General features: G+C 58.1%; 102 protein-coding genes and 7 tRNA genes (1 of these 109 running past the window's edge). 62 read left to right on the forward strand and 47 right to left on the reverse strand.

Translation table 11 applies throughout. From position 1 onward, the window contains the following. From moaC to QS713_RS04740, 7 genes are all read right to left on the reverse strand, one after another. On the reverse strand, positions 1-475 hold the 5' portion of the coding sequence (moaC, locus tag QS713_RS04710) for a cyclic pyranopterin monophosphate synthase MoaC (RefSeq protein ID WP_313272859.1). It extends 14 nt beyond the left edge of the window; 475 of the gene's 489 nt are visible here — the first part of the coding sequence; its start codon is at positions 473-475; its stop codon lies off the left edge, out of view. Next, positions 472-1,443, reverse strand: coding sequence for a hypothetical protein (locus tag QS713_RS04715; protein WP_313272861.1), 972 nt, complete (start codon positions 1,441-1,443; stop codon positions 472-474). Before QS713_RS04715 ends, moaC begins: the two co-directional genes overlap by 4 nt. Next, positions 1,440-2,099: a TorD/DmsD family molecular chaperone gene (locus tag QS713_RS04720; RefSeq protein ID WP_313272863.1), complete on the reverse strand. Its 660-nt coding sequence runs from the start codon at positions 2,097-2,099 to the stop codon at positions 1,440-1,442. The genes QS713_RS04715 and QS713_RS04720 overlap by 4 nt, the downstream gene beginning before the upstream one ends. Positions 2,100-2,142: 43 nt before the next feature. Further along, positions 2,143-3,066, reverse strand: a complete 924-nt coding sequence (locus QS713_RS04725) for a DmsC/YnfH family molybdoenzyme membrane anchor subunit (protein ID WP_313272865.1) — start codon at positions 3,064-3,066, stop codon at positions 2,143-2,145. A gap of 354 nt (positions 3,067-3,420) precedes the next feature. After that, positions 3,421-5,856, reverse strand: a complete 2,436-nt coding sequence (locus tag QS713_RS04730) for a DMSO/selenate family reductase complex A subunit (protein WP_313272867.1) — start codon at positions 5,854-5,856, stop codon at positions 3,421-3,423. A gap of 60 nt (positions 5,857-5,916) precedes the next feature. Continuing rightward, the gene (locus tag QS713_RS04735; RefSeq protein ID WP_313272870.1) at positions 5,917-6,876 is read right to left on the reverse strand and encodes a dimethyl sulfoxide reductase anchor subunit family protein; all 960 of its coding nucleotides are present in this window, start codon (positions 6,874-6,876) and stop codon (positions 5,917-5,919) included. Between the two features lie 2 nt (positions 6,877-6,878). After that, on the reverse strand, positions 6,879-7,499 hold the full coding sequence (locus QS713_RS04740; RefSeq protein WP_199171054.1) for a DMSO/selenate family reductase complex B subunit: 621 nt from the start codon (positions 7,497-7,499) through the stop codon (positions 6,879-6,881). A gap of 348 nt (positions 7,500-7,847) precedes the next feature. On the opposite strand from QS713_RS04740, the gene QS713_RS04745 reads away from it, so the two are divergent. Further along, positions 7,848-8,204 carry a DUF6457 domain-containing protein gene (locus QS713_RS04745; RefSeq protein WP_313272874.1) on the forward strand — a complete coding sequence of 119 codons (357 nt, stop codon included), beginning with the start codon at positions 7,848-7,850 and terminating at the stop codon, positions 8,202-8,204. Further along, complete coding sequence (locus QS713_RS04750; RefSeq protein ID WP_313272876.1) at positions 8,201-8,626, forward strand: molybdenum cofactor biosynthesis protein MoaE; 426 nt, start codon at positions 8,201-8,203, stop codon at positions 8,624-8,626. The genes QS713_RS04745 and QS713_RS04750 overlap by 4 nt, the downstream gene beginning before the upstream one ends. A gap of 163 nt (positions 8,627-8,789) precedes the next feature. On the opposite strand, the gene QS713_RS04755 is transcribed toward QS713_RS04750, so the two are convergent. From QS713_RS04755 to QS713_RS04770, 4 genes are all read right to left on the reverse strand, one after another. Then, positions 8,790-9,038 carry a MoaD/ThiS family protein gene (locus QS713_RS04755; protein ID WP_313272878.1) on the reverse strand — a complete coding sequence of 83 codons (249 nt, stop codon included), beginning with the start codon at positions 9,036-9,038 and terminating at the stop codon, positions 8,790-8,792. Between the two features lie 126 nt (positions 9,039-9,164). Beyond that, the gene (gene moaA / locus QS713_RS04760; RefSeq protein WP_313272880.1) at positions 9,165-10,202 is read right to left on the reverse strand and encodes a GTP 3',8-cyclase MoaA; all 1,038 of its coding nucleotides are present in this window, start codon (positions 10,200-10,202) and stop codon (positions 9,165-9,167) included. 178 nt (positions 10,203-10,380) lie between these two features. Then, on the reverse strand, positions 10,381-10,971 hold the full coding sequence (locus tag QS713_RS04765) for a GDSL-type esterase/lipase family protein (protein WP_313272882.1): 591 nt from the start codon (positions 10,969-10,971) through the stop codon (positions 10,381-10,383). A gap of 179 nt (positions 10,972-11,150) precedes the next feature. Then, positions 11,151-14,786, reverse strand: a complete 3,636-nt coding sequence (locus tag QS713_RS04770; protein WP_313272884.1) for a multifunctional oxoglutarate decarboxylase/oxoglutarate dehydrogenase thiamine pyrophosphate-binding subunit/dihydrolipoyllysine-residue succinyltransferase subunit — start codon at positions 14,784-14,786, stop codon at positions 11,151-11,153. 316 nt (positions 14,787-15,102) lie between these two features. Here QS713_RS04770 and QS713_RS04775 point away from each other — a divergent pair, with 316 nt between their 5' ends. The 32 genes from QS713_RS04775 (at position 15,103) to QS713_RS04930 (ending at position 44,383) form a co-directional block, all read left to right on the forward strand. Then, the gene (locus QS713_RS04775; RefSeq protein ID WP_313273766.1) at positions 15,103-16,413 is read left to right on the forward strand and encodes a hemolysin family protein; all 1,311 of its coding nucleotides are present in this window, start codon (positions 15,103-15,105) and stop codon (positions 16,411-16,413) included. After that, positions 16,410-17,477, forward strand: a complete 1,068-nt coding sequence (locus QS713_RS04780; RefSeq protein WP_313272886.1) for a hemolysin family protein — start codon at positions 16,410-16,412, stop codon at positions 17,475-17,477. The genes QS713_RS04775 and QS713_RS04780 overlap by 4 nt, the downstream gene beginning before the upstream one ends. 256 nt (positions 17,478-17,733) lie before the next feature. Next, the gene (locus tag QS713_RS04785; RefSeq protein ID WP_313272888.1) at positions 17,734-18,606 is read left to right on the forward strand and encodes a M23 family metallopeptidase; all 873 of its coding nucleotides are present in this window, start codon (positions 17,734-17,736) and stop codon (positions 18,604-18,606) included. Further along, on the forward strand, positions 18,606-19,463 hold the full coding sequence (locus QS713_RS04790; protein WP_313272891.1) for a glycerophosphodiester phosphodiesterase family protein: 858 nt from the start codon (positions 18,606-18,608) through the stop codon (positions 19,461-19,463). Before QS713_RS04785 ends, QS713_RS04790 begins: the two co-directional genes overlap by 1 nt. Positions 19,464-19,498: 35 nt before the next feature. Further along, positions 19,499-19,571 (forward strand) — tRNA-Arg (locus QS713_RS04795). A gap of 147 nt (positions 19,572-19,718) precedes the next feature. Beyond that, positions 19,719-20,528 (forward strand): amino acid ABC transporter substrate-binding protein, encoded by an 810-nt coding sequence (locus QS713_RS04800; protein WP_313272892.1) that lies wholly within the window; start codon positions 19,719-19,721, stop codon positions 20,526-20,528. A gap of 115 nt (positions 20,529-20,643) precedes the next feature. Then, positions 20,644-21,294 carry an amino acid ABC transporter permease gene (locus tag QS713_RS04805; protein WP_199171051.1) on the forward strand — a complete coding sequence of 217 codons (651 nt, stop codon included), beginning with the start codon at positions 20,644-20,646 and terminating at the stop codon, positions 21,292-21,294. An 11-nt stretch (positions 21,295-21,305) separates the two neighbouring features. Continuing rightward, positions 21,306-22,067: an amino acid ABC transporter ATP-binding protein gene (locus QS713_RS04810; protein WP_313272898.1), complete on the forward strand. Its 762-nt coding sequence runs from the start codon at positions 21,306-21,308 to the stop codon at positions 22,065-22,067. A 23-nt stretch (positions 22,068-22,090) separates the two neighbouring features. Further along, positions 22,091-23,080 carry an aldo/keto reductase gene (locus tag QS713_RS04815; RefSeq protein ID WP_313272901.1) on the forward strand — a complete coding sequence of 330 codons (990 nt, stop codon included), beginning with the start codon at positions 22,091-22,093 and terminating at the stop codon, positions 23,078-23,080. Positions 23,081-23,119: 39 nt separating this feature from the next. Further along, complete coding sequence (locus tag QS713_RS04820) at positions 23,120-23,569, forward strand: ribose-5-phosphate isomerase (RefSeq protein ID WP_313272903.1); 450 nt, start codon at positions 23,120-23,122, stop codon at positions 23,567-23,569. 95 nt (positions 23,570-23,664) lie between these two features. Next, the gene (argS, locus tag QS713_RS04825; RefSeq protein ID WP_313272904.1) at positions 23,665-25,335 is read left to right on the forward strand and encodes an arginine--tRNA ligase; all 1,671 of its coding nucleotides are present in this window, start codon (positions 23,665-23,667) and stop codon (positions 25,333-25,335) included. Positions 25,336-25,367: 32 nt separating this feature from the next. Beyond that, entirely contained in the window at positions 25,368-26,762 is a 1,395-nt protein-coding gene (gene lysA / locus QS713_RS04830) for a diaminopimelate decarboxylase (protein ID WP_313272907.1), read from the forward strand. Positions 26,763-26,791: 29 nt separating this feature from the next. Further along, positions 26,792-28,210 carry a homoserine dehydrogenase gene (locus QS713_RS04835; protein ID WP_313272909.1) on the forward strand — a complete coding sequence of 473 codons (1,419 nt, stop codon included), beginning with the start codon at positions 26,792-26,794 and terminating at the stop codon, positions 28,208-28,210. 3 nt (positions 28,211-28,213) lie between these two features. Continuing rightward, the gene (gene thrB / locus QS713_RS04840; RefSeq protein ID WP_313272911.1) at positions 28,214-29,152 is read left to right on the forward strand and encodes a homoserine kinase; all 939 of its coding nucleotides are present in this window, start codon (positions 28,214-28,216) and stop codon (positions 29,150-29,152) included. A gap of 357 nt (positions 29,153-29,509) precedes the next feature. Beyond that, positions 29,510-31,255, forward strand: coding sequence for a transcription termination factor Rho (gene rho / locus QS713_RS04845; RefSeq protein WP_313273769.1), 1,746 nt, complete (start codon positions 29,510-29,512; stop codon positions 31,253-31,255). 222 nt (positions 31,256-31,477) lie between these two features. After that, complete coding sequence (gene rpmE, locus QS713_RS04850; protein ID WP_102216016.1) at positions 31,478-31,690, forward strand: 50S ribosomal protein L31; 213 nt, start codon at positions 31,478-31,480, stop codon at positions 31,688-31,690. A gap of 75 nt (positions 31,691-31,765) precedes the next feature. Then, positions 31,766-32,887 (forward strand): peptide chain release factor 1, encoded by a 1,122-nt coding sequence (gene prfA, locus QS713_RS04855; RefSeq protein WP_102216015.1) that lies wholly within the window; start codon positions 31,766-31,768, stop codon positions 32,885-32,887. 2 nt (positions 32,888-32,889) lie between these two features. Further along, complete coding sequence (gene prmC, locus QS713_RS04860; protein ID WP_313272914.1) at positions 32,890-33,708, forward strand: peptide chain release factor N(5)-glutamine methyltransferase; 819 nt, start codon at positions 32,890-32,892, stop codon at positions 33,706-33,708. Between the two features lie 42 nt (positions 33,709-33,750). Continuing rightward, positions 33,751-34,374 (forward strand): L-threonylcarbamoyladenylate synthase, encoded by a 624-nt coding sequence (locus QS713_RS04865; RefSeq protein WP_313272916.1) that lies wholly within the window; start codon positions 33,751-33,753, stop codon positions 34,372-34,374. Then, a complete protein-coding gene (locus tag QS713_RS04870; protein WP_102216012.1) occupies positions 34,374-35,495 on the forward strand; it encodes an MraY family glycosyltransferase in 1,122 nt (373 codons plus the stop codon). The genes QS713_RS04865 and QS713_RS04870 overlap by 1 nt, the downstream gene beginning before the upstream one ends. Beyond that, positions 35,482-35,892, forward strand: coding sequence for a hypothetical protein (locus QS713_RS04875; protein ID WP_313272922.1), 411 nt, complete (start codon positions 35,482-35,484; stop codon positions 35,890-35,892). The genes QS713_RS04870 and QS713_RS04875 overlap by 14 nt, the downstream gene beginning before the upstream one ends. 196 nt (positions 35,893-36,088) lie before the next feature. Further along, positions 36,089-36,865, forward strand: a complete 777-nt coding sequence (gene atpB / locus QS713_RS04880; protein WP_313272925.1) for a F0F1 ATP synthase subunit A — start codon at positions 36,089-36,091, stop codon at positions 36,863-36,865. 74 nt (positions 36,866-36,939) lie between these two features. Further along, positions 36,940-37,143, forward strand: a complete 204-nt coding sequence (atpE, locus tag QS713_RS04885; RefSeq protein ID WP_102216009.1) for an ATP synthase F0 subunit C — start codon at positions 36,940-36,942, stop codon at positions 37,141-37,143. A 6-nt stretch (positions 37,144-37,149) separates the two neighbouring features. After that, entirely contained in the window at positions 37,150-37,692 is a 543-nt protein-coding gene (locus QS713_RS04890) for a F0F1 ATP synthase subunit B (RefSeq protein ID WP_313272928.1), read from the forward strand. A gap of 3 nt (positions 37,693-37,695) precedes the next feature. Then, positions 37,696-38,517 (forward strand): ATP synthase F1 subunit delta, encoded by an 822-nt coding sequence (gene atpH, locus QS713_RS04895; RefSeq protein WP_313272930.1) that lies wholly within the window; start codon positions 37,696-37,698, stop codon positions 38,515-38,517. Between the two features lie 42 nt (positions 38,518-38,559). Beyond that, positions 38,560-40,188 (forward strand): F0F1 ATP synthase subunit alpha, encoded by a 1,629-nt coding sequence (atpA, locus tag QS713_RS04900; RefSeq protein ID WP_313272933.1) that lies wholly within the window; start codon positions 38,560-38,562, stop codon positions 40,186-40,188. Position 40,189: 1 nt separating this feature from the next. Continuing rightward, positions 40,190-41,101: a F0F1 ATP synthase subunit gamma gene (locus QS713_RS04905; RefSeq protein WP_313272934.1), complete on the forward strand. Its 912-nt coding sequence runs from the start codon at positions 40,190-40,192 to the stop codon at positions 41,099-41,101. Positions 41,102-41,116: 15 nt separating this feature from the next. Then, entirely contained in the window at positions 41,117-42,565 is a 1,449-nt protein-coding gene (atpD, locus tag QS713_RS04910) for a F0F1 ATP synthase subunit beta (RefSeq protein ID WP_102216005.1), read from the forward strand. 3 nt (positions 42,566-42,568) lie between these two features. Beyond that, a complete protein-coding gene (locus tag QS713_RS04915; RefSeq protein WP_313272937.1) occupies positions 42,569-42,841 on the forward strand; it encodes a F0F1 ATP synthase subunit epsilon in 273 nt (90 codons plus the stop codon). Positions 42,842-42,858: 17 nt separating this feature from the next. After that, a complete protein-coding gene (locus QS713_RS04920; RefSeq protein WP_313272939.1) occupies positions 42,859-43,263 on the forward strand; it encodes a DUF2550 family protein in 405 nt (134 codons plus the stop codon). 54 nt (positions 43,264-43,317) lie between these two features. Continuing rightward, a complete protein-coding gene (nucS, locus tag QS713_RS04925) occupies positions 43,318-44,013 on the forward strand; it encodes an endonuclease NucS (RefSeq protein ID WP_313272941.1) in 696 nt (231 codons plus the stop codon). Positions 44,014-44,089: 76 nt separating this feature from the next. Continuing rightward, positions 44,090-44,383: an Rv1322 family protein gene (locus tag QS713_RS04930; protein WP_376779554.1), complete on the forward strand. Its 294-nt coding sequence runs from the start codon at positions 44,090-44,092 to the stop codon at positions 44,381-44,383. A 13-nt stretch (positions 44,384-44,396) separates the two neighbouring features. Here QS713_RS04930 and QS713_RS04935 read toward each other — a convergent pair whose 3' ends face one another. Further along, on the reverse strand, positions 44,397-45,707 hold the full coding sequence (locus QS713_RS04935; protein ID WP_313272944.1) for a DivIVA domain-containing protein: 1,311 nt from the start codon (positions 45,705-45,707) through the stop codon (positions 44,397-44,399). Positions 45,708-45,929: 222 nt separating this feature from the next. Here QS713_RS04935 and QS713_RS04940 point away from each other — a divergent pair, with 222 nt between their 5' ends. From QS713_RS04940 to QS713_RS04950, 3 genes are read left to right on the forward strand one after another with little or no spacing between them, the layout of a single operon-like run. Further along, positions 45,930-46,805, forward strand: coding sequence for a hypothetical protein (locus QS713_RS04940; RefSeq protein WP_313272947.1), 876 nt, complete (start codon positions 45,930-45,932; stop codon positions 46,803-46,805). Continuing rightward, positions 46,795-47,823, forward strand: coding sequence for a hypothetical protein (locus QS713_RS04945; RefSeq protein WP_313272948.1), 1,029 nt, complete (start codon positions 46,795-46,797; stop codon positions 47,821-47,823). The genes QS713_RS04940 and QS713_RS04945 overlap by 11 nt, the downstream gene beginning before the upstream one ends. A 24-nt stretch (positions 47,824-47,847) precedes the next feature. Then, complete coding sequence (locus QS713_RS04950) at positions 47,848-48,855, forward strand: tetratricopeptide repeat protein (RefSeq protein ID WP_313272950.1); 1,008 nt, start codon at positions 47,848-47,850, stop codon at positions 48,853-48,855. Between the two features lie 197 nt (positions 48,856-49,052). Here QS713_RS04950 and glgB read toward each other — a convergent pair whose 3' ends face one another. From glgB to glgX, 6 genes are all read right to left on the reverse strand, one after another. Continuing rightward, positions 49,053-51,242 carry a 1,4-alpha-glucan branching protein GlgB gene (glgB, locus tag QS713_RS04955; protein ID WP_313272953.1) on the reverse strand — a complete coding sequence of 730 codons (2,190 nt, stop codon included), beginning with the start codon at positions 51,240-51,242 and terminating at the stop codon, positions 49,053-49,055. Positions 51,243-51,295: 53 nt separating this feature from the next. Beyond that, positions 51,296-52,609: a phosphotransferase gene (locus QS713_RS04960; protein ID WP_313272954.1), complete on the reverse strand. Its 1,314-nt coding sequence runs from the start codon at positions 52,607-52,609 to the stop codon at positions 51,296-51,298. Then, positions 52,606-54,384, reverse strand: coding sequence for a maltose alpha-D-glucosyltransferase (gene treS / locus QS713_RS04965; protein ID WP_313272956.1), 1,779 nt, complete (start codon positions 54,382-54,384; stop codon positions 52,606-52,608). The genes QS713_RS04960 and treS overlap by 4 nt, the downstream gene beginning before the upstream one ends. 92 nt (positions 54,385-54,476) lie before the next feature. Next, positions 54,477-56,552, reverse strand: a complete 2,076-nt coding sequence (locus tag QS713_RS04970; protein ID WP_313272958.1) for an alpha-1,4-glucan--maltose-1-phosphate maltosyltransferase — start codon at positions 56,550-56,552, stop codon at positions 54,477-54,479. Between the two features lie 249 nt (positions 56,553-56,801). Then, positions 56,802-57,884, reverse strand: coding sequence for a tryptophan--tRNA ligase (trpS, locus tag QS713_RS04975; RefSeq protein WP_313272960.1), 1,083 nt, complete (start codon positions 57,882-57,884; stop codon positions 56,802-56,804). Between the two features lie 30 nt (positions 57,885-57,914). Beyond that, positions 57,915-60,263 (reverse strand): glycogen debranching protein GlgX, encoded by a 2,349-nt coding sequence (gene glgX, locus QS713_RS04980; protein ID WP_313272962.1) that lies wholly within the window; start codon positions 60,261-60,263, stop codon positions 57,915-57,917. A gap of 224 nt (positions 60,264-60,487) precedes the next feature. On the opposite strand from glgX, the gene QS713_RS04985 reads away from it, so the two are divergent. The 6 genes from QS713_RS04985 (at position 60,488) to QS713_RS05010 (ending at position 65,488) form a co-directional block, all read left to right on the forward strand. Further along, complete coding sequence (locus tag QS713_RS04985; protein ID WP_313272965.1) at positions 60,488-61,276, forward strand: electron transfer flavoprotein subunit beta/FixA family protein; 789 nt, start codon at positions 60,488-60,490, stop codon at positions 61,274-61,276. Continuing rightward, complete coding sequence (locus QS713_RS04990; protein WP_313272967.1) at positions 61,276-62,289, forward strand: electron transfer flavoprotein subunit alpha/FixB family protein; 1,014 nt, start codon at positions 61,276-61,278, stop codon at positions 62,287-62,289. Before QS713_RS04985 ends, QS713_RS04990 begins: the two co-directional genes overlap by 1 nt. Continuing rightward, the gene (locus tag QS713_RS04995) at positions 62,286-63,437 is read left to right on the forward strand and encodes a cysteine desulfurase family protein (RefSeq protein WP_313272970.1); all 1,152 of its coding nucleotides are present in this window, start codon (positions 62,286-62,288) and stop codon (positions 63,435-63,437) included. The genes QS713_RS04990 and QS713_RS04995 overlap by 4 nt, the downstream gene beginning before the upstream one ends. An 84-nt stretch (positions 63,438-63,521) precedes the next feature. After that, positions 63,522-64,721, forward strand: coding sequence for a tRNA 2-thiouridine(34) synthase MnmA (gene mnmA, locus QS713_RS05000; RefSeq protein ID WP_313272973.1), 1,200 nt, complete (start codon positions 63,522-63,524; stop codon positions 64,719-64,721). A gap of 51 nt (positions 64,722-64,772) precedes the next feature. Next, positions 64,773-64,854, forward strand: a tRNA-Leu gene (locus QS713_RS05005). A 154-nt stretch (positions 64,855-65,008) separates the two neighbouring features. Further along, positions 65,009-65,488 carry a peroxiredoxin gene (locus QS713_RS05010; RefSeq protein ID WP_313272974.1) on the forward strand — a complete coding sequence of 160 codons (480 nt, stop codon included), beginning with the start codon at positions 65,009-65,011 and terminating at the stop codon, positions 65,486-65,488. On the opposite strand, the gene QS713_RS05015 is transcribed toward QS713_RS05010, so the two are convergent. The 3 genes from QS713_RS05015 to QS713_RS05025 form a co-directional block, all read right to left on the reverse strand. Further along, positions 65,485-65,988, reverse strand: a complete 504-nt coding sequence (locus QS713_RS05015) for a hypothetical protein (RefSeq protein ID WP_313272977.1) — start codon at positions 65,986-65,988, stop codon at positions 65,485-65,487. The two genes, QS713_RS05010 and QS713_RS05015, sit on opposite strands and share 4 nt — an antisense overlap. 271 nt (positions 65,989-66,259) lie before the next feature. Then, a tRNA-Lys gene (locus QS713_RS05020) sits at positions 66,260-66,332 on the reverse strand. Positions 66,333-66,360: 28 nt separating this feature from the next. After that, a tRNA-Lys gene (locus QS713_RS05025) sits at positions 66,361-66,433 on the reverse strand. Positions 66,434-66,655: 222 nt separating this feature from the next. Between QS713_RS05025 and QS713_RS05030 the strand changes: the two genes are divergently transcribed. After that, the gene (locus tag QS713_RS05030; protein WP_313272978.1) at positions 66,656-67,276 is read left to right on the forward strand and encodes a vitamin K epoxide reductase family protein; all 621 of its coding nucleotides are present in this window, start codon (positions 66,656-66,658) and stop codon (positions 67,274-67,276) included. A gap of 112 nt (positions 67,277-67,388) precedes the next feature. On the opposite strand, the gene QS713_RS05035 is transcribed toward QS713_RS05030, so the two are convergent. Then, the gene (locus QS713_RS05035; protein ID WP_313272980.1) at positions 67,389-67,832 is read right to left on the reverse strand and encodes an HIT family protein; all 444 of its coding nucleotides are present in this window, start codon (positions 67,830-67,832) and stop codon (positions 67,389-67,391) included. A 207-nt stretch (positions 67,833-68,039) separates the two neighbouring features. Here QS713_RS05035 and QS713_RS05040 point away from each other — a divergent pair, with 207 nt between their 5' ends. Together QS713_RS05040 and leuS are read left to right on the forward strand one after the other, a co-directional pair. Then, positions 68,040-68,486, forward strand: a complete 447-nt coding sequence (locus QS713_RS05040) for a Dps family protein (RefSeq protein ID WP_313272981.1) — start codon at positions 68,040-68,042, stop codon at positions 68,484-68,486. A 363-nt stretch (positions 68,487-68,849) separates the two neighbouring features. Beyond that, positions 68,850-71,726 carry a leucine--tRNA ligase gene (gene leuS / locus QS713_RS05045; RefSeq protein ID WP_313272983.1) on the forward strand — a complete coding sequence of 959 codons (2,877 nt, stop codon included), beginning with the start codon at positions 68,850-68,852 and terminating at the stop codon, positions 71,724-71,726. A 133-nt stretch (positions 71,727-71,859) separates the two neighbouring features. On the opposite strand, the gene QS713_RS05050 is transcribed toward leuS, so the two are convergent. Beyond that, positions 71,860-73,185, reverse strand: coding sequence for an alpha-amylase family glycosyl hydrolase (locus tag QS713_RS05050; RefSeq protein ID WP_313272986.1), 1,326 nt, complete (start codon positions 73,183-73,185; stop codon positions 71,860-71,862). Positions 73,186-73,237: 52 nt separating this feature from the next. Here QS713_RS05050 and QS713_RS05055 point away from each other — a divergent pair, with 52 nt between their 5' ends. Beyond that, entirely contained in the window at positions 73,238-74,041 is an 804-nt protein-coding gene (locus tag QS713_RS05055) for an Fpg/Nei family DNA glycosylase (protein WP_313272987.1), read from the forward strand. Here the strand turns inward: QS713_RS05055 and QS713_RS05060 are convergent. The 4 genes from QS713_RS05060 to QS713_RS05075 form a co-directional block, all read right to left on the reverse strand. Continuing rightward, positions 74,038-74,532 (reverse strand): GNAT family N-acetyltransferase, encoded by a 495-nt coding sequence (locus QS713_RS05060; protein WP_102215980.1) that lies wholly within the window; start codon positions 74,530-74,532, stop codon positions 74,038-74,040. The two genes, QS713_RS05055 and QS713_RS05060, sit on opposite strands and share 4 nt — an antisense overlap. Positions 74,533-74,774: 242 nt before the next feature. After that, positions 74,775-75,359, reverse strand: a complete 585-nt coding sequence (cysE, locus tag QS713_RS05065; protein ID WP_313272990.1) for a serine O-acetyltransferase — start codon at positions 75,357-75,359, stop codon at positions 74,775-74,777. Positions 75,360-75,632: 273 nt separating this feature from the next. Further along, the gene (cysK, locus tag QS713_RS05070) at positions 75,633-76,580 is read right to left on the reverse strand and encodes a cysteine synthase A (RefSeq protein ID WP_313272992.1); all 948 of its coding nucleotides are present in this window, start codon (positions 76,578-76,580) and stop codon (positions 75,633-75,635) included. Between the two features lie 222 nt (positions 76,581-76,802). Continuing rightward, complete coding sequence (locus QS713_RS05075) at positions 76,803-77,441, reverse strand: YigZ family protein (RefSeq protein ID WP_313272993.1); 639 nt, start codon at positions 77,439-77,441, stop codon at positions 76,803-76,805. Between the two features lie 277 nt (positions 77,442-77,718). Between QS713_RS05075 and rpmF the strand changes: the two genes are divergently transcribed. Together rpmF and QS713_RS05085 are read left to right on the forward strand one after the other, a co-directional pair. Further along, a complete protein-coding gene (gene rpmF, locus QS713_RS05080) occupies positions 77,719-77,889 on the forward strand; it encodes a 50S ribosomal protein L32 (protein WP_102215976.1) in 171 nt (56 codons plus the stop codon). 539 nt (positions 77,890-78,428) lie between these two features. Further along, positions 78,429-78,926 (forward strand): hypothetical protein, encoded by a 498-nt coding sequence (locus QS713_RS05085; protein ID WP_313272996.1) that lies wholly within the window; start codon positions 78,429-78,431, stop codon positions 78,924-78,926. Between the two features lie 195 nt (positions 78,927-79,121). On the opposite strand, the gene ettA is transcribed toward QS713_RS05085, so the two are convergent. The 3 genes from ettA to orn all read right to left on the reverse strand — a co-directional run bounded on the left by ettA (position 79,122) and on the right by orn (position 82,432). Further along, positions 79,122-80,804: an energy-dependent translational throttle protein EttA gene (gene ettA / locus QS713_RS05090; RefSeq protein WP_313272998.1), complete on the reverse strand. Its 1,683-nt coding sequence runs from the start codon at positions 80,802-80,804 to the stop codon at positions 79,122-79,124. Between the two features lie 81 nt (positions 80,805-80,885). Beyond that, positions 80,886-81,452, reverse strand: coding sequence for a single-stranded DNA-binding protein (locus tag QS713_RS05095; RefSeq protein WP_313273001.1), 567 nt, complete (start codon positions 81,450-81,452; stop codon positions 80,886-80,888). 356 nt (positions 81,453-81,808) lie between these two features. After that, entirely contained in the window at positions 81,809-82,432 is a 624-nt protein-coding gene (gene orn, locus QS713_RS05100; protein WP_313273003.1) for an oligoribonuclease, read from the reverse strand. A 194-nt stretch (positions 82,433-82,626) separates the two neighbouring features. Here orn and QS713_RS05105 point away from each other — a divergent pair. After that, positions 82,627-82,699: transfer RNA gene (locus tag QS713_RS05105), tRNA-Arg, on the forward strand. A gap of 115 nt (positions 82,700-82,814) precedes the next feature. Here the strand turns inward: QS713_RS05105 and QS713_RS05110 are convergent. Then, positions 82,815-83,750 (reverse strand): acyl-CoA thioesterase, encoded by a 936-nt coding sequence (locus QS713_RS05110; RefSeq protein ID WP_313273005.1) that lies wholly within the window; start codon positions 83,748-83,750, stop codon positions 82,815-82,817. Positions 83,751-83,919: 169 nt separating this feature from the next. Between QS713_RS05110 and QS713_RS05115 the strand changes: the two genes are divergently transcribed. Both QS713_RS05115 and malQ read left to right on the forward strand, forming a co-directional pair. Beyond that, on the forward strand, positions 83,920-84,201 hold the full coding sequence (locus QS713_RS05115) for a PTS sugar transporter subunit IIB (RefSeq protein WP_313273007.1): 282 nt from the start codon (positions 83,920-83,922) through the stop codon (positions 84,199-84,201). An 82-nt stretch (positions 84,202-84,283) separates the two neighbouring features. After that, complete coding sequence (gene malQ, locus QS713_RS05120) at positions 84,284-86,437, forward strand: 4-alpha-glucanotransferase (protein ID WP_313273010.1); 2,154 nt, start codon at positions 84,284-84,286, stop codon at positions 86,435-86,437. A 160-nt stretch (positions 86,438-86,597) separates the two neighbouring features. Here the strand turns inward: malQ and QS713_RS05125 are convergent, their stop codons facing one another. From QS713_RS05125 to QS713_RS05155, 7 genes are all read right to left on the reverse strand, one after another. Further along, a complete protein-coding gene (locus QS713_RS05125) occupies positions 86,598-87,068 on the reverse strand; it encodes a PTS sugar transporter subunit IIA (protein WP_313273011.1) in 471 nt (156 codons plus the stop codon). Then, the gene (locus QS713_RS05130; protein ID WP_313273014.1) at positions 87,065-87,313 is read right to left on the reverse strand and encodes a PTS sugar transporter subunit IIB; all 249 of its coding nucleotides are present in this window, start codon (positions 87,311-87,313) and stop codon (positions 87,065-87,067) included. The genes QS713_RS05125 and QS713_RS05130 overlap by 4 nt, the downstream gene beginning before the upstream one ends. Before the next feature lie 101 nt (positions 87,314-87,414). Then, positions 87,415-89,964, reverse strand: a complete 2,550-nt coding sequence (gene pepN, locus QS713_RS05135; RefSeq protein WP_313273017.1) for an aminopeptidase N — start codon at positions 89,962-89,964, stop codon at positions 87,415-87,417. A gap of 62 nt (positions 89,965-90,026) precedes the next feature. Further along, positions 90,027-91,994 carry a M13 family metallopeptidase gene (locus QS713_RS05140; protein WP_313273018.1) on the reverse strand — a complete coding sequence of 656 codons (1,968 nt, stop codon included), beginning with the start codon at positions 91,992-91,994 and terminating at the stop codon, positions 90,027-90,029. 114 nt (positions 91,995-92,108) lie between these two features. After that, entirely contained in the window at positions 92,109-92,708 is a 600-nt protein-coding gene (locus QS713_RS05145) for a hypothetical protein (RefSeq protein ID WP_313273020.1), read from the reverse strand. 37 nt (positions 92,709-92,745) lie between these two features. Continuing rightward, entirely contained in the window at positions 92,746-93,447 is a 702-nt protein-coding gene (locus tag QS713_RS05150; RefSeq protein WP_102216555.1) for a hypothetical protein, read from the reverse strand. A gap of 488 nt (positions 93,448-93,935) precedes the next feature. After that, positions 93,936-94,009, reverse strand: a tRNA-Gly gene (locus QS713_RS05155). Positions 94,010-94,105: 96 nt separating this feature from the next. Between QS713_RS05155 and QS713_RS05160 the strand changes: the two genes are divergently transcribed. Continuing rightward, positions 94,106-94,179 (forward strand) — tRNA-Pro (locus QS713_RS05160). Positions 94,180-94,208: 29 nt separating this feature from the next. Here QS713_RS05160 and QS713_RS05165 read toward each other — a convergent pair. Both QS713_RS05165 and QS713_RS05170 read right to left on the reverse strand, forming a co-directional pair. Beyond that, entirely contained in the window at positions 94,209-95,174 is a 966-nt protein-coding gene (locus tag QS713_RS05165; RefSeq protein WP_313273025.1) for a sulfite exporter TauE/SafE family protein, read from the reverse strand. Positions 95,175-95,203: 29 nt separating this feature from the next. After that, positions 95,204-95,947, reverse strand: a complete 744-nt coding sequence (locus tag QS713_RS05170) for an SDR family oxidoreductase (protein WP_313273027.1) — start codon at positions 95,945-95,947, stop codon at positions 95,204-95,206. A 473-nt stretch (positions 95,948-96,420) separates the two neighbouring features. On the opposite strand from QS713_RS05170, the gene tig reads away from it, so the two are divergent. The 6 genes from tig (at position 96,421) to QS713_RS05200 (ending at position 102,118) form a co-directional block, all read left to right on the forward strand. Further along, positions 96,421-97,812 (forward strand): trigger factor, encoded by a 1,392-nt coding sequence (gene tig, locus QS713_RS05175; RefSeq protein WP_313273029.1) that lies wholly within the window; start codon positions 96,421-96,423, stop codon positions 97,810-97,812. Between the two features lie 248 nt (positions 97,813-98,060). Further along, complete coding sequence (locus QS713_RS05180) at positions 98,061-98,669, forward strand: ATP-dependent Clp protease proteolytic subunit (protein WP_313273032.1); 609 nt, start codon at positions 98,061-98,063, stop codon at positions 98,667-98,669. A 6-nt stretch (positions 98,670-98,675) separates the two neighbouring features. Then, positions 98,676-99,302 carry an ATP-dependent Clp protease proteolytic subunit gene (locus QS713_RS05185; protein ID WP_313273035.1) on the forward strand — a complete coding sequence of 209 codons (627 nt, stop codon included), beginning with the start codon at positions 98,676-98,678 and terminating at the stop codon, positions 99,300-99,302. 73 nt (positions 99,303-99,375) lie between these two features. Next, on the forward strand, positions 99,376-100,638 hold the full coding sequence (gene clpX, locus QS713_RS05190) for an ATP-dependent Clp protease ATP-binding subunit ClpX (RefSeq protein WP_102215960.1): 1,263 nt from the start codon (positions 99,376-99,378) through the stop codon (positions 100,636-100,638). After that, positions 100,631-101,023, forward strand: coding sequence for a chorismate mutase (locus QS713_RS05195; RefSeq protein WP_313273039.1), 393 nt, complete (start codon positions 100,631-100,633; stop codon positions 101,021-101,023). The genes clpX and QS713_RS05195 overlap by 8 nt, the downstream gene beginning before the upstream one ends. 159 nt (positions 101,024-101,182) lie before the next feature. Further along, on the forward strand, positions 101,183-102,118 hold the full coding sequence (locus QS713_RS05200; RefSeq protein ID WP_313273042.1) for an AEC family transporter: 936 nt from the start codon (positions 101,183-101,185) through the stop codon (positions 102,116-102,118). Between the two features lie 105 nt (positions 102,119-102,223). On the opposite strand, the gene QS713_RS05205 is transcribed toward QS713_RS05200, so the two are convergent. The 5 genes from QS713_RS05205 to proC form a co-directional block, all read right to left on the reverse strand. After that, positions 102,224-104,101, reverse strand: coding sequence for an AMP-dependent synthetase/ligase (locus QS713_RS05205; protein WP_313273045.1), 1,878 nt, complete (start codon positions 104,099-104,101; stop codon positions 102,224-102,226). 17 nt (positions 104,102-104,118) lie between these two features. Beyond that, a complete protein-coding gene (gene valS / locus QS713_RS05210; protein WP_313273047.1) occupies positions 104,119-106,791 on the reverse strand; it encodes a valine--tRNA ligase in 2,673 nt (890 codons plus the stop codon). Between the two features lie 234 nt (positions 106,792-107,025). Beyond that, positions 107,026-107,802, reverse strand: a complete 777-nt coding sequence (gene trpA, locus QS713_RS05215) for a tryptophan synthase subunit alpha (RefSeq protein WP_313273048.1) — start codon at positions 107,800-107,802, stop codon at positions 107,026-107,028. Beyond that, the gene (gene trpB / locus QS713_RS05220; RefSeq protein WP_313273049.1) at positions 107,795-108,985 is read right to left on the reverse strand and encodes a tryptophan synthase subunit beta; all 1,191 of its coding nucleotides are present in this window, start codon (positions 108,983-108,985) and stop codon (positions 107,795-107,797) included. Before trpB ends, trpA begins: the two co-directional genes overlap by 8 nt. A gap of 692 nt (positions 108,986-109,677) precedes the next feature. After that, positions 109,678-110,481: a pyrroline-5-carboxylate reductase gene (gene proC, locus QS713_RS05225; RefSeq protein WP_313273051.1), complete on the reverse strand. Its 804-nt coding sequence runs from the start codon at positions 110,479-110,481 to the stop codon at positions 109,678-109,680. Between the two features lie 115 nt (positions 110,482-110,596). Between proC and QS713_RS05230 the strand changes: the two genes are divergently transcribed. After that, the gene (locus tag QS713_RS05230) at positions 110,597-111,406 is read left to right on the forward strand and encodes a ComEA family DNA-binding protein (RefSeq protein ID WP_313273052.1); all 810 of its coding nucleotides are present in this window, start codon (positions 110,597-110,599) and stop codon (positions 111,404-111,406) included. Then, positions 111,397-112,905 (forward strand): ComEC/Rec2 family competence protein, encoded by a 1,509-nt coding sequence (locus QS713_RS05235; RefSeq protein ID WP_313273054.1) that lies wholly within the window; start codon positions 111,397-111,399, stop codon positions 112,903-112,905. Before QS713_RS05230 ends, QS713_RS05235 begins: the two co-directional genes overlap by 10 nt. Here the strand turns inward: QS713_RS05235 and QS713_RS05240 are convergent. Then, positions 112,843-113,682, reverse strand: coding sequence for an aldo/keto reductase (locus tag QS713_RS05240; protein WP_313273056.1), 840 nt, complete (start codon positions 113,680-113,682; stop codon positions 112,843-112,845). The two genes, QS713_RS05235 and QS713_RS05240, sit on opposite strands and share 63 nt — an antisense overlap. Positions 113,683-113,895: 213 nt before the next feature. Between QS713_RS05240 and holA the strand changes: the two genes are divergently transcribed. Further along, positions 113,896-114,876: a DNA polymerase III subunit delta gene (gene holA, locus QS713_RS05245; protein ID WP_313273058.1), complete on the forward strand. Its 981-nt coding sequence runs from the start codon at positions 113,896-113,898 to the stop codon at positions 114,874-114,876. Positions 114,877-115,017: 141 nt separating this feature from the next. Here the strand turns inward: holA and rpsT are convergent, their stop codons facing one another. After that, positions 115,018-115,278, reverse strand: a complete 261-nt coding sequence (rpsT, locus tag QS713_RS05250; RefSeq protein WP_102215949.1) for a 30S ribosomal protein S20 — start codon at positions 115,276-115,278, stop codon at positions 115,018-115,020. Positions 115,279-115,343: the final 65 nt, after the last annotated feature.

The following is a 115,343-nucleotide window of genomic DNA, read 5'->3' on the forward strand; positions in this document are numbered from 1 at the left end:
AGGATTCACCTTCGCGTACCCACTGGCCCGAGCGGCCACCGGATTTGGCTACGATCCGGCAGTTTTCTATGCGCGCGGACCGATCTACCCCTTTGACCATGTCGACTATCGCGAGGGCAGCGACACTGACGGCGGTGAGTGCTTCCATTTCCACTCCGGTGCGGTCGGCGGTGCGCACGGTGGCTTCGATCGCCACGTGGTCGGATTCAATGGTGAGGTCCACGCTGGCGCCGTGCACGCCGATGGTGTGGGCGAGGGGGAGTAGCTCTGGAACGCGTTTCGCCGCGGCGATGCCTGCCACGCGGGCTACTGCCAGCACATCTCCTTTGGGGACGGTGCCGTCGCGCAGCGCGGTCATCACCGTGGGGGAGCAGGTGACCTGCCCTCGGGCTGTGGCTTCACGGACGGTGGGTTGCTTAGCGGTGACATCCACCATGTGAGCGTCACCGGCGGATGTTAAATGTGTGAACTTCATTTTCTCCTCACAAATCCTGGGGGTAGTACCATTTCGAACGGATTACTTTCTTTCATTTGACAGGTGGCGCACAGCATTTGTGCGGACTCCTGTTTCGACAATTGCTCGCCTAGTTCCGCGGTTGCCGGGTCAACTGTTTCTGTGGTTGCGAGCTCGGCTGCTTCCGGGTTTGCTGCCTCAGCTGGTTCTTCTGTTGCTAACGCGGAATCCTCGGCGGGAACGGCCGTGGCAAATGGTACTTGGCATTTAGCGCATTTGTGCACCACCATGGATTCGAGTGTTTGCACCGGCTCGCTTAGTTGTTGTGCCCACTGAGCGGGACGGTCCGCTTGTAGCACGTCGATTGGGCAGAACGGGTTTTCGCTGTGCCCATTGCATTCATCTAACTTGTGTTCGAGGCGCCAGTGTTTCCCCGCGGTGTGCATATGCAGGCACGCGTAGGTTTTGGTGCAGGTCTGACACGCATTGCAACCCGAACAGCTCAATAGCGTCGCTTGGGGCGGGCACAGAGTATCTAGAACTTGAGGGTCTGGTTCGAAGTCGTAGCGCTGTGCGAGGTAGCGGACTGCTTGAATCAATCTGGTGGCGTCGTTGGCCACGGCGTCTACGGGGAGGTCTTCACTGGTAAGACCTAAAACCGCGCGCCGTGATACCGGTGGATTCGCTATATCAACGGGTTTGCTTGCCCTTAGGCGCGCTGGTTTGCCCGTCCATTCGGTAACCAAGTTTGGGTGGAGTGCCTGCCATTGTTGCAGCCGCGCGGATGCGTGCGAGCAAGTGGCGTCGACCTGCACGCTGGCTGCCCCCACGGCGAGTAGTTCGAACGCGAACCCCGGGGGAGTTTGTTCAACGCATTGGGCTTGCAGTGGGGCCACCCGCCGAGGTAAGCGCGGGTTCACGTGCGCGCAGGTGAGGACTACGTGTGGCTGCGTGTCTTGGATCCACCGGTACAGGCGCTCGAAGGTCATTTCTCTGGCTCCTGCGTGGATACTTGCGTGAGCCAATGCTGGTACTGCTCAATAAACCCTTCCGTCAGATCTGCAAGCGCGCGGTAAATCTGGGTTTGAGCATGCTCGCGTGAAGCTGCAATAACCTTGGGGGCGAATGCCATTAGATGCTGGTCAAAAAACGCTTGCGCATCGCGAACCAACGATTGCTGCGAGCCTTCACCCGCGGCGTACTTGCCTGCCAGGGCCGTTAGGAACGCGATTTCTAACCCGATGTGGTCGTCCGGATCCGTGCCTAGATGCGGGGCTTGGAACCCGTATTTCTCGTAGGCGGTACGCACCTGCAGTGTTGCGGTGTCGAATACGATCGCTTCTTCCGACAGGTAGGGCGATTCATACGGCTGTGCTAATGCGGGGCCAACACCGATATATAGGTACAGGTGGTCTTGTTGTAGTTGCTTGAGGGAATCTGAGCCTGTGCGCAAAAGGGCGATACCGGCTTGAGACGTGGGGTCTTCGAGGGGCCACACGTCGAGCATCTGCGGGTCCATGAGGCTAGACACCAGTACCCCGGATGGTGGCGCCAGGTAGAGGTGCGCGATTACTTCACCGGCGGTGCTGAGGCGTTCAGCGAGTTCCACCGGTGTCACAGATGAGTTCTGCAGGTGAGTTCCCATAGGTTCCTAACTAACTGGTAGGGGCCCGCGAATGCAGGTTTCGTTACTGCCCGATCCCCGCGTAGAAGTAGTAGAGGCGGTCGATGAAAAGGGCGGTCCACACGAGCGCTAGAGTAGCGCCGACGTAGAGGAGGGAACGCAGGGTGCGGGCAGTGGGTTTGAGTACGGACGAACCGAGTTTAGGCACTGATGTGATCGCGGCCGTGTCAAAACCAATCCCGGCGAGCAGTAGGACCGCGGTAATGATCAGCATGGGGATCGGCATGGACCGCGGGTACGTGCCGAGTAGTGCGTTGAATATGAGCATTACCAGTTCAACAACGATGAGTCCGATGCTGATGAAACCGATGACGCGGATGGAGGAGGACAGCAACCGATTTACCTCAGCGTCAAGAAGAGCGGAAGTGCCATCTGGATCTTTTTCAATGAAGCGGCGGTAAGTTTGGTTTTCCCGCAGCCAAGGGTACAGGGCGAACGCGAAAGAAACTGCGAGCATGCCGGAAATTATGGCGGTGAGGAAGAACTGTACGGGCGTGGTGAAGCCCGGCCACATCGGGTTGTTCTGTGCCACGTAGGTGTGCGCCATGACAGCTACGAACACGATTCCAACTGCGGCGACGACGAATGCGAACAACCACCGCACCCGGGCGGCGCTTATGCGTTTCCACTGGGCGATTGCGAATAGGAAACCGAGGATCCCAAAGATTGTGCCCAGAATCGTTTCAGGGGTGAAGATCGCTTGGTTGAAACGCGGGAGGGGCCGTAGCACGTGGGGGAGAGCGGCGAGCATGGCCACGAAAATTGTGGGTCCGATTGCGTACAACGCGGGGTCTGCTAGGCGGTTTTTCACCCGGTTCGGGTACCGCAAGTGTCCGATTACGTTAAAAACCCCCAGCACAATGAATGCGCCCACTGACAATTGTGCCAGCACTGTAAATAAGGCAGCTGACCACACAGCCAAATCCATTTTCTTTCCTTTCCCTGTGGCGCGAACCCGCTCGAAATAATCCGGCGTAATGCGAGCCCGCTTGCGCTAACCTCGTGCGGGACGAAAACCCACCCGACGTAGCCCGGTGTAGTGCGAACCCGAGGTACGCGCTCTTCCCGATGGGCAGTATGCGCCTGAATACCCCATACGTTTCTATTCTATCCGCTCAGCCAGGTGTATTCCTCAAGATCCCGCGCCCCCAAATCAGCGTGGTGAGATGGGCAAATACTCCCGGCGCAGTTAAGTTCCAAAGCGCGTTTGCGAGCCGCAATTGCGGTTACCGCATTTGAGAGCAACAGAAGCAGCCAGCGTATTTGAGAGCCGCAACCGCGGTCACCGCGCCTTCTTTACTTGCACGAGGGTGGTGTGTTGACCGTTGCCTTTTGAAATCGGCGTGGGGTGCTGACTGGTGAGTACGTTAACCGCCCCACCGTGATCCACACCGTGCTCATCGAACTTTGTCCACGCCCCCTGCGGCAGCGAAATCACGCCCGGGGCGATACGCGCCGTCACCTTCGCTGGGATCTGAACTTTGCCACGCGGATTGTAGATCAGTACCTCGCTCCCATCTTTGATGCCGCGGTCTTGCGCGTCGAGCGTATTTATCCACACCGACTGCGGGTGAGCCTCATTGAGCCACGACAAATTACCGTACGTGGAGTGCGTGCGCTGCTTATAGTGGTGCCCAATGCACTGCAGTGGGTACTCCCTATTCGTCTTCGCTTCTTCCGCACCTTCCCACGTTGCTTGGTACGCGGGAATAGGCAAGATCTGGTCACCGCGCAGCGGGTTCGGGAACTCCCACGTTTTCGCCATATCCGCCAGCTGCTGGGAGTAAATCTCGATCTTCCCCGACGGCGTATCGAGCGGGTTAGCCTCCGGATCCTCCCGGAACTCTTTCAACGCAACCGTGGTGCCCTCCGGATTCGAATACCGGTATACCCCCTGCTTCAGCATCTGGTCGAAATCCGGGAACTGCGGGTGTTCAGCCACGGTTTTTGCATGCATTCTGCGCACCGTCGCCTCCAGATCCCGGCCCTCACTGAACTCCTGTTCCAACCCCATGCGTTTGGCAATTTCGCGAACAATCTCGAACGCAGGGCGAGATTCGTAAAGCGGCTCAATTACCTTCTGCGTCAAAATCAGGTAGGCCATGTCTCCCGTGTATTCACTGGGGATCAAATCCCACCGTTCTGACTGCGTCGTGTCGGGCAGCACCACGTCCGCCAGTTCCGTAGTGCGCGTCATCTGGTTATCGACCGCCAGGATGAACTCGCATTTCGACTCGTCCTGCAGGATCTTACGGGTGCGATTAATGTCCGCGTGCTGCGAACCAGGCATGTTCGAACCGTAGTTCAGCAGGAATTTGATTCCCGTCTTGAGGCGGTCCGCACCCCGCACTCCATCTTTAGTTGCGGTCATCTCAGGGCCGTGATCGATCGCGTCGGTCCAACCGAAACAGGAAATGGAGGTTTTGACCGGGTTCTCCCCGTCGTCAAACCATTCCGTTATAGGCCAGTAGTAGCCCTCGCGACCACCCGTGCCCCCACCGGGGATACCCACGTTACCGGTTACGCACGCCAGCAGATAGATCGCCAACGCTTGATGTTCCCCATTCGCGTGCCGCTGCGGACCCCACCCTTGCGAAATGTTGCAGGCTTTCGCGTTTGCAACCTGCCGGGCAAACGCGCGAATCTGGTCTGCCGGCACCCCGGTTATGCGCGCGGCCCACTCCGGTGTTTTCTCCACGCCATCAGGGCCCTTGCCCTCAATATAAGAACGGTAAGACGCGTGCTTCGGTGCGCCTTCAGGCATGTGATCCTCATCGAATCCGATGCAGTACTTGTCCAAGAACGCCTGGTCCTGCAGATTCTCTTGCAGCATCACGTGGATCATCCCGGCGATCAACGCCGAATCCGTACCCGGGCGCGGCGCCACCCACTCGTCCGCCAAAACCGCGGCCGAGTCCGAATACCGCGGGTCCACCACAATAATCTTGCACTTCCCCTTAATCTTTGCCCACAGGGACGTGTACACGAGCCCACCTCCGGACATCCGGGTTTCCTGAGGGTTATTTCCCCACAGCACCAACAAATCAGAGTGCAACGCCGCATCCTCAAACGAGTTCGACACCTGCTCGTCTTCACTACCGTAAAAGTACCGAGTGATCGTCGCTATCTGCGCGTAAGAATAGTTTCCGTAGTACGTCAAGCGGCCACCCAACAGGTTGAACAAACGGTTCCACCCACCGGAGTTAGCCACGTGCGCGTTCCACACGCCAGAACCGTAGTTACGATAAACCGCCTCAGGTCCATACTTGTCATACGTATACCGCAGCTTTTCTACCACCAGGTCAAGCGCTTCATCCCACGATGCTTTCCGCCACTTACCCGCACCGCGTTTTGTCCCCTCAACGCGAATCAACGGGGTCTTAATGCGATCCGGACTGTAAATGCGTTGGCGCATCGAACGACCCCGCACGCACGCGCGAATCTGACGGGTAAACAAACCGTCATCACCCGTGTTGTCAGGCAGCACCTGCACGATAGTCCCGTCCTTCACCTGCATCCGCAATGGGCAGCGGGAACCACAGTTCACCAGGCAGGCCGACCACACCGTCCGGTCCGCCGTCGGAGCAGGCAGGCCTTCTTTTGACCCCTCGGAACGCGTCGGCGTGTGCGCCGTACACGCCGGCAGGACGGTGCCCGCCGCCGTAGCAACCGCAGACCACTTTAGAAACGAACGCCGACTAGTGTTTGCCTCAACCATAGTTATCGCATCCTCATTATTTAAAAATCAAAAACTATCCCGTTACCACAATCTGGTCTGTTAAATACCGATGCGGTTATTCGCGCCGTAGAATATGAACCGGCCAATGAACTCCGCGACCAACACCAGCGTGAAACTCGTAGCCACCAAGGTGAGTACGCGCCGGTTCGACCTAGACCGAACCCCCGCGTCCGCAGGCGAATCTGGTAGGCGCGTGAGATACAAACCCATCAAACCTGCGCCCACTACAATCAACACGATCCGAGTTACGAACCAGCCCATCTGAAAAGCGTGCTCAGGCGGGTTAACCCCAGTGCCGCGCATAAAGTTGAACAAGATGACTACCAGCTCCACCGGCAACAACGTGACCGCCGCGACTCCCACCCAACGCAAGCACCGAGTGATCAAACGATCCACGCGCCCCTCCAATGCCGAATCAAACTCCATTGGGCGGCGGCTCATCCACCGGCTGAGCGTGTGGCTGCGGCGAATCCACGGATAGGCAGCCAACGCCACCGCCACCGCCAACGGGCCCGTGATGAACGCGGTCAAAAAGAACTGCGCCACCGTCGTCCAATGGTTCCACGCCGGCACAGTTGGCAACAGATACACGTTCGCGGTTACAAAAATGAACGCCAAACCCCACAGAGCAGTAAAGGACGCCAAAACATTACGCAGCAGCGGGCTAAACCAGCCCATCCACTGCACAAACGCGAACGCAAACCCGAGGCCAGCAAAACCCACCCCGAACACGATCTCTAACGACAACCACGACGAACCCACGTGGCGGATCACGTTGAGCGAATTCAACGGATTCCCCATATGAAACATCGAACCCACCAGGGCCAACACCATGATCGGGCCAATCGCGTACAACGCCGGATACGACACCCGGTCAATAACTCTCGCAGAAGAATACCTCCGGCCCATCACATTAATGAACCCCAAAGCGATAAAGGCCCCAACCGACAGCTGGGTGAGAACCGTGAATAACGTTACCGGCCACTCCGAAACATTCACCGTTAAATCTCCTTCCGGTTCGCAATATCCCCCGTGCGTTCATTCCACGGCTGCGCATCCCTATGCGGAGTGATAACCAAATGCGGGTTTGTAATCGACGGATCTGGCAGAGGAGCAATCCCATCCTCATGGCCATACTTTGCCCGCAACTCGTCAATCGGCCCCCAATCCAACGCGCGCGCCGGACATGCGGCCACACACGCCGGGTCCTCACCCTGCGCACGATAATCCGCGCACAAATCACACTTCGTCATGTGCCCCAACTCCGCATTAAACTGCGGGGCAGAATACGGGCACGCCCACTCGCAATAACGGCAGCCCACGCATTTACCCGGGTCCACCGTCACCGTCCCGTCCGCGTTCTTATGCATCGCAGTGGTGGGGCACACCTCCACACAAATGGGGTTCTCACAGTGGTTACAAGAAATAGACGTGTAGTAAGAAAACACGTTCGGAGTGTAGGTATCGCCATTGCGTTGCCAAGTACCTCCGGAATATTCAACAACGCGACGCCAGTTAACCCCCAAAGGTGTGTCATGCTTGTCTTTGCACGCAATTTGGCAAGCCTTACAACCATTGCAAAGCGTCTGGTTGAAATAAAAACCCAAGTTCTTATCCGCCATTAAAACCCCTCCCATCTGTCTATGCGCCGCCAGGTTAGCAAGCTCGAAAACTAAGAAAACAAATGCTTATATTCACGCTTAAATCAGCACAAAGATATTAAGTAAATACCAGACGGAATGCTTACATAAAGACTTTGGTCCCATATGTAAAGCTGCGGTATAGTGGGGAAAGGTGTGATCGATCAAGAATTATGATTGGGTGCAAATGCGTTCAAACACCCTTAAAATAAACGCATATAAGTGCCACGTATTTGGAGCGGGTGAAGCGTGTTTTGAAAATAAAGATTTTGAGAGACAATGAAGGTGGTTTCGAGAAATCTAAAACATGAACTAACCGAGGAGAGTTCGTTGACTACTGAAGAACACGCTAATAATGAACACGCTAATAGTGGCCACACTAATAGTGAACACAAACGTAAAGACGACCCAGCGGTAATGGCGCAAATGCGCAAATGGCTCACGATGGCGAGCAAAGAGCTAGACCTTGACCCACAGATCATCGCTGACGTAGAAAAAGACTTGTTGCGGCTCACTGGGTTCACGGCGCACAACATTTCGCGCCCCGGAACACCCCTGACCGCGTTCCTCGTGGGGCTGGCCACAAATCCCCAGTCCACGCCTGAGGCAGTTGAACAAATCCGAGAAATGACGTTGCGCCTGCAGACCCTGGGGAAAGAAGCCGACCTGGGTGAGGACGTGCGGTGACCGCACGGATTGTTCGCGCCGAAATCTGGGATCGGCCAATTGACCCGCAGATTATTACGGCAGAAGTGACGGAAGACAAAGCGGGGGCAATCGTCACGTTCACGGGTGTGGTGCGCAACCACGACGATGGGCGGGCGGTCACGGACATTGACTATTCTGCCCACCCCACTGCCGCGCGGGTGATCGGCGAAATACTCGGCGACATCGCAGGACGCGAAGGGGCGCACGCGATTTCTTGCGTCCACCGCACCGGACACCTCACGGTCGGGGACGTGGCCATGGTGGCGGTCGTTGCCGCATCACACCGCGCACAAGCATTCTCCACCGTGGCCCTACTGGTTGACGAGGTTAAACGTCGCCTACCCGTTTGGAAAAAACAGCAGTTCCCAGACGGCACCCACGAGTGGACCGGCTCCGCCTAACCAGGTAGAGGGGGATCGGCTCCGCTTAACCCGATAGAGTCTGGCGCACAACTGGATGCGCTCGCGGTAGGAGCTCTTTGTTGGGAGCGTGCGGGCCCCCTTGTGGGGAGCATGCGCCCCCCCCTTCATGCCGGGGAAACGTGTGGTAACAGCGAGGGTCTGCTTAGCCGCCAGCAAATGGTGGGAGCACGTCCAATGGGTAGGTCGGATCTACCGTGCTTTGCCCATCCACGCGCTTACCGTCACTGAGGAACGAACACAGCTTTAATACGCGCTGAAGTTCCGCGTTGTCTTTTCCAACCCGCTGCAGCACAGCCGCCAACTGCTCGCCCTCCCGCACGGGCACCGTCTGCTCCGAGGTGCCCGCAGCCTCAGACGCTGCCGCGAAATACCGGATATGTAAATCCGTCATCTACACTGCCTTTCACTACCGTAACCGGGGCATACCCCCGTGTACCTAACGATCCGGACCACCAAGTTACTTCCAGTTCCAACAAATAACTAACGACAAAACCGGTGAGCTTGACGCGAGGCGAAACTATCCACCAATTTTGGACATGGTGCGTTCGGGTGGGCGGAAGTCCGGCCGGCCCATCCCGTGCCCGGCCTGCTTATGCCACGTGGCGCCCATCCAAATATCGGCGATCTGCTCGTCAGAAGCCCCCGAACGCAACGGCCCGCGCAAATCTGTTTCCCCGCGCGCGAACAAGCACGTGCGCACCTGCCCATCGGCAGTTAGCCGCGTGCGATCACAATCCGCGCAGAACGGGTCCGTAACCGACGCAATAATCCCCACGTCCCCAGCTGGATGATGCTCGCTCGCCGCCACATCCCACAAGCCCGCCGGCGCACTGCCGCGCGGTGCGGGGGAGGGGGACAAGTCGAAGCGATCCGACAGTAAGTTCAACAGGTCCGCTTCAGTCAGTAGCTGATCACGATGCCATCCGTGCGAGGGGCCTAACGGCATTTGTTCAATGAACCGCAAGTGGTACCCGTGGTCTAAGCAAAACCCCAGCAGGTCCGCCACTTCACTTTCGTTTATGCCCCGCATCGCCACCGTGTTGATCTTAATCGGGCTCATCCCCACCCGCTGGGCCGCTTCGATTCCTTTTAACGCATCGTAAAATCGGTCGCGCCGCGCAATCTGCGCGTACCGCTTCGGGTCAAGTGAATCTAAAGAAATATTCGCTCGCGTAATCCCCGCGTCGAACAAACCCTGCGCCCGCTTATCTAAGCCTAAACCGTTCGAAGTAATCGCCATCCGCGGCGCTGCGCCAGAGTGTGTGCTGAACTGCGAGCAGGCGCGGGCAATGTCCTCCAAAGAACGGCGCAGCAAAGGCTCACCACCGGTGAAGCGGATCTGCTCAATGCCCAGCATTTCCACTCCAATGCGAATCAGCCGCACAACCTCCTCGTCCGTGAGGGTTTCTTCGCGCGGCATCCACTCCATCCCCTCAAGCGGCATGCAGTAGGTACAGCGCAAATTGCACCGGTCCGTCAAAGACACGCGTAAATCGCGCGCGACCCGGCCGAACTGGTCGCGTAACTCACGGGTACGAACAAGTGGGGAGGTCACTGCGCTACTGAAAATCCTTTCACTGTAACTGGGGTTGTCCACCGTAGGCGCTGCCTAGTTATGAACCATCAACGCGGTTCGGTTGTGAACCGTTCACACGAAGTGTGCTCACTGCCGGCGAATCATCCACACCGCATTTATTACGGAAAATTTATAACAAAACTGGTGTACGTCGAGTCTAAGACCTTTGGGTAAGCCCTAGCCACTCAAACCAGCCGCGGTGTAATACAATCCACGCGATCAAACCGTACCCAGCCTGCGACGGCAAACCAGTTACGCTCATCGCCAAATCGTCGTGCCACTGATCGTGCGCCTCGAGGGGCCCGTACGTGTCGACAAAAGGAATTCCGCGGCGTTCACAAACCTCCTGACAAGCTTTCGACACGTCTTTCAGCGCCGCCCGGTCAGAGGTGCGCAGCGGGGGAGGACCCACAATCAAAGTGGCGATCCCCCGTGAAGCTGCCACATCCACAATATTCGCGAGGTTAAGGCGGGTTCGGGCAATCGACAGGCCCGCTTCCACATCGTGAGTTCCCACCCCGATGACGAGCCGGTTATCCGCTCCCTTTCGGAACCGTGGGTACACTTCGGCTTCCCACCGTTCCACCAGTTCCGTAGTTGATTCTTGAGGGCGTGCTAGCGGCATCACGTATGAATGGTCCGGCATTTGTGTGCGCGCCACCGCGCGCCCCAACCACCCTAAACTGCGGGGGTCACCCGACCCGGCAACCAGTTCATCGCCTATAACACAGATGCGTAACTCGCTCACGCATACCTCCCTCTCCCCGGTGTCTACTCAAGGATACGCGGTGGTGACCAGTGAATCGATCACCACCGCGTGTAAACCCGTCTTTCGCGTGTAAACCCCTCTCATTCGCACTGAGTGCACCCGAGCCCGCCCATAGGGTGAGCCGGACTTAAGGTGTTACGCGTTCAAACCAAGCATTCTTAGGCTTTGGAACCGAACGCCTGCTCGATCAGAACAGCGTGCTGCTGTTTGTGCAGCCCCATCGTCCCAGCCGCGGGGGATGCCGCAGCCGGGCGGGCCACTACTTCAACTCCGCCATCCCACTGGTTGAACAGGTTCAGCGCCAAGAACGGGTACGCCCCCTGGTTCTGCGGTTCGTCTTGTACCCACACGCGCTGCGCGTTGGAGTATTGCCCGAGCACGGCCTCCAACTCGTCCCACGGCAGCGGGTAGTACTTCTCTAAACGCACAATCGCAACGGAGTTATCCTCGCGTTTATCGCGTTCTTTCAACAGGTCGTAGTAGACCCGCCCCGAGCACAGCAGCACCCGTTTAACAGCGGACGGGTTTTCGCGTACCTGCGGATTGACCTCGTCGATCACCGGTTGGAAACTGCCGTGGGTGAAGTCTTCCACGCTCGATGCGGCAGCAGATAGGCGCAGCAGCTGTTTTGGCGTGAAGGCAATCAACGGGGTACGCGGACGCCGGTAAGCCTGGGTGCGCAACAGGTGGAAGTAGTTTGCCGGCGTTGACGGCTGCACCACCCACATGTTGTTCTCCCCAGCCATCGTCAAGTAGCGTTCGATCCGCGCACTCGAGTGGTCCGGCCCCTGCCCTTCATAACCGTGAGGCAGTAGCAGCACAACGGAGGAACGTTGCCCCCACTTCTGCTCCGCTGACACTACGAACTCGTCCACCACTGTTTGTGCCCCGTTAGCGAAGTCACCGAACTGGGCTTCCCACAGCACGAGCGCATCGGGCCGCTCCACGGAATACCCGTATTCGAACGCCATCGGCGCGAACTCCGACAGGGAAGAATCGTAGATCTGCAGTGCGGCCTGATCTTCCGTGAGGTTATTCAGCGGTGTCCACTCGCGCCCATCCTCGTGGTCGTGCAGCACTGCGTGGCGCTGAACGAATGTGGCGCGGCGGCTATCCTCACCGGACATGCGTACGGGAGTGCCCTCAACGAGCAGGGAACCGAACGCCAAAAGCTCGCCGAAGCCCCAGTCGATCTTCCCATCGCGACTCATCTTCTGACGCTTTTCTAGCAACTTACGCAGTTTCGGGTGCGGGTGGAACCCTTCTGGTACCGCCACGTGCGCATCCCCGATGCGGTGCACGATCTCTTGCGGGATCGCGGACTCCCACCCAATCATCTGGCCTTCGCCTTCGCGCTGGGACTGGGGGATTTCCAAACCGTGGCGCGTGTCTTCACTGGACCCCACCGGCATCCCATCGTTCTCCCGCGTTTCCTTCAAAATCTCATCCAAAGAATCGTGGAAGTGCTTCAGCGCTTTCGCCGCTTCCTCTTCGGTAATGTCACCGCGCCCCACGAGGTTCGACAAGTAGTGTTCGCGCGTGGTGGGGGTGCGGTCGATCAGCGAGTACATCACCGGCTGCGTCATCGATGGGTCATCGCCCTCATTGTGGCCGCGGCGACGGTAGCAAACCAGGTCGATAATCACGTCCTTATTGAACGTCTGCCGGTATTCGAATGCCAGTTTCGCAACCCGCACCACCATCATCGGATCGTCCGCGTTCACGTGGAACACGGGGATCTGCAGGCCTTTCGCCATGTCCGTGCAGTACTGGGTTGAACGGCCTGCGGCGGGGCCAGTGGTGAACCCAATCTGGTTGTTCACCACAATATGCAGCGTCCCCCCGGTTGCGTAGGCCGGTAGTTGACTCATATTGAGGGTCTCGTACACCACGCCCTGGCCGGCGAACGCCGCATCCCCATGAATCAGAATCGGCAGTACCGGGAAGCCATCTTCGCCCAACTGGTCTTGCTTAGCGCGCGCGACGCCTTCAAGTACGCCGTCAGCTGCCTCCAAGTGCGAGGGGTTGGCCGCCAGGTACACTTTCGTGGCGAAACCATCGTCGGACGAGTACACGCCCTCGGTGCCCAAGTGGTACTTCACGTCCCCCGAGCCCTCCGCGGTACGCGGGTCCACGTTGCCCTCAAACTCAGAAAAGATCTGGGCGTAAGACTTACCTGCAATATTGGCCAGAACGTTCAGGCGGCCCCGGTGGGCCATCCCAATCGTGACTTCTGAAATGTTCTCGTGCGACGCCACGTAGAGTACGCGGTCGAGCAGTGGAATTAACGACTCCCCACCTTCTAGCGAGAACCGTTTTTGCCCCACGTACTTGGTTTGCAGGAACTGTTCGAACGCTTCCGCCCGGTTCAACATGGTGAGCACGTGCTTGTGCGCTTCTCGCGACGGCTGCTCCCACGGGTGCTCTACCCGCTCTTGAATCCACGCGCGCTGGTTCGGGTCGGGGATGTGCATGTACTCAATGCCCGCGGTGCGCGTGTACGTGTCGCGCAACTGTTCCAGAATCTCGCGCAACGTCATGTGTTCGCGACCCCCGAACCCACCGGTGGGGAAAGAGCGGTCTAGGTCCCACACGTTCAACCCGTAGTTCGTGATTTCTAGGTCCGGGTGCTGGCGCACCTTGTATTCGAGCGGGTCCGTGTCTGCCGCCAAGTGTCCGCGCGTGCGATACGCGTGGATCAGTTCCACGATGCGGCTCGGTTTGTCTTTTTCAAACTCTGGATTGTATTCGTGGTCTTGCGCCCACGCGTATGCCGGGTAGGGGATCTTCAGGGAGCGGAACACGCGTGTGTAGAAGTGGTCTTGGCCCGCGAGTTTGCGCATTACTAGCCGCAGGAATTCGCCCGATCCCGCACCTTGGATAACGCGGTGATCGTACGTGGAGGTCATGGTCATGACTTTCCCGATCCCCAGGCGCGCCAACCGGTCCGGAGACGCTCCTGCCCATTCCGCCGGGTAGTCCGTGGCCCCAACCCCAATAATTGCCCCTTGTCCCTGCATGAGGCGGGGGACAGAATGCGTTGTCCCAAGCGTCCCGGGGTTGGTTAGGGTGATTGTTCCGCCCGCGAAGTCGTCCGGCCCGAGTTTGCCGGCGCGAGCGCGTTTCACGAGGTCCTCGTACTTTTCTACGAACTGCGAGAAAGTGAGCGTGTCCGCGTCGTGTACGACAGGCACCATTAGGGAACGCGACCCATCTTTGCGTGGCAGATCAATCGCGAGCCCGAAACCGACGTGCGCAAAGTGTTCCACAGCGGGCCGGCCTTTTTCGTCGAACGTGTACCGCAGGTTCATGGAAGGCATCTCCACGAGCGCTTCCACGAGTGCGTAACCGATTAGGTGCGTAAATGAAATCTTGCCACCGCGCGTGCGCCGCAGGTGCGAGTTGATCACCATCCGGTTTTCGATGAGTAGTTTCGCGGGAACTTGCCGGGCCGACGTAGCCGTTGGGATCTCCAGGGAAGCTTCCATGTTTTTCACAACCGCACGTCCCACTCCTTTGAGACGTTCGATCCCGTCCTCCACCGTCGTATCCACGAGCTCGTCCGCCGCACTGGCTGCGCGTTGGGCGCGCACGTACGGGGAAGTGGGTTCTTTTGATTTCGCTGGAGGGGCAGGCGGCAAATCTGAACGCGTCATGTCTGCCGCGTGTGGATAGTGCTTTTTCTGTTCAGCAGCGTCTTCTGCGCGGCTTGGTTCCGCGGGGGCCTTGCCTGGTGCCGGAGGGGCTGGTGGACGCGGTGCTGCTTGGATCGGACCGGACGATTGAACATTCATGCCGTTAGGTTCCTTTAACTATCCGTTCTCTACAAGCCTGGCGCGTACGCGCGCACGCCTGCAGATGACTGTTGGGAGCTTGATACCTCTAGTGTAGGCACAAAACTCAACAAAATATCTTGACATGAAGATAGTTTTAGGTGAATTTATCCAAGCATTAAGTGAACACACGTCCCTATGGGGAAAACTTTTATGGTTGCTTAGATCACCGCGCCGAAACCTGTTGGAGCTAGGGGACCAGGCTCAAAATTAGGTAGGGTTAACGTGTGGATTCTAACGATAAGTATCGAAGTACCGCGCCGGTGATGCGCCGGTGATCTTTGACATCCTCATGGTGGTCTTAGGGATAGTGTTGACCGCCGGGACCGCACTGTTCGTGGCCGCCGAGTTCTCTTACGTAGCGCTCGACCCCGCTTCGGTTGAAAAACACGCTAAGAATGGCGACCGGTCCGCCTCAAAAGTTGCGACTGCTATCAAATCTCTTTCCACCCAGCTTTCGGGTACGCAAGTGGGAATTACCCTCACCACGATCCTGCTGGGGTACACCACCCAGGTGTCACTGACCGCCCTGCTGATGCGTGGCCTGCATTCAATCGGACTGTCCGTCGCATTGGCCGGCGGAATCGGGGCGGTGGTCGCGATAATTATCGTGAACGCTTTCTCAATGCTGTTTGGTGAGCTGGTCCCCAAGAATCTGTCGTTAGCCGCTCCGCTGAAAGCCGCAGAGTTCGTAACTCCGTTCCAAACACTATTCACTAGAGTTTTCCACCCCCTCATCCGTGTGCTGAACGGTACGGCAAACGCGCTGCTGCGCCGGGTGGGAATAGAACCGATGGAAGAACTATCCTCGGCCCGCTCCGCATCCGAACTAACCGCATTAGTGCGTCACAGCGCAAGCGAAGGCACGCTCGACACAGGTACTGCCACACTGCTAGCCAAATCCCTGTCAATCGGGGAATTATCCGCAGAAGATGTGATGACGGACCGGGGGCGTATGCAGTACCTGCGTGAATCCGACACCGCACAAACTGTAGTTGACCTCTCGCGCGTCACCGGGCACTCGCGGTTTCCCGTGGTCGGTGACGACTCCGATGACATTGTCGGATTTGTTTCGCTTCGGCGTGCTGTTGCGGTGCCGTTTGAACGCCGGCCAGAAGTGTCCGTGCTGTCCTCATCCCTCATGTCGCCAGCGCCGCAGGTTCCCGAAACGCTGCCCCTGGCACCACTGCTGGTGCAACTGCGCGGCGAAGGCCTGCAAATCGCAGTGGTCGTAGACGAATACGGGGGCACCGCGGGGATCGTTACCCTCGAGGACGTAGTCGAAGAAATTGTGGGGGAAGTAGCGGACGAACACGATTCACGCCGCCACGGCATCCGCCGTATGCGCTCGGGAGCCTGGCGGGTACCCGGAACGCTGCGCCCTGACGAACTGCTGGAACGCACCCAAATCCAAGTCAGTGACGACGGTCCATTCGAAACACTCGCGGGCCTCGTGATGGATCGACTCGGACGCGTGGGGCAAGTGGGTGACGAAGTGGAAACCGATGGGGTAAAGCTTCGGGTGGTGCTGATGGACGGACGACGAATCGAACAAATTGAGATCACGAAACCCCAGGAGGAGTCATGAGCCTCCCGGTTGGACTAGCAGTGACCGTCATCCTCCTGGCTTTAAACGCATTCTTTGTGGCCGGGGAATTCGCAGTAACCTCGTCGCGGCGCGCGCAGATAGAACCGTTGGCGCAAGAAGGACGACGGGGTGCGCAAACTGCGCTGTGGGCAATTGAACACGTGTCCGTCATGCTTGCGATCTGCCAGCTGGGTATCACGGTGGCATCGACTTCGCTCGGAGCGGTGGCGGAACCCGCGATTGCTCACCTGGTGGAAGCCCCTCTGAAGCACGCGGGGCTGCCCGCCGCGAGCGCTCACGTGGTGGGCTTCATAGGTGCGCTGCTCATCGTGTTGTATCTGCACGTTGTATTTGGCGAAATGGTGCCGAAAAACGTGTCTGTCGCGATGCCGCAGCGCGCCCTGTTGTTCCTGGCTCCACCACTGGTGGCGTTCGGTAAACTGCTGCGCCCCGTGGTGACCAAAATGGATCAGTTAGCGAACTGGTTCGTGCGCCGCGTCGGGTTGGAACCAAAAGCGGAAGTGTCTGCCGCATTCACCGCGGACGAAGTGGCGTCGATCGTGGAACGCTCCCAACAAGAAGGCATGATTGATGACGACTCCGGGTTGCTCTCTGGCACCCTCAAGTTTTCGAACGAAACGGTTGGTTCCACCATGGTGCCTCTTGCAGATTTGGTGACCCTTCCGGTTGGGGTGACGCCCGAAATGGTGGAACGGGAAGTGGCGAAAACCGGGTACTCGCGGTACCCGATAGTGGATGAGCATGGGGTGCCGGTGGGGTACATCCACGTGAAAGACGTGTTGTATGCCAACGAGCGGCGGCGGTTTGACCCGGTCGACACCTGGCGGGTGCGGGATCTGGTGAACCTGGATTCGAACATGGAAGTGGAAGAAGCACTGCGGGAAATGCAGCGTTCTGGCACGCACTTAGCGGAAGTTACGCAGGCGGGTGTGGTTAAAGGCGTTATTTTTTTGGAGGATATTTTGGAGGAGCTGGTCGGTGAGGTACGTGACGCTCTCCAGCGTTGGCAACTGCCCAGCGCGGGTGATGAGACTGCTGGGTGAGGCAGCGCGATGATGCAGCAGGGTGATTCGGCGCGATGATGCAGCGAAATGAGTTGGCGGAATGAAGCGGCGCGGCGAGATTAAACCGGGTTTAACCGGGTTGAGCCGGGTTGAGCCCGCGAAAATAAGTCGGTTACGTTGAGCCGGTGAGGTTTTACACAGGACGCGAGAACTGTAGAAAACTTCATCATTTCGTTATAGATTTGTAACAGTCTTGAGGGCTTCCACCTTTGTTTCGTGGAAGTTCGGGTAATTATTGGTCCAATCTGACGCAACTGAAGGAACTGAACTGTTGAACTCCACGTCTACGCAGTGCCCGTTGCCCACCAGGGCTCAGCGACGCAAACAACGGAAACGCGAACAGTGCTCAAAGCAGCGTTCGCATGCCAACCGGATTGTGCGCGCTGGAGCTGTGACGGTGCTGGCGGCGGCGACTGTGGCGATTCCTGTGTCTGGGTTCGTGGGGCCAAACAGTTCGATCACGCTGCCGTCTAAACAGTTCGCGGTGGCAGCAGCGGGTGATTCCTGGGCGGGGCAACCGGATTCTACGGTTGAGCAAGCCGATGACCTGCATCGCAGTGAAACCGCGTCTTCGCGCGCGCGAGTGCGCACCCCGCTGCAAGTTTCGCAGTGCATGAAGTTGGATTCGGCTAATGGGGATCGTCCGGTTACGCAAACTGCCGAACTGATTTGGCCCCTTGCCCAAGGCTCATTCAACTTCGCGTCACCGTTCGGCATGCGGTTCCACCCGGTGTTGGGGATTTCCCGGCTGCATGCGGGCGCAGATCTAGCGGCCCCAGCGGGCACCCCGATTTTCGCCGTAGCTGACGGCGTGGTGGTGGATTCCCAGCCGATGGAAGGCGCGGGATACTGGGTGCGGATCAAACACGAGTCCGCTGATGGGGGCGTGTATTACTCCGGGTACGCGCACATGTTCCCCACCGACGTGAAAGTTCAAAAGGGAGATTCCGTGAAAGTTGGCCAAGAGATCGCGCTCGTTGGAAATAACGGGATGTCCACTGGCCCGCACCTTCACTTTGAGATCCACGACAGCGCTGACACCCCGATTGATCCGGTGGATTGGCTGAAAGAGCAGCAGGCCACGTACGCGGGAGAGGACTGCAAGTAATGGCGTTCAAGGACGCTGGCGATAAAGTAATGGCGTTCAGAGACGCTGGTAATAATATGTACGCGCGCCACCATGAACCCATTATTATTGCCCACCGCGGTGGCGGTTTTGCCCCAGAGAACTCTTGGACCGCGTTTTCGCGCGCCATTGACGACGGCTTTTCCTATATTGAGACCGATGCGCATGTGACAGCCGATGGGCGCGTCGTGCTCATTCACGATCCGTTTGTAGGTAGGGTCACCACGGGCGCGGGGCTAGTTAAAGATTTCACGTATGAGGCACTGCGCAAACTCAAGCTCACGGGCGAGCCCGGTTGTGGGGTACGCCCCTGCGAGCACCCGATTCCACTGTTAGAAGAGGTGCTGGAGGCGTTTCCACACGCCCGGTTCAACGTTGATGCGAAGGAACCGCAGGTGGTGGAGCCGCTGGCTCGTATCGCTCGGAAGTACCCGCAGCGGGTGTGTTTAGCCTCGTTCGAGGTTTCGACGCTGCGGAGGTTACGCAAGGCGGTTGGCTCCGCCGGGGTCGTTACTTCCCTTGCCAGCATGGAGGTTGCGCAGCTGGTGCTCGCCGCTCAGCTTACGGTGCCTCCCAGCTGGCTGTCCGTACCCGCGCCGGCAGATGGTGTGGTGGCGGTTCAAGTTCCATTGTCGTACCGGGGAGTACCGGTGGTGACCCCGCGGTTCGTGGCGTCCGCGCACAAGCACGGACTGGCGGTCCACGTGTGGACCCTCAATAGTGTGCCGGAAATCCACCGGGCTTTAACGCTTGGTGTCGATGGAATTGTTACTGATAAACCGCGTTTGGCACGCACGGTTTTGCGACACTTTCGGGCCCAACCCGGGTCGCATTTTTAACCCGAGCCCTCACGCTGGTACACTAGCGTAGGTCCGCCCCGATAGCTCAGCGGATAGAGCGTCTGCCTCCGGAGCAGAAGGTCGCAGGTTCGAGTCCTGTTCGGGGCGCTTTTTCATACCCATTTGCAGGTGGAACGCCGTGCGCGTGTCTCAGAAGTTGAGCGTTGAAAAAGCGCTGCCTGGGCCCTGTTAGGCTGAATAAGACCAGCGGTTTGCTGGGGGTAAGTAAACTCATCGTTTAGTTAAGGAAATCCGATGAACAAAAAGATTCTGGCCGTGCTGTCCAGCGTTCTAGTCATCTTCGGTTTGGTTGCGTGCTCCAACGGTAACCATGCCCAGAACTCGAACTCGGACGAGCATCGCCATCATGAATCTACGTTCACAGTCGGATTCGACGCTAGCTTCCCTCCTTATGGTTTCAAGCAAGATGGTGAATACGTAGGTTTCGACCTGGATCTAGCGCAAGAAGTAGCTAAACGGCAAGGTTGGGAACTGGTGAAACAACCGATCGACTGGGACTCTAAAGACGCGGAATTGAACGCGGGAACCGTCGATTGCCTGTGGAATGGGTTCACAATGACGGGGCGTGAAGACAAGTACACGTTCTCTAAACCGTACGTGAATAACTCGATCGTGGTGGTGGTTAAGGCAGACTCGAAGATCCAAAAAGCCGAGCAGCTCGCCGGTAAGAACGTGATCGTGCAGGCGGATTCGTCTGGTTTAGCCGCGTTGAAGTCCGATGCTAATAAGAGCCTGGTTGCAAAGTTCGGCAACCTTACGGAGGTACCTGAGTACGATTCCGCCTTCATGACCCTCCAATCTGGTGCGGCCGACGCTGTTGTGGTGGACCAGCCGGTTGCGAGTTTCCAGTTGAATTCCCGTGGGGCAGATAAGTTCCGGGTGCTTGAAGACCCGATCCAGGTGGAGGAATACGGGATTGGCTTCAAAAAAGGCAACACGCAGTTGCGCGACAAAGTGCAGCAGTCCCTCGACGAAATGAAAAAAGACGGAACCTTCTTGAAGCTCGCGAAAAAGTACGAGATTGAAGATTCCGTAATCGAATAACCGCAGTTTGCGGGTGCCAGATCCTCGTTTTTGGCGCGTTTTCTCGGCACCCGCAAAACCGGGCTCACCAGTTCTAAACCATCTTGCACGCTGAGAGTATTAGCGAGAAACCATTATGCTTGAAGAAATTATTACTCAACTAGCTGGCGGTCTAGTAAATACCGTCATCGTATTCACCCTCACCCTCGTGTTTTCCATGCCCCTGGCCCTAGTCGTGTACCTGGGGCGGATCAGCAGGTTCTTTCCGCTGCGCGCACTCGTGCAGCTATACATATCTGTAATGCGGGGAACGCCGCTTATTTTGCAGGTGATGGTCGTTTATTTCGGCCCCTACTACCTGCTGGGAATTGAAATCAGCCCCCAGTACCGGTTCTACGCCGTCGTAATCGCGTTCACGGTGAACTACGCAGCGTATTTCGCGGAAATCTACCGAGGTGGGTTTCAATCCATTCCTCGAGGGCAGCGGGAAGCTGCATTCGTATTGGGGTACTCACGCCGCCGCACGTTTTTGACGATTGAGCTGCCCCAAATGTTTAGGCGGGTACTACCGTCGATCACGAACGAGGTGATTACGCTGGTGAAAGACACTTCATTGGCGTTCGCGATTGCTTACGCAGAGATGTTCACGGTTGCCAAGCAGCTGTCGGCCGCATCTGCATCCATGACACCATTCATTGTGGCGGGCGTGTTCTACTACGTTTTCAACCTCATCGTGTCAGTCGTTATGGAACGCATTGAAAAACGCATGGGCGTTTACGCGATTTAAGGAGCTTGAGAATGAACGCGTTACAGATTTGCGATATGGAAAAATCCTTCGGAACCAACCGGGTCCTCAAAGGCGTGTCTTTAACGGTTGAAGAAGGGGAGGTAGTGGCGATCCTCGGTCCGTCTGGCTCCGGTAAGTCCACGTTGCTGCGCTGCGCCACATTCTTGGAACAGATGGACAGTGGGCAGATTTGGTATTCGGGGCAGCTGGCGTTAGAAAAACGCGCGGGCAAGAAAACGAGCGCGGCAGATGAGCAGCGGTTCCGCCACGATTTCGGCTTGGTGTTCCAAAACTTCAACCTGTTTCCGCACTGGAGTGTGCTGCGCAACCTCATGGATTCACCATTAAAAGTACAAAAACGCGATCGGGCGCAAGTGCGAGCTCAGTGCCTGGAACTGTTAGACCGGATGGGCCTGGCGGATAAGGCGCAGGCGTACCCGGGGGAGTTGTCGGGCGGGCAACAGCAGCGCGTGGCGATTGCGCGGGCACTGGCGAGGAACCCGAGGATCTTGTTTTTTGACGAACCCACCTCCGCACTGGACCCGGAGCTGACCGGGGAGATTTTGCAGATTATTCGCGCTCTAGCGCACGAGGACATGACGATGGTGATCGTCACGCACGAAATGGATTTCGCAGCAGAAGTGGCGGATCGAGCAGTATTCGTTGACGACGGGGTAGTGCTGGAATCTGGACATGCGCGCGAGCTGATCCGCAACCCGCAGCAGGATCGCACTCGGCGGTTCCTCAAGAAACTGCGCGGTCAAACAGCGTAAGTAAAGTTCGATATTATGGCTGCATGACTATGAGGTATAACACCGTAGGCTATTCGGGTTTGCAAGTGTCCGCCGTGGGGATTGGTGGCAATAATTTCGGTCGCGCCCACACGCGTACCGAGAGCCCAGAAGGCACCCTCGAGGTAGTGCGGACGGCACTGGAATCGGGAATCAACCTGTTTGACTTGGCGGACTGCTACGGGCGCGAACCCGGGCTCTCTGAAACCCTGTTCGGGCAGGCGTTGAACCAGCTCGGCACCCTGGGGGAGAACGCGGTTGTCGTCACGAAGTTCGGGATGGACATGCGCGGCGTTAACGGCCCTGAACACGGGGCGCGGGGCTCACGCCGATACATGATGCGCGCGCTCGAAGCTTCCCTCAAACGGCTTGGACGCGACCACGTCGACCTGTACCTGTACCACACGCCCGACGGGATTACCCCACCGGAAGAAACGCTGGCAGCCATGTCGGACGCTGTGCGGGCCGGTAAGGTCCGCTACATCGGTACCTCAAACCACGCGGGCTGGCAGCTGGCGGATCTGGCGCACCTCGCGGACGAGCCGGGCATGGTGGCGCCCATCGCTACGGAATCGCACTACAACCTCCTGGACCGGCGGGCGGAACTGGAAGTTATTCCCGCGGCACAGCGTTTTGGTTTGGGAACGTTACCGTATTTTCCGCTTGCAAACGGGTTGCTGACCGGTAAGTACCGCCACGGTAAAGCCCCCGATGGGACGCGGGTGGCGCATTCGAAACCGCAGCTGCTTGAGTCAACGGATTGGCAGCAGATTGACGCGTTCATTGAGTTCGCGCACGAGCGGGAGCTTTCCCCGTTGCAGGTCGCGTTTTCTTGGCTCGCGACCCGCCCGACGGTGCCGTCCGTAATCGCCGGCGCCACTACACCCGAGCAAGTGCGGCAGAACGCGCAAGCAGCCGACTGGGTGCCGCAGCCCGAAGACGAGGCTGCGTTAGAGGAAATCTTCCCCGCCCCAGACCGCATCGCCCTGTTTTAGGGCCGCATTAACCTGTTTAAACCGTTTAGAAAGGACACCATGAGGGTACATATTGCAGCTGATCACGCGGGTTTTGAATTGCGTGAGGCCCTAATCAAACACCTGAGTGAGGAAAACTATGAAGTGGTTGATCACGGGGCGAAGGATTACGACAAGCTCGATGCCTACCCACCAATGTGCATTGCGTGCGGGAAAGCGGTGGCTGGTGAACCCGATTCGCTGGGTATCGTGATCGGCGGGTCCGGTAACGGCGAGCAGATGGCAGCGAACCTCGTGAACGGGGTGCGGGCCGCGCTCGTGTGGAACGAATCCACCGCGGCTCTTGCACGCGAGCACAATAACGCGAACATTATTGCGATCGGCGCGCGGCAGCACTCGGTCGAGGAAGCGATAAGACTCGTGGACGTGTTCCTAACCACCCCGTTTTCGAACGAGGCACGCCACCAAGAACGCATCGACATGATGAGTGAATACGAACAGCAGCGCTAAGGATCGCTTGCAAGCAGTTATTACGGCCCGTGAACATGAGAGGACTCACGGGCCGTAAATACCCTTCAGCACTGCTAAACCGTAGTATTGAAGTTGTGACTCCTAAAGATCTTGAAGAATTAATCAACGCGGTACTAGCGGACCTGCAATCTCAGGGCACGCTCGAAGTACCGCAACTGCCAGCAGCAACCGTGGAACGCCCCCGGAACCGAGAACATGGGGATTGGGCCACGAACGTGGCGATGCGGCTGGCGAAACCCGCTCGGAAAAACCCGCGGGAACTAGCGCAACTGATTGCGCAAAAGCTCCGTGATAGCGACGGCATCGCGAGCGTAGAGGTGGCTGGGCCAGGGTTTATTAATATTCGCCTCGACGCTGCTTCCGCCGGTGAGCTGGCACGCACCATTTTGCAAGCCGGTGACAAGTACGGTAAGTCAACCGCTCACAGTGGGGTGCACGTGAACTTGGAGTACGTGTCCGCGAACCCCACCGGCCCCATCCACCTGGGGGGTGCCCGCTGGGCGGCGGTGGGGGACACGCTCGCCCGGCTGCTGGAAGCCTCGGGTGCAGAAGTGACCCGCGAATACTACTTCAATGACCACGGTGCGCAGATCGACCGCTTCGCCCGCTCCCTCCTTATGCGCGCGCAGCACAAGCCAGTGCCTGAGGATGGGTACGGGGGCGCCTACGTGGATGACATTGCGAACCAGGTGCTAGCCGATGTCGAGGCAGCTGGGGAAGCGAACCCGTTGGAGCTGGATGAGGCCGCGGCACTCGAGGTGTTCCGCGCCCGCGGCGTAGCCCTCATGTTCGACCAGATTAAAGACAAACTCCGGGAGTTTCGCGTTGAGTTCGACGTGTTCTTCCACGAGGAATCCCTCCACCAGTCCGGCGCCGTGCAAGAAGCAGTTGACCGGCTGCGAGAACGCGGCGTTATCTACGAGTCAGAGGGAGCCACCTGGTTGAAAACCACTGACTTTGGAGACGACAAGGACCGCGTCGTGTTCAAATCCGGAGGGGACGCCGCCTACTTCGCCGGGGACATCGCCTACTACCTCGATAAACGCAAGCGGGGTGCGGACGAGGTCGTGATCATGCTCGGCGCGGACCACCACGGTTACATTGGCCGCATGATGGCAATGTGCGCTGCATTTGGCGATGAGCCGGGTAAGAACCTCCAGATACTAATTGGGCAAATGGTGAACCTGCTCAAAGGGGGACAACCAGTACGCATGTCGAAACGAGCGGGCAACATTGTGACGCTCGACGACCTGGTGGACGCCGTGGGGGTAGACGCGGCCCGGTACTCACTGGTGCGGTCTTCAATGGACCAGAATGTGGACATTGACTTGGACGTACTCGCTTCGAATACGAACGACAATCCCGTGTACTACGTGCAATATGCGCATGCCCGCACCGCGAACGTATCGCGTAACGCGGCGGCGCACGGGGTGAAACGCGACGCCGGCTTCGACCCGGCGCAGTTGAACACGCCAGCGGACGCGTCCCTACTGGGAGTGCTCGCCCAATTCCCCGCGACCGTAGCCCAGGCGGCGCAGCTGCGTGAACCCCACCGGGTGGCGCGGTACCTCGAATCCCTGGCGGCTGCCTACCACGCGTGGTACGGGCAGTGCCGGGTAAGTCCGCGGGGAACCGACCCGGTCGATGCCGGACACGTAGCCCGCCTGTGGCTCAACGACGCTACCACCCAGGTGCTAGCAAACGGACTGACCCTACTTGGGGTCGACGCGCCCACGCGGATGTAGCCTCGCCCTCGACAGGAGCCCGTGGTAACTCAATGCACGCAGTGAACGCAGAACCGGCGGACCGGCCCGACTTGTGGCCGTGGTCCGCCGTGCGCGGTGACGACGGGCAACTGCACCTTGGGGGCATGCCGGTGTCACAGATACTTGCCGGCATCCACACCCCCGTGTACGTCCTCGACCAGGCGGACTTTAAAGGCCGCGCCTACGTGTGGGCTACCGCGATGGCGGAGGAGTTCTGGGACGGCTACGGCATGAACGGTGGCCGCGCCTACTACGCGGCGAAAGCGTTCCCCAGCGGCTACGCTATGCGCGAAGCAGTTTCAGCAGGCATGGGCGTGGACACTGCGAGCTTGGGGGAGCTCACGGTTGCGCTGCAAGCCGGGGCCCCGCCCGAAGACGTTGGGTTACATGGGAACAATAAGTCTGATGAGGAACTGCGCCTAGCGATTCAAACCGGCCCGGCGGGCATTGGTCGCATCGTCATTGACTCTGAGGAGGAAGTGGAGCGGATCGGCGAGATTGCACGTGAACTTGGGCGGCGTGCCCGCGTAATGGTGCGTGTCGCGACCGGGGTGCATGCGGGCGGACACGAGTTTGTCGCAACGGGCCACGCAGATCAAAAGTTCGGCCTGTCGCTCGCGGCGGGGGATGCGAAACGCGTGGCGTGGCGGGCGGCGGAGCATCCGGATTTGCAGTTCGTCGGTCTTCACGCGCACATTGGTTCGCAGGTTTTTGAACTGGAAGCATTCGTGCAGTCCGCCACCCGCCTCGTGGGCCTTGTGAAAGAACTTCAAGAGGTAGGAGTTCCGTGCGGTGAACTAGATTTAGGGGGCGGCTACGCGGTCGCATACACGGCGGCGGATCCGGTGGCGCCGTCGCAGCGGGACGTTGCGCGGAGATTGGCGGAGGCAGTCCGGAGCGAATGCGCTAGCGCGGGCGTGCCGGTGCCACTGGTTTCCGTCGAACCGGGCCGGTCCGTGGTGGCCCCAAGCGTCGTCACGCTCTATCGGGTCGGCACCGTCAAACCCGTGCCCACAGAGTCGGGTCGGCGCATTTACGTAAGTGTGGATGGCGGGATGTCGGACAATATCCGTCCCGCCCTGTACGGCGCGCGCTACAGTGCGATCTTGGCGAATCGGACTTCACCCGCCCCGCTTGTGGACGTGCGGATCGTGGGGAAGCATTGTGAATCGGGCGATATCATTGCTGCTCACGCGTCGTTGCCACAAGACGTGCGGCGCGGTGACGTCCTCGCGGTCCCCGTGACGGGCGCGTACGGGCATGCGTTAGCATCAAACTACAACCTGCTGCCCCGGCCGGGCACCCTCGGAGTAGAGAACGGGCAGAAACAGTGGATTATCTACCCGGAGCAAATTTCGGACCTGATGGTACGGGACGCGTTCATTAATGCACGCCCCACCCCGTGAGTACCACAACGAAAGAGGAGAAGATACAGATGGCTACGCGCGCCGCGAAGGCGATAAATATCGCGGTTTTAGGAGCTGGTACGGTCGGATCCCAGGTGATCCGTTTAATCCAGGAGCGCCGGGAGGATTTGCAGCGGCGCAGTGGAGTGCTGTGGAACCTAACGGCCGTGTTGGTGCGCGACCTGGATGCAGAACGCGACTATGACGTGCCTGCGAATTTGCTCACTACCGATATCGCTGAGGCACTAGTGAACGCGGATGTTGTTGTGGAGCTCATCGGGGGGATTGAACCGGCTTTCGACTATGTGAAGCGCGCGTTGAAAGCGGGGGCGTGTGTGGTGACGGGCAATAAGGCGCTGCTTGCCAAACACGGTCCGGAGTTGTTTGCTTTGGCTGCTGCGAACCAGGTGGAGCTGCAGTATGAGGCCGCGGTTGCCGGGGCGGTGCCGATTGTGCGTGCGCTGCGTGAGTCTTTGGCGGGGGACCGGGTGAACCGCGTGCTCGGGATCGTGAACGGGACCACGAACTTTATTCTTGACCGCATGTCTACCACGGGCGCAACCTACGATGAATCCCTGCAGGAAGCGCAAGCTCTGGGGTACGCGGAAGCGGATCCAACTGCGGATGTCGATGGCCTGGACGCGGCCGCTAAGTGCGCGCTAATGGCGTCGCTGGCATTCCACTCGCGCGTGCTCATCGATGATGTGTCCACCGAGGGAATCCGCGCGATCACCCCAGCGCAGATCACCCGGGCGCGCGAGGCCAACATGGTGGTTAAGCTCCTTGCGGTTGCCGAGCGGCGCACCACCACCTCTGGGGAGGAGGGGATTGACGTGCGCGTTCACCCCGCCTTGCTGCCCGCAGGCCACCCGCTCGCATCCGTGTCGGGCGCGTTTAACGCGATCATGCTTGAGTGCGAAGCAGCCGGTGAGCTGATGTTCTTCGGGCAGGGCGCGGGCGGTGTGCCCACTGCTTCCGCCGTTCTCAGTGACCTCGTTGCCACGGCGGCGCGGCACGGACACGGTCAGCACCCGCCTTTAGAGTCGCATTACGAACAGTTGCCGGTTTTGCCGCCGCAAAGTACGCGGGTGTGCTACCAGGTGAGTTTGTTAGTAAACGCGGCCGACGCAGGTTTGTCCGAAGTTGTGGGCGAGTTTGCCCAGCACGGGATTTCGATCCAGCGCGCATCCCAGAAGCAAGTGTCGATCCAGTGCGCATCCCAGAAACAAGTTCCGATCCAGTGCGCATCCCAGAACCAAGTTAGCGACGCGCAGCCGGCAATTCCTCACTTGGAAAATGCGCAGGTGCAAAGCGCGGAACGGGCGAGTGTAGTCCTCATAACAAATCCGGCTACGGAATCAGATTTGCGTGAGGCCTTGGATGCGCTCCGTAGTTCCCCCACCGGGGTGCAAGTTGAGTCCGTTATCCGCGTTGAGGGGGTGGCGTAACCGATGCGTTTAGTTAACGACCAGGTGACCGTGCGGGTGCCGGCCACGAGCGCTAACTTAGGGCCCGGCTACGACTCATATGGGTTAGCGCTCAGCATGTATAACGAAGTGTCGATGCGCGCAACCACCGGCAGCACCCGGGTGCAGGTGCGGGGCGTGGGCGCTGGTGAGCTTCCCGATGGGGAAGACAATCTGATTGTCCGCGCCTTGCGAGCAGGGCTCGACTACCTGGACGTGTCCCAGGTTGGAGTTGACATGGTGACGACCAACCGGATTCCTCAGGGAGCGGGATTGGGATCGTCCGCCGCAGCGATTGTGGCCGGACTTTCCATTGCTCGAGGCCTGGTGGGCCCCGAAGCCATGCCAGACCAAACCGTGTTCCAGTTAGCTACCGAACTCGAAGGACATCCCGATAACGTGGCGCCCGCTGTGTTTGGGGGCGCCACTTTCGCGTGGATTACAACCGAAGCTCCAAAGAGCAACGGCACTGCCGAGCAGGTGGCCCGCGTGGTTCGCGTGGAACCTCCGGAAACAATTAAACCAACTGTTTTAGTTCCCCCGTATTCACTGGCAACCCGGGAGGCACGCGAAGCTCTGCCGCGCACAGTAGCGCATCCCGACGCCGCGTTTAACGTGGGCCGAGCGGGACTACTCGCGCTTGTAATGGCAGGAGCGGCGGACACTCGTTACTTATTTGAAGCAACTGCAGATAAATTGCATCAAGACGCCCGGGCAGAATGCATGCCCGCCTCCCACGCACTCGTCACGTTCTTGCGAGAACAAGGATTGCCTGCCGTTATTTCCGGAGCGGGACCAACCGTCCTGATACTGGGCGAGTTGAGCGCGCAGCAACAAGAAGATGCGGCAGCCAGCGGGTGGCGCGTACACCGATTAGACGTGTGTAACCAAGGCACGAGCATCGAAGCGCGACGAAAATCATAATTTTTGCTCGGTCTGTAATGTATTTTAAAAAGAAAGGCTGCTAAACTCGAAGTAAATGGTTAAGGCAATACGCTATTAACCATCGAGCAGCACGTGGCAGAAAGTGCTAAACGATGCGCACCAACTGGCATATGCTGAATCATTAAAGCTTATTCACACCGTTCCTCGATTCCATTGTGAATATTAGGAAAGGCTTGTGGATTGCGAAAGTATTCGCAGCTTCATCCCACGAAGAACGGTAAGTGAATACACGTATGTTCAACAACGAACATAATTTAGTGGCTACAATGTAGCATCATCAGTGAGGAAAAACGCTTGAGCGAGAATCCAAAACCCAAGAGGCGCGCAATCTCAACGATGCGCCTGGCACAACTGCGCGAACTAGCAGAAGAAATGAACCTGCCAGTAACCGATAAGATGCGGCGTCCAGAACTCATCGACGCGATCCGCGCCGCCGGGGGAGGCGGCAAACGAGGACGACCGCGCAAAACGGAAACTGAAGCGAAACAAACTCCCCAAACCCCAGCGGGCTCGGCCAAAACAAACGGCCAGCAGCCGCAAAAAGGCGAGGGGAAACCTCAGGAACACGGAAAAGAAGACGCGCACGCCAGTAGAGGCAACTCGCGTCGCCGTCGCAACCAGAGCGCGGGCGAAGCGAACGCTAAAGATATTCAGCTGGATGTGAAAAAAGAACTTGGTTCGCAGCACCGCGACAACAAACACGACCAGCACAAAGAAGGCGACTATGCGACCTCTGACTCGTCGTCAAACGTGTCGGAACTGAGCGACATTAAACTCCCTTCTGCCGATAACAAGCAGGACGATTCCCGTAACGACGGGCGGAACAGCCGCCGGCGAAATCGCAACAACGACAATAATCGCGATGACGACCGCGGGGGACGCCGCCGGCGCGGACGCGACCGGGGGAAACGCCGCAATGGTCGCGACGACGCCCCTGAAATCAGGGAAGACGACGTGCTGATCCCCATTGGGGGCATCCTCGACGTGCAGGAAAACCACGCGTTTATCCGCACATCTGGTTACCTGCAGGGGCCGAACGACGTGTACGTAACCCTCGGGAACGTGCGCCGGTGGAACCTCCGCCCGGGCGACGCCGTGGTGGGGGCGGTGCGACAGCCACGCGAAAACGAGCGGCCGCGCCAGCGGTACAACGCGTTAGTGAAAGTTGACACGGTGAATGGCTTGACGGTTGATCAAGCTGGGCAGCGCCGCGAGTTCAACAAACTCACCCCGCTTTACCCCACGGAACAGCTGCGGTTAGAAACCACGCCGAAAGCCATCACCCCAAGGATCATCGACCTGGTTTCCCCAATCGGGAAGGGGCAGCGCGGTCTCATCGTCTCCCCGCCGAAGGCCGGTAAGACCACGGTGATGCAGCAGATTGCAAACGCGATTGCGCAAAACAACCCGGAGGTACACCTGATGGTCGTGCTCGTAGACGAGCGGCCAGAAGAGGTTACCGACATGCAGCGCACCGTTAAAGGGGAAGTGATTGCCTCGACGTTCGACCGGCCGGCAACGGACCACACGGCCGTTGCAGAACTGGCGATTGAGCGGGCGAAACGACTTGTGGAACTCGGGCAAGACGTAGTGGTACTGCTGGATTCGCTGACCCGACTGGGGCGGGCTTACAACCTTGCTTCCCCGGCGTCCGGCAGGATCCTGTCCGGTGGTGTGGATGCGTCCGCTCTGTTCCCACCGAAGCGTTTCTTCGGTGCCGCTCGCAATATTGAAGAGGGCGGATCCCTCACGATCGTCGCATCCGCACTGGTGGAAACCGGTTCGAAGATGGACGAAGTGATCTTCGAGGAGTTCAAAGGTACCGGCAACATGGAACTGCGCTTGTCTCGCGACCTCGCGGAACGACGCATCTTCCCAGCTGTGGACGTGAACGCTTCGGGCACGCGGCGTGAGGAAGTCCTGTTCAAGAAGGAAGAGCTGCAGATCATGTGGCGGTTGCGCCGCGTGCTCGGCACGTTGGAACAGCAGCCCGCACTGGAACTGGTGTTGGATCGTCTGAAAGACACGCAATCTAACGCGGAGTTCTTGATGATGGTCGCTAAGACCATGCCGAACAAGTAACTTCCAATAGCTAAAGGTGAGCTATTTTACGCCTTTGCTTGTGGAAAAAACTTGTTTACCGTGTAAAAATAGTCGAGGTTCCGGTTCACCACCACGCTGCTTGAGCACAGCTTAGACAGTTGGAGATGCCGGCTTGTGAAGGTCACAAGTCCGCTAACCCGGCCCCAACAATCGGGGTGATGCGTGGACCCGGTTTCCTCGAATTCCTTAAGGAGTAACCAAATGAAACAGGGTATTCACCCCGACTACAACGAGATCACGGTCACCTGCACGTGCGGGAACAGCTTCCAGACGCGTTCCACACTGCCAGGGCCGGACTTGCGCGTAGACGTGTGCTCGAACTGCCACCCGTTCTACACGGGTAAGCAGAAGATTATGGATACGGGCGGTCGCGTTGCCCGCTTCGAGGCCCGTTACGGCAAACGCAAGAAGTAGCTTTAAGCATTCGGCGCCGCCCTACCAGGGTGGCGCCGTTTCGTATACTAGAGGCCGGCCCCGAAGTGTAAGGAGATGGAGATAGTGAGCACGTACAGCCACGAGTTGGAGGCCGTACAACCCCGGTTAGATGAATACCACGAGGTGGAACAGGCTTTAGCTGACCCTGAGGTCCTTGGCGACCGAGTGCAGTCACGCAAACTCGCGAAACGATTCTCCGAACTGGGAGCCGTTAAAAACGCCACCGACGCGTTCCGTTCTGCTCTGGAGGACCTGGAGGCAGCGCAAGAAATGGCGCAGGAGGACCCGTCTTTCGCCGATGAACTCCCCGGCTTGGAGCAGCGGTTAGAAACGGCGCATGACAAGTTCCTCAAGATCCTAATTCCACGCGACCCACAGGATGCGGACGACGTTATTTTGGAAGTCAAAGCTGGTGAGGGCGGGGAAGAATCCGCGCTGTTTGCCGCGGATCTGGCGCGCATGTACTCCCGGTATGCGGAAGCGAAGGGGTGGAAGGTGAAGGAAATGGCTTCCACACCGACGGAACTGGGTGGGTTCAAAGACATCACCCTGTCGATCGCAGCGAAAGGCAATGTGCCGCCTGAGGAGGGCGTGTGGGCGCATCTGAAGTACGAAGGTGGGGTACACAGGGTGCAGCGCGTGCCGGTAACGGAGTCGCAGGGGCGCGTTCACACTTCCGCGGCGGGGGTTCTGGTGGTTCCCGAAGTGGAGGAAGACGACGACGAGGTCGTGATCGATAAGAACGATATCCGCGTGGACGTGTTCCGGTCCTCCGGGCCAGGGGGGCAGTCTGTGAACACGACGGATTCAGCAGTGCGGATGACGCACCTGCCAACCGGCATCGTTGTGTCCATGCAGAACGAGAAGAGTCAGATTCAAAACCGCGAAGCCGCTATGCGGGTGCTGAAAGCCCGGTTGGCGCAGTTGGAACGCGAGAAGAAAGAGGCGGAGGCGCAGGCGGTGCGTGCTTCGCAGGTTCGGACCGTTGACCGCTCTGAGCGGATCCGCACCTACAACTTCCCAGAGAACCGGATTGCGGACCACCGCACGGGGTACAAGGCGTACAACTTGTCGAACGTGCTGGAGGGCGAGTTGGGGCCCGTAATCGACTCCGCCATTGAGATGGATGAGCAGCAGCGCATGGATGAGGCTGGGGCTGGGCGAGCGGATAAGTAGTCTTGGCAGAGCTCACCCAAGCACTGTGGATCCAGTCGGTGCAGCAGCTGCGCGGCAGCGGGATTGAGTCGGCTGAGGCGGATGCGACCGCCATTTTTGTGGAGGTCCTGGCTGCCCCGAGGTTCTTGTGGCCCCTGGAAACACCCCGGGTGGAGGCAGAGCAGATCCGCCAGATGGTTACCGACCGGGCCCGCCGCCGGCCACTGCAGCACGTGTTGGGCCGCATGTATTTTCTGGGTTTGGAACTAAAAGCTGGGCCCGGGGTGTTTTGTGTGCGGCCCGAAACGGAGTACATGACGGACTGGGCGTTGCGCCACCTGCCGATGCGCCGCGCATTAGACCTGTGCACTGGTTCAGGGGCGATCGCACTGGCAATTGCCGCCAAGAACAAGATCCCGGTAACAGCGGTGGAAATAGACGCGCGCGCCTTGGATTATGCGCGTGCGAACGGTGCTGCTCTAGATCTCGAGGTGGAATGGGTCCGTGGTGACGCCACCGCGTTCAACCCCACGCTGGGCTTGTTTGACGTGGTCATATCGAACCCTCCGTATATTCCCCAGCGAGACCTACCCGCAGAAACCGATTGGGATCCACGCATCGCCCTGTGGGGCGGTGGGGAGAGTGGCATGCAGATTCCCGAGCAGATCATCACGGTTGCGTTCCAGTACTTGAGGGGCGGCGGGTACCTCGTGATGGAACACGACGATACGCAAGGTAAAGCTTGCGCCAAGGTGGCGAACGAAATCGGTTTTGAGGATGTTGAGATCCACCGCGACCTCGCGGGCATTGAGCGGTTCATAGCCGCCCGGAAGCCGAGTTGAGTGGCTTAACAGGTCGATAAGATTGTGCATGGAGGGCAAGTTATGGAAAATATTGATGCCACGCGTGAGGCACTAGGTGCTGCTCAGTTGAAGCAAATTCGGCAGGTTGTGGCCGAAGAGGGGATTTTGGTGCTGCCCACGGACACGGTTTACGGCATCGGTGCAGACCCCTATTCGACGGATGCTGTGAACGCGGTACTAGCGGCAAAAGGGCGCGGTAGGCAAATGCCCCCGCCCGTGCTCGTAGCCGATGTAGAAAGCGCCGAAAAAGTGAGCGCCCACGTGGGCTCTGTAGCGCGCAAACTCATGGAAGCGTTTTGGCCCGGCGGCCTCACCCTCATCCTTCCCACAGCGAAAGACCTCCATTACGACCTGGGGGACATCAAAGACACAATTGCGGTGCGGATGCCAGACAACCCCGTGGCGCTCCAGATTCTGCGTGCGGTTGGCCCGCTGGCCGTTACGTCGGCGAACTTAACGGGACAAAGCCCAGCTACGGACGTGGACGCGGCGCGCGCATACTTTCAAGGCAAAGTCGACCTGTACGTGGATGGTGGGCCCACGCCGGGTGGGGTGCCCTCAACGATCGTGGATGTAACCGGCGAACCGAAAATTTTGCGCTCGGGTGTTCTAGATGACACGGAAGTCCGCAGGTACTGGGCCTGATGCTGCCCTACGTTGCGATCACCTGCGTGGCAGCGCTCGTCACTGTGATAGTTACGGGCGTGTGCCGCAAAGTGGCGTGGCGGTTTAAGATCCTCACCCCGGTTAGAGAACGCGACGTTCACACCGAACCGATCCCACGTTTAGGCGGCATCGGAATCGCCACCGGGTTCATCGCGAGCCTCGCGCTCGCCGCCGGGCTCCCCGCTTTCGCCGGCCTGTTCGCAGACCGGCAGCTGTGGACACTCATGGTCGGCACCGCCGCGATCGCACTACTCGGCCTCGTCGATGACATCTGGGAGTTGGATTGGGCGGCGAAACTCGCCGGGCAAATCCTAGTTGCCGGCGGCCTCGCCTACGGGGGAGTGCAGCTAATTTCGATTCCCCTGTTCGGCGTCAGCGTCGGCTCCTCCCGCCTGTCCTTGCTCCTCACCGTCCTCATTTTTGTCACGTTCATAAACGCCGTGAACTTCGTTGACGGTTTAGACGGGTTAGCGTCGGGCATTATCGCGATAAGTGCGGTCGCGTTTTTTCTGTACTGCCTCTTACTTGAGGGTAGCTCGGGTTTAATCAGTTACATCACTCCTGCGAAACTCACCATTGCTGCCCTCCTGGGCGCGTGTTTAGGATTCCTTCCGCACAACTTCCACCCGGCCCGAATTTTCATGGGCGACAGTGGTTCCATGAGTCTGGGGGTAATCGTGGCTGCGGCGGACGTGATGGTCACGGGGCAGCTGAACCCCGCGGTGCTGGGCAACCGGCAGATCCTCGCGGCGATCCTCCCGATTGCACTTGCTCTCCTGGTGGTTGCGATTCCTCTGCTCGACATGATCCTGGCGGTCCTGCGCCGCCTGGCCAGGGGGCAATCACCGTTCAAAGCCGACCGCGGGCACTTGCATCACCGGCTGTTACGCCGCGGGCATTCACACCGCTGGGTGGTGTTCATCATGTACTTGTGGACCGCTGTGATTTTGTTTCCTACAGTCGCGCTAATCCAGTTCAGCCCCCCGCTCGTCGCCGCTATCACGGCGCCGGTGATACTCGCACTCCTGGCGCTAACTGCTAACGTGTTCTCAGGATTCACAATCAAACCAAGGCGAAAGAGGAACCATGACCACGCGTAAGCCCGGCCTAGTACACGCCGTGCGCACAACCATTCGCAACCTCGTGATCGCAGCCGTCGGCGTAATGATCGTGAGCGCCGCGATCGGGGCATTATTCTCTCCCTCGGTGGCAGTCGCTGCAGCATGTGGGGGGCTAGTTGGCGTCGCGCTCGCGGGGATCAATGCCGGGACCCTGTGGTACTCATCGCGACACAAACAACTGCTCGGTGCCTTCATCATGGGCGACTACCTACTGAAATTCCTTGTGATTTTAGCCACTATACTGATTGTTCGGTCAACCGGAGTTTTACCGCTAAAACCTCTAGCGGGAGTTCTGGTAGCATCCTTCGTGATTCAAACTGCCGTGCAGATCTTCACACTCTCGCGCAACCGCGGCCCCGTAGTGGATCCAAAATAGTACCGAACGCTGGTGGGAGAAACTACCCTTTTTGCCGGTAAAACTGCTAAACTCGCTGAGGCAGATGGCATTGAAGCCGCACTACTTCATCTATAGTTTGTAGTGAGTTTCAGGCAGCCTAGACGCCAAACATATTCGATCGCCAACCTGGGGGTGTATTCAACTGCTCGCAACGCTATCAACCCATTTCACCGCGTTGGCTACGGGGATATTAGCGGCCAAACCTGGGATCGATGATTTCTTCCCAGACCCGATTCTCTTCGAAGGCACGATCTTCCAGATGAACCGCATGGTGCTCATCCGCATCATCGCCACCCTTGCGCTCGTGCTGATTTTCTCAATTGGTGCGGCGCGCGCGAAGATCATTCCCTCAAAAGGCCAGCAACTGCTAGAAATGCCCCTGCTGTTCGTGCGGGACTTCGTCGCGGTTAACAACCTGGGGCCAAACACGGGCCGCAAATACGCGCCGCTGCTGACAATCATCTTCCTCGGCGTCCTGTTCATGAATATCACCGGCGTCATCCCGGGCCTCAACATCGCGGCGTCTTCCGTGGTGGCCGTGCCGATTGTATTCGCCGTACTGTCGTATATCATGTTCATTGGCGCGGGAATCAAAGCCCAAGGTGTGGGCAAGTTCTTCAAATCTCAGCTGTTCCCACCCGGCGTGCCCTGGCCGCTGTACATCATTTTGACGCCAATCGAAGCGTTCTCAACATTCATTGTGCGGCCCGCAACGCTGGTTATCCGTCTGCTCGCCAACATGCTGGCTGGGCACATGATGATGGCCATCTGTTTCTTCGGCACCCACTACCTATTCTTCCAAGCAACCGGATTCGTTAAAGCCGCGGGCGCACTGACCCTAGCGGGGTCAATCATGTTCGTGGCGTTCGAAATATTCGTGGCCGGTCTGCAGGCGTTCATCTTCACGATCCTCACGACCGTGTACATCAAGATGTCTGTCCAAAGCCATTAGGAACCAACAAAGCAAGCTATTAAGAACCAACAAAGCGCTTCGGCGCACAACAAGATAGAAAAGGAAAAGTACAAATGACTGGTACTCTCGCAGCGATCGGGTACGGCCTAGCGACCCTCGGCCCCGGTATTGGCCTGGGCCTCATGATTGGCAAGACCCAAGAGGCTACCGCACGGCAGCCAGAAGTTGCCTCCACCCTCGCCACGAACATGTACATCGGTATGGCGTTGATTGAGGCCTTGGGTCTGATTGGCCTAGTCCCACTGTTCGTAGGTTAATTCCCCATGATGTATGCTCCAATGCAGGCAGGTGAGCATAATATCTTTTTGCCACCTGCCTATGACATCCTCTGGTCGGTAGTCTGCCTCGTAATTATTGGCGTCGTCCTGTACTACTTTGCGCTGCCTAAGTTCTACGCGGTGCTGGATAAACGGGAAAACACCATTAAAGAAGGGCTCGCTGCCACCCAGAAGGCGGAAGAAGCGCAGGCACTGGCTGAACGGCGCCTCGACGAAACGCTTGCCAAAGCCCACAAAGAAGCCGGCGAAATTCGCACTAAGGCCAACGAAGAAGCGAAAGCGATCCTAGATAAGGCTCGCGAGGACGCCCGTGCGGAAGTAACCCGGATCGTTGACAACGGCCAGCGGCAAGTTGAAGCAGACCGTCAAGCAGCGGAGATTTCACTGCGCACGGACCTCGGTCTCCTCGCCACTGAGCTGGCGGAGAAGATCGTGGGGGAACACCTCAAAAATACGGAACTATCTGCGCGGGTCGTAGATCGATTCCTCGACGACTTGGAACGCGAAAGCGTAACAGAAGGGCGATAAAGCATGCGGGCATCGAGTGCGCAAACACTACATGCAGCCACGCGCACGTTACGTACCGTGTTCGCACAAGAACACGTAGACGCAATGGCAGCAGCGGAGAACCTGTTTGGCCTATCCGACCTGGCGCGAAAATCCCGTCGGGTCCGGGGGGCGATCTCAGATCCGTCCCGCAGCGGCGAAGACAAGGAAGCGTTCGTGCAGAACCTGCTGCGTGGCGGCGTGCAAGATGCCACCGTGAAAATCGCCCAAACCCTAGCGCGCGGCACGTGGTCCAGTGCTGACGACGTGGCGGACGTGTTTGAACTGTTGGGGATGCAAGCGGTACTAGAAGCAGCGGTACTCGCGGGCGCTTTAGAGCAGACGCAAAAAGAACTGCATCAAGTGCAAGCTTTGCTGGTGGACGAACGCGAACTGCGCAACGCACTGTCCGACCTGGGGGTCGGCAGTGCTCACGACCGCGCCCACTTCGCCGCCCGCCTGCTGGATGGGCACGTCAACCAGTACACCTCTAGACTAGTGCGCCGCGCGGTACGCCTATCCGTCCACGGACGGCTCACGGCCCGCCTGCACCACATCATCGACCTGGCCGCAAACAGGCAGAAACAGCGCGTGGCGGAAGTGACGGTGGCGCGCCCACTGAGTGCCCAGCAGCAAACCCGCCTGCAATCCATCCTGGAACGCAAGCATGGCGGATCCGTTACTTTGAACGTGATGGTGGATCCAGACCTCATGGGCGGAATGCGGATAGTGATGGGGAGCGAAGCGGTGAACGCGACGGTACGCTCCGAGATCCGCCAGGCGCAACGCGCAATGGTTGGAAAATAGTAGTACGAGTGACAAAAATGAGAAACGGTGAGGACAAGCTCAATGGCTGAACTTTCAATCCAGCCCGACCAAATCAGAGCGGCTCTGGACAGTTTCGTGGAATCCTACGAACCCTCCGACAACGCAGCTGAAGAAATCGGGCACGTTACACAAGCAGCGGACGGTATCGCTCACGTTGAGGGACTGCCCGGAACGATGGCCAACGAGCTACTGCGGTTCGAAGACGGCACGCTTGGTCTAGCATTGAACCTCGACGTGCGCGAAATCGGCGTAATCATCCTGGGTAACTTCAAAGGAATCGACGAGGGCCAAGAAGTTTACCGCACCGGCGATGTGCTGTCGGTACCCGTTGGGGACGGCTACCTAGGGCGCGTCGTAGACCCGCTAGGACACCCAATCGACGGCCTGGGGGAAGTAGCCGACATGGAAGGCACTCGCGCGCTGGAGCTGCAAGCCCCAGGCGTGATGATGCGTAAGTCCGTGCATGAACCACTCGAAACCGGGTTGAAAGCCATTGACTCCATGATCCCGATTGGACGCGGGCAGCGGCAGCTAATCATCGGAGACCGTCAGACTGGTAAAACCCAGATTGCCCTGGATGCAATTATGAACCAGCGCAAGAACTGGGAAAGTGGTGACCCGAACAAGCAGGTACGGTGCATTTACGTTGCGATCGGCCAAAAGGGCTCCACGATCGCGGGCGTGCGCCGCCAGCTAGAAGAAGCGGGGGCATTAGAGTACACGACGATTATCGCCTCCCCAGCCTCCGACCCCGCGGGCTTCAAATACCTCGCTCCCTACACCGGGTCCGCCATTGGACAGCACTGGATGTACGCGGGTAAACACGTCCTCATCGTATTTGACGACCTATCGAAACAAGCGGAAGCCTACCGTGCGGTGTCCCTATTGCTGCGCCGCCCACCGGGCCGAGAAGCATACCCCGGTGACGTGTTCTACCTGCACTCGCGCCTACTGGAACGCTGTGCGAAACTGTCAGACGAACTGGGTGGCGGCTCAATGACGGGCCTGCCGATAATCGAGACGAAAGCCAATGACGTCTCGGCGTACATCCCCACGAACGTTATTTCTATTACCGACGGGCAGATCTTCCTCCAGTCTGACCTGTTCAACGCTGGGCAACGACCCGCAGTGGACGTCGGCATCTCCGTGTCTCGTGTCGGTGGGGACGCGCAGGTGAAAGCCATGAAGAAGGTAGCTGGGACGCTCAAGATCACGTTGGCGCAGTACCGTTCGCAAGCGGCATTCGCGATGTTCGCCTCCGACTTGGACGCCACCACGCGCCGGCAACTCACGCGCGGTGAACGCCTCATGGAACTACTGAAACAACCACAGGCAACTCCGTACGAAATCCCCGACCAGGTCGCTTCCATCTGGGCGGGTACGAACGGTTACATGGACGACATTCCAGTGGAGTCCGTGAAAGAGTTTGAACGTGGCCTACTGGACCACTTGCATGCGCAAGGTAGTGTGCTGGAACTGATTGCGACCAGTGGGAAGCTCGAACCAGACACAGAAGAAGCGCTGCGCCACGAGGTGGAAACGTATTTGAAGGGATTCAAATACGAAAAAGGCCTCGTGACCGATAAGCAAAAAGGTGAAGCTCAAGCCGAAGTGACGCAGGAGCAGATCGTTCGAGGTAAGAAGGCCTAACATGGGCGGTAACCAGCGGATCTACAAGCAGAAGATCTCCTCCACGCAAACCCTGAAGAAGGTGTTCCGCGCGATGGAGCTGATCGCAGCGTCCCGAATTGGGCGTGCCCGCCGCTACGCCGACCAGTCGGGCCCCTACGAAAAAGCCCTATCCCAAGCCGTTGCCGCGGTTGCGTTGCACGGCGAACTGCACCACCCACTCACCTCCGAACGCACGGACACCAACCGGGTTGCGGTGCTTACGGTAACCTCGGATCGCGGTATGGCGGGGGCGTATTCAGCCAATATATTGCGCGAGACCGAACGGCTCGTAGAAAAACTCGTGGCGCAGGGAGCAGACCCGGTGCTGTTCGCCTCCGGACGTCGGGCGGGCTCGTACTTTCGGTTCCGCGATCGGGAACTGGAGAAAACCTGGGAAGGTGAGTCAGACGCACCATCAGTGGAACTGATCCACGACATCGCGGACACGGTGCTGGACTACTTCCTCGACCCCGACCCCGCGCGGGGAGTGTCGAAACTCTACTTGGTGTTCACGCGTTTCAAGAACCTGGTTGTGCAAGTTCCTGAGGTGCGGCAAATGCTGCCGCTAACCGTGGTAGACGCGCCCGAATCTGAAGGCGAATCGGAGCCTCAGGAGCGGGACTTGTATCCACTGTACGAGTTCGAACCCGATGAGGGCGCGGTGCTGGACGCACTGCTTCCGCTGTATGTGGAAAGCCGGATCCGCAACGCACTGCTGCAGGCAGCGGCTTCGGAATTGGCGTCGCGCCAACGCGCGATGCACACGGCCACGGAGAACGCGGATGAGATCATCACGGACTACACGCGGATGGCTAACGCGGCTCGCCAGGGCGAGATCACACAGGAAATCACAGAAATCGTATCGGGCGCCGACGCGCTTTCAAACGGCTGAGTAAGGAATGGAAATATGACGGAAAACTCCGAAAAGACACCTGGCGTGGGGCGCATCGCTCGCGTCATTGGTCCGGTGGTTGACATTGAGTTTCCACCCGATCAGATGCCGCAGATGTACAACGCTCTGACCGTGGACTTTACGCTCGCCACGGAAGATTCTAAAGAAGAGCAGACGCTCACCATGGAGGTGGCTCAGTTCCTGGGCGACAACCTGGTGCGCGCGATCGCCCTCAAGCCGACGGATGGCCTGGTGCGCGGGCTGAAAGTGACGGATACGGGCGCGCCCATTAGCGTGCCAGTTGGGGAAGTGACGCTCGGGAAGGTATTTAACGTCACGGGTGAGTGCTTGAACCTCAAACCGGGAGAAACGTTGGAGGTGAAGGAGCGGTGGCCGATTCACCGTAACCCACCAGCGTTTGATGAACTGGAACCAAAAACCCAGATGTTCGAAACTGGGATCAAGGTAATCGACTTGCTCACCCCGTACGTGCAGGGCGGTAAGATCGGCCTGTTCGGTGGTGCGGGTGTGGGCAAGACCGTGCTGATCCAAGAAATGATTCAACGCGTCGCCCAAAACCACGGTGGTGTGTCCGTATTCGCCGGGGTGGGGGAACGTACCCGTGAGGGCAACGACCTGATCCACGAAATGGCAGACGCCGGGGTATTCGACAAGACCGCACTGGTGTTCGGGCAGATGGACGAACCGCCGGGCACGCGTCTGCGGATCGCGCTTACGGGCCTGACGATGGCTGAGTACTTCCGCGACGTGCGCAACCAGGACGTGCTGCTGTTCATTGACAACATCTTCCGGTTCACCCAGGCGGGTTCCGAAGTGTCGACCCTACTGGGGCGCATGCCATCCGCAGTGGGCTACCAGCCGAACTTGGCTGACGAAATGGGGCAGCTGCAAGAACGGATTACCTCCGCTGGCGGTCACTCGATTACCTCCATGCAGGCGATCTACGTGCCGGCTGATGACTACACGGACCCCGCGCCTGCGACCACGTTCGCGCACTTGGACGCCACCACGGAACTGTCCCGTGACATTGCGTCGCGAGGCCTGTACCCAGCGGTGGACCCACTCGCCTCAACGTCACGTATCCTGGACCCCACGTACATCGGGCAGGACCACTACGAAGTGGCGAACCGCGTGAAGTCGATTCTGCAAAAGAACAAGGAACTGCAAGACATCATCGCGATTTTGGGCGTTGACGAACTGTCTGAAGAGGACAAGATCGCGGTGGCACGCGCCCGGCGGATTGAACAGTTCTTGTCGCAAAACACGTACATGGCAGAGAAGTTCACGGGTGTGGAAGGGTCCACAGTGCCCTTGGATGAGACGATCGAGGCGTTCCGCCGGCTTTGCGACGGCGAATACGACCACATTCCGGAACAGGCATTCTTCAACATCGGGGGGATCGAAGACCTCGAACGTGCCTACGCTGAGATTCAGAAGGCGTAACCGATGGCCGACCAGAAAATGCTGTCAGTCCAAGTAGTTTCGCGCACCGACGTGCTGTGGAACGGCAAGGCCGCGATGGTTTCCGTCCCCAGCGTTGACGGGCAGCTGGGGATACTGCCGGGCCGCCAACCCGTGATCGCGGCGCTTGGACGCGGTACCATGACCATTAAGGGCAGTGACGACCAGTCGCACGAAGTCCAGGTGTCTGGAGGATTTGTTTCGCTAGATTCGGACCACGTGACTGTCGTTATGGATAACGACACTATGGATGCTTAAACGAGGAGGGGGAGATCGTGGTGGCGTGGATTCTGTGGCTCATCGGTCTCCTCTTGCTCACTGCTGCGGCGGCAATCCTGTTTCTGCTGGTACGGGTGCGGATGATCGGACGGATTGTCGGCACGTTTGAATGCTGGGTACGGCCCGACAATTCCTCCGGCTGGGTGTACGGCATGGCACGGTTTGGCTCCCGGGAGTTCCAGTGGTTCCGCCTGGTCGGGTTTTACGTTGGACCACAGTTTCGGATGCCCCGCGTGGGGATGACGGTGTCGAATCCGATTGCTCGTTCCGATGGCAATATGGTTGAGGTAATTGTTGAATCCGCGGGCCGGCGCATGCACATCGCCACTCGGACTCACTGGTACAACGGGATTGTCTCGTGGGTGGAGTCTGGCCCGCCCATGTCGCGGTTAGATCTCTAAGTGACTAACCTAGATAAATCCAAGACCATTAGACTTTAACCGGAAAGGTACTTAGTGCGGATCGTTATTGCCCAGTGTTCCGTAGATTATTCCGGCCGTTTAGACGCCCACCTGCCCCTAGCGAAACGCACCGTAATGATTAAAGGCGATGGGTCGGTGCTAGTGCATTCCGACGGTGGTTCTTACAAACCCCTGAACTGGATGAATGCACCCTGCCGGCTAACAGTGCGTGAGCCCGATGAGGACGAAGCCTACGAGGGTTTCCAAGAGGTATGGATAGTGCAGGCCGCGAAGACGAACGATTCCCTCGTGATTCGGGTGGGGGAGAAGTATTTGGATCATGAGGAACCCTTGGGACTCGACCCGGGTCTAATTAAAGATGGGGTGGAAGCGCATCTGCAGGAACTGTTGGCAGACCAGGTGGAGATCTTGGGCCAGGGATGGCGGCTGGTGCGCCGTGAATACCCGACTGCGATTGGGCCGGTGGATTTGCTGGTGCGCGATGACGCGTCGAACCCCGTGGCGGTGGAAGTGAAGCGGCGTGGGGGAATGGATGGGGTGGAACAACTCACCCGGTATTTAGAGTTGCTCGCGCGCGACCCGCTGCTAGCTGGTATCCGCGGCGTCTTCGCAGCGCAAGAGATCTCGCGGCAGGCCCGCACGCTGGCGCAGGACCGGGGAATCCGCTGCGTGATCTTGGATTACGATGCGATGCGCGGTGTCGACGACATAGATGCGCGCTTGTTCTAGACCCACGGGTCAAGCGCGTACTATCCGTTTTGGTGGTAGCGTAGTAACCTAACTTATTTAGTAATGAGGAGGTACGGTGGCACGGCGTTCACGGCGAAACAAGTGGAGCGCACCGCACCGGCCTTTAAACATGGACCGGTTGGCGTCCATGCCTCGGTCTGTGCAGCGCGGTCAAGAAACCTTTCAAGTGCAACACCTTTCCGCTGCCCGCAAGACGTACACGTGCCCGGGGTGTAACCAGCCTATTCGCGTGGGTAGTCCGCACGTGGTGGCTTGGCGCGAGGAGGGACGTTTCGGGTTAGATTCCGGTGTGCAGTCGCGCCGCCACTGGCACCCGCACTGCTGGTCCGTGGGCTCTTGGGCCCGCTAGCACCCCCGTGCCACTACTGTTCTTCCGTGGTGAACAGGTCGTCTTCAGCGGCACTTACTTGAGGGGGCGCCACCTGCGCCTCTACCGCACTGTTGTTAACATCCGAGGCGAGCGAGCCGAGCACGGTGCGCATTTCCTCCAGGTAGCCGGAAACGGATTCGCGTTGCCGCTCCAGTTTCGCAACCGAGCGTTGCGCCAGCGAGCGTTCATTCGCGATCTCTTGCCGTGCGGACTCACGCAGTTGTTCCGCTTCCGCTTCGGCGGAGGCGATGATGGCATCGGCGTTTCGGCGGGCGTCTTCTTGCCGGCGGCGCACCACCGCGTCCGTGTCCGTGAGGAGCCGTTCTGCGCGGTGCAGCGTTTCCGCCAGGTGCTTCTCCGCTTCCGCAACCTGTTCTTGCGCCGCTTTGATGAGGCCTTGCGTCTGTTCGTGCGCTTCCTCTTGGGCGCGCGCGTTCTCTTCACTGGCTTTCGCGCGGATCTGCGCGATCTCTTGCTCTGCTTCCTGCCGTTCAGCGGTCGAACGGGTCCGCAGTTCGTCGGCCTGCTGGCGCACGTCGCGCATCAGGGTTTCCGCTTCAGTTTTCGCTTTCGCAACCGTGGCCGCTGCGGAGGACTTCGCTTGCTCGAGTGCCTGCGTGGCTTGCGCGTTCGCTTCCTCCCGGGTGGAACGAGCATCAGCCTGAGCGTCCGCACGCATCTGCGCGATCTCCTGTTCGGCTTTCACCCGCGCCTCAACGTATTCTTTCTCTGCTCGAGTGCGGGTCACTTCTGCTTCCCGGTCGGCGCTGGCGCGCGTGTCATGCACGTATGTGTTGGTGGAGGCACGCAGGGACTGGGACTCGCGTTCAGCACCTGCCACGAGTTCGTCCGCGCGGTGCTGCGCGTTGGTCAGAAGGGTTTGCGCTTCAGTGGAGGCACGAGAGGTACGTTCGTCAGCTTCCCGGCGAGCTTCCGCAAGCAGTGCGGAGGCTTCCGCTTCAGAACGCTCCGTGAGCCGGCTGGCGGCCACCCGGGCTTTTTCTACGAGCGCATCGGCTTCCGCCCGAGCTTTTGTTGTGACTGCAGCAGCTTGTTCTTCGGCGGAACGCAGTAGTTGTTCGATGCGTGCGCCGATCCCGGTAAATGAGGCTCGTTCCTGTTCTTCGACGCGGCCGCGTGCTTGCTTTAGGTCTTCTTCTAGGCCCCGGATGCGTTCTTCGGCCACTTCGCCGCGTTGACGCGCTTCCGTGAGCGCACTCATCAGAGTGTGTAGTTGTTCGTCGACCTGTACGCGATCGTACCCGCGCATTACTACGGGAAAGTCCGTCTGCTCTTCACTCACGCGTTTGTCCCTTCACACGTTTAAACGCTGATATACACCGGTTATTAGTCTAAACAATTCCCGTAGCTAGGGGGAAACTACGGGTAGTTAATCTTACGTATTATATGCCACCTGTGGCCTTTGTTTAGGGTGAACGCGCGCTTTTGCTTTGCGAGCCGGTGGAAGCAAGTAGAAACAGGCATTAATCTAGGGGTAGTGCTTTGTATATAAATAGGAGTATTTGTGAAGAATATGCTCAAGCGCATGACGCTTCCGATCGTGTTTATCCTCATTGGGGCACTCATGGCAGTTGCCGGTGTGCTGTATGCGACCGTGTTGCGTCCAGATTCCAGTATGCGTGCAACCATGGATGCTCCAAAATCACCTTATGTGGTTACAAAAGCAAGACTGTTTGGGGATGTTATTTCCAGTGAGGCGACCGTCACCGCGCAGTCGAAGGGCAAGCCCGTTTCAGTTGCCGTTGCGGACGAAACCGATGCGGTTGGTTGGTTGGGAGATTCTGCGTATACGCAGGTCACGGGCCTATCTTCGTGGGAGCGTTTGAAGCTTGAGGAACACGCTGCGCAAGATGAGAAAACGCAGCACGGTGCGGTGGCGCAGCTGGATACTTGGAAGAGTTTTAAATCCGGCGAGGGAGCGGTGAAGGTTAAGATTCCCGCCGATGCCCGCAACCTCGTTGTGTTGGCTTCGACAGATGGGAAGGAGCCGGCGCCTCAACTGACGGTCACGTGGACGCAAGAAACGTCGGTGGGGTGGGCGATTGCGTTGGCGATAACCGGCGTGGTGATTTTGGCGCTTGGCCTGGCCCTCATGCTGCACAACCGGGCGCGGCGCACAAAGACAGAGCAAGAGCAGGCGGCGCAGCAGCAAGAACGCGTGCAGCCTGAGGAAACCATGATTGAAACAACGGTTGGTGAACGCACGGTTAAACTCCCGTCTCGACGGGCGATTCGTGAGGCCCGGCAGCGAGGAGAAACGGAGATCGTGATAGACGGACACTCGTTTAGCACGCAAGCAATCCCCGTGGTTCGGAAAGTGCGTGACCCAGAAGCGTCTTCGCGCTCACATCGGAAGGAGGGGGCTCGAGATGACAGCTGAGCGTCAACGAAAGAACGAGAACGGTCTGGTTAGCAGGCGCAGTGCGTTGAAACTAGCAGGGTTGATGTTGGGCGGTGTTACCGTGACGGCGTGTGCGGGCAAACCCCCGCAGATTAAGCCTCAGCCGAGCCAGTCTGCGTCGGCCGCCCCGAACTTGGATGCTAAGCGGATTGAATCGATTCTAAGCAGCGTGTCGCAGGTGGTGGGAAAGGCGGATAAGGCACAGGATGCGAATCTTTTGAAGGAACGTCTGGTGGATCCGGCGCTAGCGATGCGCTCGGCTCAGTACGGGCTGGTAGACGCCACGGGGGAGAAGCCAGCGGGGTTCAAATTCTTGCCTAAAACCGCGACGGTTACGAATGCGCAGGATTGGCCGCGAGCGATCGTGGCTGCGAGCGTGACTGACAGTAAATCGCTTCCGGTTATGGCGATCTTTAAGCAAAAGGATGCGCGTTCGAACTACATGTTGGAATCGTGGGCGCGCCTGTTCCCCGGCCGCACTGTGCAGACAATTTCGGCAGCTGAAGGGTCAGCGTTGGTTGACCCGAAGTCGGATGCGTTCATGCTGCCGGTTGAGAAGGCGGTGCAGGCGTGGGTGGATCGCCTCAATGGGAAAGAAACGAAGGGCGTGAAGCTGGCTGAGGATGATTTCTCGAAGTACTACCTTGAGGAAAAGAAGAAACTCGAGGAAGCTGTGGAGTCGGCGGGGACGGTAACGTTCAACGCGGCCCCGATGCCAGAGACGATAACTGCGATTCAAATGAGTACGCAAGACGCGTTGACGGCCGCGTCACTGCAGTACACGGTCACTTATGAACGCACGGATGAAGAAGCTGAGCTGGCGATCGGGGGGACGGCAGCGAAGCTGTTGGATGACCCGCAGGTGGGGGATGACCGCGTTGTGGTGACGTACCTGGTGAGCGTGCTGCTGCAAGTACCTCATAAGAAGAATGAGGGGGAAATAACGGCGCTCGGTGCGGAGCGGGTGCTTCAAAAGGTTGAACGGAAAGAGAAGTAAAAAGTAAAGGAAGACGGAAGCAAAGTGACTGAGCAAAACGCTAAGGACCCTTACATCCCGGCCACGCAAGGAGCCGTGGACCTGTCGGCACACAAACGTGGGGGAGCGGTGAACCCGAAGTCGGCAACCGCCGCTAGTGGCGTGGCGGCCGGTGGTGCGGCGGGCACCAGGCAGGCTGCGGGGCCGATGGGTGACCCGCGGGCAGCGGCGCCTCAGGCCGGCCCTCAGGCGGGGGCAGGTAGTGGGGAACTGCGCGGCCCGATTGTACGGGACGTGTCTGAGCAGGAGCTGGCGGAACTGTCGCAACTGTCGGTGCAGCTGCCGGTGATTTTGATGCTCTGGTCGGCGCACGCAGAAGAGTCAAAGACGATGGCGCAGACACTGGAGCAGATTACGCGCGAGCTAGACGGTCGCGTGGTGCTCGCGAAGGTTGATATTGATGCGAACCCGCAGTTCGCGCAGGCGCTCGGAACGCAGGCGGTACCAACTGTTATCGCGTTGTTTGGGGGACGCACGGTGCCGCTGTTCCAAGGCACTCAAGGGCGCGACCAGATTGTGGCGGTGCTGAATGAGTTGCTGCAACTTGCCGCGTCCAGTGGGCTCACTGGCCGCATGGTTGACACTGAGGAGGATGCGCAGCCGCAGGTGGATCCGCTGCATGAGGAACCGCTCGCGCTGGAGGACGCGGGGGATATTGATGGGGCGATCAAGGCCTGGCACACCGTGTTGGCGAACCAGCCGCGGGATCGGGAAGCGAAAGAAGCGATTGCTCGGTTGAAACTGCAAAAGCGGGCGCTCAGTGAAGACACTGATACGGACACTCCGCAGGCGCGGGCTGATCAGGCGCTGATCAGTGGTGACACGCAAGCAGCGTTCGACATTATGCTCGCTGAGTTTGAACGGTTAAAACCCGTGGACGCGGAAGCGGCCGACGAGGTGCGGGAGCGGCTCGTGGAAATGTTCACGGTTGTTGGTTCCGCTGATCCTGCGGTTAAATCGGCGCGCGCCCGCCTGTCCGCGCTGTTGTTCTAGAACTCGCCTGTACGCTGCTGTTCTGATTTCCAAAAGTTGTTCTAGAGGCCGGGTATCCGTGATCTCGTTCAAGAACGTGCCCATGGGCGAGTTTAAGCGAAAACCGGCCGGAGTATTGGTTCCGGCCGGTTTCGTGTATTACGCGCCTTTGATCTTATGGGGGAAGAACAACGCGCCCCTAGTCTCGTAAAGAAGAACTACGCCCCTTGACCTTGCGGGCGAAGCCAAATCGCTCCCAAAGGCGGGACGCGCAGCTGCGCGGAAGCGGGGCGGCCGTTCCATGGAATCGACTCGCCAACCACGGGGCCAACGTTGATAACGCCGGAACCACCGAACTCCTCACTGTCCGTATTGAGGATCTCCTCCCACTGACCAGCGAACGGTAGGCCCACCCGGTAGTCCTCATGGGGGTTGCCCGCAAAGTTACAGATGCACACCAGCATCTGGGTTTGCCCCTCTGCGTCACACCCCTTGCGGATAAACGAAATCACGTTGTGGTCCGCATCCCCAGCCTCAATCCATTCGTAACCCGTGTAATCGTCGTCCCAAAGGGCGGGGGAATGCACGTAAATATCATTCAAACGCGCCACCAGGCGGTCAATCTGCCGGTGCCCCGGATCGTCCAGCAACCACCAGTCCAGCGAGAACGCGTCGGACCACTCGGATTCCTGCCCGAACTCCTGGCCCATAAAGATCAGTTGCTTGCCCGGATGCGACCACTGGTAAGCAAACAGGGACCGCAAACCCGCGAGCTTGCGCCACTTATCACCCGGCATGCGGGCAATCAAAGAACCTTTCCCATGCACCACCTCATCGTGAGACAGCGGCAAAATGAAGTTCTCCGAGAACGCGTACACGAGGGAGAACGTGAGTTCACCGTGATGCCACCGCCGGTTCACCGGATCTTCCTGCAGGTAACGCAGCGTGTCGTTCATCCACCCCATGTTCCACTTCATGCCGAAACCGAGCCCACCCCCGGTGGTGGGAGCCGTAACCCCCGGCCAAGCGGTGGATTCCTCTGCAATCATGACGATACCGGGGTTGCGCCGGTAAGCGGTGGCGTTCGTTTCTTGCAAAAACTGGATTGCCTCCAAATGCTCGCGGCCACCGTACTGGTTGGGGCGCCACTGGCCCTCACCGCGCGAATAATCCAAGTACAGCATGGATGCGACCGCGTCCACTCGCAGTCCGTCCACGTGGAACTCCTCTAACCAGTACAGGGCGTTCGCGACAAGGAAGTTCCGCACTTCCCGCCGCCCGTAGTTGAACACCAACGTGCCCCAGTCCGGATGCTCCGCACGCAACGGATCCGGGTCCTCGTACAGGGCGGTGCCGTCGAACCGTGCGAGCGCCCACTCGTCTTTCGGGAAATGTGCAGGCACCCAGTCGAGAATCACGCCGATGCCCGCCTGGTGGCACTGATCCACAAAATAGCGGAAATCGTCAGGCGTACCGAACCGAGCGGTGGGCGCGTAATACGACGTCACCTGGTAGCCCCAAGAGCCACCAAACGGGTGCTCCGCCACCGGCATGAGCTCCACGTGCGTGAACCCCATGCGTTTCAAATACGGAATCAGCTCGTCCGCCAAACCGCGGTAACCCAGCCCCTGCTTCCAAGACCCCACGTGAATCTCGTAAATAGACATGGGCAACTGCTGGGGATTGCGGTTTGGCCGCTGCGTCATCCACGCCTCGTCATTCCACTCGTGGAACTGATCGGTCACCACCGACGCTGTTGCCGGGGGAATCTCCGTTGCCCGCGCCATGGGATCAGCTTTTTGCACCCAGCCGCCTCCGGGCGTGCAGATCTCATACTTGTAGCGCGCCCCGACCTCAACATCTGGGATAAACAGTTCCCACACGCCACTGGCCCCCAGGGAACGCATCGCACTGCCCGTACCATCCCAGTAATTGAAATCCCCAACCACGCGCACCGCACTCGCATTTGGTGCCCACACAGCAAACGAAACGCCGGAAACGTCACCGAGCTCACCCTCATAGTGATGTAAGTGCGAACCTAAAACGGTCCACAGCGTCTCGTGGCGACCTTCTGAAATCAGGTACGTATCCATCTCCCCAAGGGTGGGGAGGAAGCGGTAGGGATCGTCCACGTCCGTCACCTGATCGCCGTACGTGACGCGCAGCCGGTAGTCCACAATCTGGGGAGATTCGAATGCGCACACCCAAACTCCATCTTGCTCGTGGCGCGCCTCGTACACATCGTGAGCGGTCACAACCTCAACGGAATCCGCCAAATGTCGGACAGTGCGGATAGTCACCACCCCATCTTGAAGGTGCGCGCCCAGAACCGAGTGCGGCGAGTGGTAACTCGCGTTCGCTACCTGCGAGAGAATATCACCAGAAACGTACATAGGGGTTGCATTCATGGTCCCATTGTCGCATGTTTTCACCCCACACGCGTTTCAAATGGTGACGTGCGTTACGTGAGGTTCTTAAGTGCTCGCAGCGGAATGTCAATCCACTCTGGGCGCATCCGGTACTCGTAAACCGTTTCGTACGTCGCCTTTTCCACCAGGAGGGCGCGCAGCATCACCTGCTCAACCGGGCCTAACCCACCGCCGGACGTGTACCCGTTCAAGAACGCATCTTGCGCCGCCTGCGTCCACGCTGCCCCCGCGCTTGCCTTCGCACCCGCGTAGTCGAACGAACGCAGCATCCCCGCCACGTCTCGGAGTGCGAAATCTTTTTGCCGCCGATCCGCGAGTGAACGCAGTGGTTCCCCTTCGAAATCCAGCACTGTCCACCCGGCGTCTGAATGCATCGTTTGCCCCAGGTGGTAGTCGCCGTGCACGCGGATCACGGGTGGTAGTTCCGAAAGGTTCTCCACTTCGTGAACTGCGGCGATCAGCTGCTGGTCGAAATCGCGTTCCTTCAGAGCGGGCACTTCCGCACTGGCCGCTTGAATATTTGCCGTGAGGCGCTGAGCGAACTCACTGGTGGTCATGGACTCGCTGGCGCCGAACGCATCGGCTAACCGTTCGTGCATCTGCGCGGTCACCTGGCCCAGCGAGTGGGCGAGCGCAGCGGGGTCCGCGGCTTCACGCGCCATCTGAACGAACAGTTCGAACCCATCCTGGCCATCGCGCACCAGGGCCCCACCGATTGCGTACACGAACGGTTCGCGCGCCTCTCCGCGTGGTTGCAGCTGCGCGTACAGCACGGGGGCGGCCACGCATTCCCAACCGGTAGCGGCGAGGGCTTGTGTGACCTCTAACTCCGGGTGCACTCCCGGATGCAGAACCCGCAGGAACTTCACGACGCACGCGGCATCGCCGGGGAACACCACGGACGTGTTGGACTGCTCCCCAGAAATGACGTGCGTCTGGTCCGCTACTTGCAGAAGGCGGTCGCGTATTGCCTCGGCTTGTTCAGGAGCCAGTGGGGAAATCGTCCCATCGGTGTAGGCTTCGCGGATCCAGGCGCGTAAAAACAGGGGGGAATACGCGCCGTCCACAATCCACGCGTCGCGCACGTGGGCAACGACACCGTTCGACGGCGCCTGATCCGTGTACACCAGGGGTACCGACAGGAGGTTTTCCCCCACTTCGATTAGGGAAATCCACACGGGTTCCACGGGTTCATTCGCCGGATCCGCAACCGACAGGGCAGACAAATCCACCGTGTCAAGCACCCGGATCTGGTCGCCTTTCTGCCCGGGGAACCACCGCTGGGCGTACAACCACGGGCCGATCGCATCCAGCAGATCTAAATCTTCAGGCCAAGACGCACTCATTCGTCTTCCTCCTCGTCTTCCAAGAACGTCACTTCAAGCCAGTAAAAAGCGTGCCGCGAGAGCGTGATATCAATCGTCTCCTCTTCAGATACCGAGGGGAAGGGGTTGCCCGACGCCACATCGGTTAGGTGCCACCCCGACATGCCGGGCAGGTCAATGGTGGCCGAACGCGATGCGGTAGAGAGGTTGTTCACGCACAGAATCGTGGTTTGCTCATCGCGGCGCAGGTACGCCAAAACCGCGTCGTCAGAACTGTTCAGCAGTGTCATTGACCCCAATCCGAACGCTGGGTAACGCTTGCGCATTTTCAGCATGGCCCGCATCCAGTTCAACATCGACGTGGGGCGCGAGCGCGACTCCTCAACATTAATCGCATTCGGCGCATACGGACCCTGGGAAATAACAGGTAGGTAAAAATCCTCCGCCGCGGCGGAAGAAAACCCGGCGCCAGGCGAATCATCCCACTGCATCGGAGTGCGCACACCGTTGCGGTCCGACAGCCAAATGTCATCGCCCATGCCGAGCTCGTCACCGTAGTACAAGAACGGGGAGCCGGGCAGTGAAAGAAGCAGGGCATTTGCTAACTCCACCTCGCGCCGCGACCCACGCAGCAGCGGCATCAACCGGCGGCGGATCCCCACGTTGGCACGCATTCGATCTTCCGGGGCGTACCACCCGTACATGTCCGCGCGTTCTTCGTCCGTGACCATCTCCAAGGTGAGTTCATCGTGGTTCCGCAAGAACGTGCCCCACTGCCCGCCCTTGGGTAGCGGCGGGGTTTCTGCCATCGATTCGCGGATCCCACGCGACGATTCCTCCCGCAGGGCCGCGAAAATCTTGGGCATTATCGGAAAGTGGAAACACACGTGGCACTCGGGGCGCGCGTCCGTACCGAAGTAGGCCACCACCTCGTGCGGCGGCTGGTTCGCTTCCGCAATCATCATCGTGCCTGGGTATTCATCGTCAATCATCTCTCGCAGGTCCGCGATGAACTCGTGGGTGGCGGGCAGATTTTCGCAGTTCGTCCCATCTTCTTCAAACAGGTACGGGATCGCATCCAACCGAATCCCATCCACGCCAATATCACACCAGTAGCGGATCACGTTCTTCACGGCTTCGCGCACCGCAGGGTTTTCGAAGTTGAGGTCCGGCTGGTGGTCGAAGAACCGGTGCCAGTAGTATTCGCCGCGCACGGGGTCGAAGGACCAGTTTGAATCCTCCGTGTCAATGAAAATGATGCGCGCATCCAGGTATTCACTGGGCCGGGATCGCCACACGTAGAAGTCCCCGTACGGGCCGGACGGGTCGTTTCGGGAAGATTGGAACCACGGGTGCTGATCAGACGTGTGGTTCAAAACCATGTCGACAATTATGCGGATGTGACGCTCGTGCGCGTCCGCAACCAGGCGTTTGAAGTCTTCTAAGGTCCCGTAGCGCGGATCCACGTCCATGAAGTCGGAAATGTCGTATCCACCATCGCGCATCGGGGAGGGGTAGAACGGGGGGATCCACAGGGCGTCCACCCCCAGCCACGCCAGGTAGTCCAGTTTTGACCGCAGCCCTTCGAAGTCGCCCACGCCGTCGTTGTTCGAATCCTTAAAAGAGTGAGTTAGGACCTCGTAAAAAACGGCTGTGCGGTACCACTGCGGGTCTTGTGCAACCGGGGGAAACTCGGGTTGCGCCAAGTCTGGTACTTCGTGTTTTTTTGCGGAACTACCCGGCACGTTCACCAGAGGAACTGCGCCGGTGGCGGGTGCGTCATTTCGATTTGTCATACTCACCAAATTTCTGTGTGCAAAATACGTTTTAGCTTGAGGGGCGCGCGAAGCTAACCGAAAAACCTGCTTGCGCGCGGTACTCGGGTGCGTTACTGAGTTTGGACGCTGAGGACGTGGGCGACCCGCTCGCTGGGGTTCAGGCGGATGAAGTTCGACTCACCCCACGCGTATTGCGCACCATCTAACTCGTCACGGACCTGCAGGGTGGGGCCGGACGTGCCGTAAGAAACGGTGGCGCCCAGGTTGTTAAGGTCCAGGTTCACAGCGCCCACAACTTCGTTGTGAGGATCCAGGTTGACCACGACGATCACGGTGTCTTCTTTGCCGGTGGGGGAGAACTGTGCGGGCACGTGTCGGGAGAAGCACAGGAGCCGGTCGTCCGTGGTTTCGTGCACGTTGATGCGGTGCAGTTGTGTGAGCGCCGGATGGTGTTTGCGCGCGGTGTTCAACTGGGTCAGTAAAGTTGCTAACCCGTGTTGGTCCGCGTCCTCCCACGGGCGGGGGCGGAACTCGTATTTTTCGTTATCAATCTGTTCCTCAAACCCGGGTCGCTGCACGTTCTCAACGAACTCGTAACCGGAGTAAATCCCCCACGTGGGACTCGCGGTAGCGGCGAGGACCGCGCGGATCGCAAATATTTCCGCGCCTCCGGTGGTCATTTGCGGCGTGAGGATATCGTGCGTGGTGGGCCAGAACGCGGGCCGCAGCAGGTGCGCTGTCTGGGTGGAAACCTCCACGAAATAATCCAACAGTTCCTGCTTTTCGGTGCGCCACGCGAAATACGTGTAAGACTGATGGAAACCAATCGCACCTAACGTACGCATCATGGCGGGGCGGGTAAACGCTTCCGCCAAGAACACTACTTCCGGGTGAATGGCACGGATATCGGCTAGGAACCGCTGCCAAAAACTCAGCGGTTTCGTGTGCGGGTTGTCGACGCGGAAAATGGTGACGCCATGGTCAATCCATTTGAGTACTACGGCCCGCACCGCTTCGTAAATGCCCTCCGGATCATTGTCGAAGTTCAGGGGGTAAATGTCCTGGTATTTCTTCGGAGGGTTCTCTGCGTAAGCAATGGAACCGTCGGCGCGGGCCGAGAACCATTCGGGGTGTTCTTTTACCCACGGGTGGTCTGGGCTGCATTGTAGTGCCAGGTCGAGGGCCACTTCCATGTCGAGTTCGCGGGCGCGGGCAACGAGGCGGTCGAAGTCCTCGAAAGTCCCTAAATCCGCGTGGATCGCGTCGTGCCCGCCGTCGCCTGCACCGATTCCGTACGGTGACCCCGGGTCGTCCGGGTGGGCATCGAGCGTGTTGTTGCGCCCCTTGCGGAACGTGGCGCCGATCGGGTGGATGGGCGTTAGGTAGATGACGTCGAATCCCATCTTGGCGATGCGCGGCAGGGCGTTAGCCGCCTCGGTGAGGGTACCGGAAACCCACTGGCCGTCCGCGTTCTTGTGGGCGCCGTAAGAGCGAGGGAAGATTTCGTACCAGCTGCCCACCAGGGCGCGTTTGCGGTCTACCTGCAGGGGGTATTTGCGGGATTTGCCGGTTAGCTCACGCAGGGGAGTGTCGCGAAACACGGCGCGCACCTGCGTGCTTAAACCAGCGGACAGGCGGCGTTGCGCGGCGGCGCTGGGGTCACGTAGGCGCGCTGCTGCGTCGAGGAGGATTTTTTGTGATTCCTTAGGTGGTTTCGGTGCCCGCCCCCGCGGCCGGGGTTTCCCAGCGGCTGCGCGTTCCATGAGGCGCGCCCCTTCTTCGAGGGTGAGTTCCACATCCGTGTCCGCCGCGATTTTTATGGCCGCGTCGTGCGTCCACGAAGCATATGGGTCAGACCAGGTTTCAATATAGAAGCACCAGTCACCGGGCGTGTCGGGCATGAGCCACGCTTCGTATCGGTCGAGCCCCGGGGCGATGTCGTGCATGGGGGCGCGCATGTGTTCTTTGCCGTTTGGATCCACCAGCACGGCTTCAACTCCGAGTGCGTCGTGCCCCTCACGAAAAACCGTGGCCCGCACCGGAAACGATTCCCCTTCGGTGGCTTTCGCGGCCCATAAACCGTCTTCTACTGACGGGAAGATTTCCGTGACTGGGATTCGGGGGATTCGCGCGCGGGGCGGAACCGGGTTCTTGCGGCGGACGACCTTCTTCGAAGCCTGCGACATCTGGGTGCTCCTTAGGTTGACGTACTCTCAACCCCAGTTTAGGGAAAAATGTCTGCAAAATCTCACGCGCATCTCGTCAGCCTCGCCTGCGTTTGCTAGTTGCGTCGCTTTGCGTTGTGTCATAGCGCCAGCCAGTTAGCCGTCTAGTGGTCGCGCAAGCGCCGTCTAGTAGTAGTGCGTGCACGCGCCTCGGGTGGGTCTAATTGTCGCGCGCCCTGGGAGGCCTTAGTAGTGGGGGCTTGTTAAGCCTTAGTAGTAGCGCATGTGCATGGCTTCGCGCACGTCCGCCAGGGTCGCTTCCGCCACCTCGTTGGCGCGTTCGTTGCCGGCGCGCAGAATCTCCAGTAGGTAATCCTCGTTTTGCTCCAGTTCCGCGCGTTTAGCCCGCATGGGCTCTAGATACGTGTTGAGGTCCTCGGTCACTCGATTCTTCAATGCACCGCCCCCGCCGTCACCGATTTGGTCGGCAATTTCGCGCGGGTCCTCACCGGACGCCATAGATGCCAGGAGCAGCAAGTTCGATACTTCTGGGCGGTTCACCGGGTCGTACGTAATATTGCGGTCCGCATCCGTTTTTGCTTTCTTGAGGCGCTTGGCAGTCTCGTCTGCACTCATGCGCAGCTCGATGGTGTTGCCACGGGACTTGGACATTTTCTCGCCGTCCAGGCCAAGCACGTGGCGCGCGTTCGACAGGAGGGCGTCGGGGCGGCGGAACACCGGCTGGTCTTCGCGCACGCGTCCGTAGCGTTTGTCGAACCGGTTGGCGATCACGCGGGTTTGCTCTACGTGTGGCAGCTGGTCTTGACCCACGGGCACGAGGTTCGCGCGGCAGAACAAGATGTCGGCCGCCTGGTGCACGGGGTAGGTGAGGAGCAGGCCGCTCATGGCGCGCCCACCACTGGCTTCCAGCTCGGATTTAACAGTGGGGTTGCGGTGCAGTTCCGCTTCTGTAACGAGAGAGAGGAATGGGAGCATCAGCTGGTTCAGTGCCGGCACCGCGGAGTGCGTGAAGATCACGGTTTTCTTCGGGTCCATTCCCGCGGCTAAATAGTCGGTGAGTAGCGACAGGACGCGCTCACGCAGCGGCCCCACGCCGTCGCGGTCGGTGATTACCTGATAGTCGGCGATCAGCTGCCACAGTTCAATTCCCCGGTTTTGCAGTGTGACGCGCGACTGGATGGTGCCGAAGTAGTGCCCGAGGTGCAGGTGTCCCGTGGGTCGGTCGCCCGTGAGAATCCGAAACCGCGAGGGGTCTTTATCGATCTCACGTTCAATCTCTTGTGACCGTGCGATCGCCCGTTCTACGGTGGCGGACTGAGAAGATGCTTGCATACCGTTGTTACTCACGCCCTCCAGCTTACCTTACGGGCGTTCGGTTAAATACAGCTGCAGGGACTGCGGTTCCATGTGAATCGTCGTGCCCGGTTCCACGATGTCGCAGTACTGGTGGTTGGACGCGTCGGGCAACCCGCCTCCCTCAGAAGGGTTGACCCAAGACGAGTCGAACACCAGGCGGTAATTAATTCCCCGGCCTTTGCGCAAGTTCACGGTGGCCGTGTTGAGGGTCGCGTTGAACACAACTAGTAGGTCGCAGTCATTCCACGGTTTTCCCGAACGCGAGAACTGCAGTACCCGATGCGCGGGGTCGTGCCACTCGTGGGGATGCAAGCGGTGGTTGTCAGCGGTGCGCCACGACAGATCTTCGAGTTCATCATCGGGTTGTCTGCTCCCACTGGCGAACGCGTTCGGGCGCATCACGGGGTGGTTGCGGCGCAGTGCAATCAGGTAGCGCGCGGTGTCGAACAGGTCGCGTTGCCACGTGTCTAAATCCCAGTTGATCCACGAAATGGGGGAGTCTTGACAGTACGCATTGTTGTTTCCGTTTTGGGTGCGGCCAATCTCGTCGCCGGCCACAATCATGGGGGTACCAACGGAAAACAGGAGGGTTGCGAGCAGGTTACGGATGGACCTCTCCCGCGGGTAGAAAACAGCGTCGAGCATCGGGTCGTGCCGGTAGCTGGCCTGCGTGTTTTCAGATTTACCGGCCCTTGGGTGGCCTTCTAACCCGTGGTTCCAAGACAGGTTCCGGCTGGTGCCGTCTTGATTATTCTCCCCGTTCGCGTAGTTGTTTTTGTGGTTAAATGCCGTCAGGTCGGCGAGCGTGAAGCCGTCGTGCGCGGTGATGAAGTTCAGTGATGACCTTGAGGGACGCGGGTGTCCATTGGTTTCGCCAAACAGGTCCGCGGACCCAGAAATGCGGGTGGCGATATCATTTGGCCCCTGGGTGGTTTCACCGCGTTCTAGGTTTGCAAAATCGGCGAGCCAGAACCCGCGGATGGTGTCGCGGTACCGGTCGTTCCATTCGCTCCACGGCAGGGGGAAGTTACCGGTTTGCCACCCTCCGGGGCCAATGTCCCACGGTTCTGCGATTAGCTTTTTGGTTTTCAGCAGTGGATCTGCGGCTAGGGCCATGAAGAAGGGGTGGCGGGGCGTGTACCCGTCGGCGTAGCGGCCCAGCGTGCTGGCGAGGTCGAATCGGAACCCGTCCACTCCCATTTCGCCCGCCCAGTACCTCAGGGAATCGAGGGTCATCTCGAGTACGCGCGCTTCGTCGAAGTTAACGGTGTTGCCACACCCGGTGTCGTCAATGCCGACTACGGGGCGGTTTTGGGTGTGCCGGTAGTAAGTGTTTTGGCTGAAGCCGCGCCAGCTGAGCATAGGGCCGGTTAGCCCACCTTCGCACGTGTGGTTGTAGACGACGTCGAGAATCACTTCGATTCCCGCTTCGTGCAGCAGCGACACCATGCCTTTGAATTCTTCGGCCACGGCGCCAGCCCCGTTTGCGCGCGCCCCCGGGCTTGCGAGGGAGGGTTCTGGAGTGAAGAACGACAGCGTGGAGTACCCCCAGTAGTTCGTCATACCTTTTTGCTGCAAGAAAGGTTCGTCCCACTTCGCGTGTACCGGCAGTAGTTCCACCGCCGTGACCCCTAGGGATTTGAGGTGCGAAATCGCCTGAGGGTGCGCCAACCCCGCGTACGAACCCCGCAGTGCGGCGGGTACCCCCGGCATGTTCTTAGTGAAACCCTTCACGTGCAGTTCGTAAACGACGGTTTCATCCCAGCTGGTGCTCGGACCCGCGGCCACTTCAAACGTGTCTTCCACCACCACGGACCGGCCCTGGTATGGAGCGGAATCCTCAAGATCTGGCTGCAACTGGCCGGGTAGGGGCGTGAACTGCGAATCCACCCGGTGGGCGTACAGCGCTGGGTGGAGCTGCACTTCGCGTTCTAAACCGCGCCCGTACGGGTCCAGCAGAAGCTTGTGCGGATTGTAAACCAGCCCGCCATCGGGATCCCACGGGCCACTCACCCGATACCCGTATTGAGTGCCGCCGCCGACACCGCTCTTATGTGCACTCCACAGGCCACCTTCGTGGGGGTGCATGCGGTAGCGCACCTCGGTTTCTTGCGCGCGGCCACCTGGTTCCTGGGCAATACCGTCTGCAAAGTCGGCGTCGCTACCCGCCGCTTGCGAATCGTCAGAGGAGAAAATGCACAGTTCTACCGCGGTCGCACCCGGCGCGGCAACCACGAAATCCACCCCTCCGTCACGCAAAAAGGCGCCCTGCTGCGTGGAGTCGATTGCCGGGGGAAGGGTTGCGCGTGCACACTCCCAACTATCAGTGGGGCAGTGGTGATCCTGAGAACTCATTTACTCCATCTCTTAGTGGTTAAGATAACTAACCGCCCGCGCCAGGTATGCTCGGACCGCTCGTATCAATACGCATGTGTTACTACAACGGGCCGATAATACTCGATTCTGCCTCAAAGCGTGAAAAAAATACCACTTAACCATGTTGGTGGGTAAGGTGGGCACGTGCAAACGGGTGATACGCGCAATAACACGTTAGCCGAATATGTGGCACTGTAGAGAGTATGAGAATTCTTGTATGCATTAAACACGTGCCCGACGCGCAGTCGGACCGTCGAATCGAGGAAGGCCGGTTGGTCCGTGGGGAAGATGACACCCTCAACGAACTCGACGAAAATGCCTTGGAAGCCGCCGTACAGCTCGTAGAAGAGCGCGGTGGGGAAGTAATCGCACTCAGCATGGGGCCTGAAGATGCCGAAGAGTCCGCGCGTTTCGCACTGCAAAAAGGAGCGGACCGCGCCGTGCTGATAACTGACGAGCGCCTCGTTGGCACAGACGTGGTGGGGACCGCCCACGTGCTCGCCGCTGCATACCAGCAGCTCAGTGCGGAAGGGCCGATTGACCTCGTGTTAACCGGCATGTCTTCCCTAGATGGGATGACGTCCCTGCTGCCCGCCGCGTTGGCTACCCTCATTGAAAAACCGTATTTGAGCCTGGCCCACGAACTCTCGGTAGCAGACGAACGGGTCCACATCCGCCGGTCCGCAGACGGGTACGACGACGAACTCAGTGCCGCACTGCCCGCAGTCGTGTCGGTAACCGACCAGGTGAACGAACCGCGCTACCCGAACTTCCGCGCCATGCGCGCCGCCCGGAAGAAACCGCTGGATCACTGGAGCCTAGATGACCTGGCGAACTTTGAGGCGTTTGACACCGTGGGTGGCGGCGGAGGCTCAGTCCAAATCCTAGAAGCCGAACAGGCACCCGCCCGTGTCGGCGGGGATGTTGTGGAGGACACCGGTGGTAATGGGGCCGAGCTGCTCACCGATTTCATCGTGGAGGTAATGAAGTAATGCCCGCTCAACTACTTGAAAACCACTCAGAAAAACTCGACGCACCGGTACTGGTGTTGACCGACCACTCCGGGAATACCGAACAGGGATACGTCTTGAGTGAAGCGTCAAAACAGATACTTACGCTGGCGCACGCACTGACTAACCAGGCGGTGGACGCCGTAGCGCTCAACGACGCGCCCGACACCCAGGCGCTGACCGAATTTGGGGTCCGCACCGTGTACGCGGCGAATCTAACATCCTCATCCGCACGCGTCGGTGCCGCAGTGGTGGACGCGGCACTGGCGGCGTTCAAGGCAGACGCGTACGGGTTGATCCTCAACGTCGCCAACTACCGGGGGCGCGAAGTGGCCGCGGGACTGGCGGTTAAACTCCGCACTGGGGTGGCGGCGGACGTAACTGAATGCGTCGTTCAAGACGGCAAAGTGGTTGCTGCCAAACCCGTGTTAGCCGGGGCGTGGAACAGTATTTTTGAGGTCCGTGGCACCGCCCCAGTGGTTTCCGTGCGCCCGTCCTCAGTGGAAGCGAAACCACAACCAGCACCCGCCGCCACGAACGTGGAGCCGCTGGACGTTACCTACTCTGACAGTGCCCGCGCCGTGTCCGTCGACCAGTCCGTCCCAGAAGCCAGCTCGGGGAACGTGCCCCTGCCAGAAGCGGACGTGGTGGTCGTCGGCGGCCGCGGCGTGGAAGGGGACTTCACTGCCGCCGAGGAGCTCGCGGACCTACTTGGCGGGGCAGTTGGGGCAACCCGCGTGGCCTGCGATGAAGAGTGGATTGACCGCAGCGCCCAAGTGGGGCAAACCGGGGTTTCCATCGCTCCGAAACTGTACATTGGACTGGGCGTGTCGGGAGCGATCCACCACGTTACCGGTATCCAAGCGGCCGAGAAGATCGTGGCGATTTGCGATGATCCCGACGCCCCGATTTTCGAAATCGCTGACTTGGGAATCGTGGGGACTGTGCAAGAGGTAGTGCCCGACCTAATTGAGCGGCTGCGGAACCGCTTGTGACGTACTTGGATAACGCGGCCACCACGCCGCTGCGCCCGCAGGCGCGGGATCGGTGGCTGGAGGTACAAGATTGGCTCCAAACCCACCCGGGGAACCCAAACGCGTTGCATTCCGGTGGGCGCGCAGCCCGGCGCCTATTAGAGGATGCCCGTGAGGCCGTGGCCCACCACCTGGGAGTAGAACGCCCCGAGGTGGTGTTCACCTCCGGTGCTACGGAATCTAACGCCCTCGCGATCGCGGGTGGGTTCCGCGCGATGAAAACGCGAACCGGGAGGAACCTGGTGCAGGTGTGCGCCGCGGACCACCCGTCTACGCGCAATCAACGCGGCGTAGTGGAACGCGAAGGCGGCCAGTGGCAAGTGCTTGACATAGACCGGGACACGCGCGTGCTCACTGACCAGGTGCAGTCAAACGCAGCCGTAATATCGGTGGCTTCGGTGTGCTCAGAAACGGGTGCGATCCAACCGATGGAGCAAATAAGTCAGGCGCGAGGTGGAGGCGCTGAGCGCCCCCTGTTGCACGTCGATGCCTCCCAAGCGATTCACACCGAGTCGATTGATGCGCGCGAACGCGACTGGGACCTGGTCACCGTAGCCGGCCACAAGGTCGGTGCCCCCGTTGGAGTTGGCGCCCTCGTGGTCCGCCGCGGCGTAAAGATATTGACCGACCGGCCCGGTGGAGACCAAGAGAACAAAGTGCGTTCGGGCACCCAGGACGTCGCGGGGGCGTGCGCGCTCGCGGCGGCGCTCGAAGCGGTTGCGCAAGAGCGGGACGCGTTGGTGCAGCGGTGTAAGAGATTTAAGGAACAGATCATTGCGCAGCTCCCAACGGGGGTGCATCCAACGCTTGCCACCGGCCCGGTTGCGCCCACGATTTTGCACCTATCTGTACCCACGGCGCATCCGGAAGCGGTGCTGCTCGGGTTAGACCGCGTGGGCATCATGGCGTCCGCGGGTTCGGCATGTCACGCGGGTGTGACCCGTCCCTCTGAGGTATTGCTCGCAGCTGGCCGCTGTGAACGAGAAGCATTAGGGGTACTTCGGGTATCGTTTGGTCCGTTGACGACAATGGCGGACGTGGAAGCACTCTCGGCGGTTTTGCCCGAAGTGATTGCCACAGCCCAGCAGTTAGATGCGTTGGACCACTAACGGACGGCGCATTAGATAGGTAAACGATAGCTGGAGCGCTAGACGATAGTTGGATCGCTAAACGATGGAGGAGGTCGCGTACGTATGCGCGTGTTAGCAGCATTATCAGGTGGGGTGGATTCAGCTGTGGCGGCAGCACGCGCAGTAGATGCCGGCCACGAGGTAACCGCCGTCCACATGGCCCTGTCGTCGAACCCACAGTCTTGCCGCGTGGGCGCGCGCGGATGCTGTTCTTTAGAGGATTCAGTGGATGCTGCGCGGGCCGCTGAGGTACTGGGGATCCCCTATTACGTGTGGGATTTAGCGGAGGAGTTCGAGCAAACAGTTGTGGAGGACTTTGTCGAACAGTACCGCATGGGCCGCACCCCGAACCCGTGCGTGCGGTGCAACGAGTTCGTGAAGTTCCGCGAACTGGCTATGCGGGCGAAAGCGCTTGGTTTTGACGCGGTCTGCACGGGCCATTACGCGCGGATTGAGAACCACAACGGGTACCAGCTGTTGCGCGCCAGGGATTTGGATAAAGACCAAAGCTACGTGCTTGCAGTTATGGGGTCTGAAGAGCTTGCCCGTGTCATCCTTCCCCTCGGGGACGTGGGGTCAAAAGATGAGGTTCGGGCTGAAGCGGCGGAACGCGGTTTAGGGGTCTCACAAAAACCGGACTCATATGACATCTGCTTTATTCCCGACGGGGACACGCAGGGTTTCTTGCGGGCCAAACTGGGTGAATCCGCCGGTGACATCGTGGATGTCGAAGGTAACGTTTTGGGCCAGCACCGCGGTTACTTCGAGTACACGGTGGGCCAACGCAAGGGTCTGGGGATTGACCGGCCCGCTGCGGATGGGAAACCGCGCTACGTACTCGAAACCCGCCCGCAAAGCAACCAGGTGGTCGTGGGCCCGTCCACCCTGTTGTCTGTAAACGACATTGAGGCGGGTGAGCTCGTGTGGCTCGCCGCTGACGACGCGGGCGACGTGCGTACCCTTAAACCACACGCGATGGGTACCGATGGGGACGAGGCCCTGTACGCGCAGATGCGGGCACACGGTAAACCACAGTTGATTGAAGAGCTCACCGTAACCGATGGGCCCTTGGTAGGCGGGACGGCAAGTGCCTCAGGCACAGAAAAAACGCGGCAAGCCAACCGAAACGAAACCGGGGGTGGAAACGTGCGAATTAAACTCAGCGAAACAGTGCGTGGTATCGCAGCGGGGCAGTCCTTGGTTATCTACCGGGGGAATCGGATATTGGCGCACTCCGTGATCAACACCGCTTCGCGCAGCTAAGTTAAGATTTGCGTTCCGTAGGTGCAGTTACGCTAAACTGGTTGAGCCTAAGCGCGAGTGGCGGAATTGGTAGACGCGCTAGATTTAGGTTCTAGTGCCTTCGGGCGTAGGGGTTCAAGTCCCCTCTTGCGCACACTTAAAACCCCGGTTTAACCGGGGTTTTTCTTTTGTCGGTTTAAATTAGGTACCGGACGCTTATTGGGGTATGGACGGCATGAGGGGATGGAGCCGGTTGGCTTGTAGCCGATAAAAATCGCAATCTCACTTGAGTGTGAGACAATCGAAGCATGAGTAAGGTAGAACTAACTGAGGGGCAAGACGCCCCAGATTTCAAACTAGAATCCACCGAAGGAACAATAGAATTATCCACCGCGGTAGCGAACGCGCAAAACGGCGTTGTCGTCTACTTCTACCCGAAAGCATCCACCCCGGGGTGCACAACGGAAGCCTGCGACTTCAGAGACTCATTACAATCCCTGAAATCCGCAGGCTTCACCGTGATTGCCATTAGTTCCGACAAGATGCCGGCCTTAGAAAAGTTTAAGACCAAACAGTCGCTGAACTTCCCGCTCGCATCCGACCCCGATAAGCGCGTGCAAACCGAATGGGGGACGTGGGGAGAGAAAAAGAACTTCGGCAAACTTATTAAAGGACCGATCCGGTCCACGTTCGTGGTTGGTAAAGACGGTAAGATCCAGTACGCTCGCTACGGGGTGCGCGCCAAAGGGCACGTGGCCCGCCTGCGCAAGGATCTTGGAATCGACTAGCGTAACCGGCGGGCGTAACGCTCCGCCGCACCTACCACGGTATTTAGTTCTTTCCCGTCTCGCATCCAGTCGGCCGGCGTGGCGTTATCCAGATCCGTGTTTGGTGTTACGAACCAGTGCCCGTTTTCAACGCTAGAGGCCACATCGTAGATGCGTCCCAGTACCTGGGCCATACCGGACACGATTTGGTGGTCGTCCGTTAACTGCCACACGGGGTATTTCCACGAACGCGTCCCCATGCGCACCCCCAGCAGACGGTACTCCTTGAGGGCCTTGTTGATTGCTTGGCGCGATATCCCCAACCAGTCCACCAGGTCCGCGGTGCCGCACGTGGGGCCTACCATGCTGTCTAACGTTGGACGCGTGTTGACGATGGACCCGACCATGCGAGCGGCTTCGTCGATCGTTTCTTTTGGGATAGCCTCCGTGCGCGCGCGCTGTGTGAGTACCTTACCGATCGAATCCAATAGGTTCTCTTCACTAGGATGGAGATCTCTCACTCGAAACTACCTTTCAAGCACCAGCAGTGCGGTATTCGTATGTGGCTACTGTGTAAAAGCTCCAGCGAGCCTGGCGTTCCAGGCTACCAGCCGGTTTAGCATACGCTCATTTTTGCAGGTGAAGCGCGTTTTCGCTAATCCGCTGCTTGCTATTATTAGCTGCGTCCAACGCCTTCAGTGAAGGCAATGAAACCATTAGCCTGGATTATAGAAGGGGTTAACTGGTAGTCACCGGGAGTCATAAAACGGGAACCAGTGATGTGTGATGGGGTGCGCCATGAGGGAATCGAACCCCCAACCCACTGGTTAAGAGCCAGTTGCTCTGCCGATTGAGCTAATGGCGCGTACCAAGCAAGATTAATGCCTGGTCGGTGCGCCATGAGGGAATCGAACCCCCAACCCACTGGTTAAGAGCCAGTTGCTCTGCCGATTGAGCTAATGGCGCGTCCGTAGAAATATCTTACTCACCGGCGTGGATAAACTACAAATCACTTTTGTGAGTTTTGGGGCACATTATTGCCCCGAGGTGGTGGTCGTCTACCAGGTGCGTTGGCGTAAACTTGAGTGGTGCAACCGCGCGGATTGCGTATGCACGCTGAGTCGCGTTAAGCCTACTTCTTGAACCGGGAGGACTAATCGCGACTCGGATTTGGACAGTTACGAACGAGTGGACAGTTACAAACTAGTGGGGAGTGCCGTGTTGAAAGACCTTGAGGGATACTCGGTGGGGTCGCTAACGCGGCCTCAGCAGATTGTGGTGCTGGTGGCGGGGCTGGTGGGTGCGCTCGCCAGTGTGGCGCTTTTGCAGTCAGAGTTGGGGGTGCTTTCGGCACCCGAGCAGCAGCTGGGGTGCGATATTAACTCGTTAGTTACTTGCGCTAAATCGCTTGGGTCCGCCCAGGGGCACGTGCTGGGCGTTCCGAACTCCGTGCTGGGCATCATCGCGTTCACAGTGCTTAGCGTAATCGCGCTGCTGGAGCTGCTGGGCACGCAAATACCGCGAATCGTCGTCTTGGGAGTTGCCCTTGGGTGCGCGGCTGGGTTCGGGGCGATCGGATGGTTCATCTACGTGTCGGTGGCGCAACTCGGGGTGCTATGCCCCTACTGCATGGTCACCTGGTCGGCTGCAATCTGGGTCGGATGCATTTGGATGCCGCGTGCTTTTGAACCGAATCCGAATGCGCGTTTGCTGCGCGGATACTGGTGGCTCACGGGGATTGCGCTCCACCTCGTGGTACTTCTCGTATTGGTGTTAACCATGATGGACAAAATCCAGGCACTACTGTGATCCCTCACAATAGTGCCCGATTCTGCGTCGTAGCTGTAACTACGGTTCCCTATGAGCTTGCCTTCAAGTAGGTCTGCAGTTTGACGATTCTGCCTGTTAGCAGTCCTGCGGGTTAGTCCAGTTCTGGCGAATCAATTACGATCGGCACGTTGTCCTCATGTCCCATTTCTTTGAGCTGGGCTCGTAGTGCGGACGTGGACGCTTCGAGTTTGCGTTCAGAAATCTTGCGGGCTTTCGACAGGTCCAGGTCGGCCTCGCAGGTGAGGGGGATGACGTGCATGTGCACGTGCGGGACCTCAAAGCCGGCAATTGTTAGGCCAGCGCGGTCACATTCGAAGGTCTTTGTTTGTGCCTGGCCGATTAGCTGCGCTACCTTAGCCAGGTGGGCTAGTTCGTCCGCGGGCATCTGCGTCCACGCGGAGTATGCTTTGCGCGGTACGACGAGCATGTGCCCGGGGTTAATTGGCTCGTGGGTTGCGAATACGACGCACAAATCGTCGGCGTAAGCGAACTTGGCGGGTAGGTTTCCGGCGATGATTTCTTCAAAAACAGTCATGCAGTTAGTGTCTCATTCTTTTCTTTCGCCATGAGGGGACTTAGGGCGGCACCTGTGGATACAACCTGCCCGTGATGATAGTCTGGAAGAGCTATAGGGCTTTGAGATACAAAAGCGATCGCAGCTAAATAGTGCATGTAATAACCAAATTGTTTAGGGAGCGGTCGGTTTTGCCCTCGCAAGTCGATCTCAATAAAGGAGGAGATTATGGCGAAGTTTGACGCAGTAGTTGAAGAATCACTACAGCAAACACTGGTAGACCTAATCGAGCTGGAGCTACAGGCAAAGCAGGCTCACTGGAACATTAAGGGCGCACGCTTCCGCGCGTTGCACCTGGCGTTGGATGAGATTGTTTCTCTGGTCCGCACCGACCTGGATGAGGTTGCTGAGCGCCTCGCGACAATTGGTGGCAACCCCGATGGCCGCTCCGCTACGGTATCGAAGACCACGTCTTTGGATGAGATTGAAAACGGTGACCTTTCCGTAGACAAGACGTACCAGCTGATGGCAGAGAAGGTGCAGGCTGTGTGCGATAAGGTTCGGGAGAACCTGGGTGCTGCCGACGACGCCGATCCGATTACCGGTGACCTACTGATCAGCGTTGTTTCTGGTTTGGAACAGCAGGCCTGGTTCCTGCGTGCAGCCACCGAATAATCGGTGCAACGCTGCATCTAGCTCGATGATTCTTAGCATAGAGATTTAGGTTCTTAGCAAAAGAACCTATTCACACGAAATCTAGCTAGGAGTTCGCTAGAAGTTACAAAGCTAGAAGTTACAAAGACAGGTAGGGTCCGCTCATACGGACCCTACCTCTTTTATTACCACCCGGCTCCGTATAGCCGCTTCTCCTGGGTCTCACGTTTCACTTTGGGAGTCAAATGCGCCTCGGGGTTGGGCACTGGCACAAACCCCCGATCCGAGGGCGGTACCCGGGCGAACCTGCACATGTGGACAGGTATGATGTGGCGGGCGCATTGCGGTAGTCTGAGAGGCGTTAAAGACCGAGAAGAGGAGAACATGAGCGAAGCTACGGACACTACTCCCCATCGTTACGACCAGCATTTGGCGGGGGAGATTGAACAGCGGTGGCAAGACCAGTGGAAACGTTCAGGAGCGTTCTACGCGGACAACCCCGTGGGTGACCTAGCTGGCTCGCTGGCAAGTAAGAAACCGTACTACCTGCTTGACATGTTCCCCTTCCCGTCGGGCGCTGGCCTGCACGTTGGGCACCCTCTGGGGTATATCGCTACGGACACGATGGCGCGCTACCACCGGATGAAAGGTGAGAACGTGCTGTACACCATGGGGTTTGACGCGTTTGGTTTACCCGCGGAGCAGTACGCGATCTCCACCGGGCAGCACCCGCGCGTAACTACGGATCAGAACGTGGCGAACATGCGTCGCCAGCTGCGCCGCATTGGGCTTTCGCACGATTCGCGCCGGTCGTTCCAGACTACGGATTCGGACTACGTGAAGTGGACGCAGTGGATTTTCCTCAAAATCTACAACTCTTTCTACGACGAGAACGCGGTTGCGCCCGACGGTTCCCAAGGCGCGGCCCGGCCGATTACACAGTTGCGTGACGAGTTCGCCTCCGGTGCCCGCGAAACCGGTGGAAAACCTTGGGATCAGATGGATGAGGGCGAGCGCGGGGAACTGCTCGACCAGTACCGCTTGGCGTACGTGGCAGAAGCGCCCGTCAACTGGTGTCCGGGTTTAGGTACGGTGCTTGCAGATGAGGAAGTTACTAACGAAGGCCGGTCTGAGCGCGGTAACTACCCGGTTTTCAAATCTCGATTGCGCCAGTGGATGATGCGCATAACTGCGTATGCTTCCAGGCTGGCGGATGATCTGGAGACCGTGGATTGGCCACATAAGGTGGTTGCGCAGCAGCGGAATTGGATTGGTCGCTCTCACGGCGCGTACGTGCACTTTGCGGTCGCGCCGAATCAGGGGAGTGCGCTGGAGCAGTTGGAAGTGTTCACCACGCGGCCAGACACACTGTTTGGTGCCACATTCATGGTGGTTGCCCCCGAACACCCGCTTGTGGGCACAGATTCGGTTACCGTGCCAGATTCTTGGCCTGAGGGCACGCGGGCAGCCTGGACGGGTGGTTACGCTAGCCCGCGTGAAGCGGTGCAGAGTTACCGCGATTGGGCGGCTGCGCGTACGGAAGAGGAACGCACTGCAGATGGTGGGCAGAAAACCGGGGTGTTCACCGGGATATTTGGGACGAACCCGGTAAATGGGAAGCAGATTCCAGTTTTCATTGCCGACTATGTCCTAATGGGGTACGGCACCGGAGCGATTATGGCGGTGCCAGCTCATGACGAACGTGACTACGATTTTGCGAAACAGTTCGATCTGGATATTGTCACCACGATTCAGCCGGGGCCGGACCATGAGGAAGGCGCGTGGACGGGCGATGGGCAGATCGTGAACTCTGCCAATGACGCGATTAACCTCAATGGTTTAGATAAGGCGCATGCGATCGAGAAGGTGACGCAATGGCTGGATAGCGCCGGAGTGGGCCGCGCCGCTACAACGTTCCGGTTGCGTGACTGGTTGTTCTCGCGCCAGCGGTACTGGGGGGAGCCGTTCCCAGTGGTTTACGACGAGCAGGGGCGGGCGCATGCTTTACCACAGTCGCATTTACCAGTTACATTGCCGGAGGTCGATGACTTCCGTCCGCGCACATTCGACCCGGATGATGCGAACTCTTCGCCCGAAGCGTCGCTCGGCCGGGCGCGCGACTGGGTGGAGGTGGAGCTGGACCTCGGGGATGGGCTAAAAACCTACCATCGGGATACGAATACGATGCCGAACTGGGCGGGGTCCTGCTGGTACGAACTGCGGTACGCAGATCCTCATAATGAAGAAATGCTGATTGATCCGCAAAACGAGCAGTACTGGATGGGGCCGCGCCGCGACGGGGAATCTGGTGGTACGGACCTGTACGTTGGGGGTGTGGAGCATGCGGTGCTGCACTTACTGTACGCGCGGTTCTGGCATAAGGTACTGTTTGACCTCGGCTATGTGTCTTCTTCAGAGCCGTTCCATAAGCTGTTCAACCAGGGGTACGTGCAGGGCTACGCGTTCACAGATGCGCGCGGGCAGTACGTGCCCGCCGCTGAGGTTGAGGGGGATGAGCAAACCGGCTGGACGTACCGGGGGGAAACCGTTGAGCGTGAATACGGGAAGATTGGTAAGTCCCTCAAGAACGTGATAAGCCCAGACGAGATTTGTGACGAATACGGGGCGGACACGTTCCGGCTGTACGAAATGTCGATGGGGCCGCTGGAGATCTCTCGGCCGTGGGATACGCGGGCGGTAGTTGGGTCGTACCGATTCTTGCAACGCTTGTGGCGCAATGCGATAGATGAGAAAACTGGTGCGCTTACCGTGTCGGAAGAGCCAGCAGACCTGAAAACGCGCAAACTGGTGGCCCGCACTATTCACGAGGTCACGGACGAGTACGAGCACATGCGTTTGAACACGGCGGCCGCCCGCATGATCGTGTTGAATAACCACCTGACCGGGTTGAAGCAGGTGCCGCGTGAGGCGATGGAACCACTCGTTTTGATGGTTGCGCCGCTGGCTCCGCACATTGCGGAGGAGCTTTGGCAGCGGCTTGGGCACACGCAGTCACTCACGCGCGAGCCCTTCCCAGTCGTTACAGACGAGTCACTGCTGGAAGAGGATGCGGTCACGTGCGTGGTGCAGATAGCCGGTAAAGTTCGGGCGCGGCTGGAAGTGAAACCTTCTATTGATGAGGATGAGCTAAGACAACTGGCGCTCGAAACTGAGGCAGCTCAAAAAGCGCTGGGTGGGCGGGAGCCACTGAAAGTAATTGTGCGGGCTCCGAAACTGGTCAGCATCGTCCTTCCTAAGTAGCGGCCCGGGCACTGGCGCGTCGCGGCCTCCTGGGTGCGTTTACGGTGGTTGCCTGGGCGCGCTTACGCATGCCCGAGCAAGGAATCGCCGGTGCCCTGCTGTCGCATGCCCAAGTAAGGCCCCGGCCGGCCAGTTAGGGGATTTGCGGGTACCCGATGGCTGCGTGGTGGAGCCCGTCTTCGCTGGGGGACAGCAGCCATTGCCGGATTCCGCTTAGCATCTCGTGGTCTAGCGGAACCGGGGTGCTAGCGGTATTTAACACCACTGTTAGTGCCTGCCCGTTAGCCCCCTTACTGCTGTAGCGGATTTGTTCGTTATCGAGGTACTCCACGTGCGTGCGCGCGGTCATTAACCACGGATGCTGCGCCCGTAATGCAACGAGTTCCTTGTATGCCCTCAAGAATTCTTTCTCGCGCGCATTCCAAGCCGCGTTCTTAAGCGAATCGGGCAGTGGGGGGCGGATTGCGTCGTCCCCGCCGAGGCGCTCCTCTTTTACACCACCCCAACCGAACTCATCGCCGTAGTAGATTGATGGGATTCCGCCTACCGTGAAAAGAATGACTGCGGCGGTAAGAGCCTGCGCGTCCCCGTGAACTTGCGACACGATCCGGGTTACGTCGTGGTTAGACACAAATGTTTGCGGCACAAACGTGTCTAGGAACTCGTTGTGCCGGCGCAGCGTCCAATCCAGTTCGAAGAAGTTCCGTTCGCGCAAACTAGACCACGTTGCTTTCCACAGTTCGTATTCCGTGAGGGAATCCCACCCGGATGCCCGCACCAGCGCGGGGTAGTCGCCGTGAATAACTTCGCCGCAAAACCACGCTTTTGGAAACTGTTCGCGAACAGGTGGAAGGATCCGGGTCCACGTTGCCGGGTCGAGCGCGTATGCGGCATCTAACCGCCAGCCGTCTGCCCCGGCGTCCAGCCAGTAGGTCATGACCCGCTGAATATAGGTGAGCACCCCCGGGTGCTCATGATTCAACGCGGCGAGCCCGGTGTGTCCCTCAAACGTGTCGTACTGCGGAAGGGAACCGACGGACCACCCCTGCCAGTTGACGCGAAAGAAATCCGCGTACTCACTGCGCGGCCCGTTTTGCGCAAGATCCAGCAAGTACGGGTGGCGCGATCCCACGTGGTTAAACACGCCGTCCAACACTACTTTCAACCCCTTCGCGTGGGCAGCATGAACTAGGGTGCCGAAATCATCACGCGTTCCCAGGCGGGGGTCAATCGTGTAGTGGTCGACCGTGTCATACCCGTGCGAGTACGAATCGAAAATCGGGCCCAAAAGGATTCCTGTTGCTCCCAAGTTCGCGGCGTGATCGCACCAGGGAACCAAGTCCGCGAGGGTGTGGCGCGGCGGTGAATCCGGTTGCGTACCGTCCAACTTCGCGTTCACCGACGGGGTTCCTAAAGCACCCAGGGGGAAAACCTGCCACAATACTTCGCTGCGTTCCATGCTTCCATTGTCGCATTTTCAATGGGATACAGCCGATGGTAAGAATAGGGGTATGCCAGAAGGACACGTTCTCCACCGCCTTGCGCAGCGGTTTAACACCGATTTCACGGGGTGCGCACTCCAGATCTCGTCCCCGCAAGGGCGGTTCGAATCCGCGGCGAAGCAATTGTCGGGCCAGGCATTGACCCGAGCTTTTGCGCATGGAAAGCACCTGTTCCTCCAGTTCGGCGAGCGCTACATCCACATTCACTTGGGGTTGTATGGCAAGTGGGGCTTTGAATCGTTTGAGGGGCAGGTACCCGCCGCTGTCGGCCAAGTACGCCTGCAAATCATCCGCTCCGGAGAGGTTGCGAGCTTGCGCGGGCCAAATCGGTGTGAACTGGTCGAACGCGCCGAAGTGGAGGAAATACTGGCCAGGTTAGGGCCAGATCCACTGCATCAAAGCGAGGATTCGTGTGCGAGGTTTTGTGCGAATATTCGTCGCTCTTCGCGTGCAATTGGGGAACTGGTGATGGACCAGTCGGTAGTGGCCGGGCCAGGGAACATCTACCGCGCTGAAGCACTGTTCAGAGTGGGGATCTCTCCGTTCCGCGCCGGGAGCCGCACGGGTGAACGTCGCCTCATACGACTGTGGGACGACCTCGCAGAGCTGATGAGCGCGGGGGTGGACACGGGCATAATCACAACTGTTTCACCCACCGACCGGCCTGATCCAGCCTTGGAGTACGACCCGGAAGCCTCCCGGTTTTACGTGTATCACCGCACCGGCCGGCCCTGCCTGGTGTGCGGAACCCCAGTTAAGGAAAAACGCGTGGCAGGGCGGCGCCTATTCTGGTGCAGCCGATGCCAACGCTAGGACAGCGCTTCGAACCCGAGGTAGTCGTACAGCTGCGCTGCGCGCGTATACGCCTTGTTGAACCGCATTCCGATTGATGAGTACCCCAGGTCTCCGGCCCGGCTAGCGACCTCGCCAATTAGCGCAGTGGCGATCCCTTTTGACTGCACTTTGGGGTTGACAACTAGATCCACGATGAACGGTTCATCCTTCGGGAGGTCATCCCACGGGGGATCCACCGTGGTTAAGATTGCGCCTACGAGCTCGCCGTCTTGCCACGCACCGACAAAGAGGTTGTCGAGAACGCGTCCAAACGCGCCGGAGAAAGTCATGCGGAGCTCTTCAACGGCTTCCACTAGGTTTTCTGCTGTTTCGTCCGTGCCGTAGGCCACCAGGGTTAGCGAGGCGATTGCGGGAATGTCGAACCGGGTGAGTGTCGCAAGCTCTACCCCCGCCGGTTTTGATAATCCCGATAAGGCCTCCAGTTGGGCTTTTAATGTGAGTTGTGACATACCTCTACTTTATGCCCTTATATGCAGGTAATCACGCGTTTGAGGGATTAGCGGCGGGTTCCACCACCTCACGAGCTTGCCCGAACGGAATCTGGTTTCCACGCGCGTGCTTGTTCGAACAGAGTTTGTTTTCTATGCGCGAGCTTGCCTGAACGGAATCTGGTTTCCACCACCTCACGAGCCTGCCCGAACGGAATCTGGTTTCCACGCCCGAACCGCGGCTAGTTGAACGTCGTGGCGAGTTAAATGTAGAGGGTGGGGTCTATGATCAGGTCTGCGTTAGAGCATTCACTGGTGGCTGGTCGCAGTTTCGCTGGCACTCCAATTGCCACGTGGTCTGCGGGAACGTCTTTAACTACGACGGCGTTCGCCCCTACTTTTGCGCCCGAACCGATGGTGATGGGGCCGAGCACTTTGGCTCCCGCGCCGATCATCACGTTAGATTCCACAGTGGGGTGGCGTTTGCCCTGCGTCATGGAAACTCCGCCTAGGGTTACTCCGTGGAAAATCACGACATCATCGCCAATTAGCGTGGTTTGACCAATCACCACGCCAATCGCATGGTCGATAAAAACTCGCCGTCCGATTTGCGCCTCAGGGTGAATATCAACTGAAGTGAGCATCCGGGTGAGGGAAGAAACGATGCGGGCAAGTGTTTTCAAACCCCGTTCCCACAGGCCGTGGGAAATGCGGTACCCCCACAGGGCGTGCACGCCCGCGTAGGTGAGGGCCACTTCCAGTTTCGACCGCGCCGCCGGGTCCCGGTTCATGGCATTACGCAGGTCTTCGCGAATAAGCTCGCGGATCTTCAAGGTTTGGGACGCCACTGGTGTGTACTCTCTTCTCGTGTTCCGTACTTACGGTTCAGATTCTATCGGTCCTGCCCGGCAGCTGCGTCGAGGCAGTTACGACGGGTGAAGCGGGTTGTAATAGCCACGGGGTTGGTTGCGCATTGACGCCGCGGCAGCCGTGGTGCAACTAACTAGGCTGGGCCCGCTTAAGGCCCAGCCCAGTTGTTTAGCGCCTCACTTCACGCTGCATGCCCAGTTGTTTAACACGTTGCTATGCGGTGCGCGCCGCTTCGGTGCGCTTGGCGGAGCCTACTTCAAGTAGTCCTTCCACAGTGGGGTAGACAGGTAGCGTTCCCCGGTGTCAGGCAAAATCGTCACCACCGTCTTACCGGCCGCGTCACTGCGCGCAGCCACCTGCTTACTGGCCCACAGGGCCGCCCCAGAAGAAATACCAACCAGCAGACCTTCTTGCGCCGCAGCCTTTCGCGCAAAGTCCAATGCTTCGTCGGTTGGAACCGTAATCACTTCGTCCACCAGGTCCGCCGCGTAGTTTTTGGGAACAAAATTCGCGCCGATCCCTTGAATCCCATGAGGTCCTGCGTGTCCCTCAGAAAGAAGTGGTGACTCTGCTGGTTCCACAGCGACAACGCGCAAGTTCGGGTTCTTTTCTTTCAAGGTGCGGGCCGCGCCCGAAATGGTGCCGCCCGTACCCACCCCGGCCACGAGGAAGTCAACGTTGCCACCGGTTTGTTCCCAGATTTCCTCCCCGGTGCGCACCTGGTGAATGTGCGGGTTCGCGGGGTTCGTGAACTGGGACGCCAAAACGGATCCTGGGCGTTTTTTAACGACCTCGGCGGCGGCATCAACCGCGCCCTGCATCCCATCTTTCGGTTCGGTGAGAATCAGTTCTGCACCAAACGCCCGCATGAGTGCGCGGCGTTCCACCGACATGGACGAGGGCATGGTGATAACCACTTTGTACCCGCGCGCCGCTCCGACCATCGCGAGGGCTACCCCGGTGTTCCCAGACGTGGCTTCTACAATCGTGCCGCCGCTACGCAGTTCCCCGGATTCTTCTGCGGCGTCCACAATCGCGATCGCGATCCGGTCTTTAACTGACCCCGCTGGGTTGTAGGACTCCACTTTCGCGAGCACCTTAGCGTTCTCGCCGGTAATACGGTTGATTTGAACCAGAGGCGTGTTTCCAACGGCCTGCGTGATGTTTGAAGCAAAGTTTGATGAAACAGATTCTGACATGATGAAAATCCCTAACTAATTGGCATCTAATAGTGGTCTTTAGTGGTCTACGGGTACATGGGCGCAGCAGTTACCAGCTCGCACGGGCACATAATTGGCAACGCGGTAAAGCCATGCACCCTACAGACACGTGCAACAGCTACAGTGCTGCTGAAAGATCCTCTTAACAAAACGTGCCGTGTTCATCACGGTTACGATCCTAACGGCAACCACACTCGAGTGCTACCGCGAAACTGGTTTTTCCACTGTCAGCGGATCCAGTTCTTCAATTGGCACGGGTTCAGACGCTACCTCAGCGATTAAACTTTCTATTTTTGAGGCCAGGGGCTCGTCCGTGCTGAACACTAACTGCACCCGGTTGGTGTACGCCGCATCCAGGATTTGCGCGTGACGGGCCCGCAGCTGCGCTTCAAGCCTGCCAGCCACATCGTAGTCAACGGTGACGCGGAACCTGCGTTGGTCTACCAGCTGCACCACTTGGCAGCGATCCAGGGTTTCGGACACGGATGTTGAATACGCGCGGATGAGCCCGCCGGCCCCCAGAAGAGTACCGCCAAAATACCGGGTCACCACCGCGGTCACATTAACCAGTTTGTTTTGAAGCAGGACCTCCAGCATCGGAGGGCCCGCAGTGCCGGATGGCTCGCCATCGTCACTGGAATGCCCCACTTCGTTCATGCCTTCTGGCTTCACCACGAATGCGGAACAGTTGTGGGTTGCATCGGGGAACTCTGTTTTTATCTCACTGATGAAAGTGCGTGCCGCGGATTCAGTTGGGGTATGCGCAACAGTGGTGATGAAACGCGACCGCTGCACCTCCAGCTCATGGCGCACCAAACTACCGGACTGTATGCTCCGCACTCTGCTCCCTCCTAAAACACCCCTCCTAACGTATCGTATTATTGAAACCAAGCGGGTCTCACTTTGACGACCCACAGCCGTGAGCGTTGGCTACGCTCACAATCGGTCGCGTAACACATCAGTCATGCTGACGACTGTGTGCCTACCGATCCTCACCACCGAGAACCTTCACTCGCTGTGACGTAGTTCCTTACCGCTTTTCTTTGAACCTACCTGTAGATTTGGTATGCTAACCAGGTTAGTAATTGGTCATCTTTAATAGAGGAGCGGCAAGCAAATGGCAGTTCCAAAGCGGAAAATGTCGCGTGCGAACACGCGTACGCGCCGAGCTACCTGGAAGGCTAAGCTCACTGACCTGGTGACTATTCGCGTGCAGGGTCGTGAGGTCCGCGTGCCGCGTCGCCTGGTGAAAGCTTACAAACTAGGTCTGGTAGATATCGACAGCTAATCGCTGTTTACGCTATCGGTGCCCCTGGGGAAACCAGGGGCACATTTGTGTAACTAACCGGCCAACTGTCGTACGATATCAACACGTGTTTAGCGTTTGCTAGGCTGTAAACAACATGTCGTTCTCTTTAACCTCAATGATGCGATGATAATGTGACTGCGCGCAGTAGTCACAGTTGAAAGTTCAGGTATTTAACTATGGGATACTATGTATACGCTCTGATGGATCCCAACCGGACTGCGAACAGCCCGAACGGTGAATGTTTCTACACCGGCGTTTTTGAGCTTGGTACCACCTGCGAAGACCTAATCGCCGTAGCCACCCAGAGCAGCGATGAAGTTAGAACCCGTGTTAAAACCTTAGTTTCCCAGGGTCTACGCCCTGAAGTTCACCGCATCTACTATAAGTTGGATCGCGTCCCTCAAGAAAAGGAAGCGGCAGATTCAATCCGGATCGAATTCCAAAATGCGTTGCGAGCTGGAACTGTTTCCGACCACTTTGAGCTCACCCGATTGATACCGACTCGCAACGTCAAGTGTGTGAGTATTCCTGGAAACATTAATGCGTACGTCGTGTCACTTGGTCCGGCGCGGCGTTGCAAAGAGGTGGAGAATGCAGTTGAGGTTCCAGCGGACGTTCAGGTGAGTAACCTCGCTTCAGGTTGGTGGCCTTTTGACCGCACCACTACAGCAGTGATCCAAGAAACCCTTGAGCAGCGGACCCCCGTGTACCTGATAACTATTGCCAGCACAGCAGAAGATGGAGCGAACCTGGTGGTGCGCGTGTTTGACGTGTGCTCTTTGGAATGGGGATTGAGCCCCATGGGGACGGGGCGCGCACGGTTTCGTGACCTGAGGGCGGGAACGTCGGATGAACTGCGGCGGCTACGTACCCAGTTGGAGAACGCGCAGCTGTGCGTGGATGGGCGGGCCATGTCAGCGAACAAATTCACTTTACCGCGCGTGTTGAAAGCACATGGACTCACCGCTTTCCGCGCTACATTCGGACCTGCATTCAAAGAGCTCGAGAACCTCTGAAGCCGAAAAAGTATTTACAGCATAGAGAACTTGTGATGCCTCGCGAATTTGTAAAGTTCGAGAACTTGTAAAGCGTGGCATCTACAGTTTTGTACCTACCGTTTTCGATTGGTTGGTTGGCGCATAAGTAATGCTGGTGCACCCGCATGAGCGGGGCACCAGCATGTTGTTAACCGACTGGTAGGTGGACGATTCTTAGTCGCGTTTTAACCTGCGGTGGGTCACGCGGTGTGGCCGCGCGGCCTCTTCACCTAGGCGTTCGACCTTGTTCTTCTCGTAGCTTTCGAAGTTACCTTCGAACCAGTACCATTGCGCGGGGTTTTCTTCCGTGCCTTCCCAAGCCAGGATGTGGGTGGCGACACGGTCAAGGAACCACCTATCGTGGGTTACCACTACGGCGCAACCGGGGAAGTTCTCTAACGCGTTCTCTAACGAGCTGAGCGTCTCCACGTCTAGGTCGTTCGTTGGTTCGTCGAGCAGTAACAGGTTCCCACCTTGTTTGAGGGTTAGCGCGAGGTTTAGGCGGTTGCGCTCACCACCTGAGAGGACCCCCGCTGGCTTCTGCTGGTCCGCACCTTTGAAACCGAACGCTGAAACGTAAGCGCGGGAGGGCATCTCTACGTTCCCAACTTCGATGTAGTCCATGCCGTCGGAAACTACTTCCCACAGGGTTTTATCCGGGTCAATCCCCGCGCGGTTTTGGTCTACGTAAGAGATCTTTACGGTTTCACCCACTTTCAGATCTCCACCGTCCAGTGGTTCGAGGCCCACGATGGTCTTGAACAGCGTGGTCTTACCAACCCCGTTGGGGCCGATCACACCGACGATGCCGTTGCGTGGAAGAGAGAACGACAGGTCGTCAATGAGCACTCGATCGCCGAAACCTTTACGCAGGTTCCTCGCCTCAATCACCACGTTTCCAAGCCGTGGACCCGGTGGAATCTGAATCTCGTCAAAGTCGAGCTTGCGGGTCCGCTTGGCCTCTTCCGCCATCTCTTCGTAGCGAGCCAAACGGGCTTTAGACTTCGCCTGCCGCCCTTTCGCGTTGGTGCGCACCCACTCCAGTTCATCTTTCAAACGCTTCGCAAGTTTGGCGTCCTTCTCGCCTTGCACGTTGAGTCGTTCACGTTTCTTCTCTAGGTACGTGGTGTAGTTACCTTCGTACGGGTAGAGGCGGCCGCGGTCGACTTCCGCGATCCACTCCGCCACGTGGTCCAAGAAGTAGCGGTCGTGGGTAATGGCAATGACCGCACCCGGGTAGGTTTGCAAGTGTTTTTCTAGCCACAGCACCGATTCCGCGTCCAAGTGGTTGGTGGGCTCGTCGAGCAGCAGCAAGTCAGGCTGTTCCAGCAGTAGTCGGCACAGTGCGACGCGGCGGCGTTCACCACCGGAAAGCACTTTCACATCAGCATCCCCAGGTGGGCACCGCAGAGCGTCCATCGCCTGCTCCAGTTGAGAATCCAGATCCCAACCATTCACCGCATCAATTTCGGACTGCAGTTTTCCCATTTCTTCCATGAGGGCATCGAAGTCAGCGTCTGGATCACCCATCTGCTCGGAGACCTCATTGAACCGTTTCAGCTGCTTAACTGTGTCCCACACGCCCAACTGCACGTTTTCTAACACAGTTTTGTCTTCGTCAAGTGGGGGTTCTTGCTGCAAGATCCCAACGCTGTAACCCGGGGTGAGCCGAGCCTCACCGTTGGAGGGGGTATCCAAACCCGCCATGATCTTCAGAATAGAACTCTTACCCGCGCCGTTGGGCCCTACCATGCCTATTTTTGCGCCCGGCAGGAAAGCCATCGTCACGTTATCCAAAATAACTTTGTCCCCGTGACGTTTTGACGCCCCAACCATTGAGTAGATGTATTCAGCCACTGCGCTCCTAAAAAGTAGTCTTTCAGTGTTTTACCGCTCTACAGTCTACTCAATGGGTGGGGAAGTAGGCGACAATGCGCATTAACTCACCAGAGCTGATTCTTCCTCTCCAACACCTAACGGATCTGGTTGCGCCTCATCTGTCTTTGAATGCTCAACCTCGTTCACGTTCGTGTCCACGGTGGGCATTTTATCGCGCTGAAACCGCATCGGTTTAGCATAGTTTGAAACCCCGTACGCTAAATCGTGTCCAACAGTTGAGGCGTTAATAACTAACTCCGTGTTCTTCTTCTGACTCGCCTCGTCTTCCCACTCGTTTATTGACAGCCGGCCCGTGGTAATAATCGGGTCGCCCTTCGTAACTGAGTGGGCTGCATTTTGTGCCAGTTGGTTCCACATTTTTACGGAGTACCAAGTGGTATCCATGTCGTGCCACGTGCCGGCCTCATCTCTACCTCGACGCGTGACAGCGAGCCGGAAACGGCCCATCGTGGCACCCGAATCGAGGTAGTAAAGATCGACTGGACCGCCGGCGCGGCCACGGATAGTCACATTCACAGTGCCCGAACCTGACGCACGGATGCGGCCCTGCACCGGCATTTCTACTTGCTGCTTGTCATTTTTCTTTGATACTTCGTTGTTGCTCACGGTGTCCACTCCTAAAACTTTTAACCATGAATCTCGTTATTGGACACCACTAATACTGGCAACGCGGATGCTCGTAGAAAACCACAGCCCAGCCTCGTTGTGGAAACTCCAGGGCAAGGCGAGGTTGTGGAAAAAACCCATCCACATCCCGCAGAGGACCTGAAGGCCTGAGGGACCCCACTGTTCGGGAGGACTTCCCAGCCGAAAAAGCTCGCTGCCTAAGAAAAGCCGATCAGTTGGATAGGGCTTGTTAGCTGGGAAAGGCCGATCAGCCAGAAAGAGCTTGCTAGCTGGGGAAAAGCTGGTCAGTCGGAACGAGCTTGCTAGCTGGGAAAGGCCGATCAGCCGGAAAGAGCTTACTGGTCGGTGCGGGTAATTCCCAACGCTTCCACTTCGCGTGCAACCTCTCGGCACTGTTCGCGCGTGGGTCCCTCATCGCGAGGGAACAAAACGCGGCGGTAGTACTCCAGCTCTTGGATGGACTCGCGGATGTCAGCAAGCGCGCGGTGTCCCCCGTGTTTTTCCGGCGCCTCTTCAAAAGTGCGGTGGAACCAGCGTTTCGCCAGTTCCTTCAACGAAGACACGTCAACAACGCGGTAGTGGAGGTGGTCTATTACTTCCGGCATGTCGCGTTCTAGGAACATTTTGTCGGTCCCAATCGTGTTGCCGGCAAGCAATCCCTTACCCTTGCGGGGCACGAACCGTTTAATATATTGCAGCACCTGCGCTTGCGCCTGCTCCATATCAATGCCGTCAGCAAGATCCTCAAGCAAACCCGACGAAGTGTGCATCTTCCGCACAAAATCTCCCATGTGGTCCAGCGCGGCATCCGACGGTTTAATGAGTACGTCAATCCCCGGATCCACAATGTTGAGTTGCGCATCCGTCACCACTACTGCCACCTCAATGAGCGCATCGTGCTCCAGGTCGAGGCCAGTCATTTCACAGTCAATCCATACCAAGGGTTTGTCAATACTCATAACTACCAGCTTAGACCAAAAACTAGCCCGGCTAAGAGCTGCATAAAAGCGCGATGAATTGGAGCTTTAGCGCGTGAATAAGCCCGCTGAATTGGAGCTTTAGCGCGTGAATAAGCCCGCATTCGGCCCCGCGCACGGGCGTGGCAGGCAGAATTCGGTGATTATCCCCGGTTTACTCTAAGCTTGTTCTGAGTGCCTCCGTAGCTCAGGGGATAGAGCAGACGCCTTCTAAGCGTTTGGTCGCGGGTTCGAATCCTGCCGGGGGCGCAACTACGAAACCGGCGCACTATGAAAGACTCGCCACCTCGAATGCCACTGCGGAACCGGCGCACCACGAAGGCCGCGCCACCTCGAATGCCACTGCGGAACTTGAGTGTGCCCGCTAGTGCGCCGGCGGGACATTGAACTCAAAGTGTGATTTCTCACCCGGTTTAGGTTCCAGCACCCGCATCATGGCTTCTTGCATCACTTCAGCCACCAGCACGCCCTCACGTGTAAACACCCGCATGGACCCCATTGCCCGGTTCGAACACGTTGAGGGGCAATTCTGATCGAGGAGCAACCAGTCGTTAATATCAAAATCGCGGTGAAACCACATCGCATGGTCCAGCGAGGCGAGCATCAAACCGGGGGAGAGCCACGACAGTCCACGCGAACGTAACGCCGGTTCCATAATGAACTGATCCAGCACGTACGCCAGCAAAATCCGCCCAACCAGTGGCGTCGCATTCGGAATCGGCACCCGCGGTTTAATCCACACCTGCTGCGACGAGGCGATCTTCGGTTTTTTATGCATGTACAGCGAATCCTGTACGTGGCGCGATTCGAAAGCAACCGTATTCCCCAAGTACTTCCCAACCGGATTGTTCATCGTGCGGAAATACTCCAGCGCAGACATTAACTTCTCTGGTTCAGGCACATCCGGCATGGGAGCAGAATAATCCGGACCATCCTCCCGAATATGGAAGTTTGCTAGCAGCGTGAGGATATCGCGGCCCTCCTGCCTTGCAACCGCTGTGCGGGAAGAAAACGACCGGCCGTCACGCACCCGCTCCGCCTCAATGTCTATCGGCTTGTGCGGATCCCCGCCTACCAAAAAATACGCGTGCAGCGAATGTGGCAGGCGCTCCAGTGGCTCGTCCAGCGTAGAGCAGGCAGCGATCAGCGCCTGTGCCACCACTTGACCGCCGTAAATGCGGCCCATCTGCGGCAGGGACTGGGCGCGGAAAGTGTCTGCACCAAGCGGCTGGATAGCTAGAGAACGCAAGACAGCGGCGATTGGTTCATCATCTACTTGCGGAATCTGAATAATAGTCACACGCCCATTGTCTTGCATTTCACGAACAAATACACTTCTAAAGCAACAGCGTCCGCAAGTAACCGTGAGTCAAAAGCGGATGGAGACAGGTTCACATTAACGGTGCAAGCAAAAAAGTGGTCTATTATACAATCGGCCCCAAAGGTACTAATATGCGATAAGGGTCACAATGAAGGGAGTGTTGATGGGAGTTCTTGATCCACACGAGTTAGTCACCGCACTGGGCGATTGGGGCAACATAGCAGAAGTTGAACCGTGTTCTCTGCGCATCCGCGTGCAGGTTAAAGACCCGCATAAAGTAGACGAACAGGCGATTCGCAACCTCAACCCTCTCGCAGTCGTGCAATCAGGCTCCTACGTGCAGATAGTGACCGGGCCGGACGCGGACGTGACGGCGAAACGCATGCGGGACGCGTGGGAATCCTCAAACCCAGAAGCGCTCAAAGAATAAACAAAAAACCGCAATCGCGGCTGCTTCCCATAGAATAAGAACCACCGCGAGTAGTTCCCAACCAGTTAGCAATGGAGTAACGATGACCCATCTGCCTCCCCCCGACCTGTTTCCCGAGAATCTTAGCGAACTAGCCAACCGATTAGGGGTATCCACAAAGTTCTGGAGCTGGCACGGTGAACTAAAAGACGTGCACCCACTATCGCTCGTGAAAGTACTGCAATCGTTGGGGGAGAACCTCCCGGACATGCCCTCGAGTCAAGACATAGACGCGCTCCTAACAGCTCACGAACAAGACGAATGGCGTCACACTTTGCCAGTGTGCACAGTCAAACGCCAAGGGGATTGGCAGGAGCTACGTGTACACGTACCCGACGGTTCCGCAGTTACCGTTGAGGTCGAGTTAGAAGACGGTACCGTGCACCCAGTGCCTCAAATTGAAAACTGGGAACCGCCAAGAGAAGTTGACGGAGTACTCACCGGGCGCGCCGGATTTGCGTTAGAACAATGGTTGCCACTGGGCTACCACACACTCCGGGCCCACCGGGAAGACGGGCAAGTAATAAACGCCCACCTGATTGTGGTGCCGCCCAGTTTGCAAACCGAACTGTTTGAAGACAACGCGCGTTACTGGGGTCTGTCGTCGCAACTGTACTCAATCAGAGCGAAACAATCGTGGGGGATGGGTGACACCGCAGTTCTAACTGAACTTTCCGAACATTTTGCACAGAAAGGAGCAGACTTCCACCTCATTAACCCGCTTCACGCGGGTGCGCCCGTGCTCCCCATCGAACCATCGCCCTACCTGCCGACTTCACGGCGGTTCAACGACCCCATCTATATTCACCCCCAGTCAATCCCCGAGTACGACTCTTTGTCTCCCATGGAGAAGCTCGATGTTGAACAACATCACCGGGCGTCACTCGTGGACGACTCGGACTCCGTTGGGCTAATCAACCGCGACCAAGTGTGGTCCACAAAGGATGCGGCGCTGCGCGTCATCCACCGCCACCCCCTCAGCAGTGAGCGGCAGCAACAGTTCGACGCCTTCATCGCTGCAGGTGGGACACCGCTGCGTAACTTTGCGCTCTGGTGCGCCCTCGTATCCGAATTCGGTGGCATCGAACTACCCGAGAAATACCACTCAGCAAACACCGCGGAAAGCAAGCAGTATGCGCGTGAACACGAAGCCCAGATCCGCTACTTCATGTGGTTGCAATGGGTGCTGAATGAACAGCTCACGAATGCGCAAACGCGCATGCGGCGCGCGGGGATGCGCATTGGTCTGATGTCGGACCTCGCGGTGGGAGTACACCCACTGGGCGCAGACGTGTGGGCAGACCCAGCAGTGTACGCCAGCGGCATGACTGTAGGCGCACCCCCGGACATGTATTCCCAACAGGGGCAAGACTGGTCCCAACCACCGTGGAACCCACGCGTGCTCGCCGAACGCGGCTACGCACCACTGCGCGACATGATTCGGGCCACCTTATCGCACGGTGGGGCCGTGCGGATCGACCACATTCTTGGCCTGTTCCGCCTCTGGTGGATTCCCACGGGAATGGACGCCCACCACGGCACTTACGTGCAATACGATCACGAAGCAATGGTGGGTGTGCTTTTGCTTGAGGCACAACGCGCCGGCGCTGTGATCATTGGGGAAGACTTGGGGACAGTGGAACCGTGGGTGCGGGGTTACTTAAATGAACGCGGAATCTTCGGAACCTCAATCCTGTGGTTCGAAAAAGAAGATGATGACACCCCGCTCCACGCCGACCACTATCGAGAACGCGCCCTAGTAGCCGTGAACACACACGACCTCCCACCCACCGCCGGGTACCTGAGGGGGGTGCAAACTGATTTGCGTCACGAGCTCGGTTTGCTGGTGGAACCGCTTGAACAAGTGCGTGCGCACGACGACGAGGAACGTTTAGCTATGGTAAACCGCCTGGTGGAGTACGGTTTGCTTAGTGAAGAGGAGCGCGGAAACGAAACTGCAGTAATCAACGCGCTCTACGCGTTTATTACGCGCACCCCCGCTCATTTACTGGCTGTGTCCACTGTAGACATCGTGGCAGATACGCAACCGCAGAACCTGCCGGGCACTCACCGGCAATACCCGAACTGGTGCGTGCCACTCGCGGACGCGAAGGGTCGGGAAGTGACTTTGGAACGGCTCCTAGCCTGGCCCGTTGATGACCTTTGTTCGCTCATGAACCGCGGGGTGGGCCGCTGAGTCGTGGGTCTTCGAATGCTGGCTAGCGCAGGTAACTGCTGGTCAGTGCGGGTTTGGCTGCGTGTAAACTAACGCGGGCAAGTGCCTGTAAATGTGGGGTATGCACGAGCATGGTCAACTAGACACCAGGGCAGCAGCTGCACACCAGGGGGCGTCGCGGTTACGCGGATTCGCCGTTGTGGATCTGGAACAGCAGGTCGCGGCTTTGGATCTCAGTGCCGATCGTGCTGCGCATCTGAATCATTGATTCAGGTAGGTCACAGGCAATCACGGACACGGACGTGGATAGGTGATGGGCTTTTGCAACAGAACTGTCCCAACGGATCACCGCATCCCCAGCTTCAACCACATCACCTTCCGTGCGCAGCACTTCAAATCCCTCGCCGTGCAGCTTAACCGTGTCAATCCCCAAGTGGCATAACACGCCAACCCCAGCGGCGGTAAAAATAATGAACGCGTGCGGATGCACTTTCAACAGTTTCCCTGAAACCGGTGCGCACACCTCATGCATACGCGTTTCTACGGGGCGAACCGCGCAGCCCGCGCCTACAATCCCACCTGCAAGAACCGGATCCTCAACGTCTTTCAGCGCGATCGTAGTTCCGGACAGGGGAGAGTAGATGTCTATCATTTCAGTAACGGTTCCGCGCTTGCCGCAATATCATCCGCGTCTGGACCCACCACAATCTGGACAGCAGGCCCAACTTTCACAACCCCAAACGCACCGGCAGCCTTCAAGGTTTCGTCATTAACGCGGTCCACGTCGTTCACTCGGGCACGTATGCGCGTGATACACGCTTGCAGTGAGGCGATATTGTCGGCGCCCCCCAACCCCTCAACGATTGCTTTCGCGGATTGTTCATATGCTGCACCCATAGTGACTCCTTGACCGAAATAACGTTACTACTACTAGGTTACCGCGAACGTGGGATTAACCACGGGTGGTTGAAGGCGCGCCTTCAACCACCCGTAGCGACCTACCGGCACTGCTGGGCTTTCACTGCGCGTTCCGCCTCCGCAGTTTCTTCACTCACTAGGCGACGCAACCCCGCGGGAGCATCCTCATTCGCATCCAACCAGTCGTAACCTGCTTTCACCACGTCTAAGTCCGCCAACCGGCCCGCAAGCATCGTGGGGAACCCGAGGAGCACAATGTCTTGTGCCGTGTGGTTTGTGTTCAGTTCCCATACTTCACGTAGCGCGTCGAAATACTGAGGTACGTGGGCGCGGTAAAGCTCCGGAGCAGCGATTGCATTCGCCCAGTATCCGCGTCCAAGCGCGATGCGCATGTCATTCGACAAGTCGCGGTCAAATACCACGTCCTTAAACGCCTTGTCTTTCACTCCCTGATCGGCCACAGACGCGCGGGCTTGCGCAGCTTTCTGCGCGCCGGTGAGAGTCTGGTCCGTGCTGGTCATCTGCGCAATCTGGGTTTCTCCTGCGGCCCCATTGCGCACCGAGCTCAGCAGCAGTGTCCACTGCATGTCCGCGTCGGTGGGAAGCCCAACCAACGTGGCTTCTCCAGTGCGGAGGCTTTCAATATCGCCAGCCTGCTCTTTCGTTGCCCGCGCTGCCGCGGCGGCGGTTAGCAACCGCTGTGCGTCCGTCCCCGCAGCTGCGGAACGCGCCAGTAACAGCAAGCGTTGCGCCACCGCGTTTGCCAGTTCCTCACGTTCATCAGTGGGGAGGTAAAGGGAAACGGCGGTATTAATATGACGTAACAACAGGTTGAGGATCATCATGGAATCCTCACCGGTCAGGGCGGACAAAGCCATGTCAATGTACTGGCGGGCTGGCATCTGCGCATCCCGAACCATATCCCACGCGGATGCGAGAACCACGCCGCGCGTCAACGATGAGGGGAACTGCGCAATGTGTTCGGTTGCGAACGCCAGGGACTGCTCGTCAAGGCGAATCTTCGCGTATGCCAAATCCCCGTCATTGACCAAAATCAGATCCGGACGCGGTAAACCAACTGCGGATTCCACCGGGGTTTCGTCGCCCTCAACATCAAGTTCCTCGTGGAAAACCTGCTGTACCTGCCCGTCAACAAGGGAATAACCCGCGACCGCTAACCGGTGGGGCCGAAGCGAGGAACCGGGCGTGAATGGTTCTTGCTTGACCGCGAGGCGCACAATCTTCCCGGCCTCACCCGTTTCCACGACCGGACTGAGCAAGGTCACCCCCGCTTCTTCTAACCAGACTTTCGCCCAGGCCCGCAGGTCGCGCCCAGATGCCGCTTCTAACTTGCCCATGAGGTCCGGCAGCGTCGTATTCTTCCACGCGTGCTCCGCGATGTAGGCCCGCAAGCCCTCGAAAAACTGGTCGCGTCCCACGTAAGACACGAGCTGACGCAACACCGCAGCCCCTTTAGCGTACGTGATGCCGTCGAAGTTAACTTCTACATCCTCCAGGTCGCGGATAGGCGCGACAATCGGGTGGGTGGAAGGCAACTGGTCTTGGGTCAAACCCCAATCCTTGCGGGCCATGAACCCCGTCCACGCATCCTGCCACTGCTCCGTGCCTTCCGCTAGGCACAGGTGCGACATGAACTCGGCGAACGACTCGTTTAGCCACAGGTCGTTCCACCACTGCATGGTCACCAAGTCACCGAACCACATGTGCGCCAACTCGTGCAGTACCGTGTTCGCCAGGTTCTCCAACTGCGCGGCCGTGGGTTTAGACCGGTACACGTACTCGTCCCGGAACGTCACGCAACCCGCATTCTCCATGGCGCCCGCGTTGTATTCTGGCACAAAAATCTGATCGTACTTGCGGAACGGGTACGCGCGCCCGTATTCGCGTTCAAAGAATTTGAATCCAGCGCGCGTCACATCCATGACCCACTCGGCGTCCAAATGTTCCAGCAGTGACTGGCGGCAATACACCCCAAGGTCGATGGTGCGCCCGTCCGCACTTGTCAGTGTGCCGGTCTTGCCCACGTATGGGCCCGCCACGATCGCAGTGATGTAACTGGAAATCTGCTCGGATGCCGAGAAATCCCACACCTTACTCCCGTTTTCCTCCCGAGGCGTTGGCGTGGGGGAGTTAGAGAACACCACCCACTCCGAGGGCGTACGCACGTGGAACGTGAACTGCGCCTTCATGTCTGGCTGTTCAAACACTGCGAATACCCGCCGAGAATCGGGGACCTCAAACTGGGAATAGCAGTAATCCAACCCATCCGCCGGATCTGTGAAACGGTGCAACCCCTCCCCGGTATGCATGTACCGGCAGGTGGCTTGAACGGTGACCGTATTCTTATCCTTCAGACCAGTTAGGTGCACGCGTGAATCCGAAAAACTATCCACGGGCCGGGCCTCACCGTTTACCGTGAGCTCGGTGACCTCATCGGCAATCAAATCGAAAAACGTCTCATCCGCACCCGCGATATCGAACTGGACGGTAGACGTAGACTGGAACGTCTTATCGTCACCCGTTAAATCCAGGTGAATATCGTAATCATAAACGGTGACGGCGCGTGAACGAACCGCAGCTTCTTCTTTCGTTAGATTCTGACCCGGCACTATAACCTCCTAGGTCCGCGTTGAATGGGATGCCAGTCTAATTACTACTAGTCTGCCACGTTTCACCAAATGGTGACACGTTTGCTGGGATCTATCCACATGGCGTCACCGGCTTCGACCCCGAAAGTTTCGTAGAACAGGTCGAGGTTCGAAAGTACCCCATTGCACCTGAACTCTGACGGTGAATGCGGATCAATTGCCAACAGTTGGATAGCCATTTCATCGCGTGTTTTCGCGCGCCAAATACGCGCCCAAGAGTAAAAGAATTGCTCGGGCGCGCTCATTTGTGCCCGCTTCTCATCCTCCAGTGATGCCCCGCGCCGGTCCAGTTCAATCAAATACGCCTTCCACGCGATTGATGCGCCCCCTAAATCGCCGATGTTCTCTCCGATAGTGAACGCGCCGTTCACGCGGTGGGAGTCATCCAGCTGGGCGGGGGAGTACTGGTTGTACTGCTCAATCAGAGCTTTTGTGCGGGTTTCAAACTCCGCGCGGTCCCGGTCGGTCCACCAGTTGTTGAGCTTACCCTGCCCGTCGTATTGGGAACCCTGGTCGTCAAACCCATGCCCAATCTCATGGCCAATCACAGCGCCGATCCCACCGTAGTTCACGGCGTCCGGCACGTCGGGGTCAAAGAACGGGGGTTGCAAAATGGCGGCTGGGAACACGATTTCGTTACGAAGTGGGTGGTAGTAGGCATTAACGGTTTGCGGGGTCATGAACCACTGCGCCGGGTCTACGGGTTTCCCAACCTTTTCTAGATCGTAGTCCGTGTCGAACGCCGCGGTGTTACGCACAGTTTCTAACAGTGTTTGGCCTACAGTTAGTTTCTCGTAGCTGCGCCACTTGTCGGGGTACCCAATCTTGGGGGTGAACGCCTCGAGTTTGTCGAGTGCCCGCGCCTTTGTTTCCTCTCCCATCCACGTTAGGTTCGTGATTGAATCGCGGTAAGCCTCAATCAGAGTGTCCACGAGCTCCAGCATTTTCTGCTTGTGCTCCGGTGGGAAGTGCTGCGCTACGTAGAGTTGTCCAAGGGCTTCCCCCATGGATGCTTCCACCAGGCTTACGCCGCGTTTCCAACGTGGCCGCTGTTCCTGCGCGCCCGTCAGGGCCTGTTTGAATGCGAACGACGCCCCAACAAAATCTTCGGGTAAGAAGGCTGCGCGCGCTGTGAGTACCGCCGCAGTTAACCACCGTTTCAAAGTGGCCAGTTCCTCTTCTTCCCAAAGCTTCGCGACTGCCTCTAAGAACGGGGGTTGCCCCACGTTCACGACGCCGTCGTCAGCCGGTTCGAATCCCACACCAGCGAGCCATTCCTGCCACGGGAATTGCGGGTAGTCGCTCTTGATCTTCGCCCACGTGGTTGGGTTGTTTGTTTTCTGCGCGTCGCGGCAGGTGACGTTGTCCCAGTGGTGTTTAGCCACTTTGGTTTCGAATTTAAGGATATTCGTTGCAAAGTCGCTGTCGCTAATTCCGGCCAGCTGTGCAAGTCGGTTATTTAGTTCTACGTAGGCGTCGCGGATGGGGCCGTATTGGTCTTCGCGGTAGTACGCTTCGTCAGGCAGTCCGATTCCCGCCTGCGTCAGGTAGGGAATGTTCATGGTCGGATCGTTCAAGTCCGATTCCACGTACAGGCCGATCAACCCGTTCACGCCGGTGCGGTTTAACCGGCCCATGGTGTTGGCCAGTTCTTTCTTGTCTTGCGCTTGTTCTATTAGCTTGAGGTCCGCTTCAAGCGGTTCCGTGCCCGCTGTCTCGATGCTGTCGGTATCCATGAACTGCGCGTAGAGGCGCGCCATTTTCGTTTCGTCCTGGTTTTCTGACGAGGAATCGAGTGCCTCGATTATTTCCCGAACTGCGGCTTCCGCTTCGTCGCGGAGGCGGTAAAATTCCCCGTCCGCTGGTCGGTCTGCAGGAATCTCGTGGTGGGTGAGCCACTGTCCGTTTGCGTGGCGGAAGAAATCTTCTCGCGGTGAAATGGACTCGTCCAGGACTGCGGGGTCTTTAAGGTATGAAGGGTCTTTAGTCATGTGAGCCATTCTACAGCCCGAAATGGTATTGAACAGGGGCTTGGTTGATGCCCGTGCAGGTGAACTAGTTATTCACCCCGTGCCCAACCAAGCCCCTGGTGCGCAAAAACAGTGTTAGAACAGTCCGGGTAGTTTCTTCCCGCTGTCCGAAACCGTTGCGGTGCGTGAATCCACATTCTGGTCGTTGCTGGTGGAGGTGTCGCCTTCGAGGCGGCCTTCCTGCGTTACGGTGATGTAGTTAACGATGCGTCCTTCTTTGGTGAGTCCGTCACCGAAGTCGAGGTTCGCGATCAGCTGATCCTCACCCTTCTTAATCGGGTTGGAGAGCGTGACGAGGAATGAGCGCGTGGAGGTTTTCTCATTGAACCCAAGGTCGCGCGTGTATGCGCCGTTGAACCAGCCCGGGGTGATGAGTCGGTCTACGCCCTTGGGGCCAGAAGCGGTTTTGACGTCAATGCGGAAGCTGACGATGGGGAACTCGCCGTAGTAGCGGTCGGTGCCTACGTTCTTTACGTGCACTGCAACCAGGCCGGCGTAACCGGGAGCTTTAGCGCTTGAAACCTGCAGGTTCGGCGCGAGGTCCAGCGCAGCCTGCTGGGTGGGAGCAGGTTCTGGTGCCTGGTCCGCAGCGGTGGCAACACCGGCGCCCGCGACAGCGGTGGTTGCAAGCAGAGTTAGTGCGGTGGCGCTTAGTTTAGAGAAGAATTTTTTCATTTTAGTTATCCCTCAATCTTTCGTCCGTGCGTGCCGATTAGTGCGAGTCAGCAGGGTTGTTGTAGAGCTTTACGGTTACCTGGTTTTTGACGGGCACGTTGGCGCGCCACGCGGTCGGGTTAGACCAGGTGCCGTTCGGCTTGCAGTACTGCTGCGTGCCGGTCATCGCGATGGTGCGGAAGCCGTAGGTGGCTTCGCCGGTGTAACCAGCGGGGACGTCGTACGGGCCAACGGTTTGGCCGATGTTCCAAGACAGCGAGTAGGAGGCGGAACCGCCGATTTCTTTAGCGAGTGAGTAGGCGATACCCCAGTTGCTGCCCGCAGTCTTGTCGTCCTTAGATGCGGAAGCGTTGCCGCCAAGGTTAATGTCTAGGCTTTCTTTCTCTGAGCCGTTTACAGAGATGGAAATGCTTTGGGTCTTAGAAAGGTCCTGTGTCAGAGGGATGGTTGCCTGCGTGCTGTTCGTCGTGGAAATGGTTCCGATCGGGAGGAACTTGTCCGTCACCTTGTAGATGGTGGTGCGGTGATCTTCCCAGGGGTTGCAGACCGGCCGGGGGTTAAGCACGTTGGCCTTTAAGTGGTCCGAACCGTGTGTCGTGTGCACGATCGGCAGGTTCGGGTTGGTCTGCGGCGTTTCCGGGTAGGTGTTCTCGATCGTTTCCGCGCTCGCTGGGAAAGCGGCAAGTGCGGTCAGTGCAACGGACCCGAGAACGGCGAATAGCTTTTGGCTCTTCTTCATTGCAACTCCTTGACGGTATGTATTTTGCATGGAAGAAGCCATCGCCCGTATTCGCCTAGCGGTAACCGCTTTTCTTGAGGTCCGCGTGTCCCTCAGGTTGCATGCGGCTACTTTGCTTGGCGGAACGGTGGCTCCCGCAAACACATTATCGTGGGTCGTTGGTCCTCGCCACTGGAATAGAGACGAAAACCATATTCAATCCGAAAATGCGGCTAATTTGTTATCTAATGAGTCCGATTGCATTTCGTATTCGTTAAATGCAGATTCGAAATCGTTGAGTATTAGTTGAGTTTTGCGCTCGCAATAGCGGGGTTAGTCACTAAATAGACATTATTAGTCATTAAATAGGCATTAAAGGATTAGTGAGCGGAATTCTTGGGAAGTATTTAAGTTCCTGAGGTTCCCTCGTCTCTATCAGGGACAACTTCTCTCAGGCTGATTTAGCTTTTTGCTACCGCGCAGATTGACTTAGCTCTTTACGATTTGAATGGAGCGAGTGAGGAGAATCGAACTCCCATCATCAGCTTGGAAGGCTGAGGTTTTACCACTAAACTACACTCGCAGTTCGACCGGTTGCCCGATCGGGTAGTGAAAACTTTACCGGAAAAACCCCGAGTTGTGAAATCAGGGGTCAGTATGGGTAAGATATCACCTGTTGCGGGGTGTGGCGCAGCTTGGTAGCGCGTCCGCTTTGGGAGCGGAAGGTCGCAGGTTCAAATCCTGTCACCCCGACTAGATGTATCAGGTCGGGACGCTGGTTTTCAGCGTCCCGATTCTTTTGCTTTCCGATCCGTTTTCCCTTTTGTTTTCAGATCCGTTCTTAAGTGCGAACGCGTTTTCTGATCCGTTTTTCCTTTTGTTTTCTGATCCGTTCTTAAGTGCGAACGTGTTTTCTGATCCGTTTCCAAGTGCGAACGCGTGCGGGTATCTTCTTTCGAATCTGTGCTGCTGGCCTGGCGCGCCACATAAACGCTGCGTACCAGCAGGACGCCCTGCCACGCGGCAAATAGTAACGCGTCGGCTCTGGGGGAGAGCAGTGACGCTAGCTTCGCCCCCACGGGAACTGTGCAGACCGCGCTAACACCGATAATTAAGCCGGTCTTTAGATAAGCTTGCCGGCGCGCTAAGTTAGCGATTGCGCCCGAGAGCGTACCGGGAATCATTGAGACTAATGAGATTCCGCGCGCGGCCAGGTCGGAGGCACCGAATATAAAACACAGCGCCGGAATTGCAGCGCCGCCCCCACCGATTCCTAAAATCCCAGACAGGAAGCCGCACGCCACGCCTAGCGCGACCAAACCGAGTGCGGTGAGCGCGCTCAAACGGATACTCCCACCCCGATTGGGGACAAACACGGACTGCACCACAATTATCGAAACGAGGAACGCTACGAACGCCCACCTCAAGAACCGCTCCGAGAATTTAGTTAGGAAATACGTTCCGATTTGAACTCCTGCTACGAGCCCGACGGTTAATCCGCCCGCAGCGAGCCAATCAATATTCCCGGTGGTTGCATACGTAACACAGCCCGTGAGTGCAGTTGGGAAAATAGCGATCAAACTCGTGGCAGCCGCCTCGCGCTGCGACAATCCTAGATAAACGAGAGCAGGCACAATCACCGCGCCACCGCCGACCCCGAAAAGTCCGGAGAGCAAACCTACGAACAAGCCTGCAGCAACGAGTGATAGGACTACGCGTGTGGAGAACTGCTCAGAACGTGAAGGCATGCAATTGAAGCTACCACCGCCTCCGGTCGCTACTTGCTTCCCATGCGTTTAGTTACCGTGTGCGTGGCCTGTTCGACCGGGCGGATAATCATCGTGTCCACATTGAAATGCGACGGAAGGTTCAGCGTCCACGTCACGGCCTCAGCCACGTCCTCAGCGGTTAACGGTTTCTCAACCCCCTCGTAAACTGCGTCAGCAGCTTCTTGCGAACCCAAACGATTCAACGAAAACTCCGGAGTGTGCACCATGCCCGGGGCGATCTCAATCAGCCGAACCGGCTCGCCTACAAGCTCTTGACGTAACGTGGTGACGATCGCCCGTTCCGCGTGTTTCGCGGCCACGTAGCCGCCGCCACCCGGATACGTTCCGTGCGCCGCAGTGGAAGTGAGGAACAACAAGGTTCCCCCGTGCTTGCGCAACTGGGGGAGGAAGGCTTTAGAAACCCTGAGGGCAGAGAGGGCGTTCACGTCAAACATTTTCTGCCAGCGTTCCACCTGCGCATCCGCAACCGGATCAACGCCGATCGCCCCACCGGCAATGTTCGCGACCGCATCCACCGGGCCGATACCGTGCGCGTAATCGACTAACGCAGCTACGTCCTCATCTTTAGTGAGATCCGCTGCGAAATACTCACACCCAATTCGTTCCGCCAGTTCGTGCAAACGTTCTTCACGCCGCGCCACAGCGAGAACCTGCCAACCCTGCTGCTTTAACTGCTCGGCAGTTGCCCGGCCAATTCCGGATGAGGCTCCCGTAACTACTGCAAAACTCATTTTTACACCCCCGCGTGCTAGTCGTAACCTTTATTCCAGCCTAAACGTTTACCCACGGGCATAGCGAAACTTACGTGCGGGCGCTTTCAAATCGAGCTGCCGAACTCAACTGCGAAACCGAGCGCTCTAAGCCTTACTGCGCGACGAATTGGCCTTCCTCAACTGCGGAACCGAGCGCTTTAAACCTGACTGCGCGTCTAATAGGTAAAACCCGACTGTTCCACTGAATGCTCCAAACCTCTTCACTCGACTAAATGGTCCGACCCGACCTATGAGACCGGGAGCGCGCGAGCAGGAGCCGCCGGATATCATCCACGCAATACTGGTTAACGTATTAAATACCGGGGGGCCGTATTAATTGCGTCACCAAAAATGTGGGGGCATGAGGAAATTTGCGCGCAATTGACATAGGATAAACGCGTTGTAAGGCGCCGAAAGGCCAATAAGTCTATCTGATACTGGAGTGCGTGCACGTGAAGAGCACTGTTGAAAACCTTGAATCGACGAAGGTGAAAGTCAGCGTCGAAGTTCCCTACGAGGAACTGAAGAAGGACATGGACGCTGCGTACAAAGAGATTTCCAACCAGGTGAACGTACCTGGGTTCCGCCGCGGTAAAGTTCCCCCGCGGATTATTGACCAGCGGTTCGGACGCGTCACCGTGATCGAACAGGCCATCAACGCTGCAATGCCCCGCCTGTACAGTGGCGCCGTCGAAGAACACGAGCTGCGCCCAGTAGCGCAACCAGAAATCGACGTTGAAGAAATCCCAAACACCACCGGTAAACCCGGTGGGGAACTGAAGTTCACCGCGGAAATCCTGGTTATCCCCCCGTTCGAGATTCCGTCTCTAGACGGGTTGGAAATCGAGGTCGACCCCCTCGAGGTCACAGATAAAGACGTGGACGCAGAACTGGAAGAGCTGCAAACCCGGTTCGCGACCCTCAAGACTATTAAACGCAAAGCGAAGAAAGGTGACTTCGCAACCCTGGATCTCGTTGCCAAAATCGGGGACGAAGAAGTTGACAGCGTCTCCGACGTGTCCTACGAAATCGGTTCCAAATCGATGCTCGACGGTATGGATAAAGCCCTCACCGGGATGAAAGCCGATGAGGAAACAACCTTTACCACCACCCTCAAAGGTGGGGAGCACGAAGGGGAAGAAGCGGACGTGACCCTCAAGGTGAAAGCCATGAAGACCCGCGAACTACCTAAAGCCGACGACGATTTCGCTCAGATGGTGTCCGAATTCGACACGATCGACGAACTGCGTGACGACTTGAAGAACACTGCTCAATCACGCAAACAGGGTGAGCAGGCTCTGCAGGCCCGCGACCGCCTCCTGGACAAACTGATTGACGGCGCGAAGATTGAAATCCCCAAGCAGGTAGTGGAAGAAGAACTACCGAAACTGGTGGGTGAAGACGCGAAACCTGCGGACAAGACAAAGGGCCGCAAGCAAATCCGGCGGCAACTGTCGGAGCAGGCTCTGCTGCAAGACCTCGCGGCTGCGCGGGAAGTACGCGTTGGCCAGCAGGAAGTGTTCGAGTACATCATGCAGATGGCGCAGATGCACGGGCTGGAACCAGCTCAGCTGATGCAGAGCCAGGAGCAGGTGTCCGCCCTGGTGGGTGACCTGACCCGCACCAAGGCGCTCGCCCTGACCCTCGGGATGGTTACCGTTAAAGACACGAACGGCGACGAGGTAGACCTCAGCGAGTTCACCAAAGACCCGCTTGAAGAGCAAGAAAAAGCAGATGAAGAAGCGGCACAAACCGCTGAAACTGAAGCGGCGGACAACGCTTCCGACGGCGATGAAAAGGACGCGGCGGCGGAATCCGAAGATGAAAGCGCAGAAGAGAAGTAACTCGTAGCGCATATAGCAGCGCAGAGGCGGGTGAGCCGGGTGGCTCATCCGCCTTTGGCGTATAAAAAGACCGTTCATATCTGGAGTTGGAAAGCATTCACAGATGGAGGGTGAGGGGAGCGGGAAATACTGCGCGGGGCGGCGCGTGTGCGCCAAAAGCGAAAAGCCTTGTTGAACCGGGATATTCCCCGCTGCAGACCATAAACTGGGTACAGTTTGAATAAGAATCTGAACGGGAAGGAATAACAGTGGCTGAAACTGAAGATCCCCGTAGCGGCCAGAACATGGTTTTCGATCGGCTTTTGAAAGAGCGGATCATTTGGCTCGGGTCTGACGTTCGCGACGACAATGCGAACGAGATCTGCGCAAAAATGCTCCTCCTGGCAGCGCAAGACCCCGACAAGGACATTTACCTATACATCAACAGCCCGGGCGGGTCTGTAACCGCCGGTATGGCGATTTACGACACAATGCAGTTCATACAACCCGACGTCGTCACGGTCGCCATGGGCATGGCTGCCTCGATGGGCCAGTTCTTGCTCACCGCTGGCGCCCCCGGGAAACGGTACGCCACCCCGCACGCGCGCATCTTGATGCACCAACCTTCCGGTGGGGTTGGTGGCACGGCCGCGGACATTCGTATCAACGCGGACCTCATCCTCAAGATGAAACGCGAACTAGCGGAAATCACCGCGCAACGTACGGGTAAGTCCCTGGAACAGATCAATGCGGACGCTGACCGCGACCGCTGGTTCACCGCCCAGGAAGCCTTGGAGTACGGGTTCTTTGACCACATCGTCACGAGTGCTAAATCAGTGGCCGGTGGTGGCAGTGCCCACGAGAGCGAGCAGGAGTAGTAAGGAATGAATAACCAGATGCAAATGCCAAGTGCCCGCTACGTCCTTCCGCAGTTCGAGGAACGCACAGCCTACGGTTTCAAACGCCAAGACCCATACGGCAAACTGTTCGAAGACCGAATTGTGTTCCTAGGCGTGCAGGTAGACGACGCCTCCGCGGATGACATCATGGCGCAGCTGCTCGTGTTGGAAGCCCAGGACCCGGATTCGTTGATCACCATGTACATCAACAGCCCCGGTGGGTCATTCACCGCAATGACAGCGATCTACGACACGATGCAGTACATTAAGCCGCAGATCCAAACCGTGTGCCTAGGCCAAGCTGCATCCGCCGCAGCGGTCCTGTTAGCCGGGGGCACGCCCGGACGGCGCCTCGCGCTCCCGAACGCGCGAGTGCTGATCCACCAACCCGCCATGGAAGGAGCCCGCGGGCAGGCTTCAGATATTGAAATCATTGCCGAAGAGATTGAACGCATGCGCACCTGGCTGGAGGACACACTGGCGAAACACTCCGGCCGCACCGCAGAGCAGGTTCGTCGCGACATTGACCGCGACAAGATCCTCACGGCAAATCAAGCCCTAGACTACGGCTTAATCGACCAAGTACTCACGTCGCGTAAAGCACAGCAATAGGCGCGGCTAAGTAGTACACATACCGGGTATCAACTACAGTGGTACCCGGTATATGCATTTTAGGAGGTAACCGGTGACGCGCTTTGCAGACTCGGGCGAACTGCTCAAATGCTCTTTTTGCGGCAAGAGCCAAAAACAAGTGCTGAAACTGATTGGTGGGCCCGGCGTATACATTTGCAACGAATGTATTGAGCTGTGCAACGACCTCATTCAAGAAGAACTCGCCACCCAAGAAGGTAAACCCCTTGCGAAACTACCGAAACCGAGGGAGATCTTCGACTTCCTCGGCAATTACGTGATCTCGCAAGACGACGCGAAACGCGCACTTTCCGTGGCGGTGTATAACCACTACAAGCGTCTCAACGCAGCGCAAAGTAACGGTGAGAAACTAGATATGGAACTCACCAAATCCAACATCCTCCTGCTCGGACCCACCGGAACGGGAAAAACCCACCTGGCGCGCACGCTCGCACGCATGCTCGAAGTACCATTCGCGATTGTTGACGCCACCGCGCTAACCGAAGCAGGGTACGTGGGGGAGGACGTGGAGAACATCCTCCTGAAACTCATCCAAGCTGCAGATGGCGACGTCAAACGAGCCGAACGCGGCATAATTTATATCGACGAAATCGACAAGATTGGCCGCAAAGCCGAAAACGCGTCGATTACCCGCGACGTTTCCGGTGAGGGCGTGCAGCAGGCCCTATTGAAAATTATTGAGGGAACCACCGCGTCCGTACCCCCGCAAGGTGGGCGCAAACACCCGAACCAACAGTTCTTAGAAATCGACACGTCTGGGATTCTCTTTATCGCCGCCGGCGCTTTCGCGGGCATCGACGAGATCGTGAAAGCCCGCCTTGGTCGGCGCACCACTGGGTTCAACTCCGACCTCAAATCCGCCGCTGAATACGGTGACCTCTACAAGCAAGTTACCCCTGAAGACTTGCACAAATACGGGATGATTCCCGAATTCATTGGTCGCTTGCCGGTGATCACCTCGGTGGCGCACCTGGGGGAATCAGATCTCGTGCGGGTACTAACAGAACCGAAGAACTGTTTGGTGCGCCAGTACCAGCAGCTCTTTGCGCTAGATGACGTGCAACTTCAGTTCACCCACGAGGCCCTAACCGCAGTTGCGCGCAAAGCCAACGCTCGGAAGACCGGGGCCCGGGCGCTGTCGTCCATTTTGGAGAAAACCCTTTCTCCGATCATGTTTGAGGTTCCATCGTTGCCTGAGGTCGGTCGCGTAACCGTGACCTCTGCAGTCGTCACCGACGGGGCGCAACCAGACTTAGAATTGCGCGCAGATATGCTTGAGGAATCCCAAAGTGCGTGACCCTCAAGCTGCGCGGCAACCGGAGGGTAGTGAAGCCGGGCCGGAAGCGGAAACTGGGGTACAGGCGGAGCAGCGGTGCGTGAACGAACTAGAACGCGTCCGCAAGTCAATCGATAATCTGGACGCCGCGCTTATACACATCCTGGCGGAACGGTTCCGCTGCACGCACCAGGTGGGACAGATCAAAGCCGAAAGGGGATTACCCGCCACAGATCGCGCGCGTGAGGCGGAGCAGCTACGCCGGTTTGAACAGCTCGCACGCGAATCCAACCTAGATCCCACGTTCGCGCAGAACCTACTGCGCACCATTCTCGACGAAGTGGTGCGCCACCACGAAGCACTAAAGCAGCGGGGGAGTCTACAAAGTAGCTCCGACCGTAGCTAAACATTGCCGAGTACCAGCAGAGCAAAGCTGTGCTGCGCTTGCAAACCTGGGGCATGCGCTCAACGCAAAGCTGTGCTGTGCTAGCAAACCTGGGGCGTGCGCTAAGTGCAAAACTGTGCTGAGCGCGAGTTAGTGCCTCAAAACCTCTAGCATTGACGTATGGGCCAAATTATTCAAGGGATCCTCGCAATCACGATAATAATGTTCGTTGGTTGGCTCGCACGACGAACCGGGGCTATCCGCACTGAATCCAGCGCGGTCCTCACGGACGTCGTGTACTGGATTGCGACCCCGGCACTACTATTTCACACCATCATCTCTTCGAACGTGCGGGCGGTCATCGGCAAACCTATGCTGGTCGCTGCGGGATGCGGAGTCGCTGCCGCGCTATTTTTTGTGCTCGTTAGCATCGTGTTTATCCGCCCAACCGGGTCGGATCTGGCGGTGGGCGCCATGTGCGGATCCTTGAATAACGCGGCCCACGTGGGGATTCCCATTGCGGTGTACGTTTTGGGCTCTGCAATCCATGGGGTACCCGTAATGGTGTTCCAACTAGGTTTTTTTACCCCCATGTTTTTTGTGCTCGTAGACTTCGTGTCTAGCGACCGCAAACCCACAATCTGTTCGGTGACAAAAACGGTTCTGACAAACCCCATGGTGATTGCCGCGGTACTAGGATTCGCATGTGCCTGGTGGCGTATCCGCGTGCCGACCCTGCTTATAGAATCCTCGGAAATGCTGGGGCACGCCGCGCCCGCGCTGGTGCTCATTGCATTCGGCGCGTCAATGGTGGGTAAACGCCTACGAGTACGGTCTGAACAAGGGCACCTAATCGCGCTTGCAGTGGTGAGTAAACTCGTGGTCCAACCGCTTGCTGCATTCGGTTTAGGCTACGCTCTCGACCTGCGATCGACCTCACTGATGGCCGTCACCATCATGGCTGCGCTACCCGCAGCGCAGAACTGCTTCATAGCCGCCGTGCGCGCGCGGGCCGGGGTTAAACTCGCGCAAGGCGCTGTCTTGATTACAACGATAGGCTCCCTATTCGTGTGCCTGGCAATCGCCTACGCTTTCCACCTCGCGGGCGTCGTATAAACTGCGCCGGCTAGTGCGAGAAGAACCGCGCCGGAGCAAACCGTGCTCGGACACCAGTTAAGCGAATCTGTAGCAAATGCTAGTTTTGCGTATCGGTATTAAACACTAGTTCTGCGCGTCCGTAACCGGCCCACCGTACAGATCGTTGATTTCGTCTTCGAACTGACGCAACACGAGTTCGCGTTTAACTTTCAAAGACGGAGTCAGCAAACCGTTTGCCTGCGTGAAATCCGTGGTCAAAATCTTGATCTTGCGGATCGATTCAGCCCGGGACACAGCCTGGTTAGCCCGTTCCACCGCCCGGTTCAACGCGCTTTGCACCTCCGGCTCATTCACCGCCTGGCTCAGCGTGAGCGGGGGAAGACCATGGTTCTTCAACCAACCCGGGAGCATTTCCGCATCCAACGTCACCAGTGCACCGATGAACGGGCGCTTATCGCCCACCACGACCACCTGCGAAATCAGCGGGTGTCCACGCAAACGGTCTTCCAAAATGTTCGGCGCCACGTTCTTCCCACCGGCGGTAACAATCAGCTCTTTCAACCGGCCCGTGATCCGCAAGTATCCGTCGCGATCCAGTGAACCGAAGTCGCCGGTGTGGAACCAACCGTCCTCATCTATCGACTCTGCGGTGCGTTCCGGCAGATTATGGTATCCAGAGAACACGGACGGGCCCTTCACAAGGATCTCCCGGTTTTGTGCGATCCGCACGTTCACAGTGGCAATCGGTTTGCCAACTGTGCCGATCTTACTTAAATCGGGGGTGTTAACCGCCAGGGGAGCAGTCGTCTCCGTTAAACCGTAGCCTTCTAAAACGGTGACCCCCATGCCGCGGTAGAAGTGGCCAAGCCGTTCACCGAGCGGCCCACCACCCGAAATGACGTAGTCAACATTGCCACCAAGCAGGTCTCGCAGCTTGCGGTACACGAGCGCGTCCGCCAGCTGATGCTGAGTCTTTAACACGCGCGAAGGCCCCTCTTCAGTGCTGAGTGCCCGCGAGTACTCGATCGCCGTTTTCGCTGCCCACGAGAAAGTCGTGTGCTTCAAACCGGTCCCAGCGGTTTGCTGCGCGGAGTTATAAATCTTCTCTAGCACCCGAGGAACCGCCAGTAAGTACGAAGGTCGGAACGACTCGAGGTCCGAAAGCAGGTTCTTCGTGTCCGGCGTGTGTCCCAGCACCCCCTCACCGGTAAGCTGGAATACCTCCAAGAACCGCGCGTAAACGTGGGCGAGTGGGAGGAACAGCAACAGGCGAGACTTAGAATGCTTCGCAATCTGTGGCATCCACTCGTGCCCGTTTAGGCACAGGGACGTGAAGTTAGAGTGCTTCAACTCCACTCCCTTAGGCTTCCCAGTTGTCCCAGACGTGTAAATAATCGTTGCGGTGTCGTCGATAGTTAGTTCCGACAGGCATTGCATGACGCGTTCTTGAGGTACGTCCGCAGCGTCTGCCGTTACCCGCAGCATCGCCGAGTTATCGAACGAGAAAATCTTGAGGCCCTCCACGCCACTGGAACGTGCAGCCTGAACCAACTGGTACATGACCATCGTTTCAGTGAACACTACTTTAGCGCGTGAATCCTCCAGAATATGCGCAATCTGATCCACCGAAGAAGTCTCGTAAATGGGAACAACGACAAGGCCCAAAGACCAGCCCGCGACGTCTAAGAGCGTCCACTCGTAGCGGGTGTGCGACATGATTGCAATCGCGTCCCCGCGCTTGAGTCCCATCGCTAAGAGACCGCGCGCCACGGTGTCCACCTCATCAATGAACTCACCGCCCGACACGTTGCGCCACGTGGAACCCATCTGCGACTTCTGTGCCACCACCGTGGCCTGCGGATTAGCGCGAACGCGTTCGCGAATTAGGTGCGCGATAGTCTGCTCAGGTTCAACCGTGCGTAAAATCGGCCCGTGCCACTCGACCACGTCCTGCTGGTCACCTGTGCCACCACTCAAGTTCGCTTCAGTTTCTGCTGTCATATACCCGTTCCTCAAACCTATTTCTTGCGTTTAACCCGAGGTGGGGCAACGCCCAGTTCGTAATCACTCACCACGATTTCATCGCCCGAGGAAGGTACAACCTCCATCTGACCCTCCACGTGAGTAACTTTAGCGAGATCTTCGCGCACTAGCTCAAGTAACTCCACTTGAGCGGTAGGAACCTCAAGAGACACTTTCAGGTACGGTGTGCGCGGGGACACTTTCTTTTCGGACTTGATTCGGCGCAACTTAATCAACGCTGCGGACGCGGTGTGCAGCACGTCCGGATCACCATCAACCCCATCTAGCTCAATCAGCGTGGGCCACTGCGCAGTGTGGACGGAACCAGATCGGTACCACGACCACACCTCTTCTGCGGCGAACGGTAAGAACGGGGCGAACAAACGCACCATCGTATCCACCACAATCGCCAACGCGCACCGCGCCGAAACTGCCTGCGACGCGTTCCATACGCCGTCGCGGTTGTACGCGCGTTCTTTCACCAGCTCTAAATAATCGTTGCAGAATGTCCAGAAGAACGTTTCCGATACCGACAGTGCGCGCGTGTGGTCAAAAGCCTCGAACGCGTCCGTTGCCTGCCGCACAACCTCACGCAGTTGCGCAACTACCGCCCGGTCGATATCTTCCGTCACGTGCAGCGGGTTGAGGTCTAAATCCGCCCCCTGCCCCATAGTTAACGCGAACTTTGAGGCATTAAGCAGTTTGATCGCTAGCCTACGTCCGATCTTCATCTGAGCTTCATCAAACGCCGTGTCGGCTCCCAGCCGGGCGGACGCCGCCCAGTAGCGAACCGCGTCGGAACCATGCTTTTCCAGCAGCCCCATGGGGGTCACCACGTTGCCTTTGGATTTCGACATTTTCTTGCGGTCCGGATCTAAGATCCAGCCCGAAAGCGTGGCGTGCTTCCACGGGAGGGCATCAAATTCCAGGTGCGCGCGCACCACGGTTGAGAACAACCAAGTGCGAATAATGTCATGCGCCTGCGGACGCACATCCATTGGATAAACCTTTTCGAACAACGCGTCATCGTGCAGCCACCCACCTGCAATCTGAGGAGTCAGTGACGACGTTGCCCACGTGTCCATAATGTCTGTTTCCCCGATAAACCCGCCGGCTTGCCCGCGCTGGTCCTCAGAGAAACCCTCTGGCACATCCACGGTCGGATCCACCGGAAGACGCTCTTCCGCCGGGGTTATCACGTTGTCGTAATCCACTTCCCCATCGGCATCCACGCCGTACCACAGGGGGAGGGGCACACCGAAGAATCGTTGCCGGGACACCAACCAGTCTGAGTTCAAACCCTCCACCCAGTTTTGGTAGCGAACCGACATGTAATCCGGGTGGAACTGGAGTTGCTTCCCGCGGGCAAGCAGTTCCGCGTTCAACGATTCCTCACAGCCGGGTCGCGTGTAGTCGCGCCCACCGTTGCGGATATACCACTGCCGCGACGTGACAATCTCCAGGGGCTTATCGCCTTTCTCAAAGAAGTTCGTCATCCGCTGCGTCGGTTCCGGTTCACCTTTCATTTCCCCGGTTTCCGCCAGGTGCTCCACCACGACTTTCCGGGCGGAGAAAACGGTTTTACCAGCACATTCGGCGTACAGGGCGCGGCCGCCCTCATCGGTAATCCAATCGGGCACATCCTGTTTTATCCGCCCGTTGCGTGCTAACACGGGACGGGTAGGCAGGTCCAGTTCGCGCCACCACTGCACGTCGGTGACGTCACCGAACGTACAGCACATCGCGATCCCCGCACCCTTGTCCATCTCTGCCGCCGGGTGCGCAAGCACGGGTACCTCAACGTTAAAACCGGGGGAGCGCACAGTAGACCCAAACAAATCCTGGTACCGCGCGTCATCCGGGTGCGCAATCAAGGCAACACAAGCAGGAAGCAGTTCTGGACGCGTCGTCTCAATCATGACGTCCGCCCCATCCGGCTTGTGGAACGCTAACGCATGGTAGTGCCCCGGGTACTCGCGCGCCTCCAACTCAGCCTGCGCCACCGCCGTCTGGAACGTCACGTCCCACAGTCCCGGTGCCTGCGCCTGATACGCTTCCCCCCGCGCCAAGTTACGCAAAAACGCGGCCTGCGCTACTTTCTGCGCCCGCTTCCCAATTGTCTGGTAGTTGTGATCCCAATCTACCGACAGGCCAAGCCGTCGCCACAGGGCCTCAAACGACTTCTCATCCTCAACCGTGAGCCGCTCGCACAACTCCACGAAGTTTTTGCGAGAAATCGGGACTTGGTCGCGGTTTTTAATAGATTTACCCGTCCCACCCTCATGAGGGGGTGTGAAACTCGGATCGTAAGGCAAAGACGGATCGCACCGAACCCCGTAGTAATTCTGTACGCGACGCTCCGTAGGAAGGCCGTTGTCATCCCAACCCATGGGGTAAAACACGGACTTACCACGCATGCGCTGGTAGCGGGCGAGCGTGTCCGTGTGCGTGTAAGAAAAAACGTGGCCCACGTGCAGAGAACCCGACACAGTTGGGGGAGGAGTGTCTATTGAAAACACTTGCGAGCGGTCCACGTCCTCATTGAACGCATACACATCCGAATCATTCCAACGCGTCGACCACTTTTCTTCTAACCCATCTGCGCTCACCCGATCGGGAACCGTGGGAGCGGGGAGTGTGCGCTGTATCTTAGATTGTGATGCGGACATTACCGTGTCGATCTCTTCCTCTACGTCGGGTAAACCTGGTGCGCATACCGCAAAAGGATACGCGCTGCCAATCTTACCAACTTTTACCCCCTAGACGCGCAACCGATTTCATCGCGCTAATTTCACCGCGTTGTTTTCACAAAGACGCTTTCACAGAGCCGGATTCAAAGGGCCGCTTCTACAGCGCTAGTTTTATAGCGGCGCTTTCATCGCTTTGTTTTCACAGCGCTTGTTTCAAAGCGCCGTTTTCATCCGCGTCACGTACTCTTCCACAGCTTCCTCAAGGTGCTCCGGGTCGGTCTTGCCCACTAGTTCCATTAGTGCTGACCCGACCGCGATCCCGTCTGCCAGTGCCCCCAGCTGCTGAGCCTGCTCAGGGGTGGTGATGCCCGTCCCCACAACACACGGGATATCGGTATGGGACCTGACTTCCTGAACCATCGCCTCAACATTCTGTGCGGCATCCGCTTGGATCCCCGCCCCGCCGAGGGAGGCCATGACGTAAATGAAACCTGGCGCGCCTGAGGCAATAGCTTCAATGCGGTTCTTCGACGTTGGGGCAACCGTTCTGATTAGCGCGATTCCACTAGCCTCACACTGCGGTGCGAACTCCGCGCTTTCCTCCAGAGGAACATCGGGAATCACGAGCCCATCTACTCCCACCTCGCGGCACCGATTCAAGAACTGCTGCGTTCCGTAGCAAAATGGGACGTTGGCATAGGTCGACAGTACGATCGGGACGGACACGTCTGCACGCAGGTCCGCCACGAGGTCCAGGACATCGTCGGTGCTCGTGCCGGATTCGAGCGCTGCTGCGCACGCCCGCTGCATGATTGGCCCCTCGGCAGTCGGGTCGGAAAACGGAACGGCTACCTGCACCGCATCCGCGCCCGCCGCCACGGCAGCACGAACCACGCGGTGCGTGTCCTCAAGGGAAGGATATCCGGCCGTCACGCACGGCACGAACGCTTTCCCGTGGTCAAACGCTGTTTTAATACGAGTGTTATTCATGGATATCCTCCCCGCGGTAACGAGCGATCGCCGCCACGTCCTTGTCGCCGCGGCCCGACAGGTTAATCACAATAATCTGATCTCGTTCCATCGTGGGAGCGAGTTTCATTCCATACGCGACCGCGTGCGCGGACTCAATCGCGGGAATAATGCCCTCGACGCGTGACAAGTACTCAAATGCCGCCACCGCGTCCTCATCCCCCACAGGCACGTACTCGGCCCGACCCACATCCTTTAGGTACGCGTGTTCCGGCCCCGCCCCGGGGTAATCCAACCCCGCGGAAATGGAGTAAACCGGGCGGATCTGGCCGGCGGAATCCTGGCAGAAATACGATTTCATGCCGTGAAAAATCCCCACCGACCCCGTGGTCAAAGTAGCCGCGGTATCGGGCGAATCAACACCGCGACCCGCGCCCTCACAACCAATTAGGCGCACACTCGGATCAGAAATGAAATGATAAAACGCGCCAATCGCGTTGGAGCCCCCACCGAAACACGCCAGCACCGCGTCTGGCAAACACCCTTCGGCCGCGAAAAGCTGCGCCTTAATTTCGCGCGAAATCACCGCTTGGAAATCGCGCACCATGGTTGGGAACGGGTGCGGCCCCATCACAGAGCCTAAGCAATAGTGCGTATCTTCCAGGTTCGCGACCCATTCTTGCATGGTCGCAGACACGGCATCTTTCAACGTTGCGGTACCCGCAGTTACGGGCACCACGCGCGCGCCCAAAAGCCGCATGCGATACACGTTCAAAGCTTGTCGCCGCGTGTCCTGTTCGCCCATGTAAATAACGCAGTCCATACCGAACAGGGCCGCTGCCGTAGCGGTCGCGACCCCGTGCTGACCCGCCCCAGTTTCTGCAATCAAACGAGTTTTCCCCATTTTCTTCGCAAGTAACGCCTGTCCGAGCACGTTGTTGATTTTGTGCGCCCCAGTGTGGTTCAGGTCTTCGCGTTTCAAATAAATCTTTGCCCCACCCAGTTCCCGCGTGAGGTTACGCGCAAAGTACAGCCGGGACGGGCGGCCCGCGTAATCATCCAACAGTGCTTTCAGCTCCGCGTTGAATCCGGGGTCATCTTTGTAATAGTTGTATGCCTGCTCGAGTTCGGTGACGGCATTCATGAGGGCCTCTGGGATGTATTGGCCTCCGTGAATGCCAAAACGTCCAGTTGTAGTAGTCATTCGTTTTCCTTTGGCGTGTAGTTTTAAGCGTGCTGTACAGACGCGTGTGTTAAGTACAGGTGTTCTTAGTGCAGTTGGCGATATTCACCGGGTGCACTGCCATTTAGGTTCGCAATCATTTTCCGCTGAGGATACGTGCTTTAGCACCAGTTTTTAGCGCAATCCATGCTTGGGTGTGCGGACATGTAAGTGCTGCAGAAAGCCTTGCGGAAAAGCTGCGAGGAAAAGATTAAAGTTTGAAGAAGATTCTGAATGCGTGCTTACCCACGCCAGCGGGCAGCAGCATTAAAGGAACTGCTACGCCATCGCCACTGAAATTCAAACTTACGCATGCTTTAACTGTACGGGGTGAAATGAAGCCGCGTTACCCCTGTTTCAAAACTTGAGACGTCAAGTGGGGCAGTGGTGAGACACGAGGTGCTGCCTGCATCCTTGCAAACAGCACCCCAATGTGCACAAGTGCCTCTATTCCTCCAACTCGGCGTATTCCTCCAACTCGGCGTATTCCTCCAACTCGGCGTATTCCCCAACTGGCGGGCGCATTTACCCGACTCAGTGCCCGCATTTACCCGAGTACAGGGCCGGGGTATCTAAGCTAGCGGCCGGGCCTATCCACGTTTCTGGTTGGGCAGAGCCAAGTTCGCGGCTCTATCTGACTTCGCGACCGGGCCTACCTGGGGGAGCGGGGTTGTTTACCCGAGTTCGTTGTCGCGTTTTACCGCGGCGTCGACTGCTTTCACCAGCGCCGGTGCCAACCCAGCTTCTTGCGCTGCCAGCAATCCGGCGACGGTGGTGCCACCGGGGGAGGACACACGATCCATCAAGTTCGCCGGAATTTGCCCTTCCTGCAATTCTGCCTGCACGAGCGCTGCAGAACCCAGCATTGCCTGCGCCACGATCCGAGTAGCTGCGTCTTTAGTCAACCCGTGTTTAACGCCGGCGCGGGCCAGGGCGTCGACGATTGCGTACAGCCAGCACGGCGAACACCCCGCGAGCGCAGCAAAGGCCGCGAACTGGCTTTCTTCCACCACCATCGTCTCACCCACGGCACCCATTAGTTCTTCCGCCTTCGCAACCTGTTCGTCACCCGCGTGTTTACCAGCAGCAATCCCCGTCATGGACTGCCCGATTTGCGCGTTCACGTTAGGCATTACGCGAACCACCGGCACGTTACCCACGTGGTCTTCAATGGTGCTGGTTTTGATTCCCGCTGCCAGTGAAATAACTGTTTTTTCGCTCGTGAGGGACTTCGCAATCTCGTCTGCTACCGCGGTGATCCCCGCGGGTTTTACTCCCAGGACAATGAGGTCGCACGTCTTTGCCAACTCGCTGTTTGATTTGGCCACGTGAGCGCCAATGCGTTTCGCTAGCGCGGGAGCACTCTTCCCGGATCGGTCGGTGAGCCATACGTCTTCGCCAGATACCGTGCCAGACTGTACGGCTCCAGAAGCGATAGCACCAACCATGTTGCCGCTGCCAATAAACCCGATGCGCATGTGTGTCTCCTTACCTGTGGACGAATGATTTACACAGTTTCGATACAAAATACTCTATCCACAACCTGATGGTGAGGCGCGTGCAAACAATCGTCAGAACCGCAGAATATGAACTATGGACTACGATCCTTCGAAACTAGCGCAACTGCGTGAACGCGTTTACGCCCGGCACCGTGAGGGCGCGGATCTGGCGGCTTCGCACGCTGCGCAGCGTCCCCTGCTGCGGTTCCTCCCGTCGCCACTGGCGGTAATCGCGCTCGTTACAGTACTGTGTATCGCACTCGTGCTCGTGTTCGTAACCGGTGGGTTCAGTCAATGTTCACGTGCAGACGGTGATGCGGACGGTGCGCCGACCAGCGGTAAGAACGCCGATTCGAGCGGGCAAACCGATAGTGATCAATCACAGGCATCGGGGCCGGCGGCGCAAGCTTCAGCTCAGAGCTCAGAACCAGGCGTGGGGCCAAACGGGTCGGCGTCCGGCACAATGGTCGTGCAAGTATCGGGCGCGGTGAAAACCCCAAAAGTGGTGAAAATTCCAGCTGGTAGCCGCGGAGTTGATGCCGTCGATGCAGCCGGTGGGCTTGCAGAAAAAGCCGACCTGAGCTCAGTCAACCTAGCTAAACCCCTAAGTGATGGCGAGCACTTGCACGTAGCGAAAGTTGGGGAAGCGCCTCCAGCTGCGGCGGCGGCCGGATCGGAAAATGCCTCTGCCGGTCCAACCGGGAACGGGGGAGCGGGATGCGTGAACCTTCAGCAGGCCGATGAGGCTACCTTGCAAACCCTCAACGGGGTTGGGCCAGCACTGGCTAAACGCATCCTTGACTACCGGGCGTCGAACCCGTTGCGCTCACCGGAGGACCTACAGAACGTGAGCGGGATTGGACCAAAAAAGTTTGAATCCCTCAAGGAACAGTTGTGTCCGTAACCTACCGGCGGTATGTGGACCTGCGGCTCCTGCTACCAGCCGCGAGCGCGTGGGCAGGAGCAGCATACGCAGTTACGGTGACGCTGGCGAACGGGCGCGCCCAAGTTGTCGCCCTCACCATGGTGGTGCTGATTAGCTCGGTAATAATCGGGGTGCGGCCGTTTGCCCGGCGCGGAAAACACGCCCGATACCCAACTGGATCTGCGTCCTTACTGGGCGTACTCAGCGGGTTTTGTTTCCTAGCCGCGGCCCTCAGTGGCGTGCTCGCCGCAACTACCTACATGAATACTTCCCTGTACCACGCCAATGGGCAACGAGTGTGCGTTCACGGAGCTGCACAGAACCCAAAACAAACGGAGTATTCGACGTGGCTCACCACAGTGAATCTGCAGGTTGCGCGCGGCCAGGTGGTTTTGTCAACGAAAACCCGCCTGCCTGTGCGCGCTGGCGACACAATCCGCACGTGCGGCGTACTGCGTTCTTTCGGTGCTGCACCAACTTATGGGATTATTAAACCCACCGCGCTTCAACCGGTGCCAAGCACGGGGATTCGCGCTCAGCTGCGCGCCGCACTGGAACAGAACACAAAGGCCCTCACACCGGACCAGCGGGGCCTGATTACGGGCATGAGCATTGGTGACTCCAGCATGTTGTCAACTGAAACCGCGGCCGCTATGCGCGCCACTTCCACCACCCACCTCACTGCGATTTCCGGCACGCACCTGGGAATAATTCTTGCCACAATAAATCTACTAATCCCCGGGCGGGGGAAGATAAAAGCCACCACTATGCTCGGGGCGCTGCTGATGCTCGTTAGCGTAGTGGGGCTGCAGCCATCGCTTGTGCGCGCCGGTACCATGTGCCTAGCTGTGACGGTCGGGTCACAATTGGGACGAACTGGCCAGTCATTGAGCGCACTGTGCGCCACCGCGATTTGTTGGCTTCTCATAAACCCGTGGCTGGCCCGCAGCTACGGGTTCGCACTGTCCGTGTGCGCAACAGTTGCCGTGCTGTTCGTACTCGAACGCGAACGAACCGCCGCGACCCAGGGAAGAGCCAAATCCTCCGGCATGCTGGGGCGCATCTGCGGTTTGTTTGCCGTGGGACTCGCAGTTCAAGTGTTCACCACTCCGCTCCTACTCGCCATGACCGGCACGTACCCACTATTTGCAATCCCAGCGAACATCCTCGTGGCACCCGCAGTAGCCCCAACCACGCTCTTGGGATTACTGGCTTTCATTTGCCCAATCCCCGCACTCAGCACCGCGATCGCCCACCTGGCGAGCTGGAGTGCCCAATGGATTATCCAGGTCACAACCCTGCTTGCCGAGCTTCCTCACGCCAGTTTGCAAGGAAGCAGCGCGCGAATTGCATGCGTCATCACAGTGGTCGCAGTGCCGATCGGATGGTGGGTGTGGGCGCGTTACCGCGGGCGCTCACCACTCCTCATGCACCATTGGATCACGCGCAAACCGACCACCCGTATCCAACAGCGCTAACGCATCCATCTGCGCATCCGAAAGAGAGAAATCGTAAATCGCAAGGTTCTCCCGATTCCTCTCCGGCTTCGAAGACACCGACAGGGGAACCACCCCGCACTGCAGTGCCCACCGCAACACAACCTGAGCGGGAGACCGCCCCACCTGCTGCGCAATATTCACCACTAAATGCTGCGACAACAGATCCTCACCGGGGCCCAGAGGCCGCCACGCTTGCGTAACAATCTGCTTAGAACGGTGATAGTCCCGGGCGCTGCGCTGCTGAATCACCGCTGACAACTGAATCTGGTTCACCACCGGGCAAACCCCCGTGTGCTCAATCAGCTCATCAATCTGGCTGGGAAGAAAATTCGACACCCCAATGTGCTTCGTTTTCCCTTCCTCGCGCAGCTTGATCAACTCCTCCCAGGTGCGCAGGTACAGGCCACGTGACGGATTAGGCCAGTGAATAAGCGTCAGATCCACGTAATCTAACCGCAGGCGACGCAACGACTCCTCCAACCCCGTGCGGGTCGCCTCCCCCTGATCACCCCCAGCAATTTTTGTTTGCACAAACAAGTCCGACCGCGCCACCTGGGACCGCTTGATCGCCTCGCCCAACGCGGCCTCATTATTGTACTGAGCAGCCGTATCGACCAGGCGGTGACCATCGCGCAAAGCCTGCGTAAACAACTCCACACCTTTCAACCCCATGTGCGGGTAGGTGCCTAAACCAGACGAGTAGATCTGCCCGCCATCGAGCAGTGGTAGTTGGGAAAGCCCGGGTTGATTCGTCATAACTCCTCCTCGTAAGTATCCGAAAAACAACCTTCCCCTTCAGACTACGAGAAGTGGCGCGCAACAGCGCACCATAAACACTGCCCGGCCACGAAGTGCGAACACCCCCGGTGTCAACCCCCAGTGCGAAAACTCCCGGTCTCAAGGTTTGACGCATCCATCTTGACAGCAGCGGGTTCGAAAAAAACTGGGGGGTGTGGCATTGTTTTAACCATGGCACGGAAGAAAACAGGGGCGCAAAACTGGACTGCTGCGCGTCTGGCACCGGTAGTTTTAGTTAAATCCGAAGAACCCTTATTGGGCGACCGCGCGGTGGCGAACCTGCGCGGACAAGCGCTCAAGAAGAATCCGGATCTTGACGTGCAAACCCTTTACGCGCCCCGTTACGAAAGCGGTCAGTTACAGATCCGCACCTCGCCCTCCCTGTTTGAGGAACCCCGGTTCATCCTGGTAGATGACGCGCAGGACTACCCAGCGTCCCTCGTGACTGACACGGCGCAATACCTGGAACAACCACTCGCGGACACCACGGTGGTGTATCGCCACAACGGGAAAACCGGTAAGCGGAAACTCCTCGACCTGCTTTCGAAAGCTCAGGTCCCCACCTATGAGGCGTCCGCGATGACGCGGCTGCGCGACAAAATGGCGTTCATTGAATCGGAAGTGCACGCGCAAGGGCGTAAAATCGAGCGTTCTGCCGTGCAGATGCTGATCGACGCCCTCGGATCGGACGTGGCGGAACTAGTGGCCGTGACACACCAGCTCCTAGCGGACGTAAACGGAACGATAACCGAGGCGGATGTGCGCCAATACCAGGCAGGAAAGGTTGAGACCACGGGGTTTGCCGTGGTGGACGCTGCGGTGTCGGGAAATCTGGCTCGATCACTCCTTTTGTTGCGGTCGGCTTTGGCGCAGGGCATCGCCCCCGCGGCGCTCACGGGTGCGGCGGCCATGAAGATCCGTCAGCTCGCGAAAGTGTCAGTACGGCCGCGTCCCACAGCGCGTGAGTTGAAGATGGCGCCATGGCAAATCGACAGGGCCGCGCGCGAGCTCCGCGGGTGGAATGAAACCCGGTTAGCTCATGCAATTAATGCGGTTGCGAAAGCAGATCATGAGGTTAAGGGTGCATCTAAAGATCCGCATTACGCCCTCGAATGCATGCTGAAAACTATCAGTGGGCGCGTGCGCATGTGAAGACGAGCAGGGGTATGAAAAAAGAGCGGGACGATCCCGCTCTTTTTCTTCACGTGTCTGATCCGATTCCGCGATTGCGCGTGAACCAGAATCTCACGAGCTGTGTTAGAACACTTTTACTAGGCGCTATAAGCGCCGACGTTACATAGCGTTAACTTGCTTGGCCAGTTTTGACTGGCGGGTAGCAGCCTGGTTCTTGTGAATAACGCCTTTGGAAGCTGCCTTGTCGAGCTTCCGGCCTGCCGCACGCAGAGCTTCCTGCGCGGCCTCCTGATCACCAGCCGCGATCGCCTCGCGCGTCCGACGCACGTAGGTCTTCAACTCAGACTTAACAGACTGGTTGCGTAGACGACGCTTCTCGTTCGTCTTGTTGCGCTTAATCTGAGACTTAATGTTTGCCACAGTGTTTACACTCTCTTTTGTCGATTACAGGGTCGGTGAGGGCGCGTTGGGTCTTGGACCAAAAG

Source organism: Gleimia hominis (assembly GCF_032085515.1).
GTDB lineage: Bacteria > Actinomycetota > Actinomycetes > Actinomycetales > Actinomycetaceae > Gleimia > Gleimia hominis.

Coding starts and splice junctions, on each gene's coding strand:
- QS713_RS05240 (WP_313273056.1), bottom strand. CDS start 113,682: ATGACGAATCAACCCGGGCTTTCCCAACTACCACTGCTCGATGGCGGG.
- QS713_RS04740 (WP_199171054.1), bottom strand. CDS start 7,499: ATGGCGGATAAGAACTTGGGTTTTTATTTCAACCAGACGCTTTGCAAT.
- QS713_RS04800 (WP_313272892.1), top strand. CDS start 19,719: ATGAACAAAAAGATTCTGGCCGTGCTGTCCAGCGTTCTAGTCATCTTC.
- thrB (WP_313272911.1), top strand. CDS start 28,214: ATGCGTTTAGTTAACGACCAGGTGACCGTGCGGGTGCCGGCCACGAGC.
- QS713_RS04905 (WP_313272934.1), top strand. CDS start 40,190: ATGGGCGGTAACCAGCGGATCTACAAGCAGAAGATCTCCTCCACGCAA.
- QS713_RS04890 (WP_313272928.1), top strand. CDS start 37,150: ATGATGTATGCTCCAATGCAGGCAGGTGAGCATAATATCTTTTTGCCA.
- QS713_RS04870 (WP_102216012.1), top strand. CDS start 34,374: ATGCTGCCCTACGTTGCGATCACCTGCGTGGCAGCGCTCGTCACTGTG.
- QS713_RS04835 (WP_313272909.1), top strand. CDS start 26,792: ATGGCTACGCGCGCCGCGAAGGCGATAAATATCGCGGTTTTAGGAGCT.
- QS713_RS04755 (WP_313272878.1), bottom strand. CDS start 9,038: ATGACGGATTTACATATCCGGTATTTCGCGGCAGCGTCTGAGGCTGCG.
- QS713_RS04820 (WP_313272903.1), top strand. CDS start 23,120: ATGAGGGTACATATTGCAGCTGATCACGCGGGTTTTGAATTGCGTGAG.
- proC (WP_313273051.1), bottom strand. CDS start 110,481: ATGCGCATCGGGTTTATTGGCAGCGGCAACATGGTTGGTGCTATCGCT.
- atpH (WP_313272930.1), top strand. CDS start 37,696: ATGCGGGCATCGAGTGCGCAAACACTACATGCAGCCACGCGCACGTTA.
- QS713_RS04730 (WP_313272867.1), bottom strand. CDS start 5,856: ATGGTTGAGGCAAACACTAGTCGGCGTTCGTTTCTAAAGTGGTCTGCG.
- QS713_RS05050 (WP_313272986.1), bottom strand. CDS start 73,185: ATGGAACGCAGCGAAGTATTGTGGCAGGTTTTCCCCCTGGGTGCTTTA.
- rho (WP_313273769.1), top strand. CDS start 29,510: ATGCGCCTGGCACAACTGCGCGAACTAGCAGAAGAAATGAACCTGCCA.
- QS713_RS04725 (WP_313272865.1), bottom strand. CDS start 3,066: ATGGATTTGGCTGTGTGGTCAGCTGCCTTATTTACAGTGCTGGCACAA.
- atpD (WP_102216005.1), top strand. CDS start 41,117: ATGACGGAAAACTCCGAAAAGACACCTGGCGTGGGGCGCATCGCTCGC.
- QS713_RS04810 (WP_313272898.1), top strand. CDS start 21,306: ATGAACGCGTTACAGATTTGCGATATGGAAAAATCCTTCGGAACCAAC.
- QS713_RS05010 (WP_313272974.1), top strand. CDS start 65,009: ATGAGTAAGGTAGAACTAACTGAGGGGCAAGACGCCCCAGATTTCAAA.
- QS713_RS05150 (WP_102216555.1), bottom strand. CDS start 93,447: ATGAAGAAGAGCCAAAAGCTATTCGCCGTTCTCGGGTCCGTTGCACTG.
- QS713_RS04715 (WP_313272861.1), bottom strand. CDS start 1,443: ATGACCTTCGAGCGCCTGTACCGGTGGATCCAAGACACGCAGCCACAC.
- QS713_RS05060 (WP_102215980.1), bottom strand. CDS start 74,532: ATGTCACAACTCACATTAAAAGCCCAACTGGAGGCCTTATCGGGATTA.
- QS713_RS04720 (WP_313272863.1), bottom strand. CDS start 2,099: ATGGGAACTCACCTGCAGAACTCATCTGTGACACCGGTGGAACTCGCT.
- QS713_RS04770 (WP_313272884.1), bottom strand. CDS start 14,786: ATGAATGTTCAATCGTCCGGTCCGATCCAAGCAGCACCGCGTCCACCA.
- leuS (WP_313272983.1), top strand. CDS start 68,850: ATGAGCGAAGCTACGGACACTACTCCCCATCGTTACGACCAGCATTTG.
- QS713_RS05170 (WP_313273027.1), bottom strand. CDS start 95,947: ATGAGTTTTGCAGTAGTTACGGGAGCCTCATCCGGAATTGGCCGGGCA.
- rpmE (WP_102216016.1), top strand. CDS start 31,478: ATGAAACAGGGTATTCACCCCGACTACAACGAGATCACGGTCACCTGC.
- orn (WP_313273003.1), bottom strand. CDS start 82,432: ATGAGTATTGACAAACCCTTGGTATGGATTGACTGTGAAATGACTGGC.
- QS713_RS05205 (WP_313273045.1), bottom strand. CDS start 104,101: ATGACAGCAGAAACTGAAGCGAACTTGAGTGGTGGCACAGGTGACCAG.
- trpA (WP_313273048.1), bottom strand. CDS start 107,802: ATGAATAACACTCGTATTAAAACAGCGTTTGACCACGGGAAAGCGTTC.
- QS713_RS05200 (WP_313273042.1), top strand. CDS start 101,183: ATGGGCCAAATTATTCAAGGGATCCTCGCAATCACGATAATAATGTTC.
- QS713_RS04990 (WP_313272967.1), top strand. CDS start 61,276: ATGCCCGCTCAACTACTTGAAAACCACTCAGAAAAACTCGACGCACCG.
- QS713_RS04875 (WP_313272922.1), top strand. CDS start 35,482: ATGACCACGCGTAAGCCCGGCCTAGTACACGCCGTGCGCACAACCATT.
- QS713_RS04985 (WP_313272965.1), top strand. CDS start 60,488: ATGAGAATTCTTGTATGCATTAAACACGTGCCCGACGCGCAGTCGGAC.
- trpB (WP_313273049.1), bottom strand. CDS start 108,985: ATGACTACTACAACTGGACGTTTTGGCATTCACGGAGGCCAATACATC.
- QS713_RS04970 (WP_313272958.1), bottom strand. CDS start 56,552: ATGTCGCAGGCTTCGAAGAAGGTCGTCCGCCGCAAGAACCCGGTTCCG.
- cysK (WP_313272992.1), bottom strand. CDS start 76,580: ATGTCAGAATCTGTTTCATCAAACTTTGCTTCAAACATCACGCAGGCC.
- QS713_RS05115 (WP_313273007.1), top strand. CDS start 83,920: ATGAAGGGAGTGTTGATGGGAGTTCTTGATCCACACGAGTTAGTCACC.
- QS713_RS04780 (WP_313272886.1), top strand. CDS start 16,410: ATGAGCCTCCCGGTTGGACTAGCAGTGACCGTCATCCTCCTGGCTTTA.
- atpE (WP_102216009.1), top strand. CDS start 36,940: ATGACTGGTACTCTCGCAGCGATCGGGTACGGCCTAGCGACCCTCGGC.
- QS713_RS04815 (WP_313272901.1), top strand. CDS start 22,091: ATGACTATGAGGTATAACACCGTAGGCTATTCGGGTTTGCAAGTGTCC.
- QS713_RS05140 (WP_313273018.1), bottom strand. CDS start 91,994: ATGACTAAAGACCCTTCATACCTTAAAGACCCCGCAGTCCTGGACGAG.
- QS713_RS05035 (WP_313272980.1), bottom strand. CDS start 67,832: ATGACTGTTTTTGAAGAAATCATCGCCGGAAACCTACCCGCCAAGTTC.
- atpA (WP_313272933.1), top strand. CDS start 38,560: ATGGCTGAACTTTCAATCCAGCCCGACCAAATCAGAGCGGCTCTGGAC.
- QS713_RS04915 (WP_313272937.1), top strand. CDS start 42,569: ATGGCCGACCAGAAAATGCTGTCAGTCCAAGTAGTTTCGCGCACCGAC.
- QS713_RS04790 (WP_313272891.1), top strand. CDS start 18,606: ATGGCGTTCAAGGACGCTGGCGATAAAGTAATGGCGTTCAGAGACGCT.
- QS713_RS04865 (WP_313272916.1), top strand. CDS start 33,751: ATGGAAAATATTGATGCCACGCGTGAGGCACTAGGTGCTGCTCAGTTG.
- glgX (WP_313272962.1), bottom strand. CDS start 60,263: ATGAGTTCTCAGGATCACCACTGCCCCACTGATAGTTGGGAGTGTGCA.
- valS (WP_313273047.1), bottom strand. CDS start 106,791: ATGTCCGCATCACAATCTAAGATACAGCGCACACTCCCCGCTCCCACG.
- QS713_RS05165 (WP_313273025.1), bottom strand. CDS start 95,174: ATGCCTTCACGTTCTGAGCAGTTCTCCACACGCGTAGTCCTATCACTC.
- QS713_RS05185 (WP_313273035.1), top strand. CDS start 98,676: ATGAATAACCAGATGCAAATGCCAAGTGCCCGCTACGTCCTTCCGCAG.
- QS713_RS05055 (WP_313272987.1), top strand. CDS start 73,238: ATGCCAGAAGGACACGTTCTCCACCGCCTTGCGCAGCGGTTTAACACC.
- rpmF (WP_102215976.1), top strand. CDS start 77,719: ATGGCAGTTCCAAAGCGGAAAATGTCGCGTGCGAACACGCGTACGCGC.
- prfA (WP_102216015.1), top strand. CDS start 31,766: ATGGAGATAGTGAGCACGTACAGCCACGAGTTGGAGGCCGTACAACCC.
- QS713_RS05125 (WP_313273011.1), bottom strand. CDS start 87,068: ATGATAGACATCTACTCTCCCCTGTCCGGAACTACGATCGCGCTGAAA.
- QS713_RS04945 (WP_313272948.1), top strand. CDS start 46,795: ATGACAGCTGAGCGTCAACGAAAGAACGAGAACGGTCTGGTTAGCAGG.
- QS713_RS05040 (WP_313272981.1), top strand. CDS start 68,040: ATGGCGAAGTTTGACGCAGTAGTTGAAGAATCACTACAGCAAACACTG.
- trpS (WP_313272960.1), bottom strand. CDS start 57,884: ATGCAAGCATCTTCTCAGTCCGCCACCGTAGAACGGGCGATCGCACGG.
- mnmA (WP_313272973.1), top strand. CDS start 63,522: ATGCGCGTGTTAGCAGCATTATCAGGTGGGGTGGATTCAGCTGTGGCG.
- glgB (WP_313272953.1), bottom strand. CDS start 51,242: ATGAATGCAACCCCTATGTACGTTTCTGGTGATATTCTCTCGCAGGTA.
- lysA (WP_313272907.1), top strand. CDS start 25,368: ATGCACGCAGTGAACGCAGAACCGGCGGACCGGCCCGACTTGTGGCCG.
- QS713_RS05145 (WP_313273020.1), bottom strand. CDS start 92,708: ATGAAAAAATTCTTCTCTAAACTAAGCGCCACCGCACTAACTCTGCTT.
- QS713_RS05130 (WP_313273014.1), bottom strand. CDS start 87,313: ATGGGTGCAGCATATGAACAATCCGCGAAAGCAATCGTTGAGGGGTTG.
- QS713_RS05230 (WP_313273052.1), top strand. CDS start 110,597: ATGGACTACGATCCTTCGAAACTAGCGCAACTGCGTGAACGCGTTTAC.
- malQ (WP_313273010.1), top strand. CDS start 84,284: ATGACCCATCTGCCTCCCCCCGACCTGTTTCCCGAGAATCTTAGCGAA.
- QS713_RS04960 (WP_313272954.1), bottom strand. CDS start 52,609: ATGAGTGCGTCTTGGCCTGAAGATTTAGATCTGCTGGATGCGATCGGC.
- treS (WP_313272956.1), bottom strand. CDS start 54,384: ATGACAAATCGAAATGACGCACCCGCCACCGGCGCAGTTCCTCTGGTG.
- holA (WP_313273058.1), top strand. CDS start 113,896: ATGGCACGGAAGAAAACAGGGGCGCAAAACTGGACTGCTGCGCGTCTG.
- QS713_RS04805 (WP_199171051.1), top strand. CDS start 20,644: ATGCTTGAAGAAATTATTACTCAACTAGCTGGCGGTCTAGTAAATACC.